Source organism: Streptomyces naganishii JCM 4654 (assembly GCF_014650575.1).
Taxonomy (GTDB): domain Bacteria; phylum Actinomycetota; class Actinomycetes; order Streptomycetales; family Streptomycetaceae; genus Streptomyces; species Streptomyces naganishii.
In genome coordinates, this window is the sequence record NZ_BMVF01000006.1 from 345214 (window position 1) to 460556 (window position 115343).

General features: G+C 73.9%; 101 protein-coding genes (2 of these 101 only partly in view). 47 read left to right on the plus strand and 54 right to left on the minus strand.

Annotation, left to right across the window (positions count from 1 at the left end; translation table 11 throughout):
• The 5 genes from IE217_RS13705 to IE217_RS13725 all read left to right on the plus strand — a co-directional run.
• Nucleotides 1–1092 carry the 3' portion of a HAMP domain-containing protein gene (locus tag IE217_RS13705; RefSeq protein ID WP_190178102.1) on the plus strand. It extends 1155 nt beyond the left edge of the window, so only the last 1092 of its 2247 coding nucleotides appear in the window; its start codon lies beyond the left edge, outside the window; the stop codon is at nt 1090–1092.
• A 6-nt stretch (nt 1093–1098) separates the two neighbouring features.
• Nucleotides 1099–2691 carry a poly-gamma-glutamate synthase PgsB gene (gene pgsB, locus IE217_RS13710; RefSeq protein ID WP_190178103.1) on the plus strand — a complete coding sequence of 531 codons (1593 nt, stop codon included), beginning with the start codon at nt 1099–1101 and terminating at the stop codon, nt 2689–2691.
• Nucleotides 2688–3170 (plus strand): poly-gamma-glutamate biosynthesis protein PgsC/CapC, encoded by a 483-nt coding sequence (locus IE217_RS13715; RefSeq protein ID WP_189705119.1) that lies wholly within the window; start codon nt 2688–2690, stop codon nt 3168–3170. Before pgsB ends, IE217_RS13715 begins: the two co-directional genes overlap by 4 nt.
• A gap of 34 nt (nt 3171–3204) precedes the next feature.
• Nucleotides 3205–4266 (plus strand): C40 family peptidase, encoded by a 1062-nt coding sequence (locus IE217_RS13720; protein ID WP_190178104.1) that lies wholly within the window; start codon nt 3205–3207, stop codon nt 4264–4266.
• Between the two features lie 97 nt (nt 4267–4363).
• Complete coding sequence (locus IE217_RS13725) at nt 4364–5380, plus strand: PLL family lectin (protein WP_190178105.1); 1017 nt, start codon at nt 4364–4366, stop codon at nt 5378–5380.
• 80 nt (nt 5381–5460) lie between these two features.
• Here the strand turns inward: IE217_RS13725 and IE217_RS13730 are convergent, their stop codons facing one another.
• From IE217_RS13730 to IE217_RS13750, 5 genes are all read right to left on the minus strand, one after another.
• Entirely contained in the window at nt 5461–7590 is a 2130-nt protein-coding gene (locus IE217_RS13730; protein WP_190178106.1) for a 3-hydroxyacyl-CoA dehydrogenase NAD-binding domain-containing protein, read from the minus strand.
• Nucleotides 7587–8807, minus strand: a complete 1221-nt coding sequence (locus tag IE217_RS13735) for a thiolase family protein (protein ID WP_190178107.1) — start codon at nt 8805–8807, stop codon at nt 7587–7589. Before IE217_RS13735 ends, IE217_RS13730 begins: the two co-directional genes overlap by 4 nt.
• 603 nt (nt 8808–9410) lie before the next feature.
• A complete protein-coding gene (locus IE217_RS13740) occupies nt 9411–10709 on the minus strand; it encodes a ribonuclease D (protein ID WP_190178108.1) in 1299 nt (432 codons plus the stop codon).
• A gap of 233 nt (nt 10710–10942) precedes the next feature.
• The gene (locus IE217_RS13745) at nt 10943–11605 is read right to left on the minus strand and encodes a response regulator transcription factor (RefSeq protein WP_003972894.1); all 663 of its coding nucleotides are present in this window, start codon (nt 11603–11605) and stop codon (nt 10943–10945) included.
• Between the two features lie 323 nt (nt 11606–11928).
• Complete coding sequence (locus IE217_RS13750) at nt 11929–12603, minus strand: DUF3000 domain-containing protein (protein WP_190178109.1); 675 nt, start codon at nt 12601–12603, stop codon at nt 11929–11931.
• A 127-nt stretch (nt 12604–12730) separates the two neighbouring features.
• On the opposite strand from IE217_RS13750, the gene hemE reads away from it, so the two are divergent.
• Nucleotides 12731–13801: a uroporphyrinogen decarboxylase gene (gene hemE / locus IE217_RS13755; RefSeq protein WP_190178110.1), complete on the plus strand. Its 1071-nt coding sequence runs from the start codon at nt 12731–12733 to the stop codon at nt 13799–13801.
• Nucleotides 13802–13862: 61 nt separating this feature from the next.
• Here hemE and IE217_RS13760 read toward each other — a convergent pair whose 3' ends face one another.
• Nucleotides 13863–14687 carry a rhomboid family intramembrane serine protease gene (locus IE217_RS13760; protein WP_190178111.1) on the minus strand — a complete coding sequence of 275 codons (825 nt, stop codon included), beginning with the start codon at nt 14685–14687 and terminating at the stop codon, nt 13863–13865.
• A 152-nt stretch (nt 14688–14839) separates the two neighbouring features.
• Between IE217_RS13760 and IE217_RS13765 the strand changes: the two genes are divergently transcribed.
• Nucleotides 14840–15136, plus strand: coding sequence for a hypothetical protein (locus IE217_RS13765; RefSeq protein WP_190178112.1), 297 nt, complete (start codon nt 14840–14842; stop codon nt 15134–15136).
• Nucleotides 15137–15268: 132 nt separating this feature from the next.
• Here the strand turns inward: IE217_RS13765 and IE217_RS13770 are convergent, their stop codons facing one another.
• Together IE217_RS13770 and IE217_RS13775 are read right to left on the minus strand one after the other, a co-directional pair.
• Nucleotides 15269–16675, minus strand: coding sequence for an FAD-dependent oxidoreductase (locus tag IE217_RS13770; protein ID WP_190178220.1), 1407 nt, complete (start codon nt 16673–16675; stop codon nt 15269–15271).
• 53 nt (nt 16676–16728) lie between these two features.
• Entirely contained in the window at nt 16729–17769 is a 1041-nt protein-coding gene (locus IE217_RS13775) for a DUF4349 domain-containing protein (protein WP_190178113.1), read from the minus strand.
• 177 nt (nt 17770–17946) lie between these two features.
• On the opposite strand from IE217_RS13775, the gene hemG reads away from it, so the two are divergent.
• Together hemG and hemQ are read left to right on the plus strand one after the other, a co-directional pair.
• Nucleotides 17947–19413, plus strand: coding sequence for a protoporphyrinogen oxidase (hemG, locus tag IE217_RS13780; RefSeq protein ID WP_190178114.1), 1467 nt, complete (start codon nt 17947–17949; stop codon nt 19411–19413).
• Nucleotides 19414–19417: 4 nt separating this feature from the next.
• Complete coding sequence (hemQ, locus tag IE217_RS13785; RefSeq protein WP_190178115.1) at nt 19418–20149, plus strand: hydrogen peroxide-dependent heme synthase; 732 nt, start codon at nt 19418–19420, stop codon at nt 20147–20149.
• Nucleotides 20150–20216: 67 nt separating this feature from the next.
• On the opposite strand, the gene IE217_RS13790 is transcribed toward hemQ, so the two are convergent.
• From IE217_RS13790 to zapE, 9 genes are all read right to left on the minus strand, one after another.
• Nucleotides 20217–21851: an alpha/beta hydrolase gene (locus IE217_RS13790; protein ID WP_190178116.1), complete on the minus strand. Its 1635-nt coding sequence runs from the start codon at nt 21849–21851 to the stop codon at nt 20217–20219.
• A gap of 168 nt (nt 21852–22019) precedes the next feature.
• Nucleotides 22020–22829 carry a TIGR04222 domain-containing membrane protein gene (locus tag IE217_RS13795; protein WP_190178117.1) on the minus strand — a complete coding sequence of 270 codons (810 nt, stop codon included), beginning with the start codon at nt 22827–22829 and terminating at the stop codon, nt 22020–22022.
• A gap of 96 nt (nt 22830–22925) precedes the next feature.
• On the minus strand, nt 22926–23714 hold the full coding sequence (locus IE217_RS13800; protein WP_190178118.1) for a DUF4142 domain-containing protein: 789 nt from the start codon (nt 23712–23714) through the stop codon (nt 22926–22928).
• A gap of 297 nt (nt 23715–24011) precedes the next feature.
• Nucleotides 24012–25268, minus strand: coding sequence for an MbnB/TglH/ChrH family RiPP precursor modification enzyme (locus tag IE217_RS13805; RefSeq protein ID WP_229865278.1), 1257 nt, complete (start codon nt 25266–25268; stop codon nt 24012–24014).
• Nucleotides 25269–25578: 310 nt separating this feature from the next.
• Nucleotides 25579–26316, minus strand: coding sequence for a peptidyl-tRNA hydrolase (locus IE217_RS13810; RefSeq protein WP_190178221.1), 738 nt, complete (start codon nt 26314–26316; stop codon nt 25579–25581).
• A gap of 69 nt (nt 26317–26385) precedes the next feature.
• On the minus strand, nt 26386–26571 hold the full coding sequence (locus IE217_RS13815) for a hypothetical protein (RefSeq protein ID WP_190178120.1): 186 nt from the start codon (nt 26569–26571) through the stop codon (nt 26386–26388).
• Nucleotides 26572–26590: 19 nt separating this feature from the next.
• Entirely contained in the window at nt 26591–27463 is an 873-nt protein-coding gene (locus IE217_RS13820) for a polysaccharide deacetylase family protein (RefSeq protein WP_190178121.1), read from the minus strand.
• Nucleotides 27464–27586: 123 nt separating this feature from the next.
• The gene (locus IE217_RS13825; RefSeq protein WP_190178122.1) at nt 27587–28552 is read right to left on the minus strand and encodes a slipin family protein; all 966 of its coding nucleotides are present in this window, start codon (nt 28550–28552) and stop codon (nt 27587–27589) included.
• A 153-nt stretch (nt 28553–28705) separates the two neighbouring features.
• Nucleotides 28706–29818, minus strand: coding sequence for a cell division protein ZapE (zapE, locus tag IE217_RS13830; RefSeq protein WP_190178123.1), 1113 nt, complete (start codon nt 29816–29818; stop codon nt 28706–28708).
• Nucleotides 29819–29855: 37 nt separating this feature from the next.
• Between zapE and IE217_RS13835 the strand changes: the two genes are divergently transcribed.
• From IE217_RS13835 to IE217_RS13870, 8 genes are all read left to right on the plus strand, one after another.
• Nucleotides 29856–30683, plus strand: a complete 828-nt coding sequence (locus tag IE217_RS13835; RefSeq protein ID WP_190178124.1) for a pyrimidine reductase family protein — start codon at nt 29856–29858, stop codon at nt 30681–30683.
• A gap of 430 nt (nt 30684–31113) precedes the next feature.
• The gene (locus tag IE217_RS13840; RefSeq protein WP_190178125.1) at nt 31114–31587 is read left to right on the plus strand and encodes a putative universal stress family protein; all 474 of its coding nucleotides are present in this window, start codon (nt 31114–31116) and stop codon (nt 31585–31587) included.
• Nucleotides 31588–31669: 82 nt separating this feature from the next.
• Nucleotides 31670–33061 carry a UDP-N-acetylmuramate--L-alanine ligase gene (gene murC, locus IE217_RS13845; RefSeq protein ID WP_190178126.1) on the plus strand — a complete coding sequence of 464 codons (1392 nt, stop codon included), beginning with the start codon at nt 31670–31672 and terminating at the stop codon, nt 33059–33061.
• Between the two features lie 14 nt (nt 33062–33075).
• Complete coding sequence (gene msrB, locus IE217_RS13850; protein ID WP_190178127.1) at nt 33076–33483, plus strand: peptide-methionine (R)-S-oxide reductase MsrB; 408 nt, start codon at nt 33076–33078, stop codon at nt 33481–33483.
• A 152-nt stretch (nt 33484–33635) separates the two neighbouring features.
• Nucleotides 33636–34004, plus strand: coding sequence for a DUF6479 family protein (locus IE217_RS13855; RefSeq protein ID WP_190178128.1), 369 nt, complete (start codon nt 33636–33638; stop codon nt 34002–34004).
• Nucleotides 34005–34247: 243 nt separating this feature from the next.
• A complete protein-coding gene (locus IE217_RS13860; protein WP_190178129.1) occupies nt 34248–35393 on the plus strand; it encodes an ABC transporter ATP-binding protein in 1146 nt (381 codons plus the stop codon).
• Nucleotides 35390–36112 (plus strand): ABC transporter permease, encoded by a 723-nt coding sequence (locus IE217_RS13865; RefSeq protein WP_190178130.1) that lies wholly within the window; start codon nt 35390–35392, stop codon nt 36110–36112. The genes IE217_RS13860 and IE217_RS13865 overlap by 4 nt, the downstream gene beginning before the upstream one ends.
• On the plus strand, nt 36109–36777 hold the full coding sequence (locus IE217_RS13870) for an ABC transporter permease (protein ID WP_190178131.1): 669 nt from the start codon (nt 36109–36111) through the stop codon (nt 36775–36777). The genes IE217_RS13865 and IE217_RS13870 overlap by 4 nt, the downstream gene beginning before the upstream one ends.
• A gap of 78 nt (nt 36778–36855) precedes the next feature.
• Here IE217_RS13870 and IE217_RS13875 read toward each other — a convergent pair whose 3' ends face one another.
• From IE217_RS13875 to IE217_RS13890, 4 genes are read right to left on the minus strand one after another with little or no spacing between them, the layout of a single operon-like run.
• The gene (locus IE217_RS13875; RefSeq protein WP_190178132.1) at nt 36856–37458 is read right to left on the minus strand and encodes a GTP-binding protein; all 603 of its coding nucleotides are present in this window, start codon (nt 37456–37458) and stop codon (nt 36856–36858) included.
• Nucleotides 37445–37861 carry a DUF742 domain-containing protein gene (locus IE217_RS13880; RefSeq protein WP_189705152.1) on the minus strand — a complete coding sequence of 139 codons (417 nt, stop codon included), beginning with the start codon at nt 37859–37861 and terminating at the stop codon, nt 37445–37447. The genes IE217_RS13875 and IE217_RS13880 overlap by 14 nt, the downstream gene beginning before the upstream one ends.
• A gap of 34 nt (nt 37862–37895) precedes the next feature.
• A complete protein-coding gene (locus IE217_RS13885; RefSeq protein ID WP_190178133.1) occupies nt 37896–38372 on the minus strand; it encodes a roadblock/LC7 domain-containing protein in 477 nt (158 codons plus the stop codon).
• Nucleotides 38369–41131, minus strand: a complete 2763-nt coding sequence (locus tag IE217_RS13890; RefSeq protein WP_190178134.1) for a sensor histidine kinase — start codon at nt 41129–41131, stop codon at nt 38369–38371. Before IE217_RS13890 ends, IE217_RS13885 begins: the two co-directional genes overlap by 4 nt.
• A gap of 364 nt (nt 41132–41495) precedes the next feature.
• On the opposite strand from IE217_RS13890, the gene IE217_RS13895 reads away from it, so the two are divergent.
• Entirely contained in the window at nt 41496–42461 is a 966-nt protein-coding gene (locus IE217_RS13895; protein ID WP_190178135.1) for an ABC transporter substrate-binding protein, read from the plus strand.
• 10 nt (nt 42462–42471) lie between these two features.
• Nucleotides 42472–44793 (plus strand): aromatic amino acid lyase, encoded by a 2322-nt coding sequence (locus IE217_RS34680; protein WP_229865279.1) that lies wholly within the window; start codon nt 42472–42474, stop codon nt 44791–44793.
• A 34-nt stretch (nt 44794–44827) separates the two neighbouring features.
• Here IE217_RS34680 and IE217_RS13910 read toward each other — a convergent pair whose 3' ends face one another.
• Nucleotides 44828–45283, minus strand: a complete 456-nt coding sequence (locus IE217_RS13910; protein ID WP_190178136.1) for a tellurite resistance TerB family protein — start codon at nt 45281–45283, stop codon at nt 44828–44830.
• Between the two features lie 183 nt (nt 45284–45466).
• On the opposite strand from IE217_RS13910, the gene IE217_RS13915 reads away from it, so the two are divergent.
• Complete coding sequence (locus IE217_RS13915; RefSeq protein ID WP_190178137.1) at nt 45467–45823, plus strand: ArsR/SmtB family transcription factor; 357 nt, start codon at nt 45467–45469, stop codon at nt 45821–45823.
• Nucleotides 45813–48467 carry a magnesium-translocating P-type ATPase gene (gene mgtA / locus IE217_RS13920; RefSeq protein ID WP_190178138.1) on the plus strand — a complete coding sequence of 885 codons (2655 nt, stop codon included), beginning with the start codon at nt 45813–45815 and terminating at the stop codon, nt 48465–48467. Before IE217_RS13915 ends, mgtA begins: the two co-directional genes overlap by 11 nt.
• A gap of 1 nt (nt 48468) precedes the next feature.
• On the opposite strand, the gene IE217_RS13925 is transcribed toward mgtA, so the two are convergent.
• A complete protein-coding gene (locus IE217_RS13925) occupies nt 48469–49074 on the minus strand; it encodes a LytR C-terminal domain-containing protein (protein WP_190178139.1) in 606 nt (201 codons plus the stop codon).
• A 116-nt stretch (nt 49075–49190) separates the two neighbouring features.
• Between IE217_RS13925 and tatA the strand changes: the two genes are divergently transcribed.
• The gene (gene tatA, locus IE217_RS13930; protein WP_190178140.1) at nt 49191–49466 is read left to right on the plus strand and encodes a Sec-independent protein translocase subunit TatA; all 276 of its coding nucleotides are present in this window, start codon (nt 49191–49193) and stop codon (nt 49464–49466) included.
• Here tatA and IE217_RS13935 read toward each other — a convergent pair.
• Together IE217_RS13935 and IE217_RS13940 are read right to left on the minus strand one after the other, a co-directional pair.
• Nucleotides 49453–49911 carry a DUF6114 domain-containing protein gene (locus tag IE217_RS13935; protein ID WP_190178141.1) on the minus strand — a complete coding sequence of 153 codons (459 nt, stop codon included), beginning with the start codon at nt 49909–49911 and terminating at the stop codon, nt 49453–49455. The two genes, tatA and IE217_RS13935, sit on opposite strands and share 14 nt — an antisense overlap.
• 4 nt (nt 49912–49915) lie before the next feature.
• The gene (locus tag IE217_RS13940) at nt 49916–50581 is read right to left on the minus strand and encodes a DUF6230 family protein (RefSeq protein WP_190178222.1); all 666 of its coding nucleotides are present in this window, start codon (nt 50579–50581) and stop codon (nt 49916–49918) included.
• 550 nt (nt 50582–51131) lie between these two features.
• Between IE217_RS13940 and IE217_RS13945 the strand changes: the two genes are divergently transcribed.
• Nucleotides 51132–51785: a Tat pathway signal sequence domain protein gene (locus tag IE217_RS13945; RefSeq protein WP_190178142.1), complete on the plus strand. Its 654-nt coding sequence runs from the start codon at nt 51132–51134 to the stop codon at nt 51783–51785.
• 36 nt (nt 51786–51821) lie between these two features.
• Here IE217_RS13945 and IE217_RS13950 read toward each other — a convergent pair whose 3' ends face one another.
• Together IE217_RS13950 and IE217_RS13955 are read right to left on the minus strand one after the other, a co-directional pair.
• A complete protein-coding gene (locus IE217_RS13950) occupies nt 51822–52673 on the minus strand; it encodes a lytic polysaccharide monooxygenase auxiliary activity family 9 protein (protein ID WP_190178143.1) in 852 nt (283 codons plus the stop codon).
• Between the two features lie 98 nt (nt 52674–52771).
• On the minus strand, nt 52772–53428 hold the full coding sequence (locus IE217_RS13955; protein WP_190178144.1) for a ScbR family autoregulator-binding transcription factor: 657 nt from the start codon (nt 53426–53428) through the stop codon (nt 52772–52774).
• A 366-nt stretch (nt 53429–53794) separates the two neighbouring features.
• On the opposite strand from IE217_RS13955, the gene IE217_RS13960 reads away from it, so the two are divergent.
• The 6 genes from IE217_RS13960 to IE217_RS13985 all read left to right on the plus strand — a co-directional run bounded on the left by IE217_RS13960 (nt 53795) and on the right by IE217_RS13985 (nt 61030).
• Nucleotides 53795–54442: a ScbR family autoregulator-binding transcription factor gene (locus tag IE217_RS13960; RefSeq protein WP_190178145.1), complete on the plus strand. Its 648-nt coding sequence runs from the start codon at nt 53795–53797 to the stop codon at nt 54440–54442.
• A gap of 22 nt (nt 54443–54464) precedes the next feature.
• Nucleotides 54465–55655, plus strand: a complete 1191-nt coding sequence (locus IE217_RS13965; RefSeq protein WP_190178146.1) for a damage-control phosphatase ARMT1 family protein — start codon at nt 54465–54467, stop codon at nt 55653–55655.
• Nucleotides 55656–55740: 85 nt separating this feature from the next.
• On the plus strand, nt 55741–57903 hold the full coding sequence (gene cyc2 / locus IE217_RS13970) for a germacradienol/geosmin synthase Cyc2 (protein WP_190178147.1): 2163 nt from the start codon (nt 55741–55743) through the stop codon (nt 57901–57903).
• 26 nt (nt 57904–57929) lie between these two features.
• Entirely contained in the window at nt 57930–58589 is a 660-nt protein-coding gene (locus IE217_RS13975) for a PDZ domain-containing protein (RefSeq protein WP_190178148.1), read from the plus strand.
• A 241-nt stretch (nt 58590–58830) separates the two neighbouring features.
• A complete protein-coding gene (locus tag IE217_RS13980; protein WP_190178149.1) occupies nt 58831–59958 on the plus strand; it encodes an aminopeptidase P family protein in 1128 nt (375 codons plus the stop codon).
• A 46-nt stretch (nt 59959–60004) separates the two neighbouring features.
• Nucleotides 60005–61030, plus strand: coding sequence for an aminoglycoside phosphotransferase family protein (locus IE217_RS13985; RefSeq protein WP_190178150.1), 1026 nt, complete (start codon nt 60005–60007; stop codon nt 61028–61030).
• Between the two features lie 70 nt (nt 61031–61100).
• Here IE217_RS13985 and treZ read toward each other — a convergent pair whose 3' ends face one another.
• Nucleotides 61101–62855: a malto-oligosyltrehalose trehalohydrolase gene (gene treZ, locus IE217_RS13990; protein ID WP_190178151.1), complete on the minus strand. Its 1755-nt coding sequence runs from the start codon at nt 62853–62855 to the stop codon at nt 61101–61103.
• A gap of 172 nt (nt 62856–63027) precedes the next feature.
• Here treZ and IE217_RS13995 point away from each other — a divergent pair, with 172 nt between their 5' ends.
• The 3 genes from IE217_RS13995 (at nt 63028) to IE217_RS14005 (ending at nt 65551) form a co-directional block, all read left to right on the plus strand.
• Nucleotides 63028–63579, plus strand: a complete 552-nt coding sequence (locus IE217_RS13995) for an FHA domain-containing protein (RefSeq protein ID WP_190178152.1) — start codon at nt 63028–63030, stop codon at nt 63577–63579.
• A gap of 256 nt (nt 63580–63835) precedes the next feature.
• Nucleotides 63836–65083, plus strand: coding sequence for a M14 family zinc carboxypeptidase (locus IE217_RS14000; RefSeq protein WP_373298018.1), 1248 nt, complete (start codon nt 63836–63838; stop codon nt 65081–65083).
• A 42-nt stretch (nt 65084–65125) separates the two neighbouring features.
• Entirely contained in the window at nt 65126–65551 is a 426-nt protein-coding gene (locus IE217_RS14005; RefSeq protein ID WP_190178153.1) for an SSI family serine proteinase inhibitor, read from the plus strand.
• Nucleotides 65552–65589: 38 nt separating this feature from the next.
• Here the strand turns inward: IE217_RS14005 and IE217_RS14010 are convergent, their stop codons facing one another.
• The 3 genes from IE217_RS14010 to glgX all read right to left on the minus strand — a co-directional run bounded on the left by IE217_RS14010 (nt 65590) and on the right by glgX (nt 71885).
• Nucleotides 65590–66840 (minus strand): M14 family zinc carboxypeptidase, encoded by a 1251-nt coding sequence (locus IE217_RS14010; RefSeq protein WP_190178154.1) that lies wholly within the window; start codon nt 66838–66840, stop codon nt 65590–65592.
• Between the two features lie 478 nt (nt 66841–67318).
• The gene (gene treY, locus IE217_RS14015) at nt 67319–69682 is read right to left on the minus strand and encodes a malto-oligosyltrehalose synthase (RefSeq protein ID WP_190178155.1); all 2364 of its coding nucleotides are present in this window, start codon (nt 69680–69682) and stop codon (nt 67319–67321) included.
• Nucleotides 69683–69776: 94 nt separating this feature from the next.
• Nucleotides 69777–71885 carry a glycogen debranching protein GlgX gene (gene glgX / locus IE217_RS14020; protein WP_190178156.1) on the minus strand — a complete coding sequence of 703 codons (2109 nt, stop codon included), beginning with the start codon at nt 71883–71885 and terminating at the stop codon, nt 69777–69779.
• A gap of 343 nt (nt 71886–72228) precedes the next feature.
• On the opposite strand from glgX, the gene IE217_RS14025 reads away from it, so the two are divergent.
• Complete coding sequence (locus IE217_RS14025) at nt 72229–73467, plus strand: DUF5919 domain-containing protein (protein WP_190178157.1); 1239 nt, start codon at nt 72229–72231, stop codon at nt 73465–73467.
• 100 nt (nt 73468–73567) lie between these two features.
• On the plus strand, nt 73568–74290 hold the full coding sequence (locus IE217_RS14030; protein ID WP_190178158.1) for a 3'-5' exonuclease: 723 nt from the start codon (nt 73568–73570) through the stop codon (nt 74288–74290).
• 25 nt (nt 74291–74315) lie between these two features.
• Here IE217_RS14030 and IE217_RS14035 read toward each other — a convergent pair whose 3' ends face one another.
• Both IE217_RS14035 and IE217_RS14040 read right to left on the minus strand, forming a co-directional pair.
• Entirely contained in the window at nt 74316–75179 is an 864-nt protein-coding gene (locus IE217_RS14035) for a phosphotransferase enzyme family protein (protein ID WP_190178159.1), read from the minus strand.
• Nucleotides 75180–75346: 167 nt separating this feature from the next.
• The gene (locus tag IE217_RS14040) at nt 75347–77593 is read right to left on the minus strand and encodes an MMPL family transporter (RefSeq protein WP_190178160.1); all 2247 of its coding nucleotides are present in this window, start codon (nt 77591–77593) and stop codon (nt 75347–75349) included.
• A gap of 422 nt (nt 77594–78015) precedes the next feature.
• Between IE217_RS14040 and IE217_RS14045 the strand changes: the two genes are divergently transcribed.
• On the plus strand, nt 78016–78567 hold the full coding sequence (locus IE217_RS14045; protein WP_190178161.1) for a DUF1697 domain-containing protein: 552 nt from the start codon (nt 78016–78018) through the stop codon (nt 78565–78567).
• 21 nt (nt 78568–78588) lie between these two features.
• On the opposite strand, the gene IE217_RS14050 is transcribed toward IE217_RS14045, so the two are convergent.
• Nucleotides 78589–79443, minus strand: a complete 855-nt coding sequence (locus IE217_RS14050) for an aldo/keto reductase (protein WP_229865280.1) — start codon at nt 79441–79443, stop codon at nt 78589–78591.
• Nucleotides 79444–79481: 38 nt separating this feature from the next.
• Between IE217_RS14050 and IE217_RS14055 the strand changes: the two genes are divergently transcribed.
• Nucleotides 79482–80498, plus strand: a complete 1017-nt coding sequence (locus tag IE217_RS14055) for a ketopantoate reductase family protein (protein WP_190178162.1) — start codon at nt 79482–79484, stop codon at nt 80496–80498.
• A gap of 206 nt (nt 80499–80704) precedes the next feature.
• Here IE217_RS14055 and IE217_RS14060 read toward each other — a convergent pair whose 3' ends face one another.
• From IE217_RS14060 to IE217_RS14130, 14 genes are all read right to left on the minus strand, one after another.
• The gene (locus IE217_RS14060; protein WP_190178163.1) at nt 80705–81451 is read right to left on the minus strand and encodes a sirohydrochlorin chelatase; all 747 of its coding nucleotides are present in this window, start codon (nt 81449–81451) and stop codon (nt 80705–80707) included.
• Nucleotides 81452–81457: 6 nt separating this feature from the next.
• Nucleotides 81458–82372, minus strand: a complete 915-nt coding sequence (locus IE217_RS14065) for an ABC transporter permease (RefSeq protein WP_190178164.1) — start codon at nt 82370–82372, stop codon at nt 81458–81460.
• Nucleotides 82359–83144, minus strand: a complete 786-nt coding sequence (locus IE217_RS14070; protein ID WP_190178165.1) for an ABC transporter ATP-binding protein — start codon at nt 83142–83144, stop codon at nt 82359–82361. The genes IE217_RS14065 and IE217_RS14070 overlap by 14 nt, the downstream gene beginning before the upstream one ends.
• Before the next feature lie 36 nt (nt 83145–83180).
• On the minus strand, nt 83181–84293 hold the full coding sequence (locus tag IE217_RS14075; protein WP_190178166.1) for an aliphatic sulfonate ABC transporter substrate-binding protein: 1113 nt from the start codon (nt 84291–84293) through the stop codon (nt 83181–83183).
• A gap of 232 nt (nt 84294–84525) precedes the next feature.
• The gene (locus IE217_RS14085; protein ID WP_190178167.1) at nt 84526–85860 is read right to left on the minus strand and encodes a sulfate adenylyltransferase subunit 1; all 1335 of its coding nucleotides are present in this window, start codon (nt 85858–85860) and stop codon (nt 84526–84528) included.
• 2 nt (nt 85861–85862) lie between these two features.
• Complete coding sequence (gene cysD, locus IE217_RS14090; RefSeq protein WP_190178168.1) at nt 85863–86807, minus strand: sulfate adenylyltransferase subunit CysD; 945 nt, start codon at nt 86805–86807, stop codon at nt 85863–85865.
• On the minus strand, nt 86804–87340 hold the full coding sequence (gene cysC / locus IE217_RS14095; RefSeq protein ID WP_229865283.1) for an adenylyl-sulfate kinase: 537 nt from the start codon (nt 87338–87340) through the stop codon (nt 86804–86806). Before cysC ends, cysD begins: the two co-directional genes overlap by 4 nt.
• Before the next feature lie 26 nt (nt 87341–87366).
• On the minus strand, nt 87367–88077 hold the full coding sequence (locus IE217_RS14100) for a phosphoadenylyl-sulfate reductase (RefSeq protein WP_190178170.1): 711 nt from the start codon (nt 88075–88077) through the stop codon (nt 87367–87369).
• Nucleotides 88074–88259 carry a hypothetical protein gene (locus IE217_RS14105; protein WP_190178171.1) on the minus strand — a complete coding sequence of 62 codons (186 nt, stop codon included), beginning with the start codon at nt 88257–88259 and terminating at the stop codon, nt 88074–88076. Before IE217_RS14105 ends, IE217_RS14100 begins: the two co-directional genes overlap by 4 nt.
• A complete protein-coding gene (locus tag IE217_RS14110) occupies nt 88256–89950 on the minus strand; it encodes a nitrite/sulfite reductase (RefSeq protein WP_190178172.1) in 1695 nt (564 codons plus the stop codon). The genes IE217_RS14105 and IE217_RS14110 overlap by 4 nt, the downstream gene beginning before the upstream one ends.
• 343 nt (nt 89951–90293) lie before the next feature.
• Complete coding sequence (locus tag IE217_RS14115; RefSeq protein ID WP_190178173.1) at nt 90294–90872, minus strand: GNAT family N-acetyltransferase; 579 nt, start codon at nt 90870–90872, stop codon at nt 90294–90296.
• 72 nt (nt 90873–90944) lie between these two features.
• Nucleotides 90945–92303: a hypothetical protein gene (locus tag IE217_RS14120; RefSeq protein ID WP_190178174.1), complete on the minus strand. Its 1359-nt coding sequence runs from the start codon at nt 92301–92303 to the stop codon at nt 90945–90947.
• Nucleotides 92304–92564: 261 nt separating this feature from the next.
• Nucleotides 92565–93854 carry a GAF domain-containing protein gene (locus tag IE217_RS14125; RefSeq protein WP_229865284.1) on the minus strand — a complete coding sequence of 430 codons (1290 nt, stop codon included), beginning with the start codon at nt 93852–93854 and terminating at the stop codon, nt 92565–92567.
• A 370-nt stretch (nt 93855–94224) separates the two neighbouring features.
• Nucleotides 94225–95859 carry an acyl-CoA dehydrogenase family protein gene (locus tag IE217_RS14130; RefSeq protein ID WP_190178176.1) on the minus strand — a complete coding sequence of 545 codons (1635 nt, stop codon included), beginning with the start codon at nt 95857–95859 and terminating at the stop codon, nt 94225–94227.
• 112 nt (nt 95860–95971) lie between these two features.
• Here IE217_RS14130 and IE217_RS14135 point away from each other — a divergent pair, with 112 nt between their 5' ends.
• Nucleotides 95972–97132 carry a YihY/virulence factor BrkB family protein gene (locus IE217_RS14135; RefSeq protein ID WP_190178177.1) on the plus strand — a complete coding sequence of 387 codons (1161 nt, stop codon included), beginning with the start codon at nt 95972–95974 and terminating at the stop codon, nt 97130–97132.
• Between the two features lie 70 nt (nt 97133–97202).
• Nucleotides 97203–97892 carry a helix-turn-helix domain-containing protein gene (locus tag IE217_RS14140; RefSeq protein ID WP_190178178.1) on the plus strand — a complete coding sequence of 230 codons (690 nt, stop codon included), beginning with the start codon at nt 97203–97205 and terminating at the stop codon, nt 97890–97892.
• Here the strand turns inward: IE217_RS14140 and IE217_RS14145 are convergent.
• The 3 genes from IE217_RS14145 to IE217_RS14155 all read right to left on the minus strand — a co-directional run bounded on the left by IE217_RS14145 (nt 97872) and on the right by IE217_RS14155 (nt 100179).
• On the minus strand, nt 97872–98276 hold the full coding sequence (locus tag IE217_RS14145) for a VOC family protein (RefSeq protein ID WP_190178179.1): 405 nt from the start codon (nt 98274–98276) through the stop codon (nt 97872–97874). The two genes, IE217_RS14140 and IE217_RS14145, sit on opposite strands and share 21 nt — an antisense overlap.
• An 84-nt stretch (nt 98277–98360) precedes the next feature.
• Nucleotides 98361–98990, minus strand: a complete 630-nt coding sequence (locus IE217_RS14150) for a VOC family protein (protein ID WP_190178180.1) — start codon at nt 98988–98990, stop codon at nt 98361–98363.
• A gap of 160 nt (nt 98991–99150) precedes the next feature.
• The gene (locus tag IE217_RS14155) at nt 99151–100179 is read right to left on the minus strand and encodes a hydroxyacid dehydrogenase (RefSeq protein WP_190178181.1); all 1029 of its coding nucleotides are present in this window, start codon (nt 100177–100179) and stop codon (nt 99151–99153) included.
• A 286-nt stretch (nt 100180–100465) separates the two neighbouring features.
• On the opposite strand from IE217_RS14155, the gene IE217_RS14160 reads away from it, so the two are divergent.
• Nucleotides 100466–102001, plus strand: coding sequence for a carboxylesterase/lipase family protein (locus IE217_RS14160; RefSeq protein WP_229865285.1), 1536 nt, complete (start codon nt 100466–100468; stop codon nt 101999–102001).
• A 30-nt stretch (nt 102002–102031) separates the two neighbouring features.
• On the opposite strand, the gene mmuM is transcribed toward IE217_RS14160, so the two are convergent.
• The 3 genes from mmuM to IE217_RS14175 are packed head-to-tail and all read right to left on the minus strand — an operon-like array spanning nt 102032 to nt 104957.
• Entirely contained in the window at nt 102032–103027 is a 996-nt protein-coding gene (gene mmuM / locus IE217_RS14165) for a homocysteine S-methyltransferase (RefSeq protein WP_190178183.1), read from the minus strand.
• Nucleotides 103028–103085: 58 nt separating this feature from the next.
• Nucleotides 103086–103670, minus strand: coding sequence for a TetR/AcrR family transcriptional regulator (locus IE217_RS14170; protein WP_190178184.1), 585 nt, complete (start codon nt 103668–103670; stop codon nt 103086–103088).
• Between the two features lie 45 nt (nt 103671–103715).
• On the minus strand, nt 103716–104957 hold the full coding sequence (locus IE217_RS14175) for an FAD-binding protein (protein ID WP_190178185.1): 1242 nt from the start codon (nt 104955–104957) through the stop codon (nt 103716–103718).
• A 161-nt stretch (nt 104958–105118) separates the two neighbouring features.
• On the opposite strand from IE217_RS14175, the gene IE217_RS14180 reads away from it, so the two are divergent.
• The 8 genes from IE217_RS14180 to pflB all read left to right on the plus strand — a co-directional run.
• Nucleotides 105119–105844, plus strand: coding sequence for a pyridoxamine 5'-phosphate oxidase family protein (locus IE217_RS14180; RefSeq protein WP_190178186.1), 726 nt, complete (start codon nt 105119–105121; stop codon nt 105842–105844).
• Between the two features lie 34 nt (nt 105845–105878).
• Nucleotides 105879–107246 (plus strand): radical SAM protein, encoded by a 1368-nt coding sequence (locus IE217_RS14185; protein ID WP_229865287.1) that lies wholly within the window; start codon nt 105879–105881, stop codon nt 107244–107246.
• 203 nt (nt 107247–107449) lie between these two features.
• Nucleotides 107450–108964, plus strand: coding sequence for a cellulose-binding domain-containing protein (locus IE217_RS14190; protein WP_190178187.1), 1515 nt, complete (start codon nt 107450–107452; stop codon nt 108962–108964).
• 237 nt (nt 108965–109201) lie between these two features.
• Nucleotides 109202–110728 (plus strand): APC family permease, encoded by a 1527-nt coding sequence (locus tag IE217_RS14195; RefSeq protein WP_229865299.1) that lies wholly within the window; start codon nt 109202–109204, stop codon nt 110726–110728.
• A 157-nt stretch (nt 110729–110885) separates the two neighbouring features.
• The gene (locus IE217_RS14200) at nt 110886–112115 is read left to right on the plus strand and encodes an arginine deiminase (RefSeq protein WP_190178188.1); all 1230 of its coding nucleotides are present in this window, start codon (nt 110886–110888) and stop codon (nt 112113–112115) included.
• 27 nt (nt 112116–112142) lie between these two features.
• Nucleotides 112143–113162 carry an ornithine carbamoyltransferase gene (argF, locus tag IE217_RS14205; protein ID WP_190178189.1) on the plus strand — a complete coding sequence of 340 codons (1020 nt, stop codon included), beginning with the start codon at nt 112143–112145 and terminating at the stop codon, nt 113160–113162.
• A gap of 3 nt (nt 113163–113165) precedes the next feature.
• Entirely contained in the window at nt 113166–114089 is a 924-nt protein-coding gene (locus IE217_RS14210) for a carbamate kinase (protein ID WP_190178190.1), read from the plus strand.
• Nucleotides 114090–114227: 138 nt separating this feature from the next.
• A protein-coding gene (gene pflB / locus IE217_RS14215) for a formate C-acetyltransferase (protein ID WP_190178191.1) crosses the window boundary here: on the plus strand, nt 114228–115343 show its 5' portion. 1161 nt of this gene lie beyond the right edge of the window; only the first 1116 of its 2277 coding nucleotides appear in the window; the start codon lies at nt 114228–114230; its stop codon lies beyond the right edge, outside the window.

Genomic DNA, 115343 nt, shown 5'->3' on the forward strand with positions numbered 1-115343 from the left:
CGCCCGCGCGGCCTGCGCCGGGTGGGCACCCGGGCCCTGCTCGTGATCTGCGCCGTTCTGCTGCTCGCCTGGGCGGCGCCGCTGATGCTGCTGCTCAACCGCGCCGACGGCACGGCCGTGGTGCCCCAGCAACTCGTCAACGACCAGCGCGAACGCACCGACACCCTCAGTGACCGGGTGCGCCGCGCCCTGAACGAGGGCGAGGCGGACCTCCAGTCGGTGGCCTCCCTCATCGGCAACAAGACCGCCGCCGCCGACATGGACAAGGTGCTGACCCGCACCTACGACGAGAGCCGGCGCTACCGCTCGCTCTACGTCGTCGACTCCACCGGCGAGGTCCTGGCCCGCGAGGGCAAGGAGCCCCGCCTGGTGAAGTCCAAGCGGGCCGCGGGGACCTCCATCCGGCTGCTGGGACACGGCGGCAAGGAGCCCGTCGTCGTGGGCACCGCCGAGATCCCCGGCCGTGACGGCGCGGCCCTGGTCGGCGAGTTCCGGGTGGAGTTCCTCAACGCGCTGCTGACCCGGCCGGGCCTGGGCGTCGTCCGCCTCGTCGACGGCAGGGGCCAGGTCATCGCGGGCAACACCGGCTTCCTCGCCTTCCAGTCGCTGCCCGACGACCACCTGAAGGACCTGGTCGCCGCCACCGGCCAGAAGCTCGGCAAGCGGGCGCGGGCGGGCGGCGTGCTCTACCGCGAGGGCGGGGTGCGCATCGCCGCCGCCGCGCCGTTCGCGGGCAGCGGCCCGGCCGAGTCGCTGGGCTGGAGCGTGGTGAGCTGGCAGCGCGCGGACCGGCTGGCCATCCCGGAGTACGAGGAGCAGAACCGGACCGTGCTGGCCGGCCTGCTCGGCGCCGCGGCGGCCGCCGCCTGCCTGGGCTGGCTGCACATCGTGGTGGCCCGGCCGCTGCGGTCGCTGGCCGACCGGGCCGAGTCGCTGGCCGGCGGCGAGCGCAAGGCCGTGCTGTTCCCGCAGCACCACGACGAGGTCGGCGCGGTCACCCGCTCCCTGGAGCTCATCCGCCAGCAGTTGCAGGACCAGCGCAGGCAGCAGCCGCCCCGGACGCCGTCCGACCGGCAGTACATAAGGAACTGATCACCCGTGCTCTTCCTCTACACCGTGCTGCTGGTGTGCTGCGCGATCCTGCTCGTGGCGGGCATCGTCGAACAGCGGCGGCACTTCACCAACCTGGACAACATCCCCACCCGGGTGCTGGTCAACGGCATCCGCGGCAAGTCGTCCATCACCCGGCTGTGCGCGGGCGCGCTGCGCGGCGGCGACCTGGTCACGGTGGCCAAGACCACCGGCACGGCGGCTCGCTTCATCCACCCGGACGCCACCGAGGAGCCCGTCTACCGCAAGTTCGGCATCGCCAACGTCGTCGAGCAGATCGGCATCGTGCGCCGGGCGGCGGCGTACAACCCGGACGCGCTGGTCATCGAGTGCATGGCGGTCATGCCGGCCCTCCAGGAGATCAACCAGTCCAAGCTGATCCGCTCCACCATCGGCGTGCTGTGCAACGTCCGTGAGGACCACCTCGCCGAGATGGGCCCCACCCTGGACGACGTGGCCCGCTCGTTGTGCCGGTCGATGCCCGAGGACGGCATCTGCGTCACCGCCGAGAAGGACCGCTTCGACATCCTCCAGGAGGAGGCCGACGCCCGTAACTGCCGGCTGATCTACGCCGATCCGGAGACCGTCAGCGACGAGGAGCTGCGCGGCTTCAGCTGGTTCACCTTCAAGGAGAACGTCGCCATCGCGCTCACCGTCGCCGAACTCCTCGGCGTGGACCGGGAGACGGCGCTTCAGGGCATGTACGACGCCCCGCCGGACCCGGGTGTGCTCTCCGTCGAGCGCTACCTCACCCACGAGGACAAGAAGCTGCGCTTCGCCAACGTCTTCGCGGCCAACGACCCCGAGTCGACGCTGATGAACATCAACCAGCTGCTCGACCTCGGCGCGATCCACCGCCCGCTCAACGTGGTCATCAACTGCCGCCCCGACCGCGTCGAACGCAACGGCCAGATGGGCGAGATCATCCCCGACCTCGACCCGGAACACGTCTTCGTCATCGGTCACCCGGCCAAGTCCGCGATCGACGCGATCCCCGCCGAGTTCCGCTCGCGCGCCGTCGACCTCGGCGGCGACCGGCGCGACGCCGAGGAGTTCATGCACCGCATGCTCGGCATGCTCGGCCCGGACTCCTCCCTCGTCGCCATCGGCAACATCCACGGCCAGGGCGAGATCCTCCTGGAGCACCTCGCCGAACTCCCCCCGGACGACAGCCCCGACGAGTCCGCGCCGCCGGCCGCCCCGGCGCGCCCCGCCACCGCGGCCGCCCCGGCCGCCGCCGCGCCGGCCGTGCCCGAGCACGTGGAGACGATGCAGCTCTACGCGCCGCGCATCGACCCCTACCAGGGCTACTCCGAGGCCTACGAGGCCCGTTACGCCCACCCCCAGGTACCCCGGCAGGCCGGACGGCACGACCACGACGACTGGCCGCAGCAGCAGGCGGTGCGGCAGACGGCGCGACAGCAGCAGCCGCAGCAGCCGTACGGGACACCACCACCGCGGCAGCAGCCGGCCACCCGTGACCAGGCCGCGGCCCGTGGCCTGTTCGAGCCCCGCGTTCAGCCCACGCATCCCGCAGACGACGACCACCAGCAGTGGCACAGCCCAGGAGAGCAGCGTTGATCCCCTCCGTCCTCACCCCCGAGATCGCCGCGATCGGCATCGGCCTGGGGCTGATGTTCTCCCTGATGTGCTACCTGACGACCAACCTGTCGCCGGGCGGCATGATCACCCCGGGCTGGCTGGCGCTGACCCTGATCGAGGACCTCCAGCGGGCGGCGCTCGTCGTCGGCGTGACCGTGCTGACGTACGTCACCACGCTGCTGCTCCAGAAGTTCGTGATCCTGTACGGCAAGCGGCTGTTCGCGGCCGTGGTGCTCAGCGGCGTGCTCATCCAGGCCACCGTGATCATCGTGCTCCAGATGGAGTTCCCGCTGCTCTACGCCAACCAGACCCTCGGCTTCATCGTGCCCGGCCTGATCGGCTACCAGCTGGTGCGCCAGCCCAAGGGCGCCACGCTGCTGTCCACCGGCTCGGTCACCCTGGCCACCTACGTCGTGCTGACCGCCGGCATCCTCCTCGGCGCCATGCCCACCGCCTGAACCCGTACGTCCCACCGCACACTGGAGTCCTCACATGCCGAAGCGCAAAGGCCGCCCCGTCCTCCACGCGGTGACGGTGCTGGCGCTGCTCACGGGCAGCGCGTACTTCACCTACGAACTGCGCAAGGACGAACAGGCCAAGGTCCCGGCCGCGCAGAGCATCACCGACAACGCGGACCTGCAGAACTCGGGCGCCAAGGCCACCGGCAAGCAGACCTGGGAACGGCTGAACAACCCGGCGCGCTCGGTGCTGCGCGACGGCAAGGGCGCGGTCGTCGCCACCTTCACCGACGGCGCCCGCACCGCCACCCTCAAGGGCCCCTCGCGCACCTTCGCCGAGCCGGCCAACACCGCCTCCCGCGTCGTCACCGACGACTGGGTCCGCCTGATGCCCGAACCCTGGACCAAGGGATCCGAGAACGAGCAGTGGTTCAAGGACTGGTTCAAGCAGTACTACGGCAGCCAGGAGGACGACATCTTCGCGATCGCCTTCCAGTACGTCCAGGGCGCCCCGGTGAAGAAGGACTCCTCGGGCGTGCCGTACGCCGGTGACGCGGTGTTCGGCCCGTTCAAGGAGGACGGCGTCGACCGCCTGGAGCAGAACGACTTCTACGACTACCTCGGCATCCCCTACACCTTCCGCAACGGCAGCACGCTGTACCCGCGCAAGGAGCGCTACCGCGCCCTGGACTGCTCGGGCTTCATGCGGATGGTGTGGGGCTACCGGGCCCGGTTCCCGCTGATGGCGACCAACGCCCTCGGCGACGGCCTGCCCCGGTCCGCTGACGGCATGGCACGCTCGAAGACCGGCGTCGACATCATCAAGATCCAGGGGCCCTCGCCCTGGTACGTGCGCCCGACGAACATCGACGTACTGCAACCGGGCGACCTGCTGTTCTTCAAGATGGACCACCGCACCGGCAACCACATCGACCACGTCGGCCTCTACCTCGGCCTGGACACCGACGGCCACCGCGTCTTCATCTCCAGCCGCAAGGAGGTCAACGGGCCGACGATGGGCGACAAGGCCGGCGCCTCCCGCATCGACGGCAACGGCTTCTACGCCCAGCTGTTCCGCAGCGCGAAGCGCCTGTGACGCGGGGACCCCGGGCGCCGGTGACCCCTCGGGCGCCCGGCACCTGTGACCTGGGGCTGTCCCGGGACGCGCGCCCGGTCCGGCTTACAGTGATCCGGTGAACGGCGACTGGCTCACCCGCGGCCGCGACGGCCGGCTCAGTGTCCACCTCCCCTCCCACGACGCGGTCCTGTGCCGGGCGGAGCGGTGGCCCGGCGGCCCCTGGGACGCGCCGCGCCGGGTGGGCGGAGACCAGAAGCTGCATCCGGTGCTCGCCGTCGGCCAGGGCGCCGACCACTACGCCCACCTCGTCTCCTGGCGGCCCACCGCGGCCGGCGAGGCGGGCCTGGTCCACTCCACGCACTACCGCCCCCGGCTCGCCGCCCTGGACTGGAACCCGATCGGCCACCCGGACAAGAAGGGCGACCGCACCGGCACGCCCGCCGTCGCGGTGGACGCACAGGGACGCGCCCACGTCCTGGTCCGCACCAAGGGCGGCGGGGTGAGCATGCTGGCCCAGAAGGAGAAGGGCGGCTGGGAGCCCTGGCGGAACCTCGAAGGCGGCGAGGTCCACGACGGCCTGGCCGCGGTCACCGGGGAGTCGGGTCTGGTCGAGGTGTACGCGGCGGCCCCGGGCGGGCTGCTGCACTGGCGCCAGGAGGCCCCGGGCGCGGTGCCGGTGCTCGCGGAGGAACGGGAGACCGGCGTGCTTCCGGGCACCCTCTACGCCCTGGCGACCTCCGCCGGCCGCACGACCCTCTTCTACACCGACGACTCCGGCGACCTGTGCGCCTGGCGCCCCGGCGGCGGGCCGGCCGTCCTGCTGCCCTCGGCGGGCCCCGGCCCGGTCACCGCCGTGTGCTGCGAACTGGACGGCCACGACTGCACGTTGCTCGCCCAGCGCTCCGCCGCCGGCCGCGTCGCCTTCGCCGCCTACCCCACCGAGGACGAGCCGGCCGGCGCCTGGTGGAGCGAGTCGGGCCCCCAACTACCGCTGGACGCACGGGTGTTCCTGGCCACCGACAGCGAAGGCCGCGTGGTGGCGGCAACGTTGTCGCCCTCCACCGGCCGCCTCCTGCTCACCCGCCGCAAGGAGGAGCCGGGCCTGGCCCTCCAGGCGTGGCGCGAGGTCTGAGCCGGGGGCCCGCCGCGTGTTCCAGGACGCACGACTGGGGCCCCCGCCGTGGCGGGGGCCCCGTTGCGGTCCGGTGGCGGTTACGCGGGGACCGAAGCCACGCCCGGCTCCAGGAACCGCTTGCCCGTCACCCGTTCCGAGACGCCCTCCCGGTCCAGGTACGGCGTGATTCCGCCGAGGTGGAAGGGCCAGCCGGCGCCGGTGATGAGGCAGAGGTCGATGTCCTGGGCCTCGGCGACGACGCCCTCGTCGAGCATCAGGCCGATCTCCTCGGCGACCGCGTCCAGGACGCGGGCGCGGACCTGCTCCTCCGTCAGGACCGTGTCGCCCTGCTTCAGAAGCGCGGCGACCTCCGGGTCCAGCTCGGGCTTGCCGCTGTCGTAGACGTAGAAGCCGCGCTTGCCGGCCTCGACGACCGCCTTGAGGTTGGGGGAGACCGTGAAGCGGTCCGGGAAGGCCCGGTTGAGGGTCTCCGAGACGTGCAGGCCGATGGCCGGGCCGACCAGCTCCAGGAGGACCAGCGGGGACATCGGCAGGCCGAGCGGCTCGACGGCCTTCTCGGCGACCTCGACCGGGGTGCCCTCGTCGATGACGTTCTGGATCTCGCCCATGAAGCGGGTCAGGATGCGGTTGACCACGAACGCCGGGGCGTCCTTGACCAGCACCGCGGTCTTCTTCAGCTTCTTGGCCACCGCGAAGGCGGTCGCCAGCGAGGCGTCGTCCGTCTGCTCGCCGCGGACGATCTCCAGCAGCGGCAGGACCGCGACCGGGTTGAAGAAGTGGAAGCCGACGACCCGCTCGGGGTGCTTCAGCTTCGAGGCCATCTCCGAGACGGAGAGGGAGGAGGTGTTCGTGGCGAGGATGGCGTGCGCGGGCGCCACCGCCTCGACCTCCGCGAAGACGTGTCGCTTGACGCCCATCTCCTCGAAGACGGCCTCGATGACGAAGTCGGCGTCCGCGAAGCCCTCGGCCTTGTCCAGGACACCGGAGACCAGCGCCTTCAGGCGGTTGGCCTTGTCCTGGTTGATGCGGCCCTTGCCCAGCAGCTTGTCGATCTCGGCGTGGACGTAGCCCACACCCTTGTCGACGCGCTCCTGGTCGATGTCCGTGAGGACGACCGGGACCTCCAGGCGGCGCAGGAAGAGCAGGGCGAGCTGCGAGGCCATCAGGCCCGCGCCGACCACGCCGACCTTCGTCACCGGGCGCGCCAGGTTCTTGTCCGGGGCGCCGGCGGGGCGCTTGCCGCGCTTCTGGACGAGGTTGAACGCGTAGATGCCGGCGCGCAGTTCGCCGCCCATGATCAGGTCCGCGAGGGCCTGGTCCTCGGCGTCGTAACCCTGCTGGAGGTCGCCGTTCTTGGCGGCGGCGATGATGTCCAGGGCGCGGTAGGCGGCCGGGGCGGCGCCGTGCACCTTGGAGTCGGCGATGAAACGGCCCTTGGCGACGGCCTGGTCCCAGGCCTCGCCGCGGTCGATCACCGGGCGCTCGACCTCGATCTCGCCCTTGAGGACGGCCGCGGTCCAGATGAGGGACTGCTCCAGGAAGTCCGCGCCCTCGAAGATCGCGTCCGCGATGCCGAGTTCGTAGACCTGCTTGCCCTTGAGCTGCTTGTTCTGGTTGAGGCTGTTCTCGATGATCACCGAGACGGCCTTGTCCGCGCCGATCAGGTTCGGCAGCAGGGTGCAGCCGCCCCAGCCGGGGACCAGGCCGAGGAAGACCTCGGGGAGGGAGAACGCCGGGATGGCCGCGGACACCGTGCGGTAGGTGCAGTGCAGGCCGACCTCGACGCCACCGCCCATCGCCGCGCCGTTGTAGTACGCGAAGGTCGGGACGGCCAGCTTCGACAGCCGCTTGAAGACCTCGTGGCCGCCCTTGCCGATGGCCAGCGCGTGGTCGTGCTGCTTGAGCAGCTCCACGCCCTTGAGGTCGGCGCCGACCGCGAAGATGAACGGCTTGCCGGTGATGCCGGCGCCGACGATCTCGCCGTCCGCGGCCTCCTTCTCCACCTGGTCGATCGCGGCGTCGAGGTTCGCGAGCGACTGGGGGCCGAAGGTGGTCGGCTTGGTGTGGTCCAGGCCGTTGTCGAGGGTGATGAGCGCGAAGCGCCCGGCGCCCAGCGGGAGGTCGAAGTGGCGTACGTGCGCCTGCGTGACGACCTCGTCCGGGAACAGCTCGGCCGCGCCCTTCAGGAGTTCAGCGGTGGTGCTCACTTGTCGCCTCCGTCGAAGTGCGGGTTCTCCCAGATGACCGTCGCGCCCATGCCGAAGCCGACGCACATGGTGGTCAGGCCGTAGCGGACCTGCGGCTGCTCCTCGAACTGGCGGGCCAGCTGCGTCATCAGACGGACGCCGGAGGAGGCGAGCGGGTGACCGAAGGCGATCGCGCCGCCGTACTGGTTCACGCGCGCGTCGTCGTCCGCGATGCCGTAGTGGTCGAGGAAGGCCAGGACCTGGACGGCGAAGGCCTCGTTGATCTCGAACAGGCCGATGTCGGAGATGGACAGGCCGGCCTTGGCCAGCGCCTTCTCCGTGGCGGGGATCGGGCCGTAGCCCATGACCTCCGGCTCCACGCCCGCGAAGGCGTAGGAGACCAGGCGCATCTTGACCGGCAGGCCGTTCTCGCGGGCGAACTCCTCGCTCGCGATGACGGAGGCGGTGGCGCCGTCGTTCAGACCGGCCGCGTTGCCCGCGGTGACCCGGCCGTGGACGCGGAACGGCGTCTTGAGGTTCGCCAGGTTCTCCAGGGTGGTGCCCGGGCGCATCGGCTCGTCGGCCGTGACCAGGCCCCAGCCGGTCTCGCCGGCCTCCGCGTTGGTGCGGCGCACCGAAATCGGCACGAGGTCCTGCTGGATCTTGCCGTTGGCGTACGCCTTGGCGGCCTTCTCCTGCGAGCGCACCGCGTACTCGTCGGCGCGCAGCTTGGTGATGTGCGGGTAGCGGTCGTGCAGGTTCTCCGCCGTCATGCCCATGAACAGGGCGGACTGGTCGACCAGCTTCTCGCTCACGAACCGCGGGTTGGGGTCGACGCCCTCGCCCATCGGGTGGCGGCCCATGTGCTCCACACCGCCCGCGATGGCGACGTCGTACGCGCCGAAGGCGATGGAGCCGGAGACCGAGGTGACCGCGGTCAGCGCGCCCGCGCACATGCGGTCGATCGAGTAGCCGGGGACCGAGGTGGGCAGGCCCGCGAGGATGCCGGCGGTGCGGCCGATGGTCAGGCCCTGGTCGCCGATCTGCGTGGTGGCGGCGACCGCCACCTCGTCGATCTTCTTGGGGTCGAGACCGGGGTTGCGGCGCAGCAGCTCCCGGATCGCCTTCACGACGAGGTCGTCGGCGCGGGTCTCGTGGTAGATGCCCTTCGGGCCCGCCTTGCCGAACGGGGTGCGGACGCCGTCTACGAAGACGACGTCCCTGACGGTACGAGGCACGATGGCTCTCCTCCAGGGTGCGGGGTGGCACTGCTGCGTTGCGCAAGCGCTGAGCGCGCGCTCAGGCTCATGCTACTCGCGGGTAATGTGACTGCACAGTCCCCGCGCCGGGAGCGGCGAACGTCACACGGGCGCACCGCCGGATCTTGGCGCGATCTTGCCGGAAAGGGGAGGGGAGGGGTGGGGCGGGGCGGGGCGCCGGGTTGCTGGGGGCGGCTGGTGGGCGGTCCCTGGGGTCGGCGCCGGGCGCCGGGCGTCGCGGTGCGGGTGGGGGCGGGGGTGGGCGGTCGCGCGCCTAGGGGGCGGGCCTGGAGTCGTGGCCACAGTGGGACGTGGCGCGCGGCCCTCGGGGTTCCTGTGCGGCAGGCGGTGCGGGGCAGCGGCGCCGCCGCCGGCCGGCCGGCCGGCGACGGTCACGGCGCCTGGCCACCGCCCCGCGTCGTCGACGCGGGCACCGGTACCGGGGTGCGGTGGCCGGTGGCCGGGCGGCTGCGGTGCCCGCTCCCAGCGGCCGGTGCCGCCACCGCCATCGGTGTGGCTACGTCGCCCGGCCGAGACCCCGCCACCGGTGCCGGGTGCCGGGGTGCCGGGTGCCGGGGGCGGTTACGTCGTCTGGTCGGGCCGCGCTGACAGTGCTGTCACCAGTACCGGTGTCACCTGTTCCACCTGCCACGGCCTTGCCCCGTAGCCGGTGAGCGCGGAGGCCACGGAGTCGGCGTCGGCGTTCTTCGGCGGCTCCCAGCACAGGCGTCGTACCGTGTCCGGGGCGATCAGGTTCTCCTGCGGCATGTTCAGCCGCTCGGCCAGCGCGGTGACGGCCGCGCGGGCCGCCGACAGGCGGGCCGCGGCGACCGGGTCCTTGTCGGCCCAGGCCCGGGGCGGCGGGGGCCCCGTGACCGGCTGGCCGGGCTGGGGCAGCTGGGAGTCGGTGAGCGCCCTCGCGCGGTCCACGGCCGCCTGCCACTGCTCCAGCTGGCGCCGGCCCATGCGGTGCCCGAAGCCGTTCAGCGCGCCCAGGGCGTGCACGTTGACCGGCACGGCGAGCGCGGCCTCGACGATGGCCGCGTCGGAGAGCACCTTGCCCGGCGACACGTCCCGCCGCTGCGCGATGCGGTCCCGGGCCTGCCACAGCTCCCGCACGACGGCCAGCTGCCGCCGGCGCCGCACCTTGTGCATCCCGGAGGTGCGCCGCCAGGGGTCCTTGCGCGGCTCGGCCGGCGGCGCGGAGGCGATGGCGTCGAACTCCTGGAGGGCCCACTCCAGCTTGCCCTGCCGGTCCAGCTCCTTCTCCAGGGCGTCGCGCAGGTCGACGAGCAGCTCCACGTCCAGGGCCGCGTAACGCAGCCACGGCTCGGGCAGCGGGCGGGTCGACCAGTCGACGGCCGAGTGGCCCTTCTCCAGCACGAAGCCGAGGACGCCCTCGACCATCGCGCCGAGCCCGACCCGGGGGAACCCGGCGAGCCGCCCGGCCAGCTCGGTGTCGAACAGCCGCGTGGGCACCATGCCTATCTCGCGCAGGCACGGCAGGTCCTGGGTGGCCGCGTGCAGCACCCACTCGACGCCCGACAGCGCCTCGCCGAGGCCGGACAGGTCCGGACAGGCGACGGGGTCGATCAGCGCGGTCCCGGCCCCCTGGCGGCGCAGCTGCACCAGATACGCGCGCTGGCCGTACCGGTAGCCCGAGGCGCGCTCGGCGTCCACGGCCACCGGGCCGGAGCCGGCGGCGAACGCGGCGGTCACCTCGGCGAGCGCAGCGGCGTCGGCGATCACCGGTGGAATGCCCTCGCGGGGCTCCAGCAGTGGGATCGGCGCCCCCGTGTCAGACGGTCCGCCGTCGTCCGGAGGGGCGCCTCCGGTGGTGCGCAGTGAGCTGTCTGCTGCGGTTTCGTGGGCGTCGGTCACCTGTCAAGGGTATCTGTGGATGGACGGCGCCCGTCGACGGAACGTTCCGTCGACGGGCGCCGGGGGGTCGTAAACCGGTCAGGCCGGTGACACGCCGGCTCACGACCGGCCGAGGGGAGGGGGAAAGCGGCGACAGGGGGAGTGGGGGACGGAGTGGAACGGGGTGGGACGGGAGGCAGGGCGGGGGACGAGCGGAAGCTGAGCAAAGGGTGGGGGTGGGGAGTGGGGGATCGTCAGTGGATGATGCCGGTGCGCAGGGCGACGGCGACCATGCCGGCCCGGTCGCCCGTGCCGAGCTTGCGGGCGATGCGGGCGAGGTGGCTCTTGACGGTCAGCGCGGACAGGCCCATCGAGACGCCGATCGCCTTGTTCGACTGGCCCTCGGCGACCAGCCGCAGCACCTCCACCTCGCGGCCGGACAGCTCGCGGTAGCCACCCGGGTGGCTCGGGGCACCCGGGGGACGGCGGTGGAGGCGGGCGGCGGCCGCGCCGATGGGGGCGGCGCCCGGCCGGGTGGGGAGCCCGACGTTGGTACGGGTGCCGGTGACGACGTAGCCCTTGACGCCGCCCGCGAGGGCGTTGCGCACGGCGCCGATGTCGTCGGCGGCCGACAGCGCCAGGCCGTTGGGCCAGCCGGCGGCGCGGGTCTCGGAGAGCAGGGTGAGCCCGGAGCCGTCGGGCAGGTGGACGTCGGCGACGCAGATGTCGCGCGGGTTGCCGATGCGGGGGCGGGCCTCCGCGACGGAGGACGCCTCGATGACGTCCCGGACTCCGAGCGCCCACAGATGACGGGTGACGGTGGAACGGACGCGCGGGTCCGCCACGACGACCATGGCGGTCGGCTTGTTCGGGCGGTAGGCGACCAGGCTTGCGGGCTGCTCGAGGAGAACGGACACCAGGCCTCCTGGGGGGGTGGGGGGGGGCCGGCTTGTGGGGATCAAGCCGGGACGAACCGTGCTTGCAAGGTCACAGTCGTCTTCGGCACCAAACCCGTTGTCCTTTAGAGAATGATCACGATCTGGTGAGTTTTAATGCGCGCAATTCGGACATCTTGTCGATCGTCCGAAGGTCGAATCGGTTCGCTTGGGGCGGATCTGGGCCGTTCGGGAACGGAACGTGCGCGAAAGTGGCCGTATCGACAAAGACACGGCAAGGAAGGGGTAAGTCGCCCGGACAGGTGTCCGCCCGTCGGTGAGAGGGCCCCGGCCCGGTCCGCTGTTCAGCGCGCCTGGGGGTCCCGGCGCTGCGGCAGCGTGACGACCGACGCGTCGCCGGGGCCGGCCGGCGGCAGCCCGGCCACCTGCGCCAGCAGATCGCACCAGGACGCCAGGTGCGCCGCGGTGTCCGGCACCCCGGCCAGCCCCTCGCGGGGGGTCCAGGAGGCGCGGATCTCGATCTGCGAGGCGGCCGGGCGCGCCGACAGCCCGCCGAAGTAGTGCGAGCTCGCGCGCGTGACGGTGCCGCTCGGCTCGCCGTACGTCAGCCCGCGCGCCTGGAGCGCCCCCGTCAGCCACGACCAGCACACGTCCGGCAGCAGCGGGTCGGCGGCCATCTCGGGCTCCAGCTCCGCGCGCACCAGCGTCACCAGCCGGAACGTGCCCCGCCAGGCGTCGTGCCCGGCCGGGTCGTGCAGCAGCACCAGCCGGCCGTCGGCGAGTTCCTGCTCGCCGTCGACGACCGTGGCCTCCAGCGCGTACGCGAAGGGGGCGAGACGTTTGGGCGGGGGCACCTGCTCGATCTCCACCTGCGGCCGCAGCCGCGCGGTCCGCAGCGCCTCGACGGCGGCCCGGAAGGGCAGCGGCGGCCGGTCCGCCCTGTTCGCATGCCCGTCCGCCCCCTTCGCGTCGTCCATTCCGCCAGCGCCGTCCGACAGTCGTCCCTGAGCCGCAGCCATGCCGGGAAGATTAAGGGGAAGCGGGCCTTCGTGCAGGGCAAGACACCCCCGCCGTGGCCGGTGGCGGCCGCCCGGGGACCGCACACCGGGGCGGTCGGGCCCGCGACGCCGTGCGAGACTTGCCACCGTGAGTGCCAACGAGACGCCCGCCAGCCACCAGCCGCCAGCCGCGACGCGCGACTCCGCCTTCCTCAGGGCGTGCCGTCGCGAACCCGTGCCGCACACCCCCGTGTGGTTCATGCGGCAGGCCGGGCGCTCGCTGCCGGAGTACCGCAAGGTGCGCCAGGGCATCGGCATGCTCGACTCCTGCATGCGGCCGGATCTGGTCACCGAGATCACCCTGCAGCCGGTGCGCCGGCACGGCGTGGACGCGGCGATCTACTTCAGCGACATCGTCGTGCCGCTCAAGGCCATCGGCGTCGACCTCGACATCAAGCCCGGCGTCGGGCCGGTCGTCGAGCAGCCCGTCCGCTCCCGCGCGGACCTCGCCCGGCTGCGCGACCTCACCCCCGAGGACGTCCCCTACGTCACCGAGGCGATCGGGCAGCTGACGAGCGAGCTCGGGCCGACCCCGCTGATCGGCTTCGCGGGCGCGCCGTTCACCCTCGCGAGCTACCTCGTCGAGGGCGGCCCGTCACGCACGTACGAGAACGCCAAGGCGATGATGTACGGCGACCCCGGGCTGTGGGCCGACCTGCTGGACCGCCTCTCCGCGATCACCGCCGCCTTCCTGAAGGTGCAGATCGAGGCGGGCGCGAGCGCCGTGCAGCTCTTCGACTCCTGGGCGGGCGCCCTCGCCCCCGCCGACTACCGCCGCTCGGTGCTGCCCGCCTCCGCGAAGGTCTTCGAGGCCGTCGCCGGGTACGGCGTGCCGCGCATCCACTTCGGCGTCGGCACCGGCGAACTGCTCGGCCTGATGGGCGAGGCCGGCGCGGACGTCGTGGGCGTCGACTGGCGGGTCCCGCTGGACGAGGCCGTACGCCGCGTGGGCCCCGGCAAGGCGCTCCAGGGCAACCTCGACCCGACCGTGCTGTTCGCGCCCCGCGAGGCCGTCGAGGCCAAGACGCGCGAGGTGCTGGACGCGGCGGCGGGCCTCGAGGGCCACGTCTTCAACCTCGGCCACGGCGTCATGCCGGCCACCGACCCCGACGCGCTCACCCGGCTCGTCGAGTACGTCCACACCCGCACCGCGCGCTGAGCACCGGGCCCGGCCGGGCCAGTGGGGAGCCCTGGCAGGGAGCCCTCGCCGGGAGTCTTCCTCACCACGTGTGCCGGGGCCGGGCCTGCCTGCCGAACAGCAGGCGGCGCGGTTCCGGCGGTGGGGGAGTGCCCGGCTTGAGCGGCCAGGCGAGGAGCATGCCCACGACGAAGCCGACGACGTGCGCCGCGTACGCCACGGTGCCCGCCGACGAGACGCCCTCGCCGGCCGAGTAGAACGCCTGGAGCACGAACCAGAAGCCCAGCACCAGCCAGGCGGGCAGCCGCAGCGGCAGGAAGATCAGGAACGGCACGAGGACCCAGACGCGCGCCCTCGGATACAGCACCAGGTACGCGCCGAGGACGCCCGCGATCGCCCCCGACGCGCCGATCAGGGGCTGGCCGGAGCCCGGGTTGAGCAGCGCGAAGCCGTACCCGGCCGCGTAGCCGCAGACCACGTAGAACAGCAGGAACCGCACGTGTCCCATGCGGTCCTCGATGTTGTTGCCGAAGATCCACAGGAACAGCATGTTGCCCAGCAGGTGCAGCCAGCTGCCGTGCAGGAACATCGCCGTGAACACCGACAGCGCCGGCGACTTGCCGTACGGCGGCGGGGCGAGCACGCAGCCCGGCCCGTGCGTGCCGAAGCCGACCTCGCCCGTCGGCACCAGGCGCGGCAGCTGATGGTGGACCAGCTCTCTGGGCACGAGCGCGTAGTGCTCGGTGAACGCCTGGAGGTGGCACAGCTGGGCGAGCGTGCCGCCGCCCGTCACCGAGCCGGCGACGCCGGGCGTGGACAGGAACACCACGAAGTTCGCGGCGATCAGGGCGTACGTCACCCAGGGGGTGCGCCGCACCGGGTTCACGTCATGGACGGGGATGACCACAGGGAAGTACTGCCCCCGATGCGCCCGGCGAACCTGCGGCCCCGCCGGATCTCCGCCGCGGGCTGAACGCGGCCGCGGGCGGCTGCGTATGTCTCGTCGACCGTCCGCGGCACGGGCAAGGCGGGCCGCGGGGACGACGTGAGGATCAGGCGATGAACGAACGGGTTGCTCCGCCCATGCACGCCCTGCCCGACGGCGAGGCCGAGATATCCCTGGTGGTCCGGTTGCCCTGGGAGGACGTGGCCCGGCTCGGCCAGGAGGCCGGACGGCTGGCCTCCCAGATGCAGCGTCCGGTGACGCTGGACGAGGCCGTCAGCAACCGCCTCCGCTCCACTCGCCCCTCGGCGGCCCACGCCCGCCCCTCCGCCGAACAGCCACCCGCCACCACCACACCCCCCAGCACCTCGGCCTCGGTCTCCTCCCTCCCCCGCCTGAACGGAACGGCGTAGCCACCACGGCGCACACACCCGCGCGGGGCGCGGGCCCAGACGCCCCTCGGGCGGCGGTTCGCCCGCCACCAAGGGTCAACACCGGCGGCGGTGCGCGTCAGGGGCGGGCGGCGTGTGGGCGGGCGGACGTGGTCATGTCGTGGTTGCGCGGACCTTTGCCGTGGCCTTGCGGGCCGCCACCAGGACCGGGTCCCAGACCGGGGAGAAGGGCGGGGCGTAGCCGAGGTCGAGGGACGTCATCTGTTCGACCGTCATGCCGGCGGTCAGGGCGACCGCCGCGACGTCGACCCGCTTCGCCGCGCCCTCGCGGCCGACGATCTGCACGCCCAGCAGGCGGCCGGTGCGGTGCTCGGCGAGCATCTTCACCGTCATGGGGGACGCCCCCGGGTAGTAGCCCGCGCGGCTCGTCGACTCGACGGTGACCGTCTCGTACCGCAGGCCCACCCGGTGGGCGTCCTTCTCGCGCAGGCCGGTGCGGGCGATCTCCAGGTCGCACACCTTGCTCACCGCGGTGCCGACGACGCCCGGGAAGGTGGCGTAACCGCCGCCCGCGTTGGTGCCGATGACCTGGCCGTGCTTGTTGGCGTGGGTGCCGAGCGGCACGTAGCGGTACAGCCCCGAGACCAGGTCGAGGACCTCGACGCAGTCTCCGCCGGCCCAGATGTTCTCGTGGCCGCGCACCCGCATCGCGCGGTCGGTGAGCAGGCCGCCGTGCGGCCCGAGCGGCAGCCCGGCGGCCCGCGCGAGCGCGGTCTCGGGCTCCACGCCGATGCCCAGCACCACCACGTCGGCCGGGTACTCGGCGTCCCCGGTGGCCACCGCCCGCACCCGGCCGTCGTCGCCGGTCAGCATCTTGGTGACCTCGGCGCCGTCCACCATGGTGATGCCGAGGCCCGTCATGGCCCGGTGCACCAGGCGGCCCATGTCCGGGTCCAGCATCGACATGGGCTCCTTGCCGCGGTTGACGACCGTGACCTCGTAGCCCCGCTTGATCAGGGCCTCGGCCATCTCCACCCCGATGTAGCCGGCGCCCACCACCACCGCCCGCCGGCCACGCGCGCGTGCCAGGCTGGCGAGCAGCGCCTCCCCGTCGTCGAGGGTCTGCACGCCGTGCACCCCGGGCGCCTCGGCGCCGGGCATGTCGGGCCTGATGGGCCGTGCCCCGGTGGCGATCACGAGTTTGTCGTACGACGTCCAGGACTCGGCGCCGGAATCGACGTCCCGCGCGTGCACCCGGCCCGCGGCCACGTCGATCTCCGTGACCTCGGTGCGCATGCGCAGATCGATGTCCCGCGCGCGGTGCTCCCCGGGCGTACGGGCGATCAGCTCGTCCCGCTCGGCGACGTCGCCGCCGACCCAGTACGGGATGCCGCACGCCGAGAACGAGGTGAAGTGGCCGCGCTCGAACGCCACGATCTCCAGCTCGTCCGGCCCGCGCAGCCGGCGCGCCTGCGACGCCGCGGACATCCCCGCGGCGTCACCGCCGATGACGACCAGTCGTTCCCTGCTGCCCCGGTCCCGCGCACGGTTCATGTCCATGTCCATGCGAACACGCTACGGCCACAGGGCATTTCGGCCCGGTTCGGCCAGTCCTAGTCCTGGGTCTCCGGCCCATCGGTCGGCCGCCCGCCCCGCCCGGCGCCCTCCGCGGCCGGGTGCGGGACGTGCGGGGCGCCCTGGAGCGGGCCGAGCGCGGTCATCGCGGGCGCGCCGGCCCTCGCCGCGCGGCGCGGCAGCCGGGGCCGTACGACCCGCAGCCACAGCAGTGTCAGCAGCACCGCCGTCGCCGCGAACGGCAGCACCGCGCCGAGCACCAGGACGATCCAGCGCAGGACGGCCACGAACACGTGCCAGCCGCCCGCCAGCGCGTCGACGAACCCGGGCTCGTGGTGCGAGGCGGGCTCGGTCACCGGGTTCTGGGACAGCGACAGGGTGATGGTGGCCAGGCTGGTGCGGTCCTTCAGGGACGCCTGCTGGGCCAGCAGCGCCTCCAGGTCGGCCTCGCGGCGGCTCAGCTCGCCTTCCAGGGTGACCACGTCACCGAGTTTGGTCGCCTTGTCCATCAGGGCGCGGACCCGGGCCACACTGGCGCGCTGCGACTTGACGCGGCTGTCCACGTCGACGACCTGGTCGGTGACGTCCTGCGCCTTCGCCGTCCGCTCGATCAGCCTGCCGGTGCCCGCGAGGCCGGTGAGCACCTCGTCGTAGCGGGCGGAGGGCACGCGCAGCACGACCCGGGTCTCCTCGTGGCCCTCCTCGTCGCGGCTCGTGGTCTCGTCACCGACGTAGCCGCCCGCGTTCTCGGCCGTCGTACGGGCCATCTCCAGGGCCTTCGGCACGTCCTTGACCCGCACCGTCAGCGAGGCCGTACGGATGATGCTGCTCGCGGTGAGCTTCGGCGCGCCGGTGGCCTGCGAACCGGGGGCCGTGCCGCCGCCCCGTGCACTCCCGGAGCCGTCGGCGGCCCGGGCGGCGCCGCCCGGGTCCGCGCGCCGGGCGGTGTCGCCGGCCGCCTTGCCGCCGGACGAGGAGCCCGAGTCGCCGCCCGCGCCGCATCCGGTGAGCGCGAGCGCGGCGGCGAGCAGAACTCCGGCCAGGGCCGGAACGGGTCGAACCGTACGTCGTACGCGCATGTGGGCCTGCCCCCGGGGTGTCGTGTGGACTGACGCCTCTTCGACGCCCGGACCCGGCGGAACGTTGGCCGGAAACGGTTCCGATGAGGTCACGGTCGGGACTCGCACCGGACACCGGTTTCGCGCCCGGCACCGGGGCGGGACGGGAGTGTCGGTGGGGTCTGAGAGAGTGGGGGCATGAGCGCAACGGGTAGTGCGGGCAGGGGACACGTCGTCGTCGTGGGAGCCGGGATCGCGGGACTGGCCGCCGCGCACCGACTGCTCCGCCGCGGGCTGCGGGTGACCGTCCTCGAGGCCTCCGAGCGGGTCGGCGGCAAGCTGCTGCCCGGCGAGATCGCGGGCGTCCGCGTCGACCTGGGCGCCGAGTCGATGCTGGCCCGCCGGCCCGAGGCGGTGGACCTCGCCCGCGAGGTGGGCCTCACCGACGAGCTCCAGCCGCCCGCGACCGCGAGCGCCTCCCTGTGGACCCGCGGCGCGCTGCGCCCCATGCCCAGGGGCCATGTCATGGGAGTCCCCGGCGACGCCTCGGCGCTCGCCGGCGTCCTGTCCGACGAGGGCCTCGCGCGCATCGGGCGCGATGCCGAACTGCCCCGCACCGAGATCGGCGACGACGTGGCGGTCGGCGCGTACGTGGCGGAACGCCTGGGCCGCGAGGTCGTCGACCGCCTGGTCGAGCCGCTGCTCGGCGGCGTCTACGCCGGCGACGCCTACCGCATCTCGATGCGCGCCGCCGTCCCCCAGCTCTTCCAGGCCGCGCGGGCCCACGCCTCCCTCACGGAGGCGGTCCGCGACATCCAGGCCAAGGCGGCAGGCACCCAGGCGGCCGGCCCGGTCTTCCTCGGCGTCAAGGGCGGTGTGGGCAGGCTCCCGCTCGCCGTCGCGGACCAGGTGCGGGCCCACGGCGGCGAGATCCTCACCGGCACCCCGGTGACCGGGCTGCGCCGCGAGGACGACGGCGACCGCACGGTCTGGCACGTCACCGCCGGGGACCGCGTGCTCGACGCCGACGCGGTGATCCTCGCCGCGCCCGCACCCGTCGCCGCCCGCCTGCTGCGCGGCGAGTCGCCCGAGGCCGCGGCGGAGCTCGACGCCGTCGAGTACGCCTCCATGGCCTTGATCACCCTCGCCTACCGCCGCGCCGACGCCGCGCTCCCCGCCGGCAGCGGCTTCCTCGTGCCCCCGGTCGACGGCAGGACCATCAAGGCGTCCACCTTCGCCTCCCAGAAGTGGGGGTGGATCGCCGACGAGGACCCGGACCTGCTGGTGCTCCGCGCCTCCGTCGGGCGGTACGGCGAGACGGAGATCCTCGGCCGCGAGGACGCCGAGCTGGTCGAGGCCGCCCGCGCCGACCTGCGCGAGGCCACCGGCCTGGCCGCCACCCCGGTCGCCACCCGCGTCACCCGCTGGACCGGCGGCCTGCCGCAGTACCCGGTCGGCCACCACACGCGCGTGGCCCGCGTCCGCGAGCACCTCGGCAAGATGCCCGGACTGGCGGTGTGCGGCGCGGCCTACGACGGCGTGGGCATCCCGGCGTGCATCGCCGGCGCCTACGAGGCCGCCGACCGGGTCCAGGACGGCCTGGGCGCTGTGCAGGAACTCACCACGGGCCCGGTGCCGGGCGCGCTTCGCGGAGCGGGAGAATAGCCCCATGAGCGACGACGCACCCACCACCGAGCCCGGCAGGATCCCCAACAAGGGCAAGCTGGCCAAGGACCTCAACGAGGTCATCCGCTACACCCTGTGGTCCGTCTTCCGGCTGAAGGACGCGCTGCCCGAGGACCGCGCGGGCTACGCCGACGAGGTCCAGGAGCTGTTCGACCAGCTCGCCGCCAAGGACGTCACCGTCCGCGGCACCTACGACCTGTCGGGGCTGCGCGCGGACGCCGACCTCATGATCTGGTGGCACGCCGAGAACAGCGACCAGCTGCAGGAGGCGTACAACCTCTTCCGCCGCACGAAGCTCGGCCGCGCGCTGGAGCCGGTGTGGTCCAACATGGCGCTGCACCGCCCCGCCGAGTTCAACCGCTCGCACATCCCGGCCTTCCTCGCCGACGAGACACCGCGCAACTACGTCAGCGTCTACCCCTTCGTGCGCTCCTACGAGTGGTACCTGCTGCCCGACGAGGACCGCCGCCGCATGCTCGCCGACCACGGCAAGATGGCCCGCGGCTTCCCGGACGTGCGCGCGAACACCGTCGCCTCCTTCTCCCTCGGCGACTACGAGTGGCTGCTCGCCTTCGAGGCTGACGAGCTGCACCGCATCGTGGACCTCATGCGCCACCTGCGCGGCGCGGAGGCCCGCCGGCACGTGCGCGAGGAGATCCCGTTCTTCACGGGCCGCCGCAAGGAGATCGCGGACCTGGTCGCCGGACTGGCCTGACGCCCGCCGGACTGGCCTGACCACCGCCCGACCGGCCTGGCGATCGCCGGGCCGGTGCGAGGCCCGCTCAGCCCTTCAGGGCGTCCCGCAGCTGCTGACGGCGGGTGTCCTGGAAGGAGGGGCGGTCCGGGCGGGGTTCGGGGCGCGGCGCGCAGTCCGCGTCCCGCCCCGGGAGCCGCCCCTCGAGCAGATAGGCGTCCACGTACGCGTTGACGCACCGGTTCGGGCCGTAGGCGATGCCGTGGGTGCCCGCGCCCCGCTCGGTCACCAGCACCGCGCCGGACAGCCGCCGCCGCAGCTCCAGCGCCCCGGAGTAGGGCGTGGCCGCGTCCCGCTCGGCGGCCAGCACCAGCGTGGGCGGCAGCTCGCCCGGCGCGGTCCGCACGTCCAGGGGCCGCTGCCGGGGCGCCCGCCAGTAGGCGCAGGGCAGGTTCGTCCACACGTTGTCCCAGGTCTCGAACGGCGCCACCCGCGCGAGCCGCGTGTTGTCCCGGTCCCACACCCGGAAGTCCGTGGGCCAGGGCGCGTCGTTGCACTCCACCGTCGTGTAGACCGCGGCGGCGTTCTCCGCCTCGACGGCGCCCGCGCGGTACGGCGCGGCCAGCCCGACCAGCGGCTTCTCGTCGCCCCTCAGATACGCCGACAGGGCCCCGGCGGCGCCCGGCCAGTTGGCGTCGTCGTACCCGGCCGCGAGGAACGCGCCCTGCAACTGCGCCGGCCCGACCTTGCCGCCCGCCGGCTTCGAGGCCAGCCGGTCGCGGGCCCGGTCGTACGAGGCCCGCACCGCCCCCGCCGTACGGCCGAGGTGGTACACACGGTCGTAGCGGGCGATCCAGCGCCGCAGGTCCGCCCAGCGCCGCTCGAACGCGGCCGACTGGTCGAGGTTGTCGCGGTACCAGATCCGCGCCGGGTCGGGGTTCACCGCCGAGTCGAGGACCATCCGGCGCACGTGCGAGGGGAACAGCGTGGCGTACAGCGCGCCGAGGTACGTGCCGTAGGAGCCGCCCATGAACGTCAGCCGGTCCTCGCCCAGTGCGGCGCGCAGGACGTCCAGGTCGCGGGCGTTGTCGAGGGAGTTGTAGTACCGCAGGGCGCCGCCCGCGCGCCGCGCGCAGCCGTCGGCGTACGACCGCGCCCGGGCGGCGCGCTTCTTCTTGTACGCCGCCGAGGGGTTCACCGGGGCCTGCGTCGGCGCCTCGAAGAAGTTCCCGGGGTCCTCGCAGGACAGCGGCGCCGAACGGCCCACTCCGCGCGGGGCGTAGCCGACGAGGTCGTAGGCCGCCGCGACCCGCTTCCACTCGGGGAGCAGGCCGATCAGCGGGAAGGACATGCCGTCGCCGCCCGGGCCGCCCGGGTTGAAGACCAGGGCGCCCTTGCGGGGCACCCTGCGCTTGCTGTTGTGCGGGTCCTTGTGGGTGGCGGCCGCCCGGCTGACGGTGAGGCGGATGCGCCGGCCGTCCGGGTGGGCGTAGTCGAGGGGCACCTCCACCGTGCCGCAGCGCATGGCGGCGGGCATGTCCTCGGCGTGCGGGCAGGGCCCGAAGCCGATGCCGGCCGCACGGGCCCGCGCGGCGGCCACGAGGGTGCCGCGCAGCTCGGCCGGCACTTCAGGCGCTCCCTCGGCCGCGGCCGCCGGAGCGGTGGTCGCGAGGGCGGTCAGGAGCAGGGACCCTGCGGCCGTCCATACGGCGGCAGCTCTCATCGCGTATCCCTTCGGCGCGCGGCAGCGACAGAAGGGATGTTTCGTTCACGCCCCGGGGAAGGCAAGCACCGCCCGGGGGGTGTCGGCGCCGATGCGCCCGATACGCCCCGCGCGGACGGCGCGTGCGGGCGCACGGCCGGGGGCCCGTATGCCGTGCGGCGGCGCCGGTCAGTCGCGCCAGGGCTGGTCGCGGTGCGCGAAGGCGGCGCGCAGTTCCGGCTCGCCGATCGCGCGGATGCCGCGTACGGCGACGGAGGCCAGGTACGTACGGTCGCCGTCGCCGCCTCCTTCGCCGCCGGTGCCCTTGCCGCCGGCCCGCCGGGTCAGCGCGGTCAGCAGCCGCTGCCCGGCCGGGGAGGCCCAGCGCGCGTGGGGCGGGATCTCGACGCGGGCTATCGCCAGGCAGCTCAGGGTGAGCGCGAGCGGCAGCGTGAACCACAGGGCGACGAGGTCACGGGGCATGCCGGTCGGGCCGGGCAGCAGCAGCGCGGTCGCGCCCAGTGCCGGCACCACGAGCGCGGCGGCGCGCACCTGGCGGACCCCGGCCGCGACCGTCGAACCCGTGCCGTCCGGCACCGCGAGCCCGGCGCTGACCAGCCGGTCGGCGAGGCCGCGCACCGCGTCCGCGGCGGCGGTCGCCGCCCGCACCGGAGCGATCCGGGACTGGCCCTCCGGGCCGATCGCCCCTATGACGGACCGCTCCATCTCGTCCCGTCCGCGCGGGTCGACGACCGTGGCCCAGCCGGTGTGCGCCAGCAGCAGACGCCGCTGGCGCGCCATGGAGACGAGGGTGACGTCGGCGACCCGCGCGGGACCGCCCGAGAGGAACGCGGCCTCGTAGAGCGTCAGATCGTGTCCGCGCAGCGCCGCCGCGTCTTTCGGCTCGGCGGCCGCCGCGCGTACGGCGGCCAGGCACAGCCGCGTGCAGGCGGCGCCGGCGACGGCCCAGGCCAGCAGCAGGAGAAGGACCCAGAACATGACGTTTTTCTATGCCGACGGCCTGAGAAACACCATGCCCTTTTCACATCGCGGACGTTGTGTGGCCGGTATGTGACGTTCCGTCCTGCGCCGTGGTCAGGGCGTCCGCGACGTCTGCGGGGGCGGGCTGGACTCGGCGGGCGGCAGCGGGTACGCCGGCGAGGCGGACGGGGCCACCGGCACCACCTGGCCGGGGCCGGCCATCGGCCCGGTCGCGGCGGGGGAGTCGGTGGCCGCCGGGCCGCCGCTCGCGGCGAGGTCGCGGGCCAGGGCGGCGAAGTCGACGAACCCGGTCGCCTCCAGGGCCCTGATGTGGTCCAGCGCGGTGGTGCCGGCGTCGTCGGCCAGCGCGCGCACGAGCGAGTTCTGGGTGCTCGCGCGCACCTCGGCGGCCACGGTGAAGGTCTTCGCGTGCGCGAGGCGCAGGATGTTGGCGAACTCGCGGTCGTAGTCCTCGCCCCGCGCCGCGTTCAGGGTGGCGAGCCACCGCTTCTGCTGGGCGCTCGGGTCGTTGGGCAGGTCCAGCCCGAGCTTGGCGGCCACGTCGCGGACCCGCTGGTCGAGGAAGGCGTACCCCTGGACGAGGTGCTGTCCGGCCGTGCGTACGGCGTCGGTGGTGCCCTTCTCCTCCGCCTGCTGTCCGGCGGGCAGTTCCCACAGCCCGGCGAGCCGGACCTTCGTGACGAAGTCGCGGTCCAGTTCGGACAGCGGCCCGTACGGGGTCGCCACGGCGCGGGCGCTCAGCAGGTCCGCGCCCTGGGCCGGCCGGTGCACGGCGGACCAGATCGGGATGAGCAGGGCCACGACGGTCCCCGTCAGGACGGCGAGGATGATGCCGGTCCCGCTGAGGATGCCTCGGCCCTTGACGGGGGGTCGCGGTCGCAAGGGTGCCTCCTGTCGCGGCACCGCACGTCAGTGCGTTTCTGGGTGCGTTTCTGCGTGCGTTATGGGATGCGTTTCGGGATGGGGGAGTTGGCATGTTACTTCGGCTACTTCGGGGGAGACGAAGGTCGTCGGCCCGCCTTTCGGTCCCGCAAAGTGCACGTAACGTATGTAAACGGGCGCTCTCGACATGCGGTCGTGCGGCGGAAATCCTCGGAAACCAGGACATGCCGCCCCGTCGCCGTCCGCCGCGTGTTGAACGGGGCACATCGGCGGCCCAGGGGCGGCGTCGCGCGGGCGTCAGCGGCGCAGCAGTACCCGCCGGGCCGCGTGGGCGGCCCGGGTCGCCCGGTGCCGGGGCCTCGGGGCGGGGCCCGAGCGGTCCAGCCACCACTCGCGCAGCTCGCGCCGAGCCGCCGCGTCCTCCGGGGCCCCGGCGAGCAGCAGGGACGCCGCGAAGTCCAGGGCGTCGCGCCGGTGGCCGCCGCTCATCGGCCGGGACTGCGCGTAGGCGAGGAACGCGGCCCGGTAGCCCCTCCCGAGGATCACCGGCAGCTCCGGCGCCACCTTGGCCACGACGTCGGCCCGCTTCGCCGCCAGAGCCCGCGCCTGCACCCCCAGCCGCGCCCGGTCGAACCCTTCCGGCACGGGCGTCCCGGCGACGAGTGCCGACAGCAGCGCGGTCTGCGCGAGCGCGAGACGCTGCCGCGCAGGCTCGGTGGTGCCGGCCGCCCGCCGGGCGGCGGGCTCGGAGGTGGTCCGCGGGCGGTCCGCCTGCCGGGCGCGCGTCACGCGGCCCGTTTCGACCGCGTCCCGGATGCGGCCCAACTCCCGATCCAGCTCGGCCGGTTCCGGGAAGTGGTCGTCGCGCTCCAGGAGTACCCCGGGTGGGGTCACGCGGGAGGCGAGGTCGGTCAGGATGCCGAGGACCGGTTGCGGGACCGGGTGGGCGTGGCTGTCGTGCCATACCCCGTCCCGCTCGAAGCCGCCCGCCACATGGACGTACGCGATGGCCTCCAGCGGCAGCTCTGCCAGGGCGGCGGCGGGGTCCTCGCCCCGGTTGACGTGGTTGGTGTGCAGGTTGGCCACGTCGATCAGCAGGCGTACACCGGTGCGGTCGGCGAGCTCGTACAGGAACTGCCCCTCGGTCATCTCCTCGCCCGGCCACGACAGCAGCGCGGCGATGTTCTCCACGGCGAGCGGCACGGGCAGCGCGTCCTGGGCGATGCGCACGTTCTCGCACAGCACGTCGAGGGCGTCCCGGGTGCGAGGCACCGGCAGCAGGTGCCCGGCCTCCAGTCGCGGGGAGGCGGTCAGCGCGCCGCCCGCCCTGACGAACGCGATGTGCTCGGTGACGAGCGGCGAACCGAGTGCCCCGGCCCGCTCGGCGAGCGCGGTCAGCCGGCCCTCGTCGGGCCGCTCGGCCCCGCCGAGGCCGAGCGAGACTCCGTGCGGGACCACGGTCACCCCGCGTGCGCGCAGGCGCAGCAGCGACTCGGGGAGGTGTCCGGGGCACACGTTCTCGGCGACGACCTCGACCCAGTCGATCCCGGGCATGCGCTCCACGGCGTCCGCGATCTCCGGCCGCCAGCCGATCCCCGTCCCCAGCCGCTGCCCCGGTCGCTGTGCCGGCTGCCCCGGTCCCTGTCGCCGCCGCTCTCGCCGCTCTCGCTCTCCCGGTCCCGGCATCGTCTCCTCGCCCCCCTCTCGCGCCGTGCGTGGCGTGACGGGGGTATGGCCCCGGCGCCCGGCCCCGAACCCCGCGGGCCCCGGCTTCAGAGCAACATTTGAGGTTCGCCGCCGGTCCTGGCACGGTCCTGGGCCGCCCCGGTCCCGGCTCTCCGGCCCTACCGCCGCCGAGCGCCCCTCACCGCAGCGCCGGATGGTCGGCGACCACCGTGCAGGAGCCGGGGGCGATCTCGGTGAAGCCGGCGTCGCGGACCAACGGCAGCCCGCTGCGCACCAGTTCACGCCAGTGGCCGGGCGAGGCGGTGCGCACGGCGAGCGGGAAGCCCGCCTCGCGCCAGGCGGCGCGGTCCGCGTCCGACAGCTCCCACCAGGCGAGCTGGGCGCCGTGTCCGGCCTGGGCCATGGCCTTGCCGGCCGACATCGCGACCTCGGGGTTCATCCACAGCACCGGGAGGCCGGGGCCGGCCTGGGCGGGCGGCTCGGGGTCGTCGAGGTCGGTGCCGGACACCTGGAGCCTGGCCAGGTCCTTGGGCCAGTCGTCCACGGCGACCGGCGGGAAGACCCGTACCTCGGCCGCCCGGCCGGTGACCGTGATGCCCGGCAGCGCCTCCGCCCGCCGCCACTCGGCGCCGCGTGCCCGCCGCACCACCTTGCGGATCCGGGCGTCCTGCCAGTCGCGCACGGCCCGCGCCCACTCGCCGTCGCCGAGCGACCGCTCGTCGCCGAGCAGCACCAGCACCGCCCGGGCCGCCGTCTCCAGCGCGTCCGTACGGGCCGGGGGCGCGGCCCGCTCGATGCGCACCACCAGCGGCAGCACGAACTGCCGCGCCTGGTCGCGGGCCTCGTCGCGCGGTCGGAAGGGGCTGTCCTCGGGGGCGGTGTACGTGGTGCTCTCGTCGGTGCTCACGCCCCTCAGTCTGTCAAACGCCCGCACACCGCCCCGGACAGCACGCGTCCCTGCCCGAGCCCGCCCCTCCTCAGCTCCTCAGCCCGAGCAGGCCGTGCGCTGGGCCTCCTGCCACTCGCAGACCGGGCACAGGGTGATCCCCTTGTACGACTCCGGGTACTCCGTCGGCTCCCGGCACAGCACGCACTCCGCGTACGGCGGGCCGTCGGCTTTGGGAGGCCTGGCGGTGTCGATCAGGCAGTAGTCGCCGTCGTCGTCGCTCATGGCTCCCAGGGTAGGCCGGTCAGGAGCGGCCGGTCGTGGCGCCGATCAGGTCGGACACCTTGACGAAGCGGTAGCCCTTGGCGCGCAGCCGCGGCACGACCTGCCGCACCACCCGCTCCGTGGTCGGCGCGGCGCTGCGCGTGCAGTGCATGACGACGACCGAGCCGGGCTTCACCCCGTCCAGCACCTGCCGGGCCACGGCGTCCGCGTCGGTGGCGAACGCGTCGCCGCTCACCACGTCCCACTGCACCGCGGTGACCCCGAGCCCGCCGAGCGCCCGCAGCGCCTGCTTGTCGTAGCAGCCGCCGGGGAAGCGGAAGTACGGCATCGCGTGCGGCACGCCCGCCTTGCGGAACGCCGTGTACGCGCGCTCCACGTCCGAGCGCATGCGGTCGGCGGAGACGGTGGGCAGGCCGTAGCAGTCGCCGGTGAAGGCGTAGTGGCTGTAGGAGTGGTTGGCGAGCTCGAACAGCGGGTCGGTGCCGATGGAGCGGGCCTCGGCCGGGTACTGGTCGGCCCACCTGCCGGTCATGAAGATGGTTGCCGGCACCTTCATCGCGCGCAGGGTGGCGATGAGCGCCGGGTTGTCGAAGTGCTCGCCCGCCTCCGCGCGCGGCCCCTGGTCCGCGGTCATGTCGGCGTCGAAGGTGAAGGCGACCGTCTTGCCCTTGGTCCGCGGCCCGTTGCTGAACACGGGGGTCAGACCGCCGGGGCCGGCGGTGAGGGTCGGCGGCCGGGACGGGGCGGCACTGGCGGTGGCGGTCGAGACGGCGGTCTTGGAGGGGGCCGGGTGCCCGGCGCGGGGGGCCTGGGCGGTGCCGCAGGCGGCGAGGCCGGCGAGGGCTGTGCCCAGGGCGCAGGCGGCCGTGAAGCGTCTGACAAGTCTGATCACCGGATGAACGTAGGCCGCGCTCCGGTCATATGAACGGCGGCACGGCCGTGCGATCACCCGGCCGGGGGCGGTGGCGCACCCGGCCGGGGGCCGGTGGCGCGCCGGCTGGTGGCCGGTCGCCCCTCATTCCTCCACGGCGGGCACGCCGGGCCGGGCCGAGACCGCGTCCGCCGCCGCCCTCACCGGGGTGAGCGCGGAGGCGTCCTCGGACTCCTCCGGAACCTCCACGGCGGGCGTCGCCGACTCCCCGAAGTCCTCCACGGCGGGCGTCGCCGCCTGCTCCGGGGCTCGCTCCGGGGCACCGGCCGCGGGCGGCGGCCCCGGCGGTGCCTGCTGGGCCTTCTCCAGGAACCGCAGCAGCTCCACCGGGAACGGCAGCACCAGCGTCGAGTTCTTCTCCGCGGCGACCGCCGTCACGGTCTGGAGCAGCCGCAGCTGGAGCGCGGCGGGCGTGTGCTCCATCTGCTGCGCCGCCTCCGCCAGCTTCCTGGAGGCCTGGAACTCCGCGTCGGCGTTGATGATGCGGGCCCGCCGGTCCCGGTCGGCCTCCGCCTGCCGGGCCATGGAGCGCTTCATCGCGTCCGGCAGCGAGACGTCCTTGATCTCCACGCGGTCGATCTGGACGCCCCACCCGATGGCCGGACTGTCGATCATCAGCTCCAGGCCCTGGTTGAGCTTCTCCCGGTTGGACAGCAGGTCGTCCAGGTCGCTCTTGCCGATGATCGAGCGCAGCGACGTCTGGGCCATCTGGGAGACGGCGAAGCGGTAGTCCTCGACCGCGATGACCGCGTTCGCCGCGTCGACCACCTTGAAGTAGACCACCGCGTCCACGCGCACCGTCACGTTGTCCCGCGTGATGCCCTCCTGGGCCGGGATCGGCAGCGTGACGATCTGCATGTTGACCTTGTAGAGCCGGTCCACGAACGGGACGATCACCGCCATGCCGGGTGCGCGCACCTCCCCGGCCAGCCGCCCGAGCCGGAAGACCACACCGCGCTCGTACTGTTTGACGATCCGCACCGCCGCGGCGAGGTACACGAACCCCGCGCAGCCCACGCCGATCAGAGCGCCCACCACTTCCTGCACCATGACGCGACCCCTCAGTCAGCCGCCCGTGCGCCCGTATGCGCCTGCTTCAACCATAGGCCCGGGGCGGGAAAGGGGGCGAGCCTCGCTACAGGGCGATGAACGCGAGGACGGTTGGCCGATCCTCGTGCCGTGGCGAAGGAGGCGAGGTGGGCGTCAGCGGCTCTCGACGAGCCCCTTGGCGTCCCGGGCGAGCGCGGTGAGGCGGGATATCGCGCGGAAGTACTTCTTGCGGTAGCCGCCGTTCAGCATCTCCTCGCTGAACAGCCGGTCGAAGGGCAGACCGGAGGCGAGCACCGGCACCTCACGGTCGTAGAGCCGGTCCGCGAGGACGACGAGCCGCAGCGCGGTCGACTGGTCCGGCACCGGCCGCACCCCGGTGAGGCAGACGGCCGCGAGGCCGTCGGTCAGCGCGCCGTACCGGCTGGGGTGCACCTTGGCCAGGTGCTCCAGCAGGTGCGGGAAGTCGTCCAGCGAGGCGTCGCTCGTCGCGTACGCCGCCTTCGTCACCTGCTCGTCGGAGTACGGCGCCGGCGCCTCGGGCAGGCCGCGGTGGCGGTAGTCCTCGCCGTCGATGCGCAGGGTGCGGAAGTGGGCGGACAGGCCCTGGATCTCGCGCAGGAAGTCGGCGGCCGCGAAGCGGCCCTCGCCGAGCTTGCCCGGCAGCGTGTTGGAGGTGGCGGCGAGCGCCACGCCGTTGTCGACCAGCCGGCCCAGCAGGGTCGAGACGAGCACGGTGTCGCCCGGGTCGTCCAGCTCGAACTCGTCGATGCACAGCAGGCGGTGGCCGGAGAGGGTCTCGACGGTCTTCTGGAAGCCCAGGGCGCCGACCAGGTTGGTCAGCTCCACGAAAGTGCCGAAGGCCTTCAGCGCGGGCTCGGCCGGGGTCGCGTGCCACAGGGAGGCGAGCAGGTGGGTCTTGCCGACGCCGTAACCGCCGTCGAGGTAGACCCCGCGGGGGCCCGCGGGCGCCTTGGCGGCCCGGCTCCTGCCCTTGCCGAAGCCGAACAGGCCCCGCTTGGCGCCGCCCGCCGCGTGCGCCCCGCCGAGTCCGGCGGCGAAGTCCTCCAGGACGCCGACGGCCTCGGTCTGGCTGGGCTGCCCGGGGTCCGGTATGTAGGTCGCGAAGCGCACCGCGTCGAAGCGGGGCGGCGGCACCATCTCGGCGACCAGCCGGTCCGCCGGGACGTGGGGCTCGCGCTCGCACAGGGACAGCGGTGCGGCGGCGGTCAGGGGGCCGAGCCCGGAGGCGGCTGTGGAGGAGGACACGGTTCCCCATGGTAAGCGGCGTGGAACACTGCACGGCATGCGACGCCTGTTCCCTGTGACCGACGAAACAGCAGCCCAGGCCCCGGGCGGGACGCACGGGGCCGGTGCGGCGAGCGTGCCCGGCGCCCACGTGGACCGGGAGTGGACCCTCGCCGAGCTGGCCGCCGCCTACGCCTATCCCGAGCGCGGGCCGGGCGGCCGGCAGCCGTGGCTGCGCGCCAACATGGTGGCCACGCTGGACGGCGCCGCCCAGCACGAGGGCCGCTCGCAGCCCATCTCCAGCGCCACCGACATGCGCGTCTTCGGCACGCTGCGGGCGCTGGCGGACGTGGTCGTGGTCGGCGCCGAGACCGTACGGCAGGAGGGCTACCGGCCGGCCCGGGCGCGGGAGGAGTTCGCGGCGCTGCGCGCGGCGGCCGGGCAGGGGCCGGCCCCCGCGATCGCGGTGGTCACCGCGAGCCTGGAGCTGGACTTCTCGCTGCCGCTGTTCACCTCGCCGCTGGTGCCCACGCTGATCCTCACCGGCGCGGCGGCGGCCCCGGACCGTGTGGCCGCCGCGGAGAAGGCGGGCGCGCGGGTCGTGGTCGCCGGCGACGGCATGGGCATCGACCCGCCGCGCGCGGTGCGGGCCCTGGCGGAGCTCGGCCACACCCGGCTGCTCACCGAGGGCGGGCCGCGCCTGCTCGGCCAGATGGTCGCCTCGGGCGTGCTCGACGAGCTGTGCCTGACCCTCTCGCCCATGCTCACCGCCGGCGACGCCCAGCGCATCGCCGGCGGCCCCTCGATCACCGTCCCGGAACGCTTCGAGCTCGCCGGTCTGCTGGAGGACGAGGGCTTCCTGTTCGGCCGCTACCGGCGTCAGTGAGACGCGGGCGGCGGCGCCGTGGCACGGGGAACGGCGACGCCGCGGGGGCCCGGTGACGGGCGTGGGGACAGAAGACGCGCCGTGGGGGCCGGTCACGGCGTGGTGCGGGGGACCCCCCGGGGTCGTCGTGACGGGGCCGGCGGTGTGGTCGTGACGGGACCGGCAGCGGGGTCGCCGGCGTGGTCGTGACGGGACCGGCCGGGGCCCCCGGCGGGCACGAGGTCCCGGTACGGGCGGCCTTCCGTCCCCGAAGTGGGGGCCGAGTGTCCCGACGTCGGCGGAATCGGTCGTTCCGGCGGGCGCGGCAGGGGCACACTGAATCCCCGCGATAGCCGTTGCGATCACGGGGCAGGATGGTTTCCGCAGGGGCTGGTACGGCCCGCCGAGGCTAGGAGAGGGCCCGCGGCCCTCGGAGGAGAAAGGGCGCCTGGTGTTCACAAGCGTACTGATGATCGAGAAGGCCCTGACGTCCGCCGACGTGGAGTTCGTCACCACCTTGCACGGCGAGGAGCAGGTCTTCTTCCACGTGCTGCTCCAGCCGCGCGGCGACCAGGCGGACCGGCTGCTGCGGGCCATCGACGACATCGCGCTCGGGGAGATCGACGAGGCCGCGCGCGAGGGCGAGACGCCCGAGGGCGACGACGCCAGGAGCGCCGGCGAGAAGGCCCTGGACGTGTCCCTCAGGGCGCTGCACGCGGCCGGCGGCGAGGCAGAGGGGCGGCTGGTCGAGGACCACCCCCTGGACGCCCTGAAGACCCTGGTCGCCGAGGTCGGCGCCGACGAGGTGATCGTCCTGACCGACCCGCACTACGTGGAGGAGTTCTTCCACCGCGACTGGGCCTCCCGCGCCCGCCACAAGGTCGGCGTACCGGTGCTGAAGCTGTTCTCCCACAGCAAGGCATAGGCTTGGGCGGCGCCCCCGGCCGCGGGTGTGCGCAATCTCGTACGCCCGTCGTAGCACCTGTAGCACCTGGGGAGAAAAGCGCATGGCACCCGGCCTTCCTACCGCCATGGACCGACCGCACTTCATCGGCATCGGCGGCGCCGGGATGTCGGGCATCGCCAAGATCCTCGCGCAACGCGGCGCCGAGGTGGCCGGCAGCGACGCCAAGGAGTCGGCGACCGCCGGGGCGCTGCGCGCGCTGGGCGCCACCGTGCACATCGGGCAGGCGGCCGGGCACCTCGCCGACGACGCCACCTGCGTGGTCGTCTCCTCCGCGATCCGCGCGGACAACCCGGAGCTGGTGCGCGCCGCCGAGCTGGGCATCCCGGTCGTGCACCGCTCCGACGCGCTCGCCGCGCTGATGGAGGGCCTGCGCCCGATCGCGGTGGCCGGCACCCACGGCAAGACGACCACCACCTCGATGCTCGCCGTCTCCCTCTCCGAGCTGGGCCTGAACCCCTCGTACGCCATCGGCGGCGACCTGGACGCCCCCGGTTCCAACGCGCTGCACGGCGAGGGCGACATCTTCGTCGCCGAGGCCGACGAGTCCGACCGCAGCTTCCACAAGTACGCCCCCGAGGTCGCCATCGTCCTCAACGTGGAGCTCGACCACCACGCCAACTACGCGTCGATGGAAGAGATCTACGAGTCCTTCGAGACCTTCGCCGGCCGGATCGTCCCCGGCGGCACCCTGGTGATCTCCGCCGACCACGAGGGCGCGCGGGAGCTGACCCGGCGGCTGGCCGGCTCGGTGCGGACGGTGACGTACGGCGAGGCCGAGGACGCCGACGTGCGGGTGCTGTCGGTCGTGGCGCAGGGCCTCAGGAGCGAGGTCACCGTGCTGCTGGACGGCGCCGAGCTGACCTTCACGGTCTCGGTGCCCGGCCGCCACTACGCCCACAACGCCGTCGCCGCCCTGGCCGCCGGCGCGGCCCTCGGCATCCCCGCCGCCGAGCTGGCGCCCGCGCTGGCCGCCTACACCGGCGTCAAGCGGCGCCTCCAGCTCAAGGGCGAGGCGGCCGGCGTCCAGGTGATCGACTCCTACGCCCACCACCCCACCGAGATGACCGCCGACCTGGAGGCGATGCGCGCGGCCGCGGACGACGGCCGGATCCTGGTCCTCTTCCAGCCGCACCTGTTCTCCCGCACCCAGGAGCTGGGCAAGGAGATGGGCCAGGCGCTGGCCCTCGCGGACGCCTCCGTGGTCCTCGACATCTACCCGGCCCGCGAGGACCCGATCCCCGGCGTCACCAGCGAGCTGATCATCGAGGCCGCGCGGGCCGCCGGCGCCGACGTCACCGCCGTCCACGACAAGGCGGAGGCGCCGGACGTGGTCGCGGGAATGGCGAAGGCCGGCGATCTCGTTCTCACCATGGGCGCGGGCGACGTCACCGACCTCGGACCGCGCATCCTGGACCGCCTGAGCGACAAGTGAGGGGCTGAGGGCTCATGTCGTACGACGTCGAGAAGCCGGACGAGCAGTGGCGCGCGGAGCTGAACCCCGCCGAGTACGCCGTGCTGCGCCAGGCCGCCACGGAGCCCGCCTTCACCGGTGAGTACACCGACACCAAGACCGAGGGCGTCTACTCCTGCCGGGCCTGCGGTGCGGAGCTGTTCACCTCCGACACCAAGTTCGAGTCCCACTGCGGGTGGCCGTCCTTCTACGACCCGAAGCAGACCGATGCGGTGGAGCTGGTGGAGGACCGCTCCCACGGGATGGTGCGCACCGAGGTGCGGTGCGCCTGCTGCGGATCCCACCTCGGTCATGTGTTCGAGGGTGAGGGGTATCCGACCCCCACCGATCAGCGGTACTGCATCAACAGCGTCTCGCTGAGGCTTTCACCCACCGGCGAGTAGGGCCCGAGCGGAACCCGGGGAGGAACTGGGCGGGAACGCCCCGGTTCCTCCCTTTGCGGTGGGCGTCGGGGGTGGGACACTGTGTGACACGGGTGGCGTTCAACGCGTCATCGGACAATCTTCACTTTCCTCGGTGGAGGTGGGTGGAAAACATGGTCATAGCGTCCTACGCCGTACTGGCCGCGTCCTCGCACCAGTGGGCCGTCCTCGGCGCCTTCATCATCGGATTCTGCGTCGTGGTGGGCGGCCTGGTGTGGGCCGTCTGGATGGGCATCAGGGTGATGCTCCGCGAATCCGAACGGCCCAAGGACACCGAGCAGCCGCGCCTGCCGGTGACGGGGGCCGTGCACGAGATCAGCGAGATGCGGGAGCCGGACGAGGTGCACTGCGAGGACGGTGAGCGGCTCATGCCCTACGAGCTGCACGCCGCCGGCAGCAGGCGCAGCGAGGACCAGCACCGGCACCGCTGGGCCCCCGGCAGCAGCGGCTCCTTCGGCAGCGGAGGCCCGGGGCGCACCTAGGGCACTCTGCGTGCCCAGGGCACTCACGGGTTGCGGGAGTCCCGGAGTCCCTCGCCGAGGGCCGCGGCGGGAGGCCGCCGTCGAGGCAGTGCGGTGGGCGGGCCGTGCCCGGAAGGGCGCGGCCCGCCGCGCTCACCCGCCAAAGCCCTGTGGCGAACGGCGTCTAGACTCTCCCCGCAACGGCCCGTGCGACCGTGGCCGAGAGCGGGCAGCTACTGCCAGACCCGAAGGGCATTCGGCGTTTTGATACGGATAGACTCAGTCACGAAGCGGTATCCGGACGGCACGGTCGCGGTCGACCGGCTCTCGCTGGAGATACCGGACCGCTCGATCACCGTCCTCGTCGGGCCGTCGGGATGCGGCAAGACCACCACCCTGCGCATGATCAACCGCATGGTCGAGCCGAGCGAGGGCCGCATCCTCCTCGACGGCGCCGACATCCGCGAACAGCCCGTCAACACCCTTCGCCGCTCGATGGGTTACGTCATCCAGAACGCCGGGCTCTTCCAGCACCGCACCATTCTCGACAACATAGCGACCGTGCCCCGGCTGCTCGGCTGGAACCGGCAGCGCGCCCGGGCGCGGGCGGCCGAGCTGATGGAACGCGTCGGACTCGACTCCTCGCTCGCCAAGCGGTACCCCTACCAGCTCTCCGGCGGCCAGCAGCAGCGCGTCGGTGTGGCCCGGGCGCTCGCCGCGGACCCGCCCGTACTGCTGATGGACGAGCCGTTCTCCGCCGTCGACCCGGTCGTCCGCAAGGGGCTCCAGGAAGAACTGCTGCGCATCCAGGACGAGTTGGGCAAGACGATCGTCTTCGTCACCCACGACATCGACGAGGCCATCAAACTCGGCACCATGGTCGCGGTGCTGCGCACCGGCGGCCGGCTCGCCCAGTACGCCCCGCCCGCCGAACTGCTCACCGCGCCCGCCGACGACTTCGTCGAGGACTTCCTCGGCACCGACCGCGGCATCCGGCGGCTGTCCTTCTTCGCCTCGTCCGCCCTGGAGTTGAAGACCTCGCCGATCGTCGCCGTCGACTCCACCGCCGAGCAGATCGCCACCCGCGGCGCCGGCGACACGCCCTACCTCCTCGTCACCGACCTCGACGGTCGGCCGCTCGGCTGGGCAGAACCGGGCGAGTTGACGGCCGGTGAGATCGATCCGGGCCGACTGCTGCCGTACGGAAGGCCGTTCGAGCACGGGCAGGAGTCGCTGCGCGCCGCGCTCGACGGGGCCGTGCTCTCCCCGACCGGCTGGGCGGTCGGCGTGGACGGCTCCGGCCGCGTGGTCGGCGTCGTCTCGCAGCAGACCATCGGCGAGGCCATCCGCGGCGCCCACGCCGAGGGCGCCGCCGTCGCCGCCGGGACGGAGGCCGAGGTCTCCGGATGAACCGCTTCTTCGACCTCCCCAGCGACCTCCAGCACAGCTGGTTCGGGCTCATCGGACTGCACCTGCGCGAGGCCCTGCTGCCGGTCCTGGCCGGCCTCGTGGTCGCCCTGCCCGTCGCCCAGCTGTGCGTGCGGTTCCGCTGGCTCTACCCGCCCGTGCTCGGCCTGACGACCGTCCTGTACGCCATCCCCTCGCTGGCCTTCTTCGTCGTCCTCATCGACTACACCGGCCAGACCGAGCTCACCGTGATGATCCCGCTCGCCGTCTACAGCCTGGTCGTGCTCGTCCCGGCCATCGTGGACGGCGTGCGCTCGGTGCCGCAGGAGACGCTCGCCGCCGCCACCGCCATGGGTTTCGGACCCGTACGGCGCTACTTCCAGGTGCAGTTGCCGATCGCCGTGCCCGCGATCGTCGCCGGCCTGCGCGTGGCCACCGTCTCCAGCATCAGCCTCGTCAGCGTCGGCATGCTCATCGGCAACCAGGGCGCGCTCGGCAACCTGCTCAACGACGCCAACATCTACCACCGGCCCGAACTCGCGGTGAACTCCGTCGTCACCACCGCGGCCCTCGCCATCCTCGCCGACGCCGCGCTCGTGCTCGTACGGCTCGTGCTGACCCCCTGGATGCCGCGCGGCACCCGCCGCGTCCGGCGGACCAGGACCGCCACCGCCCGGCCCGAGCCGGCCGCGCAGCCCGTCCTGGAGGACGCCGTCCGGTGAACGTACTGAACTTCGTCAACGCCTTCTTCAGCGACGGCGCCCACTGGCACGGCTACGACGGCATCCCCACCCGCCTCGCCGAGCACGTCCAGTACTCCCTGATCGCGCTCGCCATCGCGGCCGCCGTCGCCCTGCCCGTCGGCCTGGTCACCGGCCACTACGGGCGCGGCGGCAACGCGCTCGCCCTCATCGCCACCGCCGGGCGCGCCCTGCCCAGCTTCGGCCTGCTGGTGCTCATGGTCATCCTGGTCGGCTTCGGCATGGTGCCCGTCATGGTCCCGCTGGTCGTCCTCGCCGTCCCGCCCATCCTGGTGACCACCTACGAGGCGCTGCGCTCGGTGGACCCCTCGCCCGTGGACGCCGCCCGGGGCATGGGCATGCACGAGTCGCGGATCCTGTTCCGGGTCGAGGTGCCCGTCGCGCTCCCGCTGATCCTCAGCGGGCTGCGCTCGGCCGCCATCCAGATCGTCTCCACGGCCACCATCGCCGCGTACATCGGCGTCGGCGGACTGGGCCGCTACATCATCGACGGGCTCTACCAGCGCGACTACGAGAAGGTGGTGGGCGGCGCGACCCTGGTCGCCGTCCTCGCCCTGGCGACCCTCGGCGTCTTCTGGGGCGCGGCCCGGGTCGCGGTGTCGCCGGGGGTGCGGCGCGGGGCCTGACCCGCGCGCGGGCAGCGGACCGTGGACGGGGCAGGCGTACCGTCAACCGGCCCGCTGCCGCCCGAGCGTGACGGTGGGTCAGCCCTCCGTGCGGGCGAGGGCGAGTTCCAGTACGACGAGCAGCGCGTCGCGCACCGAGCCGCGCTCGCGGGCGTCGAAGACGACCACCGGGACGTGCTCGGAGACGTCCAGCGCCCAGCGGACCTCCTCCAGCGAGTGCTCCACGCGGCCGTCGAAGGCGTTGAGGGCGACCGCGAAGGGGATGCACCGGTGCTCGAAGTAGTCGACGGCCGCGTAGCAGTCGTCCAGGCGGCGGGTGTCGACGATGACCAGCCCGCCGACCGCGCCCTCGACGATGTCGTCCCACATGAAGCCGAACCGTTCCTGTCCCGGCGTGCCGAACAGGTACAGCTTCAGGGTCGGGTCGATCGTGATGCAGCCGAAGTCCATCGCGACCGTGGTGGTGGTCTTGGCCGGGGTGTGGGTGAGGTCGTCCACGCCGGCCGCGACCTCGGTGATCGAGGCCTCGGTGGTCAGCGGCTCGATCTCGGAGATGGCGCCGACGGCGGTGGTCTTGCCCACGCCGAAGCCGCCCGCGATCACCATCTTGACCGGCAGCGGCGGTCGTACGGCGGGCTGCTCGGCCGCACCGCCGCGGACGAGGGGTTCAGTCGGTGTCACGGAGTACTCCCCGGGAGTCGGGGATGGCCCGCAGGCCATCGATAACCCTGCGCAGGACGGCCGCGTCGTGCGTGGCGCCGGAGTCGGGCACGTGCACGGTCAGCTGTCCGGCGGCGCGCAGGTCCTCGGCGAGGACCCGCACCACGTTCAGGTGCAGCCGCAGCCGGGCCGCGAGTTCCGCGATGGACTGCGGCCGGCGGCAGGCGGCGACGATGTCGTGCCGCTCGAAGGCGAGCCCGTCCAGCGCCTCGAGTCCCGCGGCGGTGGCCACCACCTGGGTCTCCACGGGCACCGGGCGGCCGGAGGCGGTGGGCGCCACCCGGCCGGCGGTGACCAGGAACGGCCGTACGGCGGGGGCGGGGCGCACCGGATCGCCACCCGGAGGCGTGAGGCCGTCCGCCATGGGTGTGTCTTCCTTCCTCGACCGGCGGGGCCGGTCAGCGCGTGGGCGTGGCGCCGACGCTGTTCTTCAGTTCCAGGACGAGCTGAGGGCTGAGCGCGGCACCGGCGCGGTTGGCGAACAGCGTCATCTCGTAGGCGATGTTGCCGAGTTTGGCCTCCTTGTCGGCGACCACGCCGAGCACGGCGCCGTTGCCGATCGCGGAGACCAGGACGTGGCCGCCCTCCAGGTCGATGATGACCTTGTTGAGACCGCCCAGGCCGTAGTTGCCGGAGGCGCCGGCGGCGAGGCTGGTGATGCCCGAGACGATGGCGGCCAGCCGCTCGGAGTCGGCGTGCTCGCGCAACTGCGAGACCGCGATGAGCAGTCCGTCGGAGGAGACGGCGATGGCGTCCACGACGCCGGCCGTCTCGGTCGCGAAACGGTTGAGCAGCCAGGTGAAGTCGGCTGCGGCGGCCTGCAGGTCGGTCGGCGGGGTGCCTCCCGTCGGAGTGTCACCTGTCGACGTGCTCACTGCTCGGCTCCTTCCGGGAGGTCATTCCGGTCGCTGCTGTGGGGCGCTGGTGCTGGTGTTGCGGGGGTGGTGCTGGACGTGGCGGCCGCTGGACCTGCCGGGTCGGCGGGGCGCTCGTGGGTGCCGGTGTCGCTGTCGCGCTGGGCCCGTGCCACGGCGGCCTCGAACTCCTCGAGAGCGGACCGCACGGCCTCGGCGTCGGCGGGAGCCACGGCACCCTGAGGCGTGGCCTGCTGAGCGGCGGTTTCACCGCTGGTACGCAGGGTGGCGCCCCGGACGCGCCGGCGCAGGGGGCGGGGGGACGCGGCGGACGCGGGCCGGGCGGACGGCGCCTCGGAATCCGTACGGGCCCGGGGGATGAACGGCTGACCGTCCGGGCGGGGCGCCGCACCGGCTTCCGGCGAGACCGGGGAGGGCTGGGCCGCAGGCGCCTCCCGGCGCGGCAGCGCGGGCGCGTCGTCGGGGGCGGGCCGCTCGGCCGCGGGGCGGGGCTCGGGGTCGGCGTCCGGGGCGTCCGCGTGGGGTGCGGGGGTGACGGCCGCCGGCGAGGCCTCGGCTGCGGGGGTGTCACGGCGTGGGAGGCGGCGGGGCAGTGTGGTCGTCTCGTCCGTGGCGGGGCGCTCCGCCGCCGGGCGGGGTCCGGAGCCGGCCGCCCGCTCGGCGGCCGTGGCGTCCGTACGGTCCGGGTCGGCCTGCGCGTTCGCGTCGGCGTCCGAGCCGGCGCGCGGTGCCGCGTTCGTGGCGGCGGCCGTGCCCGCCGCGATCGGGGCGGTCATCGGGCTCAGGGTCAGCAGGAGGGTGGAGGGGATGGTGATCTCCGCCGTCACGCCGCCGCCCGGGGTGCGGGACAGGGAGGCCGTGACGTTCCAGCGGCGGGCCAGGGTGCCGACCACGAAGAGGCCCAGCACCTTCGTCGGGACCACGTCGAGGCGTTCGCGGCGGATCAGGCGGGCGTTCTCCTCGGCGAGGCGCTCCGCGCTCATGCCGAGACCGTGATCGGCGATCACGATCGACGCCCCGTCGCCGCCCGCCCGCACGGACACCTCCACCGGGCTGCCCGCGGGCGAGAACGACACCGCGTTCTCCAGGAGTTCGGCAACCATCAGGGTGAGGTCGCCGATGATGTCCGGCTCGACCATGATCTCGGTCCCGGCGTACAGCTGGACCCGCTGGTAGCCCTCGATCTGGCCGAGCGCGGCGCGCACCACGTTGGTGAGCTCGGTGGGGCCGGAGTCCAGGACGGTCTCGCGGATCCCGGCGAGCAGCATCAGGCTGTCGGCGTTGCGGCGCAGGCGCACGGCGATGTGGTCGATGGAGTACAGCCGCTCCAGCAGGGCCGGATCGGTCTCGCCCCGCTCCACCGCGTCGATCAGGGCGAGTTGGCGTGTCGTCAGATTGCTGACGCGGCGGCCGACGTTGCCGAACATCTCGGCGACGTTGCGGCGGCTGAGCACCTGCCGCTCCAGCAGCGCGGCGGCCGTCGTCTGCACCTGGTTGAAGGCCTCGGCGAGGTCGCCGATCTCGTCCCGCGCGGTGACCGGCACGTCCCGCAGCCGCGGCGGCCCGGAGTCGTCGGCGTCGTCGTCGGCCACCCGGGCCAGCTCCCGGCTGGTGGCGGCCGACACCTCCTGCGCGGCCCCGGTGAGCGCCTGCACGGGCCGTACGACCGAGCGGCGCACCGCCACCGAGAAGCCGAGCCAGAGCAGGAAGCCGATCAGGGCGGAGCCGAGCAGCGCGGCGGCCCGCCACCAGGCGTCGGAGGAGGCGCCGGCGGCGTGGCCGGCGATCTGGTCGATGAGAGAGGAGGCGATCTTCAGCCGCTGCGCCGCCTGCTCGGTGTAGGCGGGGTACTCGTCCAGCGCGTCCTGGAAGGCCTTCCGGATCTCGGCGGGGGTGCCGGCCTGGAGCCCGCTCGGGTCGATCTGCAGCTCGGCGTATGCCTCGGCGATCCTGCGCTGGGCCGCGCTGTGCTCCATGCCCGCGAGCTGGTCGGCCTGCGCCTCGGTGGCGAACCGGGAGAAGCGGTCGGCCTGGTAGGTGTAGAGCTCGTAGGAGCCGACCGCGGCGGTGAACTCGATGAGCGCGTTGCTGTCCCCGGTGGTCGCCGAGAACACGCTGGTCTCGAAGGAGCTGTGGGCGGCGTCGGCGCGCAGCAGCGAGTCGAGCAGGTTGCCGGTGAAGGTGGCCGCGAGGGCGGCGTTGCGGTCGAGGCCGAGACCGTCGATCAGGTTCTTCGCGGCGCCCGTGTACGCGGGGTCGATGTTGTCGGCGGGCAGATAGCTCTGCTCGATCGTCTGGCGCAGGCTCGTCAGGCCCTCGATCTCCTTGAGCGCCTGTGCCTCGGTGTCCGGCAGCCGGTCCCCGAACGTGCGCCGCACGCGCGCGACCTGGGCGTCCACCGCGGCCTGCGCCCGGCGGTAGGCGGTGATCGGGGGGCGGGCGCCGGAGCCCTGGGACTCGAAGCGCACGGAGAGCAGGATGGCCTGCTGGTGCTCCGCCTCCACCCGGTCGACCAGCGTCGCCACCTGCGCGCTGTCGCGCACCAGGCGGGCCGCGGACGCCGCGCCGCGGGCCTGGCCCACCTGATCGGCGATCAGGTAGGTGAGCAGTACGGCGACCATGGCCAGCGGCACGCCGACCAGGACGTTGAGCTTGCGCCGGAAGGGCCACCGGTCGGCGAACGCGCCGGGGCCGCCCGGTGGGGGCGACGAGGGCGGCGTGGCCGGACGGGTGGACGCGTCCACCTCGTTCGTGGACACCGGGCCTCCTTCTGAGGGTGTTGCCACCCGGGAGTCTCCACCCGGGCACGGTCGTGACAACAGTGCTGCGCAACGACACCGGAGCGGTCCCCGTATACCGCTGTGGCCGACGCCAACTGCCCCGAACCTACCGCCTCTTCAAAGCCTCCTTTGCCACGTCCAATGTCAAGAATGTGTTACGAAGCCGACGCTCCGCCTCCACAACTGGCCACTGATCGAAGCCAATCGGTGACCCAGGGCCTCTTGACTGACCGAGAAGTCGCTGGATTGGATCAGTGAAGTGCGGTGCCCCGCGCCCCGTGCGCCCCTGCCGCCGGCAGTGCTCCACCACCTGCCATCGACTTCCGAGCCCGGAACGGGAATTGTGACTTCTTACGCGAAGAGCACCAGGTCCAGTACGCGACACCCCGGCGCGGCCGCCGTCGCACTCGCCGCCACCGCGGCGCTCGTCGCCGGGTGTTCGTCGTCCTCCGACAACAAGTCCGACAACCCCCTCTCGGGAGACGGCAAGGCGAGCGGCGGCACCGTCGTGGTCGGCTCCAACAACTTCGCCGAGAGCATCCTGATCGCCGACATCTACGGCGAGGCCCTCAAGGCCAAGGGCGTCAAGGTCACGTACAAGCCCAACATCGGCAGCCGCGAGACCACTTACGGCCTGCTCAAGAACGGGTCCATCACCGTGCTGCCCGAGTACAACGGCGCGCTGCTGGCCTACCTCGACAAGAACGCCGCCCCGAAGACGGTCGCCGCCACGACGGCCGCCATCAACGCCAAGCTCGACCCCAAGCTGACGCTGCTCGAGCCGGCGCCCGCGCAGGACAAGGACTCCGTCACCGTCAACCAGGAGACGGCGAAGAAGTACAACCTCACCGCCACGTCCACCATCGCCGACCTCAAGGGCGCGGCGAAGGACCTGGTCATCGGCGGCTCGCCGGAGTTCCAGACCCGCCAGCAGGGGCTGCTCGGCCTGAAGTCGGTGTACGGCCTGGAGTTCAAGTCCTTCAAGGCACTGGACGCGGGCGGCCCGCTGACCCAGGCCGCGCTGAAGAAGAACACTGTGCAGGCGGCGGACGTCTTCACCACGGACCCGACCATCTCCAAGGAGAAGTTCGTCGTCCTGCAGGACCCGAAGAACCTCTTCGGGTTCGAGAACGTCCAGCCGCTGGTCTACAAGAGCGGACTGGACCAGAAGGGCGTGGACGCGCTCAACGCGGTCTCCGCCAAGCTGGACACCGCCACCCTGCTGGACCTGGACACCCAGGTCCAGTCGCAGAACAAGGACCCGCTGGACGTGGCCAAGGCCTGGCTGAAGTCCGCGGGTCTCGTCTGACCCACCGCAGTTGGACGGCACCACCGGAGCAGCGGCGCGGGTGTCCCCGGACACCGGGGACACCCCTGTCGTGCTGGACGGACGCGGCCTCGGCCTGGCCGCGGTGGTCCGCCTCGCCGACGCGGAGGCCGTGCCGGCCGTGGCGCCGCAGGCGCTGGAGCGCGCCCGCCGGTCCTGGCTGGCGGCGGCCCGGCTCGCCGCGGGCGGACGGCTCTACGGTCGGGGCACCGGCGTGGGCGCCCACCGGTCGGTGCCGGTCGACGCGCACGACGAGACGGAGCACGGGCTGAGGCTGCTGCGCAGCCACGCGGGCGGCGCCGGGGCGGCGGTGCCCGTCCGGCAGGTCCGCGCGATGCTGGCGATCCGCGCCAACCAGCTGCTGGCCGGCGGCTCCGGCATCCAGCCCGCCTTCGTCACCGCCCTCGCCGAGGCCCTGCGCCTGCGCGTCCACCCGGCGGTCAGCGAATACGGCAGCCTCGGCACCGGCGACCTGACGGCCCTCGCCCAGACGGGCCTGACCCTGATCGGCGAACGCCCCTGGCACACGGACGCGCAGCACGACCCGCGCCCGGCTCCCACTCCCACGGCACCGGGCGGCCTCCCCGGCCCGGCCCGCCCCGTCGGGGGACCCGCCGCCATGCCCGGCCCGCGTCAGGCCGACGGCGACCGCCCGCAGGCGGAGGCCGCCCTCGCAGGCCTGCCCGCCCAATGGCGCGGCGACCCGGCCGGGGACGCGGCGGACCAGGCGACGATCACCCTGCCCAGACAGTGGCGCGTCGACGAGCCCCCCGCACCCGAGGCCGCACCGACCGCCGGCCTCCCCACGCAGTGGCGCACCACCGACCCGGAGACCCCCCACCCGGCACCCGCCTCGGCGCACCACCCCGCCCCGGGCGCAGCCGTCGGCGAGGACCCGCACCCGGCAACGGCACTCCCGGCGCCACCGGCGGACCGCCACGGACGGGGAGCGGGCGGTGCCGTCGGCGAAGGCCCGCACTCGGCAACCGCGCCCCCGGCGCCACCGGCGGACCGCCACGGACGGGGAGCGGGCGGTGCCGTCGGCGAGGACCCGCACTCGGCAACGGCACTCCCGGCGCCACCGGCGGACCGCCACGGACGGGGAGCGGGCGGTGCCGTCGGCGAAGGCCCGCACTCGGCAACGGCACTCCCGGCGCCACCGGCGGACCGCCACGGACGGGGAGCGGGCGGTGCCGTCGGCGAGGACCCGCACCCGGCGACGGCACTCTCGGCGCCACCGGCGGACCGCCACGGCCCGGGAGCGGCCGGCACCGCAGCCGGAGGGTCCGGCCGGGCAGCCGCCGGCGGGCAACCCACGGCGCCCGAGCCACCCGGACCCACCCCCGGCCTCCCAGAGCTGCCCGCGCCCGGCCTCCCCGAGCTGCCCGCGCCCGTCGTCCCGGGACCGGGAGACGCGCTGGCGCTGCTCAGCAGTAACGCGCTGACGCTCGGGCAGGCCGCGCTGGCCTGCCATGACCTTGATGTGCTGCTGCGGGCCGCGCACGCCGTGGCGGCCCTGTCGCTCGAGGCGGTCTCCGGGTCGCTGGAGGCCTACGCCGCCGAGGTGCACGCGCTGCGGCCCTATCCCGGCATCGCCCGCGCCGCCGCCGAGGTGAGGCGGCTGGCCGGCCCCAGGGAGCGGCCCGGCGCGCGCGTGCAGGACCCGTTCGGCTTCCGCGCCTTCCCGCAGGCGCACGGCCCCGCCCTGGACGCGGCCGACGCGCTGCGCCGCATCGTCGAGGTGGAGGCCAACTGCCCCTCGGAGAACCCCCTCATCGCCGCCGACGGCACCGCCGCCCACCACCACGGCGGCTTCTACGCGGCCCCGCTGGGCCTGGCCCTGGACGCCCTGAACCTGGCCGTGCTGCAGACGGCCCAGCTCTCCGCCGCCCGCCTGACCGCGCTTGGCCGGCCGGATCTCACCGGCTTGCCGGCCTTCCTCGCGGCCGGCCCGGCGAGCAGCTCGGGCACGATGATCCTGGAGTACACCGCCAACTCCGCGCTCGCCGAGCTGCGTGCGTGCGCCGCGCCCGCCTCGGCGGGTCACGCGGTGCTCTCCCACGGCCTGGAGGAGGCGGCGAGCTTCGCCTCCCAGGCCGCCCGGCAGTCCCTGCGCGCGGTCGACGCCTACGCCACCGTACTGGCCTGCGAAGTCGTCAGCGCCGTACGGGCGTCGCGGATGCGGCCCGACGAGCCGCGCGCCGCCGCGTTCGCCGTGGCGGACGCCGCGCTGCCCACCGGAACCGAGGACCGGCCGCTGACGGCGGACGTCACCGCGGCGGCCGGACTGCTGCGGGTGCTGGCCGGTCTCTGAGAGGACGCGGCCGGCACCCGCGGCCCGCCGCGTCCTACAGGTCGAACTCGTGCGGCGGAAGGTCCAGCGTGTAGCAGGCCTCGCGGACCACGGCCTGCTCGGTCTTGTCGAAGTCGCCGTCCGCACCGCCGATGACGATGCCGATCTGGACGACCGCGCGCGCCTCGGCCGGCTTCTTCTTCGCCTTGGCGATCTCCTGGAGCACGCTCACCTTGCCGAAGTCGAAGTCGGTGGTCAGCCTGTTCAGGTTCTCCTCGAAGCGACGGCGCAGATCGTCCGCCGGGAAGTTCTGCAGGACCTCGTTGGTGGCGATCAGCTGGGCGACGCGCTGCCGCTCGGACGGGTCGACGGTGCCGTCGGCGGCCGCCACGAGCGCGCACATCGCCATGCTCGCGTCCCGGAAGGCACCGCTCTTCAGATCGTTCTTCTTCGCCACCAGCTGGGTCTGCATCTGCGTCGCGGACTCCTTGACGCGGTCCCACAGGGCCATGTGCTCTCCAAGTGTCGTGTCGGTCTCGTACGAGAACGCGACGGATCTACAGCAACGTAGAAACTAACGGGGCCGCGGAGAAGTTCCGGCGGACTCAGAACGGGAAGGGACGCCTACACTGGTGCGGCCCGCACCCGGGCACGGAACCCCGCGCGGGGTGGTGGAACGAGGAGGACGACGACCGTGGCGGCAGCCGGCCGAGGCTTCGAGGACCCGTCCGCCGACGTGCTCGCGGAGGCGGCCGCGGCCTTCGGGCTGCTCGCCTCGCCCGCCCGTCTGCACATCGTGTGGGCGCTGGCGCAGGGCGAGAGCGACGTCACCGGGCTCGCGGAGCGGGTCGGCGGCGCGCTGCCCGCGGTCAGCCAGCACCTGACCAAGCTCAAGCTCGCCGGACTCGTCCGCTCCCGCCGTGAGGGACGCCGCCAGGTCTACTTCGTCGACGACCCCGACGTCGTCGACGTCGTGCGCCTCATGGTGGACCGCCTCTCCGGCCGCGCCGCCCCGGCCGACGCCCCGGCGCGCCGCCTCCGTGGCCTCTGAGGTCGCCGCGGCCGACGTCGGCGTCGCGCCGCCCGACGGTACGACCCTCCAGGTGCTGCGCGACCTGGACAGCGGCCCGCGCGGGCTGACCGAGGCCGAGGCCGAGAGCCGGCTGGCGTCGGCCGGTGAGAACACCGTCCCCGAGGTCCGCACCGCCTCCTGGCCCCTGCTGTGCGTGCGCGCCCTGCGCGACCCGTTCACCGCCGTACTGCTCTGCCTCGGCCTGATCTCCACCCTCGTCTCCTCCTGGGGGACGGCCGCGGTCATCCTCGGTCTGGTCGCCGTCAGCTGCGTGCTGCGCGCGAGCGGCGAGCACCGCGCCGACCGTTCCATGGCGGCGCTGCGCGAACTGGTCGCCGGCACCGCCACGGTGCTGCGCCGCCCGCCCGGCGAGGACCGGCCCCGCGTACGGGAGGTGCCGGTGGCGGAGCTGGTGCCCGGCGACGTGATCCGGCTCGGGCCCGGCGACCTCGTACCGGCGGACGTACGGCTGCTGCGCGCCCGCGGGCTGACCGTGCGCCAGGCCGCCCTCACCGGCGAGTCGGCGCCCGTCGCCAAGACCGCCGTCCAGGTGCCCGGGCAGCGGACGGAGACCGGCGGCCCGTTCTCGTGGCCGCACCTGTGCTTCCAGGGCAGCGGCGTGGCGACCGGCACGGCCACCGCCGTGGTGGTCGCCACGGGCGCGCGCACCCGGTTCGCCTCGGCGCACGCCACGACGGCCGCCCGGTTCGTCCGGGGCCGCGCCAGGAAGGCCGCGGAAGGCGCCTCGGCCCACGGCGCGGCGGTCGTGCGGGAGCCGAGCGCCTTCGACCGGTCGGTGCACGGCATCTCCTGGGTGCTGATCCGGTTCATGCTGCTGACCCCGCCGCTGGTGCTGATGGCGAACGCCGCGCTGCGCGGACGGGGCCTGGAGACGCTGCCCTTCGCCGTCGCGGTCGCCGTCGGGCTCACCCCCGAGATGCTCCCGGTGATCGTCACCACCTGCCTGGCCCGCGGCGCCCGGCTGCTCGCCCGCACCCACGGCGTCATCGTCAAGAGGCTCCCCGCGCTGCACGACCTGGGCGCCGTCGACGTGCTGTGCGTCGACAAGACCGGCACCCTCACCCAGGACCGGCCGGTGGTCGCGCACGCCCTCGGCGCGGACGGGCGGGAGGACCCCGAGGTGCTGCGCCGGGCCGCGGCCGGCGCCTGGTGGACCCTCCAGCTCGCCGAACTGCCCGCGCCGGACGCCCTCGACGCGGCCCTGCTGGAGGCCGCCGGGGCGGCCGGCGAGGAGTACGACGGCATCGCGGCCGTCCCGTTCGATCCGGTACGGCGCCTGTCCACCGCCGTGGTCACGGGCCGGCCCGGCACGCACGTCCTGCTCGTCCGGGGCGCCGTGGAGGACGTACTGGACCGCTGCGTCCTCACGCCCGCCGAACGCGACCGCGTGAGCGCGCTCGCCGCACGCCAGGCGGCGGACGGGCTCCGGCTGATCGCCCTGGCGACGGCCGAACGCCCCGCCCGCGCCGCCCGCGCCTACACCCCCGCCGACGAGCGCGGCCTGACCTTCGGCGGCCTGGTCGCCTTCCGCGACGAACTCGCCCCGACCGCGTCCGAGGCCCTGCGCCGCCTCACCGAATCCGGCGTCACGGTGAAGATCCTCACCGGCGACCACTCCGGCACCGCCGTGCGGGCCTGCCGCGACCTCGGACTCCCCGTGGCGGCCGCCGAGGTCGTGGACGCCGGCCGGGCGTCCGCCGGCGACCTCGGCGCCGAGGCCGCCCGCGCCACCGTCGTCGCCCGCTGCACCCCGGGGGACAAGGCGCGCGTCGTGGCCGCCCTGCGGGACGCCGGGCACACCGTGGGCTTCCTCGGCGACGGCGTCAACGACGTCCCCGCCCTGCGCGCCGCCGACGTCGGCATAGCCCCGCGCGCAGCCTGCGACGCCGCCCGGGAGAGCGCCGACGTGGTCCTCGCGGACAAGGACCTCACCGCGATCGGGCACGCCGTCACCGCCGGGCGCCACGCCAGCGCCAACATCGCCTCCTATCTGCGCGTCACGCTCTCCTCCAACCTCGGCAACGTCATCGCGATGCTCGCCGCGGGCCTCCTGCTGCCCTTCCTGCCGATGCTCCCGGCGCAGGTGCTCGTGCAGAACCTGTGCTTCGACTCCGCCCAGGCGGCCTTCGCCCACGACCGCCCGGACGCCTCGGCGCTGCGCCGCCCGACCGTGCTGCGGCCGCGCGCGTTCCTGCGCTTCATCACCGGTTTCGGCGCGCTGAACGCGGTCGCCGACCTCGCCACCTTCGCCGTCCTCGCCGCCGCCCTGCGGGGCCCGGACGCGCTCAACGACGAGGCGGTCTTCCACACGGCCTGGTTCACCGAGAACCTGCTGACGCAGGCCCTGGTGATGGTGCTGCTGCGCACCGGGCGCGGCGCCCGCGTGCCGGGCGCGCGACGGGCCCTCGGCCCGGTCGGCCGGGCGGCGGCCGCCCTCGTGGTGGCCGCGCTGCTGCTGCCGGCCGGACCCCTCGGCCCGCCGCTCGGCCTGACGGTGCTCCCGGCGCCGTACTACCTGATGCTCGCCGCCGTCCTGGCGCTGTACGCGCTCGCCCTCGCGGTGGCCGTGAGGCGTCACGAGCGCGGCGCGGCTCAGCCGTAGGTCAGTTCCAGCAGGCGCCCCCGTCGGCCGGGCGGGCGTTCGCCGCCGCCCGGGCGGGCACCTGGGCCGGACCCGGGGACGCCGTGGCCCCGGGCGGGGCGCCGGCGTACGAGCGGCCGATCACGACGGCGATCCCGGCCGCGGGCACCGGGCGCAGCTCGGCGCCGTCGAGGGCCGCGGCGACGGTCCTGGCCCGGGCGTGCAGACCCGGCCCGTACTCGACGAGCGTGGCGGTGTGGTCCCGGGTGCGCGCGGCGGCCGTGGTGGTGACGGTGAAGCCGTGCGCGGTGAGCGCGGCGGCGGCCCGGGCGGCCAGGCCGCCCACGGTGGTGCCGTCGTAGACGGCGACCCTGACGCCGTCGCCCGCGACGGCCGCGCGCCGGTCACCGGCACGCCCCGGCGGTCTCCCTCCCGCGCGGCACCTCGTGCCGGGTCGCGGCCCGGTCCGGCCGGCGTCGGGGCCGCCGAGGACGGCGTGGCCACCGGCAGGGGTGCCGGAGGAGCCGGCGACCAGTGGCCTCAGATACGCCCAGCCCGCCGCCACCGCCAGCAGACAGATGCCGACGGCGAGCGCCATACGCACCCGGCGGCCGCTGAAGTGGGCCATGCCTACCCCTGTCTCTCCGTCCGGCTTGTACTACAGTTGCGCAATGTAGCAACTGTGTCCGGCCGGTCCGGCAGGACGTACGACAGGAATGACGTGAGGAAAGGGAGGGCGAGGTCATGCTCCGCAACGGGCTGGAACCCTGGCACCTGCTGATCGTGGCGATCGTGGTCATCGTGCTGTTCGGCTCGAAGAAGCTGCCGGACACCGCCCGCGCGCTGGGCAAGTCGATGCGCATCCTCAAGAGCGAGGCGAAGGCCATGAAGGACGAGAGCGGCCCCGCCGACGCGCCCGCGACGCCGGCCGGCGTCCACACCGTGGAGCCGACCGCCGTCCGCACGGGCGCGGAGGCGACCCGCGCCGCGGCGGCTCAGTCGCCGGTCACCTCCGACTGAGCGTGGCGGCGGCCGCCTCCCTGCGCCGTTGCCGGCGGCCGCGCCGCGGTTCCTGGTCGGGCAGCCAGCCGAAGACGAGGCAGCTGCCCGTCGCCCCGAGGAGGAGGCCGACGAGGAAGCCGCCCAGGTTCGAGGTGAGCCAGGTCCCCAGGGACAGCAGGATGCCGGTGAGGGAGTAGAAGAGGCGCTGGGCCGGGTTGAAGAGGGTCAGCAGTCCGCACAGCACCATCAGCACGGGCAGCAGATAGCCGGCCAGCCCCTGCATGCCGATGTGCAGGACGACCTTCAGCGAGGCCTTCTCGGTGAGCAGGATCTCGGCCCCGCCCAGGGTGAGCAACAGCCCGCCCCAGAAGGGGCGCTGGGAGCGCCAGCGGCGGAAGGCGGCCCTCGGGTTCCGGCGCCGGGCTTCCGGCGCCGGCTCACCGGCGTGTGCGTCGGCCGTCATCGGTTCAGCAACCCGAGTCGCTGAAGCGCAGCTTGAGGCCGGGCAGCTTGAACACGCCCGCCGTCGTCGCGTAGTTGGTCTGCCGCAGGTTGGCGATCCGGACGGTGTCCGCCTGCTGGCTGAACACGCCCTTGGGACCCCGGACGGCCGCCTTGTCCAGGGTGCTCGCGTCGTTGCCGATCTCGATCTTGTTGAACGAGGCGTCGCCCGACAGCTCGGTGGAGTCGGTCGTCAGGTCGGTGGCCTGCACCTTGTCGGAACCGCTGCCCGCGGTGATCATCAGGTTGGTTCCGCCGAGGTCGACGCTCTGGCACAGCCTGGTGAGCGTCGCGTTCTTGATGGCGGAGGTCACCACCAGCACCTGCCCGCCGGTGTCGCCGGCGTTCGGGCTGTCCGCGGCCATGTTGTCCAGGGCGCCGAACTGCTCGAAGCCGGTGCCGTTCAGCTCGGTCGCGGTGACCGTGAAGGGCATCCCGGATATCGCGAACTGCACGCCCAGGGCGCCCTGGGCGGTGAGCACGGCCAGTCCCGCGGCGGCCAGGGTCGCCGGCACCGCCATGACGGCCGCGCGGCGCAGCCGGACCCGGCCGCGTCTGTCCGCGCGGGAAACGCTTTCCGGATGTCCGGGGGAGTGCTCGCTGGAGGGTGAGAGGTCCGAGGAGGCGGCCATGTCTGCTCCCATGCGCATAGTCATGCGTGGTCAGTGCCCGTACTGAGTTCAGCGGCCCGCTGCCCTGGCGCGGACAGCGGCTGCGGCGCACGCCCCGCACCTCCCGGCGGATGCAAGGGCTTTCTCGTTACGCGGCAGTAGCCGACTCGGAAGTTACCGGTGGTTACATTTTCGGGTCAAGGCACTTGTGAAAGAAAGGTGCCCATCGTGTGGCGCCGCCTTGGCCGATCGTCAACTTCCTTGCTGCGCCTTGACGTTGACCGACGAACGGGTCTACAACTCTGCCTGGCTCCGCCGGATCCGTGGCGCCGGATCCGTCGCACGGCGGCACAGCGCGCCGCGCGGTTCCCGGGCTCTTCCCTCCTCGGCGCGACACCGCCCATCGGCCGGTGCGTGCCGTTCCTCCCCCTGCCCCGGCCCGGCCGGAGGCCTTCCCCCCGGGCCTCCGGCCGGTCACCGGCCGGCTGCCGTCGCCGGTCCGTCACGTACGGAGAAGGCGTTCACGGGCCGACGACGGCCTCGACCCCCCACCCAGAATCGAGGTTCCCGTATGCGTACGCGTCCCCTCCTCACCCTCGCCGCCGCGAGCGCCGCGCTCTGTCTGCCGGCGGTCTCCCCCGCCTTCGCGGACGGCGGCGCCGTGCTCACCACGGGCGGCACCGGCGGCACCCCGGTCGCCGTCGGCGACGTCCTCACCGCCCAGCTGGCGAGCGGCACCAAGGCCACCCTCTACTCCAGCGCGACCGGCACCAGCGGCGTCTCGTGCACCTCCTCCACGTTCACCGCCACCGCCACCGACAACCCGGCCGCGCCGGGCACGGCGACCGAGTCGGTGACCGGGCACACCTTCGACAGCGGCAGTTGCACCAGCAACGTCACCGGTGTGCTCGGCGTCAGCGGCATCACGGTCGACCACCTGCCGTACACCACTACCGTGGCCTCCGACGGCACCCTCACCGTGACCCCCGCCGCCGGCTCCACCATCCAGACCACGGTCAGGCTGCGCACGCTGCTGGGCAGCATCACCTGCGTCTACCAGGCACCCAGTCTGAACGGCAAGGCCGACAACGCCGACAACAGCATCAGCTTCACCAACCAGCAGTTCACCAAGACGTCCGGCTCGTCGCTGTGCTTCAGCAGCGGCTACTTCACCGCCAAGTACGCCCCGGTGACCGACGCGGGCGCCTCCGTCTACGTCAACTGATCGCCACGGCACGGGAGTTCGCCATAGCAGGCGAACTCACCGCCTGCGCAGACGCAGGGCCAGGGCGGCGCCCCCGGTGAGCACCAGCACCGCGGCGGCGCCGCCCGCCACCATGGGTGCGGACGGACCCGAACCGGAGTCCGTGGCCGCGGCCACCGGGCTGCTGTCGGGCGCCGTGGAGGCGGGCGCGGTCCGCGCCGTGGAGGCGGGCGCGGGCCCCGCGTGGGACGGGGCCGCCGTGCCCGCCGCCTTCGTCAGCACCACGTCGGAGCACGAGTAGTAGGTGTCCGGCGTGCTGCTGTTCTGCCAGACGGTGAGCAGCACATGGTGGCCCGTGCGGTCGGCGGGCAGCTTCGCCGGGATGTGGTAGGCCCCGCCCGTCAGCGCCGGGTCCGTCACCTGGGCGAAGGGGCGGTCCGGGATCTCCGACCAGCTCAGCGGCCTGGACGGATCGTAGCCTGGCTTGGTCAGATACAGCCTGAACGTGCCCTGGTGCGCGATCGTCGACGCGTACGTCATGGTCATCCGGGCGCCCGCCGTCAGACGCGTGGCGGGCCAGTCGGAGCGGGCGAGGTCCAGGCCCTTGTAGGCGGGCAGCCCGCCGCTGCACAGCTTCCCGTCGGGGATCATCCGGCGGTCCCGGCCGTCGACGCCCGGCACGCGCAGGTTGTCCCAGGCGGTGAAGGGCGCGCCGTTCGCGGCGACGGCCGCACGGCAGGCCGCCGAACCAGCCCGGGCGCCGCCGTCGGGCGAGCAGGCGAACACCCGGCTGACCGGGTCGGTGGGGGCGCCGTGGGCGAAGGCCGGGGTGGCCGTCCCCACGGTGAGCAGGGCCGACGCGGCCACGGCGGCGCCCGTGACCTTGAGCGGGGCGGTGATGCGCGTCATCGCGAAGTCTCCTCGACCGGGCGCGGGAACGGTCCGTGCCGTGCAGTACGGGCGCGGAGCGCGGCGCGTTCAGGCCGGTGAGGCGGAGCGCGGCGCGTTCAGGCCGGTGAGGTCGTGCCGGCGGACATGCCGGCCAGTACCCGCGCGCCCCGGTCGGGCCCGGCGTCGAGGCCGAGCAGCAGTCCCGGCACCGCGATGGCCGGCAGAACGTGCCCCCAGAGCACGGAGATACGGTGCCCGAGGTCGGCGCGGCCGGTCAGCGCCCGGGACATCAGCTGGATCCCCGCGAAGGCGCCCACCAGCAACTCGACGGTGTCGCGCGGCTCCACGGTGGGCAGCAACTCGCCCCGCTCCTCGGCCTGCCGCATCAGCGCCACGAGGTGCTCGGCCCACCGCAGGAACGGCCCGGTGTGGTCCACGCCCGGCGGCGCGCACTGGTCCACGGTCAGCCGGACGCCGCCCCGCAGCAGGGCGCTGCCAAGCAGCCGGTGGCCCACCACGAAGGTGGTGTCGATGACCTCCTGGAGTTTGCACGGCTGTTGGGGCACCGCGCCGAGCGGCACCTGCTCGTCGAGCACCGCCTGGGCGAGCGACTCCTTGGACGGGAAGTGGAAGTACAGCGCGCCCTTGGTGACGGCCGCCCGTTCCAGCACCATCGCGATCGTGGCCGAGGTGTAGCCGTGCTCGTCGAAGACCGCGCCCGCGGCTTCCAGGATCGCCCTGCGCGTCCTGATGGCGCGTTCCTGCCTCGCCATGAGAACCCCTTCACTGCGCCTGGCCGGCCGGGTCGGGGCCGGTGCGCCGGGCCGGTCGCGAGCGCTGCCGGCCATCCGCTCCCGGCCGAAATCGAACCGTTCGGCGGGCACTCTAGCGCCCGGCGGCGCGGCGATCCGCCGCCCACGCGGCCCGGCGTGAGCCGGTCGCCGATATCGCTTTCCATACCGCCGTCCCTGTTTTCCGGACCCCTGCGGCATCCCTACGGCGTCCCTTGGGCCCATGCGGAGTGAACGGGCCGTCCACCCCTGCCTGGTGGATGTCCGTGACGGGTGAGTTATCGTGTACGGGGAGTGAGAAACAAACGGCTTGCCCCGTTCTTCGTGGCTCCGGGAGTGTTTTCGTCGATGCCGAGGCAGTTACGCGCCGAACAGACCCGCGCGACGATCATCACGGCCGCCGCCGACCTCTTCGACCGGCAGGGCTACGAACGCACCAGCCTCAGCGACATCGTCGAGCACGCGCGCGTGACCAAGGGTGCGCTGTACTTCCACTTCGCGGCCAAGGAGGATCTGGCCCAGGCCATCATGGAGTTGCAGTCCCAGGCCTCCCAGCGGGCGGCCGGCGCGGTGGACCGGCAGGGCTGCTCCTCCCTGGAGGCGCTGATCCGCGTCACCTTCGCCCTCACCCGGCTGGCCGTCGAAAGCCCTGTCGCCCGCGCGGGGCTGCGGCTGGCCACCGGGGGAGCCGAGGTGCGCCCGCCGCTGCGGCACCCGTTCACCGAGTGGCTGGAGTTCGCCACCCGCAAACTCCTCGGCGCCGTGCGGGAGTCGGACGTGCACCCGGACACCGACGTGCACGCCGTCGCGCACTCCCTCGTCTGCTTCTTCGTCGGCACCCGGATCGGCGGCCGGCCCCTGGAACCGGTGGAGCGGCTGCCGCGCCGCACCACCGAGATGTGGCACCTGCTGATCCGCGCCCTGGTGCCCGTGCACCGGCGCCCGCGCTATCTGACACTCACCACGCGGCTGGAGCGGGAGATCGGCGTCGTATGACCCGCGCGGGTAGCGTGAGCGCATGCCCCAGCTCCCGGCCCCGCCCGTGCTCCTCGCCGACGAACCCGGCTCCTTCCCGCACAGCGTGCTCGCCGAGCGGCACCCGGCGATCATCCGGCAGGTCCGGGACGCCTTCCCGTACGGCCCCGGGCAGCACCGCGCCCTCGACGCGCTGCTGGCCAACTGCACCGAGGGCGTGATCGAGCCGCTCCCGGGCGGGGCGCACGACGTGGAGCGCTGGCGGTCCTGGGGGCTGGACGAGTACACCGGCCGGTCCTGGTTCGAGGTGCCGTGGCTGTGGTCCGAGAGCTGGTTCTACCGCTGTCTCCTGGAGGCGGTCGGCCACTTCCCGCCCGGCCCCTGGCAGGGCATCGACCCCTTCCGCCCGGCCAAGCTCGCCGAACTCGACGCCCCGGAGACCGACGAGGAACTCGCCGCGCTCGACAGCCTGGAGCACGCGACGGCCGCCGACCGCGCCACCGCCCTCCTGCACGGCTCCCTCTGGGGCAACCGCGCCGACCTCGGCTTCCGGCTGTCGGCGCCCGGAGCCGGGACGACAGCCGCCTCCGGCCTCGTCGCCGACGACAGCGACGCGCTGTGGGCGCTGCTGTCCGGCCGCCCGCCCGGCACGCTGTTCCTCGTCGCCGACAACGCGGGCCGGGAGCTCGTTCCCGATCTCCTGCTCCTCGCGCACCTGCTCGAACACGGCCACGCGCGGCGGGCGGTGCTGCACGTCAAGCCCCACCCGTACTACGTCTCCGACGCCACCACCGCCGACGTCGTCGACGCGGTGCGCCGGCTGACGGCCGCGCGGGGCGCCGCCGCGCGGTACGGGCGCTTCCTGTGGTCCGCGATGGGCGACGGCCGGCTGACCGTCCGCGCGCACCCGTTCTCCTGTGCCCCGCTGCCGTACGCCGACATGCCCGGCGACCTGCGCGAGGAGTTCGCCGGCGGCACGCTGACCGTGTTCAAGGGCGACCTGAACTACCGGCGCCTGGTGGGGGACCGCCGGTGGCCCGCGACCACGCCCTTCGCCGACGTGACCGCGTACTTCCCCGGCCCGGTCGCGGCCCTGCGCACCCTGAAGTCGGAGGTGGTCACCGGCCTCGACGCGGCGACCGAGGCCGCCCTCGATGCCGAGGAGGACGGGTACTGGCGCACCGGCGGCACGCACGCGCTGATCCAGGTGGCGTCCCGGGGAGCGGGCGGGTAACGGCACGAGCCGGGTATTTCACGCGATGGTGTGATCGAGTCCCGCCGAACGGATGGCCTGGGAAGACGCCGGGTAGCTCCCGCCCATGACGCAGCCCTTCGAACTCCCGCACTTCTACATGCCGTATCCGGCGCGGCTCAACCCGCACGTCGACGAGGCCCGCGCCCACTCGGCCCGGTGGGCGCGCGAGATGGGCATGCTGGAGGGCTCCGGAGTCTGGGAGCGGTCCGACCTCGACGCGCACGACTACGGACTGCTCTGCGCCTTCACCCACCCCGACTGCGACGGACCCACCCTCTCCCTCATCACCGACTGGTACGTGTGGGTCTTCTTCTTCGACGACCACTTCCTGGAGAAGTACAAGCGCGGCCAGGACCGCGCGGCCGGGAAGGCGCACCTGGACCGCCTGCCCCTGTTCATGCCGCTCGACCTCGCGGCCGGGGTGCCCGAGCCGCGGAACCCGGTCGAGGCGGGCCTCGCCGACCTGTGGGCGCGCACGGTGCCCGCCATGTCCGCCGACTGGCGGCGCCGGTTCGCGGTGGCGACCGAGCACCTGCTGAACGAGTCGCTGTGGGAGCTGTCCAACATCAACGAGGGGCGGATCGCCAACCCCGTCGAGTACATCGAGATGCGCCGCAAGGTCGGCGGCGCCCCCTGGTCGGCGGGGCTCGTGGAGTACGCGACCGCCGAGGTACCCGCCGCGGCCGCCGGGTCCAGGCCGCTGAGGGTGCTGATGGAGACCTTCTCCGACGCCGTGCACCTGCGCAACGACCTGTTCTCCTACCAGCGCGAGGTGGAGGACGAGGGTGAGCTCAGCAACGGCGTGCTGGTCCTGGAGACCTTCTTCGGCTGCACCACCCAGGAGGCCGCCGACGCCGTCAACGACGTGCTCACCTCGCGCCTGCACCAGTTCGAGCACACCGCGCTCACCGAAGTGCCCGCCCTCGCGCTGGAGCTGGGCCTCACCCCGGACGAGGTGGCGGCGGTGGGCGCGTACGCCAAGGGACTCCAGGACTGGCAGTCGGGCGGCCACGAGTGGCACATGCGCTCCAGCCGCTACATGAACGAGCGGGCGCGGTCCGCCCGCGACCGGCCGTACCTCGCGGGACCCGGCACCTCGGCGGCCGACGTCGGCGCCCTGCTCGCGGCGGCCGGCGCCGAGCGGCTGCGCGCCTACACCCACGTGCCGTTCCAGAAGGTCGGCCCGGCCCGCATCCCCGACCTCCGCATGCCCTACGAGGTCCGGCTCAGCCCGCACCTGGACGCGGCCCGCCGGGGACTCGTCCAGTGGTGCCACCGCATGGGCATCCTCGCCGAGGGCGTCTGGGACGAGGACAAGCTCGCCGCCTGCGACCTCGCGCTGTGCTCGGCCGGCCTGGACCCCGACGCCACCCCCGAGGCGCTCGACCTGAGCGCGCACTGGCTGGCCTTCGGCACCTACGGCGACGACTACTACCCCCTGGTCCACGGCCACCGCCGCGACCTGGCCGCCGCCAAGGTGACCACGGCCCGCCTGTCGGCCTGCATGCCCGTCGACGGCGAGACGGCGCTCGTCCCCGCCAACGCCATGGAGCGCGCCCTGACCGACCTGTGGGCGCGCACGACCGCCGGGATGACCCCCGGCCAGCGGCGCACCCTCAAAAGCGCGATCGACGCGATGACCGAGAGCTGGGTGTGGGAGCTGTCCAACCAACTGCAGAACCGGGTCCCCGACCCCGTCGACTACCTGGAGATGCGGCGCGCCACCTTCGGCTCCGACCTCACCCTGAGCCTGTGCCGGATGGGACACGGCCCGGCCGTGCCGCCCGAGGTCTACCGCACCGGCCCGGTCCGCTCCCTGGAGAACGCGGCCATCGACTACGCCTGCCTCCTCAACGACGTCTTCTCGTACCAGAAGGAGATCGAGTACGAGGGCGAGATCCACAACTCGATCCTCGTCGTCCAGCACTTCTTCGGCATCGACTACCCGGCCGCGCTCTCGGTCGTCCACGACCTCATGACCCAGCGCATGCGGCAGTTCGAGCACGTCGTCGCGCACGAACTGCCCGTCCTGTACGACGACTTCGAGCTGAGTGAGGAAGCGCGCGCCGCCATGGCGGGCTATGTCCTCGACCTGCAGAACTGGATGGCCGGCATCCTCAACTGGCACCGGCGGGTGGACCGTTACAAGGCGGAGTGGCTGGCCCGCCGCGCCCACGTCTTCCTGCCCGGCCGGCCGCCCGCCCCGGCGGCCCTGCCGGTCGGCTGACGGGCCGGGCGGACGGAGTGCGAGCGATGGAACGTACCGCGTTGCGTCCCAAGCCGATGCCCGGCCGGGACCCCGGCGCAGGCGGCGGGGGCGGTGGCGCCGGGCGCGCGGGCGACCGGCTGCCGTACCCCGCGCGGCGGCGCGGCCGGCGGCTGCTGACGGCGTCGGCCCGCGTGCTCGCGGGGCTGGTCCTGGTCCTGTCGGGCATCGGCATCGGCGCGGTGGGCACCGCGGTGATCGGCACGAGCGGACTGGCCCGGCTGGAGCGGCAGTTCGGCGTCCGGGGCGCGGGCGAGGGCGCCTCGGCGCCCTCGCCCGGCGGCCCGGCGGGTGCACGGGCGGGCGGCCCGGCGGGCGTGGGCCCCGGGTCCGGCCGGGCGCCGGCCGAGGCCCAGGCGCCGGCCCTGGCCCCGGCCCCGGTGGGCCCGGTCCTCGGCATCGAGGCGGTCGACGACCCGGAGCCGGGCGCCCGGGTCACCGGCGTGCACGTGCCCGGCCCCGGCTACTCGGCCGGCCTGGTCCGCGGCGACGTGATCCTGAGGTTCGGCGCCACCCGGACCGGCTCCGCGGCCGGGCTCGCCCGCGCGGTCGCCCGGGCCCGCGCGGGCCGCGAGGTGGTCCTGACCGTGCGGCACCGCGACGGCACCCGGCTGCGCCTGACCGTGACACCGGGCATCACCACATGACCCCGCCGCCCGGCGCCGCCCGGGGCGACGGCGCGGCCGCCGCGCGGGCAAGGCACCGCTGCCGCGCGGCCCGCGGCTCCTTGGTCACGACTGCGGAAACCGCTGGTGAAGGGGGAGCCAGGGGGAGAGGATGGTCCGTGCCGGGGGCGGGACCGGCCGACCGGCTCGCGCCGCCCCGCACGGCCGGGCAGGATGCTGCCCGTAGTCCCTCACCGCATGTCCAGCCGCCTGGGAGGCCCGGATGACCGGCACCGCGCCCGCGCCCTTCACCGCCGACGACTACCGGGCCAGGATGGCGCGCGCGGCCCGGGCGGCCGCGGACGCCGGACTGGCCGGGCTGCTGGTCGCGCCGGGACCCGACATGGTCTGGCTCACCGGCTACGCGCCCCCCGCCGACACCGAACGGCTCACGCTGCTGGTGCTCGCCCCCGGGCGCGACCCCGTGCTCGTCGTGCCCACCCTGGAGGCCCCCGACGCCGCCAGGGCCGCCGGCGCGTCCGCCCTGACCCTGCGGGACTGGACCGACGGCAAGGACCCCTACGCCGTCACCGCCGCGCTGCTGGACGCCTCGGGCCGCTTCGGCATCAGCGACAACGCCTGGGCCATGCACCTGCTCGGCCTTCAGAGGACCCTGCCCGGCACCTCCTACGCCTCCCTCACCGAGGCCCTGCCCATGCTGCGGGCGGTGAAGGACGCCGCCGAGCTGGAGCTGCTCGCGGCGGCGGGAGCGGCGGCCGACCAGGCCTTCGAGGAGATCCGCAAGGTCGCCTTCGCGGGCCGCCGCGAGTACGAGGTCGGCGCCGACCTCGCCGGGCTGCTGCGGGCCTTCGGCCACTCCCGGGTCGACTTCACCATCGTCGGCTCCGGACCCAACGGCGCCAACCCGCACCACGAGATGGGGGACCGGCTCATCGAGCGCGGCGACATGGTCGTACTCGACTTCGGCGGCCTCAAGGACGGCTACGGCTCCGACACCACGCGCACCGTCCACGTCGGCGAGCCGAGCGACGAGGAACGCCGGGTGCACGACATCGTGCGCGAGGCGCAGGAGGCCGGCTTCCGCGCGGTGCGCCCCGGCGTGCCCTGCCAGGAGGTCGACCGGGCCGCCCGCGCGGTCATCGCCGAAGCCGGGTACGGCGAGTACTTCATCCACCGCACCGGCCACGGCATCGGCGTCACCACGCACGAGCCGCCGTACATGATCGAGGGCGAGGAGCAGCCCCTGGTGCCGGGCATGTGCTTCTCCGTGGAACCCGGCATCTACCTGCCCGGGCGCTTCGGCGTGCGCATCGAGGACATCGTCACCGTGACGGAGGACGGGGGCCGCCGCCTCAACGACACGACCCGCGAGATGGTCATAGTGGACTGACCGGCCGGCAGCACCCACCCCGCAACCACGACCACACGGCGCGACGATGACCCAGGCACCGACACCCACCGCGGACACGGTCCGCAGACTGGTCCGCACCCTGCTCGAGGACGCCCCGGCCACCGGCGCCGGCTCGCCCTCGGGCACGGCGGCCGGATTCGACGTCCGGCCCGTCGGCGAGGGCGGCGGCCACCGCGCCTGGTGGGTCGGCACCCGCCATGTGCTCCACCTGGCCCCGGACCGCGAGGCATCCCTGCGCCGGCGCCGCGAACTGCGGCTGCGCGACATCGTCCGCCCCCACCTGCCGGTCGCCGTCCCGGTGAGCGTCGCGCACGGCGACTGGGCGCCCGGACTGGCGTACACCCTGGACACCCGGCTCACGGGCGGTACGGCCGCCGAGCACGACGTGTCCGCGCTCGGCGAGGACGACCTGGCCGGGCTGCTCGCCGGGCTGCGCCGGGTGCCCGTGCGCCAGGCCGGGACGCTGGGCGTGCCGCGCACCCCGCCGCGCTCGCTGGAGGCGCTGCGGCGGATGGCCGTGCACGCCGCCGAACGCCTGGGCGCGGCCGACGAGTTCGATCCCGCGCGCACCGCCCAGCTCACCCCGCCCGCCGCGGCGCAGCTCGCCGCCCAGCCCGGCACGGCCGTGCTCGTGCACCACCGGCTCAGCGGCGACCACCTCGTGGTCGGCGCCGACGGCCGGGTGCGCGGCGTGCTCGACTGGACCGGCGCGGTGATCGGCGACCCCGCCGAGGACATCGCCGGACTCGCCCGCGCCGTGGGTTCCCCCGCCGCCGTGCGCGCCGCCACCCTCGCCGGCTACGGCGCCCGGCCCTGTCTGCGCGGCCTGTGGCTGGCCCGCTGCGACACGGTGATCCGCCTCGCCGACCGTGTCGACGGCCGCTCGGACGCGCCCCTGCCGGCCCTGAGGACCGAGCTGAGGCACGCCTGGGAGGCGATCCTCCTGGAGCGCGTCACGGAGTTCCGCGAGGACCACCGGGACGACAAGGACGAGGACGACACGGAGCACGACTCGGAGGACGACGAGACCGGGGAGGACGGCGAGGCGTAGACGGGCCCGACGCCGGGAGGCGCGGGCGGGCCGGGCGGCCCGGGCGCGCCGGTGCGGCCGGGCCGCCGGCTCAGGACTGCGCCAGCACCACGCACGACCGCCCCGGCACGTGCAGCACCCCGTCGGCGTCCGGCGGCCCGACCGGCTCCCAGGCGGCGAGTACCCGTGCCGGGCGGGTGCCCAGGGGGATCGCCGCGGGCTCCTTGCCGAGGTTGACCGCCACCCGTACGTCACCGCGCCGGAAGGCGAGCCAGCGGGCCTCCTGGTCGTAGGCGACCCTGGTGTCGGCGAGGTCGGGGTCCGTGAGGTCGGGCTGCTCGCGCCGCAGGGCGATCAGCGTGCGGTACCAGGCGAGCACGCGCGCGTGCGGCCCGGTCTCCGGCTCCGACCAGTCCAGGCAGGAGCGGTCCCGGGTCGCCGGGTCCTGCGGGTCGGGCACGTCCTCCTCGGCCCAGCCGTGCGCGGCGAACTCCCGCCGCCGGCCCCGGCGCACCGCCTCGGCCAGCTCCGGGTCGGTGTGGTCGGTGAAGAACTGCCACGGCGTGCCCGCGGCCCACTCCTCGCCCATGAACAGCATCGGCGTGAACGGCGCGGTCAGGGTCAGCGTGGCCGCGCAGGCCAGCAGCCCGGGGGTGTCGGCCAGCAGCATGGACAGGCGGTCGCCCTGGGCCCGGTTGCCGACCTGGTCGTGGGTCTGGGTGTAGCCGATCAGCCGGTGCCCGGCCACCCGGGTGCGGTCCAGCGGGCGGCCGTGCCGGCGGCCCCGGAAGGAGGAGTACGTACCGTCGTGGAAGTAGCCGCAGGTGAGGGTCTTGGCGACCGCGGCGAGCGGGGCGCGTGCGAAGTCGGCGTAGTAACCCTGGGACTCGCCGGTCAGGGCCGTGTGCAGGGCGTGGTGGAAGTCGTCGTTCCACTGGGCGTTCAGGCCCAGGCCGCCTTCCGCGCGGGGGGTGATCAGCCGCGGGTCGTTCAGGTCCGACTCGGCGATCAGGAACAGCGGGCGGCCGAGGTCCGCGGCGAGCGTGTCCACGGCCGTGGACAGCTCCTCCAGGAAGTGGCACGCGCGCGTGTCCGCCAGCGCGTGCACCGCGTCCAGCCGCAGCCCGTCGATCCGGTAGTCGCGCAGCCAGGCCAGCGCGCTGCCGGTCAGGAAGTCCCGCACCTCGTCCGAGCCGGGCGCGTCCAGGTTGACCGCGGCGCCCCAGGGGGTGTGGTGGGTGTCGGTGAAGTACGGGCCGAACCGCGGCAGGTAGTTGCCGGACGGGCCGAGGTGGTTGTGCACCACGTCCAGGACCACGCCCAGGCCCAGCTCGTGCGCACGGTCGACGAAGCGTTTCAGCCCCTCCGGGCCGCCGTACGGCTCGTGCACCGCCCACAGCGACACGCCCTCGTAGCCCCAGCCGTGCGTGCCGGGGAAGGGGCACACGGGCATCAACTCCACGTGTGTGACGCCCAGTTCGACCAGGTGTTCCAGACGTGCGGCGGCCGCGTCGAAGGTGCCCTCGCGGGTGTACGTCCCGACGTGCAGCTCGTAGAGGACCGCGCCCGGGAGCGGGCGGCCGCCCCAGTCGCCGGTGCGCCAGACGTGGCGCGCGTGGTCGACGACGGCGCTCAGGCCGTCCGGCCCGTCCGGCTGCCGCCGCGAGCGCGGATCGGGCAGCACGGGGCCGCCGTCCAGGGCGAAGCCGTAGCGCGAGCCGTCGTCCGCCTCCGCCTCACCGGTCCACCAGCCCGCCCGCTCCGGATCGCGCTCCAACGCGCGCGTGGCGCCGTCGCACTGGAGCGTCACACGGCCGGCCTGCGGTGCCCACACCTCGAACTGCACGGACGGTTCCCCTTCGTCTGCTCACCGTGATGTAGCCCGTCCATCGTCCTCCAAACGAGATCAATCCGCTTTCGCATCCGTCCTTTTGCGGCGGGTGTCGCGGGATGCGCGCACCGGTCACCGTTTCCGGGTTTTCTGGACACCCCGGGTCCGCTGACCGACAATCACCAACGTGACGTCGTCCTTCGAGTTCCACACGTACCCCGCGCGGCTGTCCGACGCGGAGCGCGACAAGGCGCTCGAGGTGCTCCGTGACGGCGTCGCCATGGGCCGTCTGTCGCACGACACGTTCGTCCGGCGCATGGAGCTGGCACTGGCCGCGCGGCGCGCCGACGAGCTCGTCGCGCTCACCTGCGACCTGCCCACCGAGAGCCGGGTGGCCCGTCTGGTGTTCGGCACCGTGGAAGCGGTCTCCGGCTTCACCGTACGGCTGCGCAGGGCCTGGCAGGCCGAGCGGCTGCCCAAGCTGCTGCTGCCCGTCCCCGGCAGCGGTCACCCCTTGCGGATAGGGCGCGACCCGGCCAGCGGGCTCAGGCTCACCCACGAGACGGTCTCCCGCGTCCACGCCGAGCTGCGCCACCAGGGCGGGATGTGGGTCCTGCGGGACCTCGGCTCGACCAACGGCACGACCGTCAACGGACGGCGGGTGATCGGGGCGGCCGTGGTGCGCGAGGGCGACCAGGTCGGGTTCGGGCAGGTGTCGTACCGGCTCCACGCGGGCTGAGGCGCCCACCGCCGGCGGCACCGGACACCTCTGGCCTGTGCATCACCCAGCGGGACGGGTCAAGTCTCTTTCCGGACGGTGGTGTTGACGAACCCGCCAACTCGTGACTGACTTTGCTTACATCGTGTACGTGTGGTGAACCGATGGCAACACATCGTGGAGGTGTGCCCTGACGCCACTCCACCGCTATCCGTCCGTCGACGAACTGGCCGCCCGCGCCGCCGCCCTCGTCGCCCGCCATCCCCGCCACGCCCGGCTGCGCCGCGTCGGCGTCTCCCGCGCGGGCACCCCCCTGTGGCTCCTCACCGCCGGGCACGGCGACCGGCAGGCCCTCGTTGTCGCCGGGCCGCACGCCAACGAACCCGTGGGCGGCGCCACCGTCCTCCGGCTGGCCGAGCGGGCCCTGACCGACCCCCATCTGCGCGAGGGCGCGGACATCACCTGGAACCTGCTGCTGTGCCTGGACCCCGACGGCTCCCGCCGCAACGAGGACTGGCTCGCCGGGCCCTACACGCTCGGCCACTACTTCCGCAGCTTCTTCCGGCCCGGCTTCCTGGAACAGCCCGAATGGCTGCCCGACGGGGCAGCGGCGGCCGCGCTGCCGGAGACCCGCGCGCTGCTCGGCCTCCAGGACGAGCTGCGGCCCTTCGTCCAGTGCTCGCTGCACGGCGTCGACGTCGGCGGCGGCTTCGTCGAGCTGACCCACGACCTGCCCGGCCTCGCCCAGCGCGTCGCGCACGCCGCCGCCCGCCTCGGCATCCCGCGCGAGCTCGGCGCGTACGACTGCCTGTACTGGCCCCGCCTCGGGCCCGCCGTCTACCGGATCCCGCCGCCGCGCCACGGCGACCTGGCCGCCGCCATCACCGAGGCGGCCGTGGAGTCCACCTGGTGCCACCCGCGCCGCTACGGCACCCTGTCCGCCGTGGTGGAGGCGCCCATGTGGGGCGTGGCCGCCGTTGCGGACGGCTCGGCGCCCGCCGACCGGGACGCGGTGCTGCGCGCCGTCAGCCGCACCCTGCGCGAGGACACCCGCCTGCTCGAACGCCTGCTGGACCGGGCCCGGCCGCACCTCGCCGGGGTCGCGGACGCCGACCGCCTGCTCGCCCCGGTGGACGACTATTTACTGGTCTGCCCCGGACTCGCCGACGCCTGGGACCCCGGCACCGGCGACGGCACGTCCCGCCCGCTCCCGCCGCTGACCACCGCCCACCTGACCGCCCTGCGCATCGCCGGACGGCGGCTGGCGCTGCGCACCGCCGGGCTGCTGCACCGCCTCGTGCGCGCCGCCGGCCACGACCCGGCCGGCGTCCTGCCCGAGCTGGACCGGCTCATCGAGGAACGCTGCGCCGACTACCGCGACGGTCTGCGCGCCCGCTGGATCCCGGTCGCCCGCCAGGCCGAGTACCAGACCCGGGTGGTCCTGGCCGCCTGCGAACTGGCCGCCCGGCACCAGCAGCCGGCCGAGCCGGCCCGGCCACGCCCGCGGGTGCTCCCGTTCGGGTGAGCCGGGCTGGGGCGGGGAGCCGGGTGTGCCGATGTAGCGGGCATGAAACCCTTCACCAAGGCGGCGACGGGCCGTCTGCTGCGCGGTACGACCGCGGCGGCCGCTCTCCTGCTCACCGCGGCCGTCCCGGCCCAGGCGGCCCACGCCCACTCCGACCGGGGCGACTGGCTCTACGTCAGCGTCACGCACGGCGACGTCCCTTCCGGTGACACCCGCGGCACCCTGCTGACGTGCGACCCGCCCCAGGGCCACGCCCACGCGTCCGAGGCCTGCGGCGAACTGCGCTCGGCGCGCGGCGACATCCGGGGCATCCCCCACAAGGACGTGTTCTGCTCCATGATCTACGCGCCCGTCACCGTCGAGGCCAGGGGCCAGTGGCAGGGCCGCGCCGTCGACTACACGGAGACCTTCGCCAACTCCTGTGTGATGAGGGCCCGCACGGGCGAGGTGTTCGCGCTGGACGCCTGACGCGCCGGCCCGCCCCGGTCGGCGGCCGGCCCGCCGCGTCAGGCGTCCAGTTCGCGGGCGTGGCGGGCCGCCGCCACGACCGTGCGGCTCTGGTGCTCCGCCTGGTGGTCCAGCGGCACCCAGCGGGCCCGGAAGCGGCGGGCGAAGGACTCGCTCCAGGCCGCGACCAGCCGCTCCAGCTGCGGCGCGGCGCGGTCGTCGGCCTGGCGCAGCACCCGCAGCAGCATGGCCGCCGTCCGCAGCGGCAGCCGCCGGCCGAAGGCGTCCACGCTGCCCACGTAGGCCATCGTGGTGTCGGCGGGCGGGGTGTGCATCCAGTCCGCCGCCAGCCCCGGCACCAGGCTCAGCCCCCACTTCGCGGCCCGCAGCAGCGGCCCGTCCGCGCCCGCCAGCCGGGGCAGCGCGTCCGCGAGGACCAGCTCCACCTCCCGCGCGTCGCTCAGCAGCCGCCGCGCCAGCCGCCGTATCGCCGCCGCGGGCGCGGGGTGCGGCGCCGGGTCGTCGACCAGGTCGCTCGCCCACATCGGCACCTCCACCACGGCGGTCAGACCGCCGTAGCGGTGCGCGTGGTACCAGGTGCTGTGCCGCGCGTCGTCCGGCATGCTCGGGTACGCGGCCCCGGCGCCCGGCGAGGGCATCACCCGCACCCCGGGCCCCGAGACGGCCCAGCCCGCGGCGTCGGACGCGCCCGTCTCCACCGGGATGTGCAGCTCCGCCGCGGACTTGCCGAAGGGCTCCGCGAGCCCGGGCACGTCCCTGGTCAACTGCACCCAGCTGCCGCCCAGATCGGTGCCGTGCAGGGTCACCTGGAGGTAGGGCCGCAGCGTGTCGATGACCGCGGTCAGCGCGCGTGTCTCGGGCGGCAGCCGGTCCGGCGGCAGCACGGACGGCGACCACTCCGGCTGCTCGGGCCCGGCGGGCCGGAAGAAGCCGAGGTGGTAGTCGAGCAGGCTGCGCGGGGCGGGCGTGACGTGCAGGCTCGCGCCGTCCGGGTCCGCGCACAGCAGGAAGTGCCAGGAGGTGTCGGCCCGCAGCCGCCGCTCGTCCAGGACGCGGTGGGCGAGCGCGAGGAGGGTGGACCCTCCGGCCGGCTCGTTGGCGTGGGCGCCCGCCACCACCAGGACGGCCCGCCGGGCGTGCCCCATGGACAGCAGGTGCAGGGGCCTGCCCGCGCGGGAGAAGCCGACCTCCTGCACGGCGCACAGGTCCGGCCGTCGTGCGGCCACCGCCCGGGCGGCGGCGACGAGTTCGGGAACACTGGGGTAGCGCAGCTCCGGCAGGAGACTCACCCCCGACTACTCCGCCCTGCTTCGCACTCCGCAGTACCCCACGGCGTCTGTGAACTGTCAAGTACACACAACGGAGGCCGCCTGGAGCCGCCCCGAGGCGCCCGGAAGCCGTCCGGGGCGCCCGCTGACCCCCGGAAGCGCCCCCCGCCCCCGCCACCCGGACGCGCCCAGCACCCACCGCCCTGCCCGGGTCACCGCCCGGCCGGTCACCGTCCGGCCGGTCACCGCCCGGCCGGTCACCGTCCCGGCCGGTCACCGTCCCGGCCGGTCACTCCTACGGGCGGTCGCCGCCCCGACTCGGCCGGTTGCGGACCCGGCTGGCCATCGCGCTGGCCCGGTTGCCGTCCCGGCCGGTTACCCCTATGGGCGGTCGCCGCCCCGATCACCGACTCGGCCGGTTGCGGACCCGGCTGGCTGCCACCCCGGCCGGTCACCACCCCGATCGGTTGCCGGCCGGCCGGTCGCCGCCCCGCCGGTCTCAGTTTCCCGAGCCGTCCTGGACCCGTTCAAGCAGTGCCACCGGCAGCCGTTCGAACAGTTCGGCCACGCGCGCGTGCCCCTCGAACTCCCGCCCCGGTGCCAGCGCGTCCGCCCACCGGCCCGGCGGCAGCGGCAGCCGGGTGTCCCGCCAGCCGCCCGCCCGCTCCAGCCGCAGCGACAGCCGGGTCACGGCCGTGACCACCTCACCGGAGCGCGCGAACGCCGCGCAGTGGGCCGCGGCCGGGCCCTCGGCCACCAGCGGGGCGTACGTCGCCCGCGAGCCGAACACCTCGGGCCGGCGCGCCCGCAGCCGCAGCGCCGCCGCCGTCACCGCGCCCTTGTCGCCGGGGTCCGCCGGAGGGAAGCTCGCCGGCCGCCGGTTGTCCGGGTCCACCAGGGCCCGGTACTCGGCCTCCGTGCCCTGGTACACGTCCGGCACGCCCGGCATCGTCAGGTGCACCAGGGCCGTCCCCAGGACGTTGGCCCGGATGTGCGGCTCCAGGGCGCCGCGCAGGGCCGCCACCCGCTCGCCCGGCGCCCCGCACGGTCCCTCGTCGACGAACCGCGCCACGGCCTCCTCGTACGGCGGCTCCTGCTCCGTCCAGCTGGTGTAGAGGCCCGCCTCCCGCACGTGCTTCAGCAGCGCCTCCCGCACCCGCCCCGGCTCGGCCGGCCCGAGCCCGAACACCGTCTGCCAGGCCGCCCAGGCGAGCTGCCCGTCCGGCACGTCCTCCTCGCCGCGCGCGACCTCCTCCAGGAGCGCGGCCCACCGCTCGGGGCACTCGGTGAGCACCGCCAGCGCGGCCCGCACGTCGGCGCTGCGCTTGGTGTCGTGCGTGGAGACCACCGTCCCGCCCACCGGCCAGTCGCGCTGCACGCGGGCGCAGTACGCGTGGAAGTCCTGAGGGGACACCGCCGGGCGCCCGGGGTCCCCGCCGACCTCGTTGGCCGACAGCAGCGGCACGTAACGGTAGTAGGCGGTGTCCTCCACGGACTTCGCGCGCAGCGCGGAGGCGGCCTGCGCGAACCGGGTGCGCAGCTCCACGGCGTCGCGGCCCACGCCGGCCCGCCCGAGCAGCAGATCCCGTACGACGTCCACGGCCTCGCCCTCCTCGGGCACCGCGAAGGCGAGGCGGGCCCGGTCCGCGGCCTCCTCGGTGAGCACGGCGGAGGCGTCGGTCGAGGCGTACGGCCGGTAGACCTCCAGGCGGACCAGCAGCTCCCGCAGCGCTGTGCGCAGCGCCCACGGGGCGCGGTCGCGCAGCGCCGGGTCCGGTGAGCCGGTGCACACCCGGCTCGCCACCCGCGTCAGCCGCTCCGACTCGGCGGCCAGCTCGTGCGTGATCACCTTGTACGCCGCCCGCCGGGCCGTCGCCGCCCAGTCCCCGCCCCGGTCGGTCTGCGGGGCCGCCCAGCGCCGGTACAGGGCGAGCAGTTCGTCCGCACCGGCCGGGTCGGTGAACAGGCCGTCGACGTGCCGGAGGGCGTCGTAGCCGGTGGTGCCGGCCACCGGCCAGGAGGGCGGCAGGTGCTCGCCGTCGGAGAGGATCTTCTCCACGACCGTCCAGCGGCCCCCGGTCGCCTCGTGCAGCCGGGCGAGGTAGGCGTCGGGGTCGGCGAGGCCGTCCGGGTGGTCGATCCGCAGGCCGTCGACCACCCCCTCGCGCAGCAGCTGGAGGACCTTGGCGTGGGTCGCCGCGAAGACCTCCGGATCCTCCACGCGGACCCCGATCAGCTCCGAGATGCTGAAGAAGCGCCGGTAGTTGAGCTCGGTGCGGGCCAGCCGCCACCAGGTGAGCCGGTACCACTGCGCCTGGAGCAGCTCGGGCAGCGGCAGGCCGGCGGTGCCCTCGCGCAGCGGGAAGGCGTGGTCGTGGTAGCGCAGGACGTCGCCGTCGACCTTCAGCGCGCCCGTCTCCTTGCCGACCGGCCGGCCCAGCACCGGCAGCAGCACCTTGCCGTCCTGCGCCTCCCAGTCGATGTCGAACCAGCGCGCGTACGGCGAGGCGGGGCCCTCGCGCAGCACCTCCCACAGGGCGCGGTTGTGGCGCGGGGCCATGGCCATGTGGTTGGGCACGATGTCCAGGACCAGGCCGAGCCCGTGCTCCCGCGCGGTGTGCGCGAGGGCGCGCAGCCCCTCCTCCCCGCCGAGCTCGGCGCGCACCCGCGCGGGGTCCACGACGTCGTAGCCGTGCAGGGAGCCCGGCACGGCCTCGAGCACGGGGGACAGGTGCAGGTGGGAGACGCCGAGCGAGGCCAGGTACGGCACGGCCCGCGCCGCGGCGGCGAACGGGAACTCGGGCTGGAGCTGGAGCCGGTAGGTGGCCGTGGGCACGACGGGTGCCAAGCGCTCGGGTGTCATGGAAAGCTACGTACCCCCCGCACCGCCTTTCGTGTCACCGCCCCGCTCCGCGCCCGCCCGGCCACCCGCGCGGGCCGCCCTCCTCACCCGTTCGCTACGCCGGGCGGCGCAGTACGGTCAGGCTGCGGTCGGCCAGGGTGAGCCGGTCGCCGGCCTGGACCTTCGCGCCGGTGCCCGCCGGGACGCCCTCCTCGCGGGACGTGTCGACGATCACCTCCCACTGGCGGCCGTGGTCCACGGGGACCACGAATTCCAGCCGCTTGGGCGCCGCGTTGAACATCAGCAGGAAGGAGTCGTCGGCGATCCGCTCCCCGCGGGGGCCCGGCTCCGAGATCGCGTTGCCGTTGAGGAAGACGGTGAGCGCGGAAGCCTGCGCCGAGTCCCAGTCCCGCTGGGTCATCTCCTTGCCCTCCGGGGTGAACCAGGCGATGTCGGACAGGTCGTCGTGGGTGCCCTCCACCGGGCGGCCGTGGAAGAAGCGGCGCCGGCGGAAGACCGGGTGCTCCCTGCGCAGCCGCGCCATGGCCCGTACGAAGTCGAGCAGCCCGCCGCCGTCCTCCGGCCAGCGCACCCAGGACAGCTCGTTGTCCTGGCAGTAGGCGTTGTTGTTGCCGCACTGGGTGCGCGCGAACTCGTCGCCGTGGCTGATCATGGGCACGCCCTGGGACAGCATCAGCGTGGCGACGAAGTTGCGCATCTGCCGCGCCCGCAGCCGCAGCACCTGCGGGTCCTCGCTCTCGCCCTCGGCGCCGCAGTTCCAGGACCGGTTGTGGCTCTCGCCGTCCCGGTTGTCCTCGCCGTTGGCCTCGTTGTGCTTGTCGTTGTACGACACCAGGTCGTGCAGCGTGAAGCCGTCGTGGCAGGTCACGAAGTTGATCGAGGCCAGCGGGCGGCGGCCGTCGTCCTGGTAGAGGTCGGAGGAGCCGGTCAGCCGGGAGGCGAACTCCGCGAGCGCCCGCGGCTCGCCCCGCCACAGGTCCCGCACGGTGTCGCGGTACTTGCCGTTCCACTCCGTCCACAGCGGCGGGAAGTTCCCCACCTGGTAGCCGCCCTCGCCGACGTCCCAGGGCTCGGCGATCAGCTTCACCTGGGAGACCACCGGGTCCTGCTGCACCAGGTCGAAGAACGACGACAGCCGGTCCACCTCGTGGAACTGCCGGGCGAGCGTCGCCGCGAGGTCGAAGCGGAAGCCGTCGACGTGCATCTCGGTGACCCAGTAGCGCAGCGAGTCCATGATCAGCTGGAGCACGTGCGGGGACCGCATGAGCAGGGAGTTCCCGGTGCCGGTGGTGTCCATGTAGTAGCGCGGGTCGTCGGTGAGGCGGTAGTAGCGCGGGTTGTCGATGCCCTTGAAGGACAGCGTGGGCCCCAGGTGGTTGCCCTCGGCGGTGTGGTTGTAGACCACGTCGAGGATGACCTCGATCCCGGCCTCGTGCAGCGCCCGGACGGCCGACTTGAACTCCAGCACCTGCTGGCCGCGGTCGCCCCAGGAGGCGTAGGTGTTGTGCGGGGCGAAGAAGCCGATCGTGTTGTAGCCCCAGTAGTTGCTCAGGCCCATGTCCACCAGGCGGTGGTCGTTCACGAACTGGTGTACGGGCATCAGCTCCAGCGCGGTGACGCCGAGCTCGGTCAGGTGCTCCAGGACCGCCGGGTGGGCGAGCGCCGCGTAGGTGCCCCGCAGTTCCTCGGGCAGCCCCGGGTGGCGCATGGTGAGGCCCTTGACGTGGGCCTCGTAGATCACCGTCTCGTGGTAGCCGCGGCGCGGCGGGCGGTCGTCGCCCCAGTCGAAGTACGGGTTCACCACGACCGACGTCATGGTGTGCGGAGCGGAGTCCAGGTCGTTCCGCTTGCCGGGGTCGTCGAAGTGGTAGCCGTAGACCTCCTCGCCCCACTGCACCGAGCCGCTGATCGCACGCGCGTACGGGTCGAGCAGCAGCTTCGCGGAGTTGCAGCGCAGCCCGCGTTCGGGCGCGTACGGACCGTGCACCCGGAACCCGTACCGCTGCCCCGGCATGACGCCGGGCAGGTACGCGTGCCGGACGAACGCGTCGCTCTCCCGCAGTTCCACCGCCGTTTCCGAGCCGTCGTCGTGCAGCAGACACAGCTCTACTCGGTCCGCGGCCTCCGTGAAGACCGCGAAGTTGGTGCCGGCGCCGTCGTACGTGGCGCCGAGTGGATACGCCTCTCCAGGCCAGACCTGCATGAACACGACTCTTTCAGGTGTGCGGCGCCGCCGGTGGCGCCTCGCCTTCCGAGTCTCCCGGAAAGTGGAAGAACCACCTAGGAACCGCGGGTCGCGGGCCGGCCCGGCGCGGGCGCCGGACCCGGACCGGTCCCGGCACCCGCGCCGGGCCGGCCCCGGACGATGCGTGGTCAACATCATGATTCCCGTCACCGGGCCGATCACGCGGAAGCGGAACAAGTGCGTACGCGGCGGAAGTTGGGAAAGGAGCTGTGCATCCGGCTGCACCGCGCGCCGCTCCCGGAGTACCCTTCCTTGATCGTTGGGACGGGGAAGGCTCGGGGGAGCGGAAGGCGGTGCACGGGTGGGCTCGGGAGGCCGGGAGCTGCCCCCTGGTGACGAGGGTCACGAGGGGAACTCCGCAGACGTCCCGCCCGGCGCGGTGTCCCTGGCCCGGCCGATGGGCGCCGGCGCCATCGGGCCGGAGCTGGACTGGGGCCCCGACGCCTGGCGCGAGGTGCGCACGCGCGCCCAGCGGGCCGGCCGGGCCTACATCTGGCTGAACCTCGTCGAGCAGCGGCTGCGCGCCGTCGTGGCCGCCGTCCTGCGGCCCGTCTACGAGCCCGTCCACGGCGACGACTGGGTGGTGGCCGCCGCCGGGCCGGCCGGTCAGGAGTGGGTGCAGCGCGCCGTCGCGGTACGCGAAGTCAGCCGCCGCAAGGGCTACTTGCTCGACCCGGCCGACGACAACGTGATCAGCTTCCTCACCCTGCCCCAGCTGCGCGAGCTGATGGTGCAGCACTGGCCCTGCTTCGAGCCGTACATAGACGAGCGACGGGACGTCGAACTCGCGCTGGACGAGCTGGAGGTGACCCGCAACGTCGTCTCCCGCAACCGGGCGCTGTCCGAGGCGGTGCTGGGGCAGGCCGAGCGGGCCTCCGCGCGCCTGCTCGAGATCCTCGGCACCGGCGGCGACGTGCCCTCCGCCCGGCGGCTGCCCGTCGACGCGGTCGAGAGCCTGGTCGGCGACCGGTACGCCGACGTGGTCGCCGTGCACCCGGACCGGGTGCGGCTGCTGCGCCAGTTCCCGGCCGAGGACATCTTCGGCGGGGCGCGCAGGCTGGACGCCATCGGCATCGGCCTCAACCTGCTGGTGCAGAACTTCTCCGGCCGCCGCCTGGTCCGCCTGGCCGAGTCGGGCGCCCGGGTGCGGCTGCTGTTCCTCAACCCCGCGTCCAGTGCCGTCAAGCGCCGCGAGCGCGAACTCGGCCTCAAGCGGGGCGAGCTGAGCCGGTCGGTGGAGATGAGCATCCTGCACATGCGCCGGGTGCGCTCCCGGCTGCGCGACCCGGGCGCCTTCGAGATCCAGGTCTACGACGAGACGCCGCGCCTGACCGCCTACCTCGTGGACGGCGACGGCACGGACGGCATCGCGGTGGTGCAGTCCTACCTGCGGCGCAGCCGGGGCATGGAGGCGCCGGTGTTCGTCCTTCGCAACGGCAGCAAGGTGGTCAAGTCGGACGAGGTGGGCGAAGGCGGGCTTTTCTCCGCCTACCGCGAGGAGTTCGAGATGATGTGGGCGGATTCGCGGCCGGTGTCCTGACGGGTGGCGCGCCAAGCGGAACGCGGTCTGCTGATTGTCAGTGGCGCATGCGATCGTTACGACCACTGGGGGAAAAGCACCACCGAGAAGGGGGGCCGCCATGGGCTGGCACCGTGAGCTGCTGATCGGCTTCGACCTGGAGACGACCGGGACCGATCCGCGCGAGGCGCGCATCGTCACCGGCGCCGTGATCGAGGTCAGGGGAGGGGAGCCGGCCGGGCACCGCGAGTGGCTGGCCGACCCGGGCGTGGAGATCCCGCCGGACGCGGTCGCGGTCCACGGCATCAGCAACGAACGGGCGGCGTCCGAGGGCAGACCGGCGGACCAGGTGGCCGACGCCATCGCGGACGTGCTGACCGGCTACTGGAAGACGGGCGTCCCGGTGGTGGCGTACAACGCGGCCTTCGACCTGACCCTGCTCTCCGCCGAACTGCGCAGGCACCGGCTGCCCTCGCTCAGGGACCGGCTGGGCGGCGCGGAGCCGGGCCCGGTCGTCGACCCGTACACCATCGACCGCTGGGCCGACCGCTACCGGCCCGGCAAGCGCACCCTGCAGGCGGTGTGCGGTGAGTACGGCGTGGTCCTCGACTCGGCGCACGACGCCTCGGCCGACGCCCTCGCCGCGGCCCGGCTGGCCTGCGCGATAGCCGGCCGCCACCCCAAGATCGCCTCACTCGGCCCGGCGGAACTGCACCGCTGCCAGATCGAGTGGTACGCCGCCTGGGCGGCCGACTTCCAGGACTTCCTGCGCCGCAAGGGCGACTCGGCCGCAGTGATCGACACCGCATGGCCGCTGCGCGAACCGGCGGACGAGCCCGTGTGATCCCCGGCCGACCGGTGGGGGACCGTCAGAAAGGGTGCCAGCGGACCTCGGGGTCGTCGTCGCGCAGGGAGGCCACCCGGCGCCGGAACTCGGCCAGGGCCTTGGGGTTGTCCGGGGTGTGCTGGGCGACCCAGGCGCAGCTGGCCGTCTCGCGGGCGCCGCGCAGGACCGGGCAGCCCTCCCACTCGCGTACGTCCCAGCCGTAGGCCTCGGTGAAGGCGTCGTAGGCCTCGGCGGGCAGGCCGTAGCGGTCGCGGGAGAGGGCCATGACCACCAGGTCGTGCTCGCGCAGGTCGGCCGAGAAGGTCTCCAGGTCGACCAGGACGGGCCCGTCCGGGCCGACGTGGACGTTGCGCGGCAGCGCGTCCCCGTGGATCGGGCCGGGCGGCAGGTGCGGGGTGAGCGCGGCGGCGGCCGCCGCGAAGCCGTCGCGGCGCTCGCGCAGATACGCGGCGTCCGCCGGGTCGATCGCCTCGCCCGCGAGCCGCAGCCAGCGTTCCACACCGCCCAGCAGCTCGCGGGGCGGCAGTTCGAAGCCGGGCGAGGGCAGCGCGTGGACGATCCGCAGCAGTTCGGCCAGGTCCCGCGGCCCGGCGGGCCGTACCGGGTCGGGCAGGCGGTGCCACACGGTCACCGGATGCCCCTCCACCAGCAGCGCCTCGGGCTCGGCGGCGCGCACCGCCGGGACGCCCTCGCCGGCCAGCCACAGCGCGATCCGCAGCTCGCGGCGGGCGCGGTCGAGCAGTTCGGCGTCGCGGCCCACCTTCACGACGAGACCGCCGGCGGCGAACACCGCGTTCTCGCCCAGGGCGAGGAGCCGGGCGTCCCGCGCCGGGCCGGGCAGTACGCCCGCCGCGGCCAGTACGTCCCGCCCCCGTGCCTCGTCCATCGTCCGCCTCCGTCGTTCCTGTCCGCGCCGGCCCGTGTCGGCCCGTCCCGTACCGGTCGACGGTCAGTGTCGCATTCGCGCAGGTGGACGGTGGAAACGGGCGGGGCCCGCCGGCTCCGGGAAGCCGACGGGCCCCGATCCACCGGCCCGCGGAGGGCCGGAGAGGGTCAGACCCTCAGCCGCTCGTCCTCCCGCGGCGCGGCCGGCGCGGCCATCGCCTCGGGCGACTCGTCGTGGGTGAGGTCGGGCAGCCGGTGCAGCCACTTGGGCAGGTACCAGTTGCGCTCGCCCAGCAGGGACATCACGGCCGGCAGCAGCACGCCCCGGATCACGGTCGCGTCGATCAGCACCGCGGCCGCCAGGCCGACGCCCATCTGCTTCATCGACTGCATGGACAGCGTGCCGAAGATGGCGAACACGGCGACCATGATGACCGCGGCGCTGGTGACGACACCGGCGGTGGTGACCACACCGTGCTGGATGGCGTCCCGCGTGCTGCGCCCGCGCATCCGCGCCTCGCGGATCCGGGAGACCACGAAGACGTGGTAGTCCATCGACAGGCCGAACAGGATCACGAACAGGAACAGCGGCAGCCAGGTGACGATCGCGCCCACGCCCTCGGCCCCCACCAGGGATGCGCCCCAGCCGTGCTGGAAGACGGCGACGAGGATGCCGTAGGCCGCGCCCACCGACAGCAGGTTCAGCAGGATCGAGGTGATCGCGACCGTCAGCGAGCGGAACGACAGCAGCATCAGCAGGAAGGCGAAGACCACCACGAAGGCGAAGACCGGGACGACCGACCCGACGAGCTGGTCGTTGAAGTCGTGCGAGCCGGCGACCTGGCCGGTGACCGGCGCCTGGAGGCCGTCGACCTTGCCGAGCGTGGCGGGCCGCACCTCGTCGCGCAGCTTCTCCAGGCTCTTGGTGGCCTGGTCGAAGTCGGAGCCGCCGACCAGCGGGACGGAGACGAGGGCGACGTTCTGCGCCGCGTGCAGCCTCACGTCGACGGGACCGCGCGAGGCGCCCGAGGAGATCGCCTGCTGTTTGAAGTCCGCCAGCGCCTGCCGGACCTCGGGCGCGTTGATGTCCTTGGCCCGCACGACCACCTGGGCCGGCTCGGAGCCGCCGGGGAAGGCGTCGTTGACCCGGTTGTACGTCTGCACGATGGGCAGCGAGTTGCCGAACTCCTGGTCCAGCGTGAGCTGCGAGGTCTTCATGCCGAGCGCGGGCGACGCGACGGCGAGCAGCGCGCCGACCGCCACGACCACCGAGGCCACGGGCCGCGCCAGGACACCGCGCAGGACGGCCGTCCAGAACCGGCTCTCGCCGTTGCTCCCGGCCTGCCGGCGCCGCAGGAAGGGGATCCGCCCCTTCTCCACCCGTTCGCCCAGCAGCGACAGCAGCGCCGGCAGCACGGTGACGGAACCGACCATGGCGACCGCCACCACCATCAGCGAGGCCAGGCCCATCGCCTCGAACTCGGCGAGCCCGGTGAAGAGCATGCCCGCCATGGCCACGCACACCGTGACACCGGAGACGATGATCGCGCGGCCGCTGGTCGCGGCGGCGATGCGCAGCGCGGTGCCCGCGTCCCGCCCGGCGGCCCGCTCCTCGCGCTCACGGCGCAGGTAGAACAGGCAGTAGTCGACGCCGACCGCCATGCCGACCAGCAGCATCACGGAGTTGGCGGTGTCGCTCATCGGCTGGAGATGGCTGACGATGCCCATCAGGCCCATCGTCGCCATGATCGCGGTGATCGCCAGCGCCACCGGCAGCAGCGCCGCCACCAGCGCGCCGAAGGCGATCAGCAGGATGCCGAAGGCCACCGGCACGGCGGAGTACTCGGCCTGCTGGAAGTCGTCCCCGAAGGCGTCCGCGTACTGCTTCTGCATGCTCGCGCCGCCGATCTCCTCGATCCGCAGCGACCCGTGGTCCTTCTGGACACCCGCGACGGCCTTCAGCACCGGCTCGACGCGGTCCTTGGCGGTGTCCGCGTCACCGCGCATGTCGAACTGCACCAGCGCGCTGCGGCCGTCGCGCGAGATGGTCTTCGTGTCGTAGGGCGAGGTCACGTCGGTGACCCGGCCGGTGCCGCCGACGGCCTTCACCACGTCGGTGACGGCGGCCCGGAACGCGGCGTCCGTGGCCTTCGTGGTGCCGTCCTTCGCCTGGATCAGCACGGTCTCGCTCGCCGGCCGCTTGATCCCCGCGTCCTCGATGATCTTCGCGGCGGTATGCGTCTCGCCCTTGAGCTGGTCGCTCTCCTTGACGTCCACCCGGCCCGCCGCCGAACCGAGCCCCATCGCCAGGACGACGAACAGCACCCATATGCCCACGGCCGCCCATCGGTGGCGGGCGCTCCAGCCGCCGGCCCGTGCGGCCAGGCCCCGCACCCGTGTGTCTTGGTTCCCCATGACGGGCTTGTCCCCTCCAGGTCCCCCGCGAAGACGAGACCCTGTGCGCGGTGGCGGCCCCCTGCCGCCACCTTCCGCATCGAAGGTATGGCCGGCGTAAGCCCGTCTCGTCGTGCTGCCCGGTGAAGTGCCGCCGCCCCGGCTCCTCCCTGAGGTCCGCGGCTCCTCCGCACTGAGAAGGACCGTGGCCCCTTACACCTATCCGTCGCCCTCCGGGACGGGGATCAGGGTGTCCGTTCCGCCGGAAGCGCTCGGCTTTGGGATTACGAAACCTTGTTGAACAAGTCACAGCCGCGTGGAGGAGTTGATCCGGGCGCGCCGATCCGCCAAGGTTTCGTCGTCCCGGCCGCGCGCCCGGACGGCCGTCGTGCCCGCCCCCACGGGGCACGACGGCCCCTTTCCGCCGTGTCTATCGTGGGCGCATGACGACATACGCGGCGCTGTTGCGCGGCATCAACGTGGGCGGCGGCCGCAAGGTCCCGATGGCCGAGCTGCGCGCCCTGGTCGAGGAGCTCGGACACACCGGCGTCCGCACCCATCTGCAGAGCGGCCAGGCCGTGTTCACCGCCGGACGCGGCGACGAGGAGTCGCTGGCCGCGGAGCTGGCGGCCGCGATCGAGAAGCGGTTCGGGTTCCCGGTGGACGTGCTGGTGCGCGACCACGCCTATCTGCGCGCGGTCGCCGAGGCCTGCCCGTTCCCGGCGGCCGAGCTGGCGCCCAGGCAGCTGCACGTCACCTACCTGTCCGCGCAGCCCGACCCGGAGCGGTACGAGGCGATCGACCGAGCCGCCCACCTGCCCGAGGAGTTCCGCCTCGGCGACCGCGCGGTGTACCTGTACGCGCCCGACGGGCTCGGCCGCTCCAAGCTCGCCGAGCAGCTCTCCCGCACCCGCGTGACCAAGGGCGTGATCGCGACCAGCCGCAACTGGAACACGGTCCTGAAGCTGGTGGAGCTGACCGCCGGGGAGGTCTGAGGGCCGTGGGCCCGCAAGGGGTCAGCCGGCCAGGGCGGACAGCCGGGCCAGTTCGCCGTCGGAGAGCCGTAGGGCGGCGGCGTCCAGGTTCTCCTCCAGGTGCGCGAGCGAGCCCGTGCCCGGGGTGGGACACAGCACGGGGGAGCGGTGCAGCAGCCAGGCCAGGGCGACCTGTCCGGGCGTCGCCCCGTGCGCGGCGGCGACCTCGGCGCACACCGGGTGCCCGGTCAACACCCCGTTGCCCAGCGGGAACCACGGCAGGAACGCGATGCCGCGCCGCTCGCACAGCGCCAGCAGCGGCTCGGACTCCCGGTCGAGGAGGTGATAGCGGTTCTGCACCGAGACGATCTCGGCCAACTCCAGCGCTTTGGCCAGCTGTTCGGCGGACACGGTGTCCAGGCCGACGTACCGGATCTTGCCCTCGGCCCGCAACTCCTCCAGGGCGCCCAGCTGTTCGGCGAGCGGCACGGCAGGGTCCAGCCGGTGCAGCTGGTAGAGACCGATGGTCTCCAGCCGCAGCCGCCGCAGGCTCGCCTCGCACATCGCCCGCAGTGAGCGCGGGCGGCCGTCGATGTGCCAGGCCCGGTCACTGGTGCGCACCACCGCGCCCTTGGTGGCGATCAGCAGCCCCTCCGGGTAGGGGTGCAGGGCCTCGGCCACCAGTTCCTCGGCGAGATGGGGGCCGTAGTTGTCGGCGGTGTCGATCAGGGTCACCCCGCGCTCGACGGCCCGCCGCAGCACGGCCACCGCGTCCCGGGCGTCGCCGCGCGGGCCCCAGTAGCCGGGCCCGGTCAGCTGGGCGGTGCCGTAGCCGAGACGCCGCACGGGCAGATCGCCGGCGAGCGTGAAGGTGTCCTCGATCTCTTCCCCGGTCACTAGGCGCAGCGTACACACGGCTGTGGCAGGCTCGGGCCATGCGCTACATCATCATCGGGGCAGGCGCGGTCGGCGGCGCGATCGGCGGACGGCTGGCGCAGAGCGGACGCGAGGTGGTGCTCGTCGCGCGCGGTGCGCATCTCGCGGCGCTGCGCGAGGGCGGGCTGCGGCTGCGGGTGCCCGAGGGCGAGCTGACGTACCGGCTGCCCGCCGTGGAGGGGCCGGCGCGGCTCGGCGCGCTGCGCGCCGACGACGTACTGATTCTGGCCGTCAAGACGCAGGACACCGAGGCGGCACTGGCCGCCTGGGGGCCGGCGCCCGTGGCGGGCGGGGGCACGGCGGCCGGGCGGCTGCCGCTGCTGTGTGCGCAGAACGGGGTGGAGGGGCAGCGGCTCGCGCTGCGGCGCTTCCGGCACGTGTACGGCGTCTGCGTGTGGCTGCCCGCGGCGCACGTCGAACCCGGGGTGGTGTCCGCCGCCGGCACGCCGCTGACCGGGATGCTGCACCTCGGCCGTCATCCGCACGGCACCGACGGCACGCTGCGGCGGATCGCGGCCGATCTGGAGGCCGCGCACTTCGGGGCGCCCGTCGTGCCGGACGTGTCCCGCTGGCAGTACGCCAAGCTGCTCGCCAATCTCGCCAACGCCATCGAGGCCGTCAGCGGCCCGCTGGAGAGCGAGGCGGCGCGGGCGCTGTACGACAGGGTGCGCGCCGAGGGGGAGGCGGTGCTCGCCGCCGCCGGGATCGCCCACGCGAGCGCCACCGAGCAGAAGGAGACACGGGGCGACCGCATCACCCTGGTCCCGCTGCCCGGCGGCCCGCGCGGCGGTGGCTCCTCCTGGCAGTCCCTCGTGCGCGGCACGGGCACGATCGAGGCCGACCACCTCAACGGCGAGATCGTCCTCCTGGGGCGCCTGCACGGCGTACCGACGCCGCTCAACGAGCTGTTGCAGCATCTGGCCAACACCTTCGCCCGCGAGCACCGGGCCGCGGGATCGCTGCCGGTCGCCGAACTGGTGCGGCTGGCCGGCGAGGCGGCGCCGGCCGCCGGCTGACGTGGCCGAATCCGAGCGGTCCGCTCCGCACGCAGTGACACTTCCGCCGGGCCCGGCGCTGTCAGGAATGCGACCACGGCACACCGGTTTCCGGCGAGCCGTGGCCGTCGTCCGCGGCCCGGCACCACGGGGGAGTGCCGGCCGCGGACCTCTCCCACGCCGCCCCGGCGTCCCTCACGCCGGCGCCGATGCCGACGCGACCCGCCTCACGCCCCCAGCGCCGTGAACACCGGCCGCCGGGCCGCCTCGTAGCGTCGCAGGAGCAGCTCCACCACCTCCGGGGACGGGCCCAGGACGGCGGACAGGACGTCCGCGTCCGCCTCGGCGGCGCCGCGGGCTATGCGGTCGGGGAGGCGGCCCGGCGCCAGTACGTACGGGGCGACCGCCACCTTCTCGCAGCCCAGCCGGCGCAGTTCGCGGACCGCGTCCTCGGTGCGGGGGAGGGATGCGGAGGCGAACGCAGGCCGCACGGCGCACCAACCGGTGTGCCGCCACTCCCGCGCGATTTCTGCGATCACTGCGATCGCCTCCGGGTCGGAGGACCCCGCCGAGGCCAGTACGACCCCGGTCGAGGACTTGTCGGCGGGGGACAGCCCCGCCTCGTACAACCGGCGTTCCAGGGCCGCCGTCAGCAGCGGCGAGGGGCCCAGCACGTCGGCCTGACGGATCCGCAGCCGCGACGGCGCCTCGCGCAGTACGGCAGGGATGTCCGACTTGGCGTGGAAGGCGCGGGTCAGCAGCAGCGGCAGCGCCACCACGTCGCGCACGCCCTCGGCGGCCAGGGACTCCAGCACGCCCGGCACGGAGGGCACGTTGAAGTCCAGGAAGCCGGTCTCCACCCGCAGCCCGGGCCGCACGGCCCGCACCCCGCGCACCAGGGCGTGCACGGTCGCGGCATGGCGGGGATCACGGCTGCCGTGGGCGACGACCAGGAGAACGGGCTGCTGGGACATGTCGGTTCAGCTCTTCACGAGGAGGCCGCGGCTGCGCAGCACCCACCGCTCCAGCGGACTGAAGATCAGCAGGTCGATGGCGATGCCGACGAACAGGATCAGGACGATGGCCTCGAACACCATCGACATGGAACTGGCGTTGCGGCCGTTCTCCAGCAGCGCGCCCAGACCGATGCCCAGGTCGGGCGAGGAGGCGATGATCTCCGCCGCCATCAGCGAGCGCCAGGAGAACGCCCAGCCCTGCTTCAGGCCCGCCAGGTAGCCGGGCAGCGCGGCCGGCAGCACGATGTGCCAGGCGCCCCGCACCCCCGTGGCGCCCATCGTGCGGCCCGCCCGCAGGAACAGCGGCGGCACCTGGTCGATGCCGGAGACCAGCCCGTTGGCGATGGAGGGCACCGCGCCGAGCAGGATCACCGCGTACATCATCGAGTTGTCCAGGCCCAGCCAGATCACCGCGGGCGGCACCCACGCCACCGACGGCAGCGACTGCAGCCCCGACAGCACCGGCCCGATCGCCGCCCGCACGAACTTCACCCGGGCCACCAGCAGCCCCAGCGGGGTGCCGATGGCCAGGGCGAACAGGAAGCCCAGCAGGCCGCGCGAGACGGACGTCCAGATGTAGCCCAGCAGGTTGCCCTGGAGCCAGGCGTCCTTGAACTCCGCGCCCACGTCGGCAGGCGAGGGCAGCTTGGACGGGTCGTCGACGATCTTGAAGGAGATCAGCCCCTGCCAGAGCACCAGCACCACGGCTACCGCCACCAGCGGCGGCAGCACCTTGCCGACCAGTGTCTGCCGGACGGTCGTGCCGCCGGGGGGCGGCAGTTCCAGGGCGTCGAGCCCGGCCTCCACGCCGTCAAGGCCGGCGCCCGGCGCTGTGTCCCGCGGCGTCTTCGCCGCCGGATTCGTCTCAGTGCTGGCCATGGCGGCGGATCTCCCCACGCAGGACTTCGGTGATCTCCAGGGACAGCTCCGCGACCGGCGCGTCCTCGATGCGGCGCGGCTGCGGGATGTCCACCGTCCACTGCCGGGCCACCCGCCCGGGACGGGACGACAGCAGCACCACGCGCTGCGCGAGCCGCACCGCCTCGCGCACGTTGTGCGTCACGAACAGCACGGAGACGCCCGTCTCCTGCCAGATCCGGGTCAGCTCGTCGTGCAGCACGTCCCGCGTGATGGCGTCCAGCGCCGCGAACGGCTCGTCCATCAGCAGCAGGTTGCTCTCCTGGGCCAGCGCGCGGGCCATCGCCACGCGCTGGCGCATACCGCCCGACAGCTCGTGGACGCGCTTGCCGTACGCGCCCTTCAGCCGGACCAGCTCCAGCAGTTCCTCGGCCCGGCCGCGCCGGTCCGGCTTCGCCACGCCCCGCAGTTTCAGGGCGAGTTCTATGTTCTTGCCCGCGGTCAGCCACGGGAACAGCGCGTGCTCCTGGAACATCAGTGCCGGGCGGCCGTCGGTCGTGATGGACCCGGCGGTGGGCCGGTCCAGGCCCGCCACCAGGTTCAGCAGCGTCGACTTGCCGCACCCCGAGGCGCCCAGGAGCGTGACGAACTCGCCCGGCGCGACATCGAGGCTGATGTCGTCCAGGACGAGCTGCTGCCCACCCGGTGCCGCGAAGGACTTCGAGACGTGCTCGAGACGTGCCGCGTGCTCGACGGCCTCGGCGCCGGCGGCCTTGGCGAGGGTCGTGGCCATGGTCGTCACCTCCTGGGAACTGTTCGGCTACGGGCTCTACTTGACGCCGAGTCCGGCGTCGGAGACGGCCGGCTCGCCCTCGGCCTTCAGGACCTTGTTCAGCAGGGTCAGGTCGTAGATGCCGTCCAGCTTCGGGTCCTTGAGCAGGCCGGCCTTCACGGCGTGCCGCGCCTCGGTGTCCAGCGTGGCGGCCAGCGGGTCGTCGGTGATCCGGATGGACTTCCACGCCGGGTCGAGGACGTTGGCCGGCAGCGCCTTGCCCGAGTCGGCCGCCAGCTGCTGGTTGGCCGCCTCCTCCGCCGCGTCCGGGTTGGCGTTGATCCACTTGTTGGTCTCGACCGAGGCCCTCAGCACCGCCTCGACGGCCGCCGGGTGCTCCTTGAGGAACTTCTGCGACACGATGATGTTCGTGATCACGAACTTCTTGCCCTGCCACAGCGACGACTCGTCCAGCAGCACCTTGGCGCCCTCGGCGACCAGCTTGGACGCGGTCGGCTCCGGCACCCACGCGCCGTCGATGGAACCGGACTTGTAGGCGTCCGGGGTGACCTTGTTGTCGGTGCGGACCACCGACACGTCGCCCTTGCCGCTCTGCGCGTCGACCTTCCAGCCGCGCTCCGCGATCCAGTTGAGGAACGCCACGTCCTGGGTGTTGCCGAGCTGCGGGGTGGCGATCTTCTTGCCCTTGACGTCCGCAAGGGACTTGATCTTTTGCGGGTTGACCACCAGCTTGACCCCGCCGGAGGCCGAACCGCCGATGATCCGCAGGCTCTTGCCGCCGGACTTGGTGTAGCCGTTGACGGCCGGGGAGGGGCCGAGCCAGCCGATGTCGATGGAACCGGAGTTGAGGGCCTCGATCTCGGACGGGCCGGCGTTGAAGACCTGGTACTTGGCCAGGGTGGCCCCCAGCGACTTCTGGAAGAAGCCCTTCCGCACGCCCACCAGCGCGGTCGCGTGGGTCAGATTGCCGAAGTAGCCGATCTTGACGGAGTCCAGTCCGTCGGTCTTCTTGGCCCCGGCGGCGACCTTCTGGCCGGGGCCGTCGTCCTTGGCCTGGGAGCCGTAGCCGCAGGCGGCGAGGGCGAGCAGGGGGAGCGCGGCGGCCACGGCGAGGCCGCGGCGGAGCAGGGGCGATCGTTTGGCAGGCACGGGAGGTGTTCCTCTCGGAGGCCCGGCGGTCACGGTCTCTCAGGTCGTGGCCGGGAGGTCGGCAGGTCTTCGTCGCAGCCGGGACGGCGGGCGGGGGGTGAGGGCGCGCAGGCAGTGCGCGTACGTCAGCGCGCACATCGGGCCACCCCGCCCTGTCCGCTGCCGAGGGCGCCGCTGCCGACGCGGCCGCCCTCCTTGGCGAACGTCGAGTAGATGTCGGTGGGGTTCACGTTCAGAAGTCCCACCCGTCGTCCTCGGCGGCGTCCTTGACCGGCTCGGGGGCGGCGAAGGACTCGCCGACCATGCCCGCGGTCAGGGTGGTGCCGTCGCTGGGGTCGATCAGGATGAAGGAGCCGGTGCGGCGCGAGTCGGCGTAGGAGTCGACCGGCAGCGGCTCGGCGGCGCGGATCTTCACCCGCCCGATGTCGTTGGCGGCGAGCCGGCCCGGGTGCGGGTGCAGGGACAGGTCGTCGAGGGTGAGCCGGGAGGGGATGTCCTTGACGATCGCCTTGACGGTCCGGGTGCCGTGCTTGAGCAGCACCCGGTGGCCCACGGTCAGCGCCTGGTCGGCGACGTGGCAGACGGTCGCCTCCACGTCCTGGGTGGTGGCGGGGGCGTCCTTGGCGGGCACGATCAGGTCGCCGCGCGAGACGTCGATGTCGTCCTCGAGCAGGAGCGTCACCGACTGCGCCGTCCAGGCCACGTCGACCGGCTCGCCGAGCAGGTCGATGCCGGAGATCCGCGTGGTGCGGCCCGAGGGCAGCACCACGACCTCCTCGCCGACGCGGAAGGTGCCGGCCGCGATCTGGCCCGCGTAGCCCCGGTAGTCGGGGTGCTCGGCGGTCCTCGGCCGGATCACGTACTGCACGGGCAGCCGCGCGTGGCAGTGCGCCAGGTCGTGGCTGACGGGCACGGTCTCCAGGTGCTCCAGGACGGTCGGGCCGCCGTACCAGTCCATGTTGGCGCTCGGCTCCACCACGTTGTCCCCGGCGAGCGCGGAGATCGGGATGGCGGTGACCTCGGGGACGCCCAGTTCGGTGGCGTACGCCGTGAACTCCTCGGCGGTCGCGGCGAACACGGGCTCCTCGTAGCCGACGAGGTCCATCTTGTTCACGGCGAGGACCACGTGCGGCACGCGCAGCAGGGCGGCGATCGCCGCGTGCCGGCGGGTCTGCTCGACGACGCCGTTGCGGGCGTCGACGAGGATCACGGTGAGCTCGGCGGTGGAGGCGCCGGTGACCATGTTGCGCGTGTACTGCACATGGCCGGGGGTGTCGGCGAGGATGAAGCGGCGGCGCGGGGTGGCGAAGTAGCGGTAGGCCACGTCGATGGTGATGCCCTGCTCGCGCTCGGCGCGCAGGCCGTCGGTGAGCAGCGCGAGGTCCGGGGCCTCCTGGCCGCGGCTCGCCGAGGCGCGCTCGACCGCCTCCAGCTGGTCGGTGAGGACCGACTTGGAGTCGTGCAGGAGCCGGCCCACCAGGGTGGACTTGCCGTCGTCGACGGAGCCGGCGGTGGCGAACCGCAGCAGCGTGGTGGCCGCAAGCTGCTCGGTGGTGATCGTGCTCATCTCTAGAAGTACCCCTCGCGCTTGCGGTCCTCCATCGCGGCCTCGGACATCTTGTCGTCGGCGCGGGTGGCGCCGCGCTCGGTGAGGCGGGAGGCGGCGATCTCGGCGATCACCTTCTCGATGGTGTCGGCGTCGGAGTCGACGGCCCCGGTGCAGGACATGTCGCCGACCGTGCGGTAGCGCACCAGGCGCTTCTCGACGCTCTCGCCGTCCTTGGGGCCGCCCCACTCGCCGGGAGTCAGCCACATGCCGTTGCGGGCGAACACCTCGCGCTCGTGGGCGTAGTAGATCGCCGGCAGTTCGATGCCCTCGCGGGCGATGTACTGCCACACGTCCAGCTCGGTCCAGTTGGACAGCGGGAAGACGCGCACGTGCTCGCCGGGCGCGTGGCGCCCGTTGTAGAGGTTCCACAGTTCGGGCCGCTGGCGGCGCGGGTCCCACTGGGAGAACTCGTCGCGCAGGGAGAACACCCGCTCCTTGGCCCGCGCCTTCTCCTCGTCGCGCCGCCCGCCGCCGAAGACGGCGTCGAACTTCTCGGCCTGGATCTTCTCGGTCAGCGGCAGCGTCTGCAGCGGGTTGCGGGTGCCGTCCGGGCGCTCCTTGAGGACTCCGCGGTCGATGTAGTCCTGCACCAGGGCCACGTGCAGGCGTAGCCCGTGCTGCCGCACGGTCCGGTCGCGGTACTGGAGCACCTCCGGGAAGTTGTGCCCGGTGTCCACGTGCAGCAGCGCGAACGGCACCGCCGCCGGGGCGAACGCCTTCAGCGCCAGGTGCAGCATGAGGATGGAGTCCTTGCCGCCGGAGAAGAGGATCACCGGGTTCTCGAACTCGCCCGCCACCTCGCGGAAGATGTGCACCGCCTCGGACTCCAGCGCGTCCAGGTGGGAGAGGGCGTACGGGCTCGAGGTGCCCTCGCCGTCCTGAGTGACCTTGGCGACGGTCGTCATGCCAGTCCCCTTTCGCCGAGCAGGGCGTACACCGACGCCGCGGACTCCTGCACGCTCTGGTGCTGCGACTCGATCCGCAGATCCGGCGCCTCGGGCTCCTCGTACGGGTCGTCGACGCCCGTCAGCCCGGTCAGCTCGCCGGCGGCCTGCTTGGCGTACAGGCCCTTCACATCCCGTACGGAGCACACCTCGACCGGGGTCGCCACGTGCACCTCCACGTACGCCGTGCCGTTCTCCTGGTGCCGCTTGCGTACCGCGTCCCGGCTGTCGGCGTACGGCGCGATCACCGGGACCAGCGCCAGCACGCCGTTGCGGGCGAGCAGTTCGGCGACGAAGCCGATGCGCTGCACGTTGGTGTGCCGGTCCTCGCGGGAGAAGCCGAGGCCCGCGGAGACGAACTCGCGGATCTCGTCGCCGTCGAGCACCTCGACGCGGTGGCCCTCCGCGCGCAGCCGGCCCGCGAGTTCGTGCGCGATGGTGGTCTTGCCGGCGCTCGGCAGACCCGTGAGCCAGACGGTGGCTCCGGTTCTCACGTGTGTCTCCTGAATCTGTGTCATCGTCAGCCGTGCAGCCCGCACTCGGTCTTGGCGCTGCCCGCCCAGCGGCCGGCCCGCGCGTCCTCGCCCTCCAGCAGCCGCCGGGTGCAGGGCTCGCAGCCGACCGAGCCGTAGCCGTCCATCAGCAGCGGGTTGGTCAGTACGCCGTGCTCGGAGACGTAGGCGTCCACGTCGTCCTGGGTCCAGCGGGCGATCGGGGAGATCTTCACCTTGCGCCGCCTGTCGTCCCAGCCGACCACCGGGGTGTTCGCCCGGGTGGGGGACTCGTCGCGGCGCAGCCCGGTCGCCCAGGCCTGGTAGCCCTTCAGGCCCTCCTCCAGCGGCTGGACCTTGCGCAGCCTGCAGCACAGGTCGGGGTCGCGGTCGTGCAGCCTCGGGCCGTACTCGGCGTCCTGCTCGGCGACCGTCTGCCGCGGGGTGAGCGTGATGACGTTGACGTCCATCACCACCTCCACCGCGTCGCGGGTGCCGATGGTCTCCGGGAAGTGGTAGCCGGTGTCGAGGAACACCACGTCCACGCCCGGCATGGCGCGGGAGGCGAGGTGGGCGACCACCGCGTCCTCCATCGAGGAGGTGACGCAGAACCGCGCGCCGAAGGTGCTCGCCGCCCACTGGAGGATCTCCAGCGCGGAGGCGTCCTCCAGGTCGCGGCCGGCCTGCTCGGCCAGCGCCTTCAACTCCTCGTCGGTGCGCTCTTGCTGAGCCGTCGTCATGTCTGATCGTCCCCTCCGTCGCCGGTGGCCCGCTGGAACCCCCGGGCCAGCAGCCCGAGGAACCTCAGCTGGAAGGCCCGGTTGCACGCCCCGCATTCCCACGCCCCGTGCCCTTGCTCACCGGGACGCAGGTCCTCCTCGCCGCAGTACGGGCAGTAGAAGGGCGCGGCACGCTCGCTCACGACAGCGCCTCCTCGGAGGCCCGCGCCGCCCAGGCGGCGAAGTGCTCGCCGTCCTGGCGCTCGGCCTGGAAACGCTTGAGCACCCGCTCGATGTAGTCGGGCAGCTCCGCCGAAGTCACCTTCAGACCGCGGACCTTGCGGCCGAAGGACGGCTCCAGGCCCAGGGCGCCGCCGAGGTGGACCTGGTAGCCGCCGACCTGGTTGCCCTGGTCGTCGGTGACCAGCTGGCCCTTGAGGCCGATGTCCGCGGTCTGGATGCGGGCGCAGGCGTTGGGGCAGCCGTTGATGTTGATGGTGAGCGGCTCGTCGAACGTAGGCAGCCGGCGCTCGAGTTCGTCGATCAGCTCGCTGCCGCGCTCCTTGGTCTCCACGATGGCGAGCTTGCAGAACTCGATGCCCGTGCAGGCCATCGTGCCGCGCCGGAACGGGGACGGCTTGACCCTGAGGTCCAGCGCCTCCAGGGCGTCGACCAGGGAGTCGACCCGGTCCCCGGGCACGTCGAGGATGATCATCTTCTGCTCGACGGTGGTGGACACCCGGCCCGAGCCGTGCTCCTCGGCCAGTTCGGCGACCTTGGTCAGCAGCGAGCCGTCCATCCGGCCCACGCGCGGGGCGAAGCCGACGTAGAAGCGGCCGTCCTTCTGGCGGTGCACGCCGATGTGGTCGCGCCACACCCGCGCGGGCATCTCGGGGGCGGGGCCGTCGGTCAGCTTGCGGCCCAGGTACTCGTCCTCGACGACCTGGCGGAACTTCTCGGCGCCCCAGTCGGCGACGAGGAACTTCAGCCGGGCCCGGTTGCGCAGCCGCCGGTAGCCGTAGTCGCGGAAGACCGAGGTGACCGCCTCCCACACCTCCGGCACGTCCGCCTCGGGCACCCAGGCGCCCAGCCGCACGCCGAACCTCGGGTTGGTCGACAGCCCGCCGCCGACCCACAGGTCGAAGCCGGGGCCGTGCTCGGGGTGGACCACGCCGACGAAGGAGATGTCGTTGATCTCGTGGGCGACGTCGAGCAGCGGGGAGCCGGAGACGGCCGTCTTGTACTTGCGCGGCAGGTTGGAGAAGCGCGGGTCGCCGATGTAGCGGCGGGCGATCTCCTCCAGCGCGGCCGTGCCGTCGATGATCTCGTCCTCGGCCACCCCGGCGACCGGGGAGCCGAGCATGCCGCGCGGGCAGTCGCCGCACGCCTCGGTGGTGGACAGGCCGACCGACTCCAGACGTTCCCAGATGGCGGGCACGTCCTCGATGCGCACCCAGTGGAACTGGATGTTCTGCCGGTCGGTGATGTCCGCGCTGCCGCGGGCGTACGTCTGCGAGACCTCGCCGATCACGCGGAGCTGCTCGGTGGTGAGCCGGCCGCCCGTGACGCGCACGCGCATCATGAAGTACTCGTCCTCGAGCTCCTCGGGCTCCAGCAGACCGGTGCGGCCGCCGTCGATCCCGGGGCGGCGCTGGGTGTAGAGGCCCCACCAACGGAAGCGCCCGCGCAGGTCGTTGGGGTCGATGGAGTGGAAGCCGCGCTTGGAGTAGATCGTCTCAATGCGTGTCCGCACATTGAGACCGTCGTCGTCCTTCTTGAGCTGTTCGTTGCCGTTGAGCGGGGTCAGGTGCCCCGCGGCCCACTGTCCCTCGCCGCGGTGACGGCTCACCTTGCGGCGGGGCGCGACGGAGTGTGACGAAGAGGCGGCGGCCATGGTCGATACGTCCTTCGGGACAGCGGGGAATACGGCTTTGACCTGCGTGGACGCAGGCGCATACGGCATCGGCCGGACATGCGCCTCATCGCGCTGCAGGCAAGGAAAGCAGGGGGGAACGCGGCGGTGCTGGGCGGATCAGCTCGCCGGACAGATGGCGCTGGACATGCGGCCGTGGTCGACGTGCCGTCGGCTCACCAAGGCGATTCCAGTTCCAGACATGACGGCAGCGTGGCACGACGATCTGGACACAGTCCAGCTTCGTCCATCATGCGGACACCCTTGTCCCGGACTGTGGGACAAGGGTGTCGTCGATCACATGCCGCGGGAGCCGCCGCGGCCGTCAGGGTCGGGCGGGGTGAGCCCCCGGCCACGGGCCCGGGGTGGGCACCTCCGGCTCCTCCTCGACCTTGGTGTCGAACAGGCGGAATCCGCGCCGCTGGTAGTTGTCCATCGCGTGCTCGCCGTCCTTGCTGCACGTGTGCAGCCACACCCGCTTCGTCGTGGCCAGCCCCGGCCAGCGGTCCGCGAGGTCCCAGGCGCGGGCGGTGCCGTACGACAGCAGGTGCCCGCCGATGCGGCGGCCGCGGAAGTTCTGGATCAGGCCGAAGTAGACGATCTCCACCACCCCGTCGTCCTGCGGCTCCAGTTCGACGTAACCGGCGGGCGTGCCCCGGTCGTAGGCCACCCACGTCTCGACTCCCGGACGCTCCAGGTACTCGCGCCACCGCGCGTACGTCCAGCCGAGCCGGTCCGTCCAGCGGATGTCGCCGCCCACCGAGGCGTACAGGAAACGGCTGAACTCGGGGGAGGGCACCTCGGCACGGACGATCCGCACGTCCCCCTCCGGTGCGGTGGCCGGCAGGAGGTCGGTCGGGGCGGTCTGCTCCAGGGACCAGGTGGTCACGGCGATGTTCGTCATGCCGGCCAGGGAATCATCCGGGCCGGGTCCGTGTCGACGCAGGTCCAGGGGGTGAACGCCGGCACGGGCCGGCTACCGCCGCAGCGCCCGGTCGACGGAGGACAGGGGCAGGGCGAACAGCGTGCGGCCCGAGACGGACCACAGCTCGCCGGTCTGGGGCCAGTAGGACAGGGAGCCGGTGCCCTCGCCCCAGCAGCGGTGGGTGTCCTCGGAGCCGCACTCGGGCGCCCGTGCGCCGCCGAGGTCCTGCCGCCACAGCGTGCCGCGGGTGCCGTGCGGGCCGGCGGGCCTGGACAGGTACCAGGCGGCGTGCCCGGCCGGGTCCGTGAGCCTGGACAGCACCCCCCGCACGTCCTCGGCCTTCGTCTCGTAGGCCTCGCCCGCGATCACGGTTCCGGCGGAGTCGGCGACCAGCAGCCCGGAACGGGCCGGGTCGGGGCTGAAGTAGTAGCGCCACAGTCGGGTGTGCCGGCCGCCGCCCGCCGGGGCGGCCTCGCTGGCGACCAGGCTGTCCGGCGCGGAACTGCGGTCCAGCGACAGGCCCGTGGGACACGGCATTCCGGCGGCCGCCCGCCCGGCCGCGCCGTCGGGACCGTCGCAGGTCCCGCCGGTCGGGCGGTAGGAGGCCACCGCGGGCAGCACCCAGCGGTAGCCGTGCGCCGACCAGCCGCCCGGCACCCTGCCGATCGCGTCGCTGGTCACGGTGGCGCGCTGGATGCGGTCCAGGTCGTAGACGTACAGCGCGTCGCGCTCGCCGCCGGAGGTGGTGACGAGCAGTTTGTCCCGGTACCAGGTCATCCCCGACACGTGCGAGACGAGCCCGCGGTAGTCGCGTCCGCCGTCGACGGGGACGGCGAGCAGAGCCCAGGTGTACGTCAGGCGGGCCGGGTCGTCGGCGTCGACGAACGCCACCCGGGCGAGCCCGCGGTCGCGGGCGTCGTCCCCGCTGTCCGTCCAGCCGGACAGGATCACCCGGTGGCCGCCCCAGCGTCCGTCCGCGGAGGCGTCCCCGGAGGTGGTCACCGACTCGGGCTGCCACTGCCGGGCCGCGGCGTCGGCGGTGTCCCAGCAGTAGGCGCGGGTGGCCGCCGGCTCGACGGGCAGCGCGTCCTTCTCCTCGCCGGTGCAGGCGCGCTCGTCGCGCAGCGTGCGGTCGGCGCTGTCCAGTACGGCTCCGACGCCGGCCGGCTTGCCCATCGCGGCCTGGAGCCGGTCGAGCCAGAGCTGCGGCACCGGCTGCTCCGTCAGGCGCAGCCGCCCCAGTTCGGCGGGCGAGGCGATCCGCTCCAGGGCGCCGGGGTTGTCGGCGACGGTGGCCTGGGAGGTGCTGATCAGCGTGGCGGCGGCGGTCAGGGCGAGGGCGGTTCCGGACAGGACGGCCCGTACCGCCCTGCCGCGCCTGCGCCGCCGGTGTCGGCCGCGTTGCTTCATACAGCCCCCCTTTTCAGGGCTCGGTTCGCCTCCGGGCGCCCCCGCCGCCCCTGGCCCGGCCGGGGCGGTCCAACTGCGCCGGGTGATCCGTACGTTGACCGAGGCACAGGTGGGGTGACCCGCAGGCGATACTACGGCAGTCCGGCGCGTCGCAGGACGAAGACCCCGCAAATATGCGGAAGATGCCACCCGGGGACCAGTCGGGGCAGGGCGCCCACCGGCGCGTACCGCTCCTCGGACCCCACCGCGGCCCACCACCGGTCACGGCACGTCGGAGGGCGTGCGCCCCTCCCGCACCGCGGGCGCGGCCGAGTGCGGCAGCAGGTCGCGCGGGTCCGCCGGCAGCACCACGTCGACGTGGGCGCTCTCCGCGAAGCGGTACGGCCGGTGCTCCAGGAGCGCCCCGAGATAGCGCCGTACCCGGGACATCTCCGCCCGGACCGTCACCCTGCGCGCCGGGTCCCCGAACACCTCCCCGGCCAGCGCGGCCGCGCTGCGGCCGCCGCGGTGCACGGCCAGCAGGTACAGCAACTCCGCGTGCCGTGGACTCAGTTCCTGGGTCCACGAGCCGGCCGGGCCGGACACCGTGACCGACCAGCGGCGCGGCCGGGACACGTCCAGCACCACGCGCGCCGCGCCGTGCGGGGCCGGTTCCCCGTCGGCGCGGATCAACCAGCCGTCCGCCAGCGGCTCCAGGGCGCACAGGCCGACCGCGGGCAGCCACCGGCACCCGGCCGAGGGCGACTTGGGCAGCGCGATCCGGGCGGTGTACGGCATTCCGGACACCGCGGCGGTCCAGCCGTCCCGGTCCACCACCGCCGCCCGGCCGCCCAGCCGGGCCAGGACGGGCGCCGCCACCGCGCGCAGCCGCTCCAGGGACGCCACATGGGACTCCCGCAGCCGCGCCTCGGCGAGCTTGGCCACCGAGTCCACCCAGGCCAGCGTGGCCGGGTGCATGGTCTCCAGCGGGCCGCTGACATCCACCACGCCCAGCAGCCTGCCGTCGCGCGGGTCGGTGATGGGGGCGCCGGAGCACGTCCACAGGGCCTGCGAGCGCACGAAGTGCTCGGAGGCGAAGACCTGCACGGGCCGGCGCACCACCGCCGGGGTGCCCACCCCGTTGGTGCCGACGACCTCCTCCCGCCAGTCGGCCCCGAGTTCGAGCCCGATCGTGTCGGCCCTGCGCAGCACCGCCGGGCTGCCCTCCCGCCACAGCACCCGGCCGTCCTCGTCGGCGACCACCATGATGTGGTGGGCGACGTCCGCGGCCGACAGCAGGCCCTCGCGCAGCACCGGCAGCACCTGGGCCAGCGGGGAGGCCTCCCGGCGGCGCTCGACCTCCTCGCGGGTCAGCAGCCGGGACCTGAAGTCGCGGTCGGGGTCGACGCCGCTGCGCAGCATCCGCTCCCAGGACTGCCCGATCACCGGGCGCGGGGCGAGGCGGGAGGGCTTTCCGGCCAGCGTCGCCGAGCGCAGCTCGCTCAGTATGCGGGCCGTCCGTGCCGTGTCGACGGCGGCCAGCCGTGCAACGTCCACCGGCGCTTTCGCCACTGCGTCCTCCCACCGAACGGACCCCGGACCGCGCACCACGGACAACCGGTTTCCCCCAGCCGCTCCTTCCACGCCGGCACATGTGCCGGCTGTCCGGTTCATACTGCCGTCCCGGGCCGGCGGACGGGCGCAGTCCGGTCACCCGGGCGGGCGAGTTGCAACCCCCTGCAACCCTGGTGAACTGGCCCGCGCTGCCTGAGACTTGGTCAGCGTCGCTGCGTGCGGCACACGTGGCCGTCAAGGGCCAGTGAGCGGGGGTGGTGCCGTGTCGGCGCAGCACCACCCCCGTGCCCGTCCGAAAACCGCGCTCGTCCCGCCCGTACCGGCCCGCCGGAAGGGCGGTCGGGGGCGAGCGGTTTCTGCCAGATCCTCAGACCCGCGGACGCGCCCGGTCCACCAGTGACTTGAGGTTCAGCGTGTGCGGCAGCGAGCCGAAGGTGGCGCCCCGGTCGCCGCCCAGCCGCGAGGCGCAGAACGCGTCCGCGACCTCCGCCGGCGCGTACCGCACGAGCAGCGCCCCCTGGAGCACCAGCGCGAGCCGCTCGACCAGGCGCCGGGCGCGGGCCTCGACGCCCTCCAGGTCGGCGAGTTCGGTGAGCAGGTCCTTGATCGCCCCGTCCAGCCGGTGGTCGGCGCCGCGCGCCCGGCCCACCTCCGTCAAGTAGGCGTCGAAGGCCTGCGGTTCGCGCCGCAGCGCCCGCAGCACGTCCAGCGCCTGCACATTGCCGGCGCCCTCCCAGACCGAGTTGAGCGGCGACTCGCGCACCAGCCGGGGCATCTGGGACTCCTCCACGTACCCGTTGCCGCCCAGGCACTCGGAGGCCTCCACCGCGAGGGGCGCGCACCTCTTGGCCACCCAGTACTTGGCGGCCGGCACCGCTATCCGCAGCAGCGCGAGCTCCCGCTCGCCGCCGTCGTCGTAGGCCGCCGCGAGCCGCAGGGCCAGCGTCGTGGCCGCCTCCGACTCCAGCGCGAGGTCGGCCAGCACGTTGCGCATCAGCGGCTTGGCGGAGAGCGGGCCGCCGAACGCCTCGCGGTGGTCGCAGTGGTGCACCGCCTGCGCCACCGCCTGCCGCATCAGCCCCGCCGAGCCGAGCACGCAGTCCAGCCGTGTCGCCGCGACCATCCCGATGATGGTGCGCACCCCGCGCCCCTCCTCGCCGACCCTGCGCGCCCACGTCCCGTCGAACTCGACCTCGGCCGAGGCGTTCGACCGGTTGCCCAGCTTGTCCTTGAGCCGCTGGATCAGGAACACGTTGCGCGTGCCGTCCGCCAGCACGCGCGGCACCAGGAAGCACGTCAGCCCGCCCGGCGCCTGCGCGAGCACCAGGAACCCGTCCGACATCGGCGCCGAGCAGAACCACTTGTGCCCGGTCAGCTCGTACGTCCCCGCCTCGGCGAGCGGCCGCGCCGAGGTCGTGTTGGCCCGTACGTCGCTGCCGCCCTGCTTCTCCGTCATCCCCATCCCGAACAGCGCGCCCGCCTTCAGGTGCGCGGGGCGCAGCTCACGGTCGTAGACCGTCGAGGCCAGCCGCGGCTCCCACTCGGCGGCGAGCTCCGGGTCGGCGCGCAGCGCGGGCACGGCCGCGTGCGTCATCGACAGCGGGCACCCGTTGCCCGCCTCCACCTGCGTCCACACCAGGAAGGCCGCCGCCCGCCGCACATGCCCCGCCGGGCGCGTCCAGGCCGAGGTCAGGCCCGCCGAGACGCCCTTGCCGAGCAGCCGGTGCCAGGCCGGGTGGAACTCGACCTCGTCGACCCGGTTGCCGTAGCGGTCGTGGGTGCGCAGCCGGGGCGGGTTGTCGTTGGCCTGCGCGCCCCACTCCTGCACCTGCGCCGAACCCGCCGACCGGCCCAGGGCCCCGAGCTCGCCGCACACCTCCTCCAGCAGCTCCTCGCCGACGTGCCGCCGGACCGCCTCGACCAGGGCGCGGTCGGCCGCGAAGACGTCGTATCCGGCCAGGGGCGGCGCCTGGTTGGTCACGGTGTGGGTGCGCACTGCCATGCAACGGAACCTACCCCGCGGTTCGGCCCCCGGTCACCCGGCCGGTGTCCTGCCTGGTCGCCGCGCCCGGCCGGGGGAGAGACAGCGGCCCCGGCAGGGATACCTTTGGGTCGTGCAGTCAGCCAGTGAAACCCCCGACAGGCCCTCCGGCCGCCTCCACCGGGCGCGGGCCCTCTACCGGAACGTCTCCAAACGCCGGACCGCCTGGCTGCTGCTCAAGGACACCGTCAACTCGTGCGTGGAGTACCGGATCCTCGGCCTGGCCGCCGAGGCCGCCTTCTTCTCCCTGCTGTCCGTGCCCCCGCTGCTGCTCAGCCTCATCGGGCTGCTCTTCTACGTCGACAGCTGGACCGGCGCGCACACGATAGCGAGCCTGGAGCGCAACATCCTGGACGCCTCCCGCACCGTCCTGTCCGACCAGGGCGTCAAGGAGATCACCCAGCCGATCCTGCGGGACGTCATGAAGGGCGGCCGGCCCGACGTGATCTCCATCGGGTTCGTCATCGCCCTGTGGTCGGGCTCGCGCGCGGTGAACGTCTTCATCGACACCATCACCGTCATGTACGGCCTCGACGGCGTCCGCGGGATCGTGCGCACCCGGCTGCTGGCCTTCTGGCTGTTCGTCGTCGCGCTGGTGGTCGGCTCGATCGCGCTGCCGCTGATGGTGGCGGGGCCGGACGCGGTGGTGCGGGTGGTGCCCTGGTCGACGACCGTCGTCCAGGTCCTGTACTGGCCCGTGGTGATCGTCCTGTCCGTGGCCTTCCTGACCACGCTGTACCACGTGTCCGTGCCCGTGCGCTCCCCGTGGATCGAGGACGTGCCCGGCGCGCTGGTGGCCCTGGCCATGTGGGTGGTGGGCAGCTTCCTGCTGCGCATCTACCTCACCAGCACCGTCGAGGGCCCGACGATCTACGGCTCGCTGGCCGCGCCCGTCGCCGTGCTGCTGTGGATCGGCGTGTCCGCGTTCGCGGTGCTCGTCGGGGCCGCGGTCAACGCCGCCATCGACCGGGTCTGGCCGGCCGCCGCGACCGCCGCGGCCCGCGCCGCGAACGAGCGGGTGCGCGAGGCCCAGATCGCCGAGTACGTGGCGCGGGCCGCCGCCGCGCGGGACAGCGACCCCGACGACCCCGACATGCCCTCGGAGTTCCCCGAGCGCTGGTCGCGCTTCCTGCCCCCGGAGGACGTGACGGCACGGCTGCGCGCCCATGTGAAGGCCGCGCAGGCGCGCAGCCCGCACAAGGACGAGCCAAACGGCTCGCCGCCCCGCAATTAGCGGACGCGGGCACCGGGACGGCGCCCCGCGGGAGTTCCCGCGGGGCGCCCGCCGTGCGTAGCCTTGCCGGGTGTACACGGAACGTCCCTCCCGGCTGCCCGGCGCGGTGGTCTGGCGCAACACACCCGGGCCCGCCGGGGCGCGGAGCGTGGTGCTGCCCGACGGGTGCATGGACCTGATGTGGTGCGAGGGGCGCCTGCTCGTCGCGGGCCCCGACACCCGTGCGTACGACCCGGGGCCGCCCCGGCGGTGGGCGGGCGTGCGGTTCTTCCCCGGCACGGGGCCGGCCTATCTCGGTGTGCCCGCGCACGAGCTGCGCGACCGGCGCGTCGACCTGGCCGATCTGTGGCCGGCCCCGAGGGCCGGGGCGCTGCGCGCGCGGCTGGACGCCTCCGACGACCCGGCCGCCGCGCTGGAGGAGGTGGCCCTGGCGCGGGCGGCCGAGGTGACCGAGCCCGATCCGCTGCTGCGGAGCCTCGTCGCCGCCCTCGGCGCGGGCCGGCCGGTCGCCCGGACCGCCGACGACCTCGGCCTCGGCGTGCGCCGCCTGCACCGCCTGTCGCTCACCGCCTTCGGGTACGGCCCCAAGACCCTGGCCCGCGTACTGCGGCTGCAACGCGCGCTGGCGCTCGCCCGGGCCGGCGAGCCGTTCGCCTCGACCGCCGCGCGGGCCGGGTACGCCGACCAGGCCCACCTGGCCCGGGACGTGCGCGACCTCGCGGGGATGCCGCTGGGCGAGCTACTGGGCGGCCGCCGGTAGCGGCGCGAACAGGTCCACGCCGTTGCCGTCCGGGTCGTGCAGGACGGCGTACCGGTGGCCCCAGAAGGCGTCCCAGGGCTTGAGTTCACCGTGGTGGCCGGCGCCGGTCATGTCCTCGTACACGGCGTCCACGTCGGCGGGCGAGTCGCAGGCGAAGGCGAGCGCGGCCCGGCCGCCGGTGGCCGGCGGCCGCCAGGCGGGGTGGAAGGAGCGGACCGTCTCCTCGGTGTCGAGCATCAGCCGCAGCCCGCCGGGCAACCGGGCCTCGACGTGCGGCTCCCGCTCGGCCCCCTCGGGGAACACCAGCCCGAGACGGCGGTAGAAGGCGACAGAGGCCGCCATGTCGGAGGCGACCAGCCCAATGGCATCGAATCGTGCAGTCATACGGGCCACGGTAGGCGGGCGACGGACCCAGGTCTTGAACGAATCGGACACGCCCGGACCGGGCACCGCGCGGCTCGGGCGGCCTCAGCCGAAGCTCACCGGTCCGAGCGGGGTGTCCAGCGTGAAGGACAGGCCCACCGGGCCCCGCTCGACCGCCAGGTCCGCCTCCACCGCCGCGAGGAGCGGGCGGATCCGGTCCGGGTCGGGGGCGCTCGCGGTCAGGTCCAGCAGGCCGGTGACCGGCAGGCCGGCGTCCGCGGGGTGGGGGGACGTGCCCCAGTCGATCAGGAAGGGCACCAGGCCGGAGGGGTGTCCGGCGCCGTCGGTGAGGCGCCACCGCAGCAGGGTGCCGTCCGGGCGGCGTCTGCTCATCTCCCGTACGCCGCCCGGTTCGTGACCCCGGGCCCGCGCGGCCGCCACCGCCGCGTCCAGGCCGCGCACCGCGATCGCCCAGGTGACCGTCCGTGCGGACGGCAGCGCGTCCACCCCGAAGGGCCGCGGCCCCGCCGGGCGCGGCTGCTCCGGATCCGGCCCGATGATCTCCAGGTACCGGCGACCGCCCAGGCCCACGAGGAAGTTCCGGGTGCCGAGCCCCACATGCGCTCCGCCGGCCACCGGGGTCACTCCGGTGCGCCGCGCGAACTCGGCGACCGTGGCCGCCAGATCGGGAGTGGCCAGCACGATGTGGTCCAGCCGCGCGGGAACGGGATCCATCCCCCGAGGCTACGCGTTCGGCCCCCGGACCGGCCCGCCCGAGGACGCTTCTTCCGGGTCCGGTCTTCCGGGTCGGGCGGTCTCCGAGTCGCCCCGCCTCCCGGCCGGCCCGGGCGGGGTCCGGTGCGTGCGGCTGCGAGACGGAGGACGGCGGCGGCGCCTACGCCACCCGGGTCAGGTCGGCGCGCCGCACGAGGTGGGCCGGCGGCAGGCCCGCCGCCAGGCGCTCCAGTTCCTCCGCGACCGTGAGCCCCAGCCGCTCCAGCTCGTTGCCGAGCGAGCCCGCGATGTGCGGGGTGAGGAAGACGTTGGGCAGCGTGAGCAGCGGGGACCCGGCGGGCGGCGGCTCGGGCTCGGTGACGTCCAGGACCGCCCGCAGCCGGCCGGAGACCAGCTCGCGGGTGAGGGCGTCGTGGTCGACCAGCGCGCCCCGCGAGGTGTTGATCAGCACCCCGCCGTCCCGGATCAGCGCCAGCCGGGGGCCGTCGAGCAGACGGCGGGTCCCGGGGAGGTCGGGGGCGTGCAGGGTGACGATGTCACTGCGCCGCAGCAGCTCCTCCAGCGCCAGCGGCTCCGCACCCAGCGCGGCGGCCTCGGCGTCGTCTACGTACGGGTCGTGCAGCAGCACCTCGAAGTCGAACGGCCGGAGCAGCTCCAGCAGCCGCCGGCCCACGCGGGAGGCGCCGATCACGCCGATGCGGCGGCCGTGGTTGCCGACGCCCGCCGTCTCGGCCGGGGAGAGGGGTGACCGCGTGGCGCGGTAGCGCTCGCGCAGCGCGAACGCGTCCTTCCCGGCGAGCAGGATCATCCCGAGGGTGTACTCCGCGACCGGCAGCGCGTTGGCGGCGGCCGCGGTGGACACCGCGATCCCGCGGTCCCACAGTTCCGCGCCGACCAGCGCCCGCACCGAGCCCGCCGCGTGCAGCACGGCACGCAGCCGGGGCGCCGCCGTCAGCGTCCCGGCGCCGAGGTGAGGGCAGCCCCAGCCGGTGATCAGCACCTCCGCGTGGGCCAGCCGCTCCGCCACGGCGGGGTCGCCGACGCGGCTGGGGTCCCGCACCACCACGCCCGGATCGGCGTCGGCGGTCCGGCGCAGCCGCTCCATCAGGCGCGGCGGGAACAGCCGGGGCAGATGCACGGGATCCATGGCGAACACGGCTCTGACCTGCTGCGCCTCGGCACTGGGCATGGTCCCCCCGGGAGATGGGTAGAAAGCGCCTTCCACGGTAGGTCCACGCCCCGGACCGGGCAATCGCCCCGGCGGAATACCCGCGGTCAGTGTGATGCTGTGGTGGTAGCCGGTGCGTGAGTGCGCCGAAGGGCCGGAAGGGCTGGTGGGACGCATGAGAGAAGACCGCGCGGACCGGACAGGCCGAGCAGCCCCGATCGGCCAGGCGGACCAGGCAGGCCGAGCAGCCCCGATCGGCCAGGCGAGCCGAGCAGCCGGAACGGGCCAGGTGAATCAGGCGAGACCCGTGGTCAGGACCCCCTACGGGGCGGTGCGCGGCAGGTACGAGCACGGCGTGGCGGTGTTCCGCGGCATTCCGTACGCGGCGCCCCCCTTCGGCCCCCGCAGGTTCCGGCCGCCCGAGCCGCCCGAGCCGTGGGACGGGGTGCGCGAGGCGGTGTCCTTCGGCCCGACCGCGCCGAAGCCGCCGTACTCGGAGGCGTTCGCCCAGTACCTGTCCGACCCCGTGGTCCCCGGTGACGACTGTCTCAACCTCAACGTGTGGACGCCCGCCCCGGACCCGGGCGCCCGGCTCCCGGTCCTGGTCTGGCTGCACGGCGGGGCGCTGACCCGGGGCTCCTCCGCGGTGCCGGTCTACGACGGGCACGCCTTCGCCCGGGACGGGATCGTGTTCGTCTCGGTCAACTACCGCCTGGGCGTGGAGGGTTACGGCCTCTTCCCCGACGCCCCCGCCAACGCCGGACTGCGCGACCAGCTCGCAGCCCTGCACTGGGTGCGCGAGGCGGCCGGCGCCTTCGGCGGCGACCCCGACCGGATCACCCTGGCCGGGCAGTCGGCCGGGGCCATCAGCGTCGGCGCCCTGATCGCCGCCCCGCAGGCCCAGGGCCTCTTCCGGCGGGCCGTCCTGCAGAGCGGGCCGCCCGAGGCCTCCGACCGGGACAAGGTGCGGCGGATGGTGCGCCGGATGGCCACCCGGCTGAAGGTGCCCGCCACCGCCGAGGCCTTCGCCGCCGTCGACCGCGAGCTGCTGCTGCGCACGCAGGCCGAGGTCGGCCGGCTCAGCAGCCCGGTCCTCGGGGGTCCCGCCTTCGGCATCGTCGTCGACGGCGACCTCGTCCCGCGCGACCCGCTGGAGGCGCTGGCCGACGGCGACGCGGCGCGGGGCGCGGACCTCCTCATGGGCTGGACCCGTGACGAGTACCGGCTGTGGCTGGTGCCGGGCGGTCTGCTGGAGCGCGTCGACCGGCTCGGCGCGGTCGCGCTGGCCGGGGCCATGGCCCGCTGCCACTGCGGCCACGAGGTCGTACGCGGCTACCGCGCCCTGGACCCGCGGGCCGGCACCGCCGAGACCGTCGGCCAGCTCGTCACCGACCACCTGCTGCGCCGCCCCCTGCACCGGCTGGCCGACGCGCACCGGGGACCGTCGTACGTCTACGAGTTCGCCTGGCCCTCGCAGCTGCCCGGCCTCGGCGCCTGCCACGCGCTGGAGCTGGGGTTCGTCTTCGACACCGGGGACGTCCCGGACTCGCGCAGACTCGCCGGCGAGGGCGCCCCGCAGGAGCTGGCCGACGCGATGCACACGGCCTGGGTGCGCTTCGCCGCCGAGGGCGACCCGGGCTGGCAGGCGTGGGACGCGCGGCACCCCGTGCGGGTCTTCGGCGACGGCGAACCGCGCACGGCGTACGGCCCGCGCGACGCGGAGCTCGCCCTGTGGACCCTCGCCCCCACCGCGGCCCCGACGGACGGCGCCCCCGCCCGCTCCGCGGAACTCCGCTCGGTGATCCGCCGCCTGCGCCGCTCCGGCGGGGTGCGCGGCGGCTGACCGGCGGGGCCGGGCCGCGCCCGCCTCCGCTCACGCGCCGGCAAGCGGCGTCCCCGGCGGCCCCGGCGCCGCGGGCCCTGCCGGGTCTGCCGGGTCTGCCGGGTGCAGCGTTCCGGCGATCTGGGCGGTGGTGCGGGGTCCCACGCGGCAGCAGCCGCCGATCAGGCGGGCGCCGTGGGCGTGCCAGCGGGTCACCAGCTCGGGGGTGAAGGCCGGGCGGCCGGTCCAGGCGCGGGCCTTCGCGTCCCACGACTCGCCGCTGTTCGGGTAGACGACCACCGGCTTGCCCGTCACCCGCGCCGCCGTCTCCACCGCCGCGTCGGCGTCCTCGGGCGCGCAGCAGTTCACCCCGACCGCGATCACCTCCGGCGCGTCGGCGGCCGGCGCGAACGCCTCCTCCAGCGGCTGCCCCGCGCGTGTGCGCCCGCCCGCGACGGTGTACGACAGCCACGCCGGCACCCCCAGCCCGCGCACCGCCCGCAGCAGCGCCTGGGCCTCCTCGGCGTCCGGGACCGTCTCCAGCGCCAGCACGTCGGGACCGGCCGCCGCGAGCACCTCCAGGCGGGGCCGGTGGAAGCGCTCCAGCTCGCTCACCGTGAGCCCGTAGCGCCCCCGGTACTCGGAGCCGTCGGCGAGCATCGCGCCGTACGGGCCCGCCGACGCGGCCGTCCAGAGCGGCCGCCGGACGCCCCTGTCGTACGCCCGCCTCGCCGCGGTCCTCGCCAGCTCCACGCTGGACGCGATGAGCTCGGCGGCCCGCTCGCGGCCGGTCCCGCGCCGGGCGAACCCCTCGAAGGTGGCCTGGTAGCTCGCGGTGATCACCACGTCCGCACCCGCCTCGAAGTACGCGAGGTGCGCCTCGGTGATCGCCTCCGGCCGCTCGGCCAGCAGCCGCGCCGACCACAGCTCGTCGCCCAGGTCGTGCCCGGCCGACTCCAGCTGGTTGGACAGCCCGCCGTCGAGCACGAGCGTCCCCCGCGCCAGGGCCGAGGCGAGATCGGGCGGTGCCGTTTCGCTGCTGCTCATGCTCCCGACGCTACTCGGCGCCGTCGCCCCGGCCGCCCGCCGCCCACGGGCGCCGGCATCAGTCCCGCTCGCCGCCCTCCCGGGGCCAGTGGGTGAGCGCCCTGTGCAGGGCCTCGATCGCCTTGTCCCAGGACAGGGCCGGGTCCCTCGGGGCGGCGAAACCGCCGGTGGCCTCCAGGGCGCAGTAGCCGTGGAAGGTGCTGCGCAGCAGGCGCACGGCGTCGGTGAGGTCGGGCTCCTCCAGGCCGTAGGCGCGCAGCATGCCGTAGGTGATCTCGGCGGTGCGGCGCATGGCGGGTGAGTCGCCGGCCAGGGCCGGGTCGAGCCGGATCCGGGTGGCCTCGTACCGCCCGGGGTGCCGGTGGGCGTACTCCCGGTAGGCGCCGGCGAACGCGGCCAGCGCGTCCTTGCCGGCCCGGCCGGCCACGGCGTCCGCGATCAGCTCGATCATCTCCCCGCCGGCCCGCAGCGCCAGCCGGGCGCGCAGGTCGTCGAGGTTGCGCACGTGCGAGTAGAGACTGGCGTCCCGCACCCCGAAGCGCCGCGCCAGCGCGGACAGGCTGACGTTGTCGAAACCGACCTCGTCGGCCAGTTCGGCCGCCGCGGCGACGAGACGTTCGGCGGTGAGACCGGCACGGACCATGAGCACCTTCCCGGACCGGGCGGGGGCCGGGTCCAGGGCCGGAGCCTAGTGGAGGACGTCCCGTACGAACGCGTTGGTGAACTTCCCGGCCGGGTCCAGCCCGTGCGCCAGCGCGCGGAAGTCGTCCAGGCGCGGATAGCGCCCGCGCAGCACCTCGGCCGGGGTGGTGAACACCTTCCCCCAGTGCGGCCGGGGCTCGAAGTCCGCCAGCGCCTCCTCCAGCCGCCGCACCACCGGCAGCACCGCCGCGGTGTCCTCGACCCAGGTGAAGTGCAGCGCCACCGTGTCCCGCCCGTAACAGGGGCTGAGCCACTGCTCGTCGGCGGCCACCGTCCGCACCTCGCAGGTCTGGAGCACGCCCGCGACCGTCTCCCGGACGCCGTCCACGGCGCGCAGCGCGTCGAGGGCGTGCCGGCGCGGCAGCAGGTACTCCGACTGGAGCTCGGCGCCGCTGCTCGGGGTGAACTCCGCGCGGAAGTGCGGCAGTCGCTCGTGCCAGGGACCCGGCACCCCGAACTGCCGCGTGCAGTTCTCCGCGGGCATGCCGGGCACCGGGTGCAGCGCCACCTTCGCGGGCACACCCCAGGGGAAGGCGGGCATCGGCTGGTCGGTGCGCCGCTTCAGCCACACCTGCCGGAAGCCCCGGTCGCGCCAGTCGGTGAACAGGCTCACGCTGTACGCGGCCGCCGCCACCGCCTCGAAGTCAAGTCCCTCCAGCGGCAGTTCGGTGAACAGGTGCTGCTCCACCTCGAAGGCCGGCTCCAGGTCCAGGGTGAGCGCGGTGACGACACCCAGGGCGCCCAGGGAGGTGACCGCGCCGCCGAAGCGCGCGTCCTGGCGGCCGATCGTCACCGTCGAGCCGTCGGCGGTGACCAGCTCGACCTCACGCACGGCCGAGGCGAGCGGCCCGTTGGCCACCCCCGAGCCGTGGGTGCCGGTGGCCACCGAGCCGGCCACGGAGATGTGCGGCAGGGACGCCATGTTGGCCAGCGCCAGCCCGTGCGCGTGCACCCGGCGGGCCAGTTCCGCGTACCGCACCCCGCCGCCGACCCGCACGGTGCGGGCCGCGGTGTCCACGTCCGCGCCGGCCGGGAGCGCGGCCGTGGACAGCAGTACGCCGTCGGCGCCCGGGTCGGCGATCTCGTTGAAGGAGTGCCCGCTGCCCAGGACCCGCACCTTCGCGCTCCGGGCGACCAGCGCGCGCAGCGCGTCCAGGGACTCGGGCCGGTGGACCCGTTCCGCGGCGTAGGTGATGTTGCCCGCCCAGTTGGTCACGGTCCCGGTCATTCGGCGTCGTCCCTCCCCGTGGCGTCACGCGGCGCACACGTCCACGGGGAACCTACCCGACGATCAGCACGGCAACGGATTCCGTCGTCCAAGTGGCGCCTGTACGGGTGATACCGCAATCCCGTGGCCATTCCACTTCGATATCGGTATCTTCCGCGTTCATGACCCACTCACCGGCGTCACCGCCGCCCACGCCGTCGCCCCTGCCGCCGGTCCTCCCCGGCACCGGCCTCACCCGGCACCGGCGGCTGCGCGAGCAGGGCAGCCTGGACCGCGCCGACCTCGAGGCGGTCCTGGACGCCGGATTCGTCTGCCACCTCGGCGTCGTGGTCGACGGGCACCCCCTCGTCGTGCCCACGGTGTACGGCCACGACGGGCGGTGGCTCTACGTCCACGGCTCGGTCGCCAGCCGCAGCCTCGCCGGTGACACCCCGGTGTGCGTGACGGTCACCCACGTCGACGGGCTGGTCCTGGCCCGCTCGGTCTTCGAGCACGGCGTGAACTACCGCAGCGCCATGATCCACGGAGTGCCGCGCAAGGTGACCGACCCGGAGGAGAAGCTGGCCGGCCTGCGCCTGCTCACCGAGCACAGCGCGCCCGGCCAGTGGTCGTACGCCCGCGCCCCCAGCCGCAAGGAACTGGCCGCCACCACCCTGCTCGCCCTCTGTCTCCGGACGGCCTCGGTGAAGATCCGCACCGGCCCGCCCGACGACGGCGACGGACCCGACGCGGCCCTCGGCCTGTGGGCCGGGGTGCTGCCCCTGACCGCCGTGTGGGGAGCGCCCGAGCCCGACCCGGCGCTGCCGCCGCACATCACACCCCCGGAGCACATCGCGCGCCGGGAGGGGACCCGGCACGGCCCGCCCGCGAGCGGGGGCATACCGTGAGATGTCGTACGCACACGTCGGGAGGAGTAACGGGATGGGCAGCCGTACCGCGCTGGTCGAGGATCTGATGGAGCGCTTCCCGCACGTGCCGCGGGAGGCCGTCTTCAAGGAGGACCTGCTCCGCGGCGGCGTCGCCTTCGACGCGTCCGCCCTGAGCGACAACGAGAGCGGCGAGGTCAAGCCCAAGTCGTACTTCATCTTCTCCTTCGACCACGGCACCCTGCCCGAGCTGGGCGAGGCGGCGCTGCGCCGCCCGCCGGAGGAGATCATCCTCACCGGCGGCCCCTACGACCTCAGGCGCACCGTCGTCTCCGTACGGGTGAACCCGGCCTCCCCCTACCGGGTGGCCGCCGCCGAGGACGGGATGCTCGGGCTCTACCTGGACGGCAAGCGGATCGCCGACGTCGGCGTGCCGCCCATGCCGGAGTACTACCGGCACACCCTGTCCAACGGGAAGTCCGTGATGGAGGTCGCCCCGACCATCCAGTGGGGCTACCTGATCTACCTCACCGTCTTCCGGGTCTGCCAGTACTTCGGCGCCAAGGAGGAGTGCCAGTACTGCGACATCAACCACAACTGGCGCCAGCACAAGGCGGCCGGCCGCCCCTACACCGGCGTCAAGGACGTGGAGGAGGTCCTGGAGGCGCTGGAGATCATCGACCGGTACGACACCCAGAAGGCGTCCACCGCCTACACCCTCACCGGCGGCGCCATCACCAAGACGGTCGCCGGCCGCGACGAGGCCGACTTCTACGGCCACTACGCCAAGGCCATCGAGGAGCGCTTCCCCGGCCGCTGGATCGGCAAGGTCGTCGCCCAGGCGCTGCCCAAGGCGGACGTGCAGCGGTTCAAGGACTACGGGGTGCAGATCTACCACCCCAACTACGAGGTGTGGGACGAGTACCTGTTCAAGATGTACTGCCCCGGCAAGGAGCGCTACGTCGGCCGCGACGAGTGGCACCGGCGCATCCTCGACTCCGCCGACGTCTTCGGCGCGCGCAACGTGATCCCCAACTTCGTCGCGGGCGTCGAGATGGCCGAGCCGTTCGGCTTCAAGACGGTCGACGAGGCCATCGCCTCCACCACCGAGGGCCTGCGCTTCTTCATGTCGCACGGCATCACGCCCCGCTTCACCACCTGGTGCCCGGAGCCCACCACCCCGCTCGGCAAGGCCAACCCGAACGGCGCGCCGCTGGAGTACCACATCCGGCTGCTCCAGGCCTACCGGCAGACCATGGAGGACTTCGGCCTGTCCTCGCCCCCCGGATACGGCCCGCCCGGACCCGGCCACGCCGTCTTCTCCGTCAGCTCCTTCATGGACAGCCTCCCCGCGCGCGAGGAGCCGGGAGCGCCGGACGGCGGGAGTGCGCAAGGGGCGGCGCAGGAGTCGCCGGCGGTGTAGTTTTCCGCCAACCGTGAGACGGAAGGGGGCTCCGGTCCGTACTACGGAGCGGAGTTGGGGACAGCGGTCTGCGTCACGAGAACCGGACGCGCGGCTTGTCAGTTGTGCGCAAGGCGTGAAAGGCTCGTGCCCTGCCGCGAGGTTCCCCCCAACTTCTCTCTGACTGTGGTGAGTTGCCCTCGCCCCGTGGACGCAGGAGACCCATGCCCGACCTGCCGAGCCCCAAGGACGCCACCGAGGCGCCCCTGTTCGCCGAGTGCTGGGACGCGGTCCTCTCCTACGCCGACCTGTGCACGGCCGGGTCGGCGGCGGCCCAGGAGCTGGCCGCGGAGGCCTTCGCGCTCGGCCTGCGCGAGGTGCGCGCCGCCGACGCCGGGGCCGCCCGGGGCCGCCGCACGCCCCGGCTCCCGGCGATCCCGCTGATGCTGACCGCGGTGCGCACCACCGCCGCGTCCTGGGAGGCCGCCGGACACGGCCACCGGCTCGACCCCGACCTGCGGCTGTGGCTCAACTCCGACAGGGCGGCCCGCTACACCGGCCCGCCGCTGCACCGCCCGCTGGCGCTGCGCGGCCTGAAGGACCTCCAGGAGGCGGACGCCGCGCTGCTGTGGCTGGCGGAGGTCGAGGCGCTGCCGATGGTCGTGGTGGCCCGCCGGCTCGGCCTGGACCCCGCGGTGGTCTCCGAGGAACTCGACCAGGTGCGCACCCTGTTCCGGGACCGCTGCCACCGCGACCACCTCGACACCCCGATGGACACCGTGTGCCGCCGCTACGCCCGGCTGCTGCACGCCGTCACCCGCTCCACGCCTCCCGCCGAGACCCCCGAGGACCTCTCCCGGCACCTGGCCACCTGCGAGGGCTGCGCGGAGGCCGCCGCCTGCCTGCGGCTGCACGGCGGCGGACTGCCCGCCGCGCTCGCCGGGGGCGTGATCGGCTGGGGCGGCCTCGCCTACCTGGAGCGCCGCCGCCGGGCCGCCGAGGTCCGCCTCGGCGCCCGCCGCCCCGCCACCGCCACCGCCGAGGCCGAGGGCGCGGAGGCGGCGAAGGGCAACGGGCGGGCCCGCGCCGTGCGCGGGGGACTGCTCGCCGCGGCGGTCGCGCTGTCCGCGGTGGCCCTGGCGGTGTCGATGATGCCCTTCGGCGGTTCGGCCGCCGACACCGCGCGCGGCGACGCCGACCGCCAGCCGGTCGCCGACCCCGGCGTCCTCCCGCCCTCCCGCACCCCCGCCACCACTCCCACCGGCCCCCGCCCGGCCCACAGTTCGCGGCCGGCCTCCGCGCGCCCCTCCACCAGCCCGTCCGCGACACACGCCGACCGCAGGATCCCCGACCCCGAACCCCAGGGCACCTCCACGGCCCCCGCCGACGGCGGGGACGGTCCCGCCCCGCGTACGAGCGCGCCGGCGACCTGCCGCGTCCACTACGAGGTCTCCAGCCAGTGGTCCGACGGCTTCCAGGCCGCGGTCACCGTCACCACCACCCGCTCCCTGGACACCTGGCGGCTCGACTGGACCTTCCGCGACGGCCAGCGCGTCAGCCAGATGTGGGACGCCACCGTCGCCCAGGACGGCTCCCGCGTCACCGCCACCGCCGCCGACTACAACCGGAGCGTGCCCGCCGGCGGCACCCTCTCCTTCGGCTTCATCGGCTCCTGGCAGGGCGCGAACTCCGCCCCGCGCGACTTCGCCCTCAACGGCCACGCCTGCGCCCGCGGCTGACCTTCCGAAGGCTCCCACCGCGCACCCCCGGTGACCGGGACCAATGGGCCCGGTGGGGGACCTGTGGCCGCTCCCCGCGCGCACGGCACTGAAGAAGGATCGACACCGGATCAATTCTTCCCCAGTCGGCCCGACAGGAGCACCACCATGTTCCGCACCAGCAGAGGTCCCAACCCCGAGGACGGGGGAGCCTCGCAGCCCACGGCGGCCCTCGGCCTGCCCGCCGCCTCCGCGCTCGTGATCGGCAGCATCATCGGCACCGGCGTCTTCGCCCTGCCCTCGGCGCTCGCGCCCTACGGCCCGATCGCCATCATCGCGTTCGTCGTCGTCACCCTCGGCGCGCTCGCCCTGGCCCTGACCTTCGGGGCGTTGTCCAAGCGGGTCCGCGCGAGCGGCGGTCCGTACGTCTACGCCCGGGAGGCGTTCGGCGAGTTCGCCGGGTTCCTCAACGCCTGGTCGTACTGGATCACGGCGTGGGCGGGCAACGCGGCCATCGCGGTGGCCTGGGTCGGCTACGTCGAGGTGTTCGTCAACACCGGTCACCGCACCGCCTGGTCGGTGGTGATCGCGCTGGTCGGCCTGTGGCTGCCGGCGGCGGTCAACCTGACCGGGGCGCGCAACACCGGCGCCTTCCAGGTCGTCACCACCGTGCTGAAGTTCGTCCCGCTGGTCTTCATGGCCACCGTGGGACTGCTGTTCATCGACTCCGGCAACTTCGGCGCGTTCAACGCCAGCGGCCAGTCGGCCACCGGCGCCATCTCGGCCGCGGGCGCCATCGCCCTGTTCAGCTACCTCGGCCTGGAGGCCGCCTCGGTCGTCGCCGGCCGGGTCCGCGACCCCGAGCGCAACGTGCCGCGCGCCACCGTGTACGGCACGCTCGTCTGCGCCGTCATCTACATCCTCGGCACGCTCGCGGTCTTCGGCACCGTCTCGCACGCCGACCTCGGCTCCTCCACGGCGCCGTTCACCGACGCGGCGAACAACATCCTCGGCGGGAGCTGGGCCGGTGACGCGGTGGCCGTGGCCGCCATCGTCTCCGGCATCGGCGCCCTGAACGGCTGGACCATGCTGTGCGCCGAGATGCCGTACGCCGCCGCCCGCGACGGCCTCTTCCCGCGCTCCTTCGCCCGGCTGCGCGGCGAGCGGGACGTCCCGGTCTTCGGCATCCTCGCCTCGACCGTGCTCGCCTCGCTGATCACGGTGTTCAGCTACACGAGCTTCGAGGACGTCTTCACCAAGATCGTGCTGCTGAGCGTGCTCACCGCGGTGATCCCGTACCTGTTCTCCGCCGCCGCCCAGCTGTACTGGCTGGTGCGCGACCGCGGGCGCCTGAGCCGGCGCGCGCTGGTGCGGGACGTCACCGTCGCCGGGCTCGCCATGGCCTTCTCGTACTGGTCGATCCAGGGCAGCGGCTACCAGACCGTCTACTACGGCCTGTTCGTCCTGCTCCTCGGACTGCCGGTCTACGTGTGGCTGAAGCGGGACGCCACCGCCTCGCCCACCGGGACCGCCGCCATGGCCGGGACCGCCGTCTCGCCCACCGGCACCCCCGCCGTGGCCGGCACCGCCCCCGTGGCCGGGACGGCCGCACCGGCGGCCGGGCCCGCGACCGGGACGCGGGACGCGGCCGCCACCGGTGGTGAGCGGGCGCCCGAGACCACCGCCCCCACGGGCAAGCGGCGCCTGCCCGGTTCGCGGACCGGCCGCAGGGGCGGCCCCCGCGAGACCGGCTCGCGCGGCACGGGCCTGCGCCACCACGACTGACCACGACCGACACCCCCGCCGGACCGCGCGGGCCCGAGCCAGGACCCCCGCGCGGTGCCGGCCCGGCACCCCTCACCCCACGCACCCAGGGCGGTCACCACCGCCGGCGCGTGACGCCCACTCGACCGCGAAGACCTCGTACAGCAAGGAAGCAGCCATGAGCAGCAGCACTTTCCACGTCGACTCCGAAGTCGGCCGTCTCCGCCAGGTGATCCTGCACCGGCCCGGACTCGAACTCTCCCGCCTCACCCCGCGCAACGTGGACGCCCTGCTCTTCGACGACGTCCTGTGGGCCAAGCGCGCCCGCGAGGAGCACGACGCCTTCGCCCAGGTACTGCGCGACCACGGCGCCCGCGTCCACTACTTCGCCGACCTGCTGGCCCAGACCCTGGAGGTCCCCGAGGCCCGCGACTGGCTGCTGGAGCGGGTCGTCACCCCGGCCACCGTCGGCGCGGCCCTGGTCGACCCGGTGCGCGGGCTGTGCGCCGAACTGGACGGCGAGACCCTCGCCGGCTACCTGATCGGCGGCCTGCTCAAGAGCGACCTGCCGCTGAACACCCCGCACAGCCTGGTCTGGAGCGCCCTGGACGCCGACGACTTCGCGCTCGCCCCGCTGCCCAACCACCTCTTCCCGCGCGACAACTCCTGCTGGATCTACGACCGGGTGTCGGTCAACCCCATGGCCAAGTCCGCCCGGCGGCGCGAGAGCCTGCACGCCCAGGCGATCTACCGGTTCCACCCGCTGTTCGCCGGCCGCGCCCCCGAACCGGTCCTGGACGGCCCCGGCCCCTGGGGCACCCTGGAGGGCGGCGACGTGCACGTCCTCGGCGACGGCGCCGTCATGGTCGGCATGGGCGAGCGGACCACCGCGCAGGCCGTGGAGAACCTGGCCGTACGACTCTTCGCGGGCGGCACCGCCGACCGGCTGATCGCGGTCCAGCTCCCCTCCACCCGCGCCTACATGCACCTGGACACGGTGCTGACGATGGTGGACCGGGACGCGTTCACCATCTACCCGGGCCTGGCCGACTCGCTGCGCTCGTGGACCCTGCGCCCCAGCGAGGGCCACGCCGCCGGCTTCGACGTCGTCCCCAACTCCGACCTGGGCACCGCGCTCGCGGAGGCGCTGGACCTGGACAAGGTGCGGATGCTGTCCGCGCCCCAGGACATCCGCAACGCCGAGCGCGAACAGTGGGACGACGGCAGCAACTTCCTCGCGCTGGCGCCCGGAGTGGTCGTCGGCTACGAGCGCAACGTCACCACCAACACCTATCTGCGCAAGCAGGGCATCGAGGTCGTCACCATCGCCGGCGCCGAACTCGGCCGCGGGCGGGGCGGACCGCGCTGCATGAGCTGCCCCGTCGAACGCGACGCCGTCACCGCCTGAGACACCACGACCTCCAGGGAACCCGCCATGACCACGAACAGCACCGTCAGCACCGACCTGCGCGGACGCTCCTACCTGAGCGAACTCGACTTCACCGCCGAGGAGATCCACCGTCTCCTCGACCTGGCCACCGAACTCAAGGCGGCCCGGCGCGCGCGCACCGAACAGCCCCGGCTGAGGGGCCGTCACATCGCCCTGGTCTTCGAGAAGACCTCCACCCGCACCCGCTGCGCCTTCGAGGTGGCCGCCGCCGACCAGGGCGCCGCCACCACCTACCTCGGCCCCGGCGACACCCACGTCGGCAGCAAGGAGTCCATCGCCGACACCGCCCGCGTACTGGGCCGCATGTTCGACGGCATCGAGTACCGGGGCTCCGCCCAGTCGATCGTCACCGAACTGGCCGCCGGCTCCGGCGTCCCCGTCTTCAACGGGCTCACCGACACCTCGCACCCCACCCAGAGCCTGTGCGACGTGTTCACCATGCGCGAGCACAGCCCGAAGCCGCTGCGCGAGATCTCGTACTGCTACCTCGGCGACGCCCGCAACAACATGGGCAACTCGCTGCTGGCCATGGGCGCGCTGCTCGGCATGGACGTGCGCATCGCCGCCCCCGCCGGGCTGTGGCCCGACCCGGCGCACGTCGCCGCGTGCCGGGCGGTGGCCGAGCGCAGCGGCGCGCGGATCACGCTCACCGAGGACGCCGAGAGCGCCGTGCGCGGCACGGACTTCCTCTACACCGACGTGTGGGTCTCCATGGGCGAGCCCGCCGAGACCTGGCACGAGCGGATCGACCTGCTCCTGCCCTACCAGGTCAACGCGAAGACCGTCGCCGCCACCGGCAACCCGGACGTCAGGTTCATGCACTGCCTGCCGGCCCTGCACGACCACCGCACCCGCCTGGGCCGGGACCTGCTCGACACGCACGGCCTGGACGGGCTCGAGGTCACCGACGAGGTGTTCTCCTCGCCCGCCTCGATCGTCTTCGACCAGGCCGAGAACCGGCTGCACACCATCAAGGCCGTCCTCGTCGCCACCCTGGAGGACTGAACCATGCGCATCGTCGTCGCCCTCGGCGGCAACGCCCTGCTGCACCGGGGCGAGCGCCCCGACGCCGACGTCCAGCAGGCCAACATCGAGCGGGTCGCCACCGCGATCGCCGCCCTCGCCCACGAGCACGAGGTCGTCGTCACCCACGGCAACGGCCCCCAGATCGGCCTGCTCGCCATGGAGAGCGCCGCCGACCCCGTGCTCAGCGCCCCCTACCCGCTGGACCTGCTGGGCGCCCAGACCGAGGGCATGATCGGCTCCCTGCTGGTCCGCACCCTGCACAACGCGCTGCCGGGCCGCCGTATCGCGGCCCTGGTCACCCACACCGTCGTGCGGCCGGACGACCCCGCCTTCGGACGGCCCACCAAGTTCGTCGGCCAGGTCTACTCGCGGGAGGCCGCCCGTTCCCTGGCCAAGCGGCGCGGCTGGCACGTCGCCCGGGACACCACGGGCTGGCGCCGCGTGGTGCCCTCTCCCGCGCCCGAGCGGATCGTCGAGACCGACACCGTGCACGAGCTGCTGGGGACGGGCACGCTGGTGATCTGCGCGGGCGGCGGGGGCGTACCGGTGACGGCCGACCGCGACAGCGGCGCCCTCACCGGCGTGGAGGCGGTCGTGGACAAGGACCTCACGGCCGCGCTGCTCGCCGAGGACCTCAAGGCCGACTTCCTGCTCGTCCTCACCGACGTGCCGTGCGTCTACAGCGGCTACGGCACCCCCGACCAGCGTCCGGTCGTGGACGCCACCCCGCACGACCTGCGCCGCTCCGGCTACGCGGCCGGCTCCATGGGCCCCAAGGCGGAGGCCTGCGCCCGCTTCGTGGAGCGCACCGGTGGCCTGGCCGCCATCGGCGCCCTGGACGCGGCCGACGAGATAGTCCACGGCAGGGCGGGCACCCTGATCCGCCCCGACCTGACGGTCGGCTGACCGGTCCCGTCCACGACGGGACCAAGGTCCCCCCACACCGGGCCGGAAGGATCGCTCAGGTGCCCTGTCCGGCACTGCCCGCCCGGGCCCGGCACGACGAGGCTGGTCGGTGGACACAAGCTCAGGAGAGGACCCGTGATGACCGCGACGGTGACAGCCGGCAGCACCGGCACCGAGGCCGCCCACGAGGCAGGTGCCTGGCGCAGCTTCGCCGGGACGACGTGGCGCGAGCGCATCGACGTCCGCGACTTCGTGCAGGCCAACTACACCCCGTACGAGGGTGACGCGAGCTTCCTGGCCGGCCCCACGGACCGGACGACGGCCGTGTGGGAGAAGGTCAGCTCGCTCTTCCCGGAGGAGCGCCGCAAGGGCATTTACGACGTCGACGCCGCGACCCCCTCGACGATCACCTCGCACGCCCCGGGCTACATCGACCGCGACCGCGAGCTGATCGTCGGCCTGCAGACCGACGCCCCGCTCAAGCGGGCGATCATGCCCAACGGCGGCCTGCGGATGGTGGAGAACGGGCTGAAGGCCTACGGCTACGAGCCGGACCCCTTCGTCACCAAGGTGTTCGGCACCTACCGCAAGACCCACAACGACGGCGTCTTCGACGCCTACACCCCCGGGATGCGCGCGGCCCGCAAGGCCGGCATCATCACCGGCCTGCCCGATGCCTACGGCCGGGGCCGGATCATCGGCGACTACCGGCGCGTGGCCCTGTACGGCACGGACCGGCTGATCGAGGGCAAGCTCGCAGACAAGGCCCTGCTGGACGCCCGCCCCTCCACCGAGCACGTCATCCGGGACCGCGAGGAGATCGCCGAGCAGATCCGCGCCCTGGGCGAGCTGACCCGCATGGCGGCCTCCTACGGCTGCGACGTCACCCGCCCGGCTGCCACCGCGCACGAGGCCGTGCAGTGGCTCTACCTCGGCTACCTCGCCGCGGTGAAGGAGCAGAACGGCGCCGCGATGTCGCTGGGCCGCACCTCGACCTTCCTCGACGTCTACCTCCAGCGCGACCTGGACGAGCAGACCATCGACGAGTCCCGCGCCCAGGAGCTGATCGACGACTTCGTGATCAAGCTGCGGATCGTGCGGTTCCTGCGCACGCCGGAGTACGACGCCCTGTTCTCGGGCGACCCGACCTGGGTCACGGAGTCCATCGGCGGCATCGGCAGCGACGGCCGCACCCTGGTCACCCGCACGTCCTTCCGCTTCCTGCAGACCCTCTACGACCTCGGCCCGGCCCCC

Excerpts from the sequence above, each read along its gene's own strand:
- IE217_RS13720 (WP_190178104.1), top strand. The coding sequence starts at position 3,205 with ATGCCGAAGCGCAAAGGCCGCCCCGTCCTCCACGCGGTGACGGTGCTG.
- IE217_RS13750 (WP_190178109.1), bottom strand. The coding sequence starts at position 12,603 with ATGGCTGCGGCTCAGGGACGACTGTCGGACGGCGCTGGCGGAATGGAC.
- IE217_RS13765 (WP_190178112.1), top strand. The coding sequence starts at position 14,840 with ATGAACGAACGGGTTGCTCCGCCCATGCACGCCCTGCCCGACGGCGAG.
- IE217_RS13770 (WP_190178220.1), bottom strand. The coding sequence starts at position 16,675 with ATGGACATGAACCGTGCGCGGGACCGGGGCAGCAGGGAACGACTGGTC.
- IE217_RS13775 (WP_190178113.1), bottom strand. The coding sequence starts at position 17,769 with ATGCGCGTACGACGTACGGTTCGACCCGTTCCGGCCCTGGCCGGAGTT.
- hemG (WP_190178114.1), top strand. The coding sequence starts at position 17,947 with ATGAGCGCAACGGGTAGTGCGGGCAGGGGACACGTCGTCGTCGTGGGA.
- hemQ (WP_190178115.1), top strand. The coding sequence starts at position 19,418 with ATGAGCGACGACGCACCCACCACCGAGCCCGGCAGGATCCCCAACAAG.
- IE217_RS13790 (WP_190178116.1), bottom strand. The coding sequence starts at position 21,851 with ATGAGAGCTGCCGCCGTATGGACGGCCGCAGGGTCCCTGCTCCTGACC.
- IE217_RS13795 (WP_190178117.1), bottom strand. The coding sequence starts at position 22,829 with ATGTTCTGGGTCCTTCTCCTGCTGCTGGCCTGGGCCGTCGCCGGCGCC.
- IE217_RS13805 (WP_229865278.1), bottom strand. The coding sequence starts at position 25,268 with ATGCCCGGGATCGACTGGGTCGAGGTCGTCGCCGAGAACGTGTGCCCC.
- IE217_RS13815 (WP_190178120.1), bottom strand. The coding sequence starts at position 26,571 with ATGAGCGACGACGACGGCGACTACTGCCTGATCGACACCGCCAGGCCT.
- IE217_RS13825 (WP_190178122.1), bottom strand. The coding sequence starts at position 28,552 with ATGGTGCAGGAAGTGGTGGGCGCTCTGATCGGCGTGGGCTGCGCGGGG.
- IE217_RS13835 (WP_190178124.1), top strand. The coding sequence starts at position 29,856 with ATGCGACGCCTGTTCCCTGTGACCGACGAAACAGCAGCCCAGGCCCCG.
- murC (WP_190178126.1), top strand. The coding sequence starts at position 31,670 with ATGGCACCCGGCCTTCCTACCGCCATGGACCGACCGCACTTCATCGGC.
- msrB (WP_190178127.1), top strand. The coding sequence starts at position 33,076 with ATGTCGTACGACGTCGAGAAGCCGGACGAGCAGTGGCGCGCGGAGCTG.
- IE217_RS13855 (WP_190178128.1), top strand. The coding sequence starts at position 33,636 with ATGGTCATAGCGTCCTACGCCGTACTGGCCGCGTCCTCGCACCAGTGG.
- IE217_RS13865 (WP_190178130.1), top strand. The coding sequence starts at position 35,390 with ATGAACCGCTTCTTCGACCTCCCCAGCGACCTCCAGCACAGCTGGTTC.
- IE217_RS13880 (WP_189705152.1), bottom strand. The coding sequence starts at position 37,861 with ATGGCGGACGGCCTCACGCCTCCGGGTGGCGATCCGGTGCGCCCCGCC.
- IE217_RS13910 (WP_190178136.1), bottom strand. The coding sequence starts at position 45,283 with ATGGCCCTGTGGGACCGCGTCAAGGAGTCCGCGACGCAGATGCAGACC.
- IE217_RS13925 (WP_190178139.1), bottom strand. The coding sequence starts at position 49,074 with ATGGCCCACTTCAGCGGCCGCCGGGTGCGTATGGCGCTCGCCGTCGGC.
- tatA (WP_190178140.1), top strand. The coding sequence starts at position 49,191 with ATGCTCCGCAACGGGCTGGAACCCTGGCACCTGCTGATCGTGGCGATC.
- IE217_RS13935 (WP_190178141.1), bottom strand. The coding sequence starts at position 49,911 with ATGACGGCCGACGCACACGCCGGTGAGCCGGCGCCGGAAGCCCGGCGC.
- IE217_RS13940 (WP_190178222.1), bottom strand. The coding sequence starts at position 50,581 with ATGGCCGCCTCCTCGGACCTCTCACCCTCCAGCGAGCACTCCCCCGGA.
- IE217_RS13945 (WP_190178142.1), top strand. The coding sequence starts at position 51,132 with ATGCGTACGCGTCCCCTCCTCACCCTCGCCGCCGCGAGCGCCGCGCTC.
- IE217_RS13950 (WP_190178143.1), bottom strand. The coding sequence starts at position 52,673 with ATGACGCGCATCACCGCCCCGCTCAAGGTCACGGGCGCCGCCGTGGCC.
- IE217_RS13955 (WP_190178144.1), bottom strand. The coding sequence starts at position 53,428 with ATGGCGAGGCAGGAACGCGCCATCAGGACGCGCAGGGCGATCCTGGAA.
- IE217_RS13960 (WP_190178145.1), top strand. The coding sequence starts at position 53,795 with ATGCCGAGGCAGTTACGCGCCGAACAGACCCGCGCGACGATCATCACG.
- IE217_RS13965 (WP_190178146.1), top strand. The coding sequence starts at position 54,465 with ATGCCCCAGCTCCCGGCCCCGCCCGTGCTCCTCGCCGACGAACCCGGC.
- cyc2 (WP_190178147.1), top strand. The coding sequence starts at position 55,741 with ATGACGCAGCCCTTCGAACTCCCGCACTTCTACATGCCGTATCCGGCG.
- IE217_RS13975 (WP_190178148.1), top strand. The coding sequence starts at position 57,930 with ATGGAACGTACCGCGTTGCGTCCCAAGCCGATGCCCGGCCGGGACCCC.
- IE217_RS13980 (WP_190178149.1), top strand. The coding sequence starts at position 58,831 with ATGACCGGCACCGCGCCCGCGCCCTTCACCGCCGACGACTACCGGGCC.
- IE217_RS13985 (WP_190178150.1), top strand. The coding sequence starts at position 60,005 with ATGACCCAGGCACCGACACCCACCGCGGACACGGTCCGCAGACTGGTC.
- IE217_RS14005 (WP_190178153.1), top strand. The coding sequence starts at position 65,126 with ATGAAACCCTTCACCAAGGCGGCGACGGGCCGTCTGCTGCGCGGTACG.
- treY (WP_190178155.1), bottom strand. The coding sequence starts at position 69,682 with ATGACACCCGAGCGCTTGGCACCCGTCGTGCCCACGGCCACCTACCGG.
- glgX (WP_190178156.1), bottom strand. The coding sequence starts at position 71,885 with ATGCAGGTCTGGCCTGGAGAGGCGTATCCACTCGGCGCCACGTACGAC.
- IE217_RS14030 (WP_190178158.1), top strand. The coding sequence starts at position 73,568 with ATGGGCTGGCACCGTGAGCTGCTGATCGGCTTCGACCTGGAGACGACC.
- IE217_RS14035 (WP_190178159.1), bottom strand. The coding sequence starts at position 75,179 with ATGGACGAGGCACGGGGGCGGGACGTACTGGCCGCGGCGGGCGTACTG.
- IE217_RS14040 (WP_190178160.1), bottom strand. The coding sequence starts at position 77,593 with ATGGGGAACCAAGACACACGGGTGCGGGGCCTGGCCGCACGGGCCGGC.
- IE217_RS14045 (WP_190178161.1), top strand. The coding sequence starts at position 78,016 with ATGACGACATACGCGGCGCTGTTGCGCGGCATCAACGTGGGCGGCGGC.
- IE217_RS14055 (WP_190178162.1), top strand. The coding sequence starts at position 79,482 with ATGCGCTACATCATCATCGGGGCAGGCGCGGTCGGCGGCGCGATCGGC.
- IE217_RS14060 (WP_190178163.1), bottom strand. The coding sequence starts at position 81,451 with ATGTCCCAGCAGCCCGTTCTCCTGGTCGTCGCCCACGGCAGCCGTGAT.
- IE217_RS14065 (WP_190178164.1), bottom strand. The coding sequence starts at position 82,372 with ATGGCCAGCACTGAGACGAATCCGGCGGCGAAGACGCCGCGGGACACA.
- IE217_RS14070 (WP_190178165.1), bottom strand. The coding sequence starts at position 83,144 with ATGGCCACGACCCTCGCCAAGGCCGCCGGCGCCGAGGCCGTCGAGCAC.
- IE217_RS14085 (WP_190178167.1), bottom strand. The coding sequence starts at position 85,860 with ATGAGCACGATCACCACCGAGCAGCTTGCGGCCACCACGCTGCTGCGG.
- cysD (WP_190178168.1), bottom strand. The coding sequence starts at position 86,807 with ATGACGACCGTCGCCAAGGTCACTCAGGACGGCGAGGGCACCTCGAGC.
- IE217_RS14100 (WP_190178170.1), bottom strand. The coding sequence starts at position 88,077 with ATGACGACGGCTCAGCAAGAGCGCACCGACGAGGAGTTGAAGGCGCTG.
- IE217_RS14110 (WP_190178172.1), bottom strand. The coding sequence starts at position 89,950 with ATGGCCGCCGCCTCTTCGTCACACTCCGTCGCGCCCCGCCGCAAGGTG.
- IE217_RS14115 (WP_190178173.1), bottom strand. The coding sequence starts at position 90,872 with ATGACGAACATCGCCGTGACCACCTGGTCCCTGGAGCAGACCGCCCCG.
- IE217_RS14120 (WP_190178174.1), bottom strand. The coding sequence starts at position 92,303 with ATGAAGCAACGCGGCCGACACCGGCGGCGCAGGCGCGGCAGGGCGGTA.
- IE217_RS14130 (WP_190178176.1), bottom strand. The coding sequence starts at position 95,859 with ATGGCAGTGCGCACCCACACCGTGACCAACCAGGCGCCGCCCCTGGCC.
- IE217_RS14145 (WP_190178179.1), bottom strand. The coding sequence starts at position 98,276 with ATGACTGCACGATTCGATGCCATTGGGCTGGTCGCCTCCGACATGGCG.
- IE217_RS14150 (WP_190178180.1), bottom strand. The coding sequence starts at position 98,990 with ATGGATCCCGTTCCCGCGCGGCTGGACCACATCGTGCTGGCCACTCCC.
- IE217_RS14155 (WP_190178181.1), bottom strand. The coding sequence starts at position 100,179 with ATGCCCAGTGCCGAGGCGCAGCAGGTCAGAGCCGTGTTCGCCATGGAT.
- mmuM (WP_190178183.1), bottom strand. The coding sequence starts at position 103,027 with ATGAGCAGCAGCGAAACGGCACCGCCCGATCTCGCCTCGGCCCTGGCG.
- IE217_RS14170 (WP_190178184.1), bottom strand. The coding sequence starts at position 103,670 with ATGGTCCGTGCCGGTCTCACCGCCGAACGTCTCGTCGCCGCGGCGGCC.
- IE217_RS14175 (WP_190178185.1), bottom strand. The coding sequence starts at position 104,957 with ATGACCGGGACCGTGACCAACTGGGCGGGCAACATCACCTACGCCGCG.
- IE217_RS14180 (WP_190178186.1), top strand. The coding sequence starts at position 105,119 with ATGACCCACTCACCGGCGTCACCGCCGCCCACGCCGTCGCCCCTGCCG.
- IE217_RS14185 (WP_229865287.1), top strand. The coding sequence starts at position 105,879 with ATGGGCAGCCGTACCGCGCTGGTCGAGGATCTGATGGAGCGCTTCCCG.
- IE217_RS14190 (WP_190178187.1), top strand. The coding sequence starts at position 107,450 with ATGCCCGACCTGCCGAGCCCCAAGGACGCCACCGAGGCGCCCCTGTTC.
- IE217_RS14200 (WP_190178188.1), top strand. The coding sequence starts at position 110,886 with ATGAGCAGCAGCACTTTCCACGTCGACTCCGAAGTCGGCCGTCTCCGC.
- argF (WP_190178189.1), top strand. The coding sequence starts at position 112,143 with ATGACCACGAACAGCACCGTCAGCACCGACCTGCGCGGACGCTCCTAC.
- IE217_RS14210 (WP_190178190.1), top strand. The coding sequence starts at position 113,166 with ATGCGCATCGTCGTCGCCCTCGGCGGCAACGCCCTGCTGCACCGGGGC.